This window comes from Exiguobacterium flavidum (assembly GCF_003344535.1).
Classification (GTDB): Bacteria; Bacillota; Bacilli; order Exiguobacteriales; family Exiguobacteriaceae; genus Exiguobacterium_A; species Exiguobacterium_A flavidum.
On record NZ_QPKS01000005.1, the window covers coordinates 1 to 114,632 of the forward strand.

The 114,632-nt window shown below is 55.0% G+C and carries 117 protein-coding genes and 1 tRNA gene (1 of these 118 running past the window's edge); 55 read left to right on the forward strand and 63 right to left on the reverse strand.

What is annotated here, in order from left to right; translation table 11 throughout:
• Positions 1-120: 120 nt before the first annotated feature.
• Complete coding sequence (locus tag DFG60_RS05750) at positions 121-1,686, reverse strand: IS1182 family transposase (protein ID WP_157964450.1); 1,566 nt, start codon at positions 1,684-1,686, stop codon at positions 121-123.
• Positions 1,687-2,121: 435 nt separating this feature from the next.
• Between DFG60_RS05750 and DFG60_RS05755 the strand changes: the two genes are divergently transcribed.
• On the forward strand, positions 2,122-2,388 hold the full coding sequence (locus DFG60_RS05755) for a PspC domain-containing protein (RefSeq protein WP_232818640.1): 267 nt from the start codon (positions 2,122-2,124) through the stop codon (positions 2,386-2,388).
• A gap of 73 nt (positions 2,389-2,461) precedes the next feature.
• Here DFG60_RS05755 and DFG60_RS05760 read toward each other — a convergent pair whose 3' ends face one another.
• On the reverse strand, positions 2,462-6,040 hold the full coding sequence (locus tag DFG60_RS05760) for a dynamin family protein (RefSeq protein ID WP_114570795.1): 3,579 nt from the start codon (positions 6,038-6,040) through the stop codon (positions 2,462-2,464).
• Positions 6,041-6,136: 96 nt separating this feature from the next.
• Entirely contained in the window at positions 6,137-7,570 is a 1,434-nt protein-coding gene (locus DFG60_RS05765; RefSeq protein ID WP_114570796.1) for an NAD(P)H-binding protein, read from the reverse strand.
• A 152-nt stretch (positions 7,571-7,722) separates the two neighbouring features.
• Here DFG60_RS05765 and DFG60_RS05770 point away from each other — a divergent pair, with 152 nt between their 5' ends.
• Positions 7,723-8,103: a hypothetical protein gene (locus DFG60_RS05770; RefSeq protein WP_232818641.1), complete on the forward strand. Its 381-nt coding sequence runs from the start codon at positions 7,723-7,725 to the stop codon at positions 8,101-8,103.
• A gap of 260 nt (positions 8,104-8,363) precedes the next feature.
• Positions 8,364-9,716 carry a phenylacetate--CoA ligase family protein gene (locus DFG60_RS05775; RefSeq protein ID WP_114570798.1) on the forward strand — a complete coding sequence of 451 codons (1,353 nt, stop codon included), beginning with the start codon at positions 8,364-8,366 and terminating at the stop codon, positions 9,714-9,716.
• Positions 9,717-9,828: 112 nt separating this feature from the next.
• Here the strand turns inward: DFG60_RS05775 and DFG60_RS05780 are convergent, their stop codons facing one another.
• Positions 9,829-10,449 carry a serine/threonine protein kinase gene (locus tag DFG60_RS05780; RefSeq protein WP_114570799.1) on the reverse strand — a complete coding sequence of 207 codons (621 nt, stop codon included), beginning with the start codon at positions 10,447-10,449 and terminating at the stop codon, positions 9,829-9,831.
• Between the two features lie 175 nt (positions 10,450-10,624).
• On the opposite strand from DFG60_RS05780, the gene DFG60_RS05785 reads away from it, so the two are divergent.
• Genes DFG60_RS05785 through DFG60_RS05800 form a run of 4 tightly spaced genes read left to right on the forward strand, consistent with a single transcriptional unit; the run spans position 10,625 to position 13,879 of the window.
• Positions 10,625-12,103, forward strand: a complete 1,479-nt coding sequence (locus DFG60_RS05785) for a carboxypeptidase M32 (protein WP_114570800.1) — start codon at positions 10,625-10,627, stop codon at positions 12,101-12,103.
• Between the two features lies 1 nt (position 12,104).
• On the forward strand, positions 12,105-12,821 hold the full coding sequence (locus DFG60_RS05790; protein WP_114570801.1) for a glycerophosphodiester phosphodiesterase: 717 nt from the start codon (positions 12,105-12,107) through the stop codon (positions 12,819-12,821).
• A 12-nt stretch (positions 12,822-12,833) separates the two neighbouring features.
• Entirely contained in the window at positions 12,834-13,304 is a 471-nt protein-coding gene (locus tag DFG60_RS05795) for a hypothetical protein (RefSeq protein ID WP_114570802.1), read from the forward strand.
• An 11-nt stretch (positions 13,305-13,315) separates the two neighbouring features.
• Positions 13,316-13,879 (forward strand): guanylate kinase, encoded by a 564-nt coding sequence (locus DFG60_RS05800; RefSeq protein WP_114570803.1) that lies wholly within the window; start codon positions 13,316-13,318, stop codon positions 13,877-13,879.
• Between the two features lie 65 nt (positions 13,880-13,944).
• Here the strand turns inward: DFG60_RS05800 and DFG60_RS05805 are convergent, their stop codons facing one another.
• Positions 13,945-14,394: a MarR family winged helix-turn-helix transcriptional regulator gene (locus DFG60_RS05805; RefSeq protein WP_114570804.1), complete on the reverse strand. Its 450-nt coding sequence runs from the start codon at positions 14,392-14,394 to the stop codon at positions 13,945-13,947.
• A gap of 68 nt (positions 14,395-14,462) precedes the next feature.
• Complete coding sequence (locus DFG60_RS05810) at positions 14,463-15,554, reverse strand: GTP pyrophosphokinase (RefSeq protein WP_232818642.1); 1,092 nt, start codon at positions 15,552-15,554, stop codon at positions 14,463-14,465.
• Between the two features lie 127 nt (positions 15,555-15,681).
• On the opposite strand from DFG60_RS05810, the gene DFG60_RS05815 reads away from it, so the two are divergent.
• Complete coding sequence (locus DFG60_RS05815) at positions 15,682-16,827, forward strand: Six-bladed beta-propeller, TolB-like protein (RefSeq protein WP_114570805.1); 1,146 nt, start codon at positions 15,682-15,684, stop codon at positions 16,825-16,827.
• Positions 16,828-17,019: 192 nt separating this feature from the next.
• Here the strand turns inward: DFG60_RS05815 and DFG60_RS05820 are convergent, their stop codons facing one another.
• Both DFG60_RS05820 and DFG60_RS05825 read right to left on the reverse strand, forming a co-directional pair.
• Positions 17,020-17,856: an alpha/beta fold hydrolase gene (locus DFG60_RS05820; RefSeq protein ID WP_114570806.1), complete on the reverse strand. Its 837-nt coding sequence runs from the start codon at positions 17,854-17,856 to the stop codon at positions 17,020-17,022.
• A 143-nt stretch (positions 17,857-17,999) separates the two neighbouring features.
• Positions 18,000-18,461, reverse strand: coding sequence for a hypothetical protein (locus DFG60_RS05825; RefSeq protein ID WP_114570807.1), 462 nt, complete (start codon positions 18,459-18,461; stop codon positions 18,000-18,002).
• A 167-nt stretch (positions 18,462-18,628) separates the two neighbouring features.
• Between DFG60_RS05825 and DFG60_RS05830 the strand changes: the two genes are divergently transcribed.
• On the forward strand, positions 18,629-19,528 hold the full coding sequence (locus DFG60_RS05830; RefSeq protein ID WP_114570808.1) for an alpha/beta hydrolase: 900 nt from the start codon (positions 18,629-18,631) through the stop codon (positions 19,526-19,528).
• Between the two features lie 26 nt (positions 19,529-19,554).
• Here the strand turns inward: DFG60_RS05830 and DFG60_RS13625 are convergent, their stop codons facing one another.
• The gene (locus DFG60_RS13625; RefSeq protein ID WP_157964484.1) at positions 19,555-19,716 is read right to left on the reverse strand and encodes a hypothetical protein; all 162 of its coding nucleotides are present in this window, start codon (positions 19,714-19,716) and stop codon (positions 19,555-19,557) included.
• 188 nt (positions 19,717-19,904) lie between these two features.
• Between DFG60_RS13625 and DFG60_RS05835 the strand changes: the two genes are divergently transcribed.
• The 13 genes from DFG60_RS05835 (at position 19,905) to DFG60_RS05895 (ending at position 32,462) form a co-directional block, all read left to right on the forward strand.
• Positions 19,905-20,501 (forward strand): DUF1129 family protein, encoded by a 597-nt coding sequence (locus DFG60_RS05835; RefSeq protein ID WP_114570809.1) that lies wholly within the window; start codon positions 19,905-19,907, stop codon positions 20,499-20,501.
• Between the two features lie 21 nt (positions 20,502-20,522).
• Entirely contained in the window at positions 20,523-21,719 is a 1,197-nt protein-coding gene (locus tag DFG60_RS05840) for a hypothetical protein (RefSeq protein WP_114570810.1), read from the forward strand.
• The gene (locus DFG60_RS05845) at positions 21,716-21,946 is read left to right on the forward strand and encodes a hypothetical protein (protein ID WP_114570811.1); all 231 of its coding nucleotides are present in this window, start codon (positions 21,716-21,718) and stop codon (positions 21,944-21,946) included. The genes DFG60_RS05840 and DFG60_RS05845 overlap by 4 nt, the downstream gene beginning before the upstream one ends.
• 107 nt (positions 21,947-22,053) lie before the next feature.
• Complete coding sequence (locus DFG60_RS05850; protein ID WP_232818643.1) at positions 22,054-22,950, forward strand: SDR family NAD(P)-dependent oxidoreductase; 897 nt, start codon at positions 22,054-22,056, stop codon at positions 22,948-22,950.
• Positions 22,951-23,041: 91 nt separating this feature from the next.
• Positions 23,042-24,043 carry an ABC transporter ATP-binding protein gene (locus DFG60_RS05855; RefSeq protein WP_232818644.1) on the forward strand — a complete coding sequence of 334 codons (1,002 nt, stop codon included), beginning with the start codon at positions 23,042-23,044 and terminating at the stop codon, positions 24,041-24,043.
• A gap of 3 nt (positions 24,044-24,046) precedes the next feature.
• Positions 24,047-24,835 (forward strand): ABC transporter permease, encoded by a 789-nt coding sequence (locus tag DFG60_RS05860; protein WP_114570812.1) that lies wholly within the window; start codon positions 24,047-24,049, stop codon positions 24,833-24,835.
• Positions 24,832-25,620 (forward strand): ABC transporter permease, encoded by a 789-nt coding sequence (locus DFG60_RS05865; protein WP_114570813.1) that lies wholly within the window; start codon positions 24,832-24,834, stop codon positions 25,618-25,620. Before DFG60_RS05860 ends, DFG60_RS05865 begins: the two co-directional genes overlap by 4 nt.
• A 174-nt stretch (positions 25,621-25,794) precedes the next feature.
• A complete protein-coding gene (locus tag DFG60_RS05870; protein WP_157964486.1) occupies positions 25,795-26,646 on the forward strand; it encodes an ABC transporter permease subunit in 852 nt (283 codons plus the stop codon).
• Positions 26,647-26,649: 3 nt separating this feature from the next.
• Entirely contained in the window at positions 26,650-27,642 is a 993-nt protein-coding gene (locus tag DFG60_RS05875) for an ABC transporter permease subunit (protein ID WP_114570815.1), read from the forward strand.
• Between the two features lie 181 nt (positions 27,643-27,823).
• On the forward strand, positions 27,824-28,333 hold the full coding sequence (locus DFG60_RS05880; RefSeq protein ID WP_114570816.1) for a GNAT family N-acetyltransferase: 510 nt from the start codon (positions 27,824-27,826) through the stop codon (positions 28,331-28,333).
• Positions 28,324-29,367 carry an oxidoreductase gene (locus DFG60_RS05885; RefSeq protein WP_114570817.1) on the forward strand — a complete coding sequence of 348 codons (1,044 nt, stop codon included), beginning with the start codon at positions 28,324-28,326 and terminating at the stop codon, positions 29,365-29,367. The genes DFG60_RS05880 and DFG60_RS05885 overlap by 10 nt, the downstream gene beginning before the upstream one ends.
• 216 nt (positions 29,368-29,583) lie before the next feature.
• A complete protein-coding gene (locus tag DFG60_RS05890; RefSeq protein WP_114570818.1) occupies positions 29,584-30,660 on the forward strand; it encodes an SH3 domain-containing protein in 1,077 nt (358 codons plus the stop codon).
• A gap of 104 nt (positions 30,661-30,764) precedes the next feature.
• Positions 30,765-32,462: a DUF2339 domain-containing protein gene (locus tag DFG60_RS05895; protein ID WP_157964487.1), complete on the forward strand. Its 1,698-nt coding sequence runs from the start codon at positions 30,765-30,767 to the stop codon at positions 32,460-32,462.
• 204 nt (positions 32,463-32,666) lie between these two features.
• Here DFG60_RS05895 and DFG60_RS05900 read toward each other — a convergent pair whose 3' ends face one another.
• Genes DFG60_RS05900 through DFG60_RS05910 form a run of 3 tightly spaced genes read right to left on the reverse strand, consistent with a single transcriptional unit; the run spans position 32,667 to position 35,250 of the window.
• The gene (locus tag DFG60_RS05900; RefSeq protein ID WP_114571015.1) at positions 32,667-33,047 is read right to left on the reverse strand and encodes a VOC family protein; all 381 of its coding nucleotides are present in this window, start codon (positions 33,045-33,047) and stop codon (positions 32,667-32,669) included.
• Positions 33,048-33,075: 28 nt separating this feature from the next.
• Positions 33,076-34,248, reverse strand: coding sequence for an MFS transporter (locus DFG60_RS05905; protein ID WP_114570820.1), 1,173 nt, complete (start codon positions 34,246-34,248; stop codon positions 33,076-33,078).
• Positions 34,249-34,263: 15 nt separating this feature from the next.
• Positions 34,264-35,250, reverse strand: a complete 987-nt coding sequence (locus DFG60_RS05910) for an ROK family transcriptional regulator (protein ID WP_232818645.1) — start codon at positions 35,248-35,250, stop codon at positions 34,264-34,266.
• Positions 35,251-35,478: 228 nt separating this feature from the next.
• Between DFG60_RS05910 and DFG60_RS05915 the strand changes: the two genes are divergently transcribed.
• Positions 35,479-35,937 (forward strand): general stress protein, encoded by a 459-nt coding sequence (locus DFG60_RS05915; RefSeq protein ID WP_114570821.1) that lies wholly within the window; start codon positions 35,479-35,481, stop codon positions 35,935-35,937.
• A 74-nt stretch (positions 35,938-36,011) separates the two neighbouring features.
• On the opposite strand, the gene DFG60_RS05920 is transcribed toward DFG60_RS05915, so the two are convergent.
• Entirely contained in the window at positions 36,012-36,347 is a 336-nt protein-coding gene (locus tag DFG60_RS05920; RefSeq protein ID WP_114570822.1) for a hypothetical protein, read from the reverse strand.
• Positions 36,348-36,529: 182 nt separating this feature from the next.
• Between DFG60_RS05920 and DFG60_RS05925 the strand changes: the two genes are divergently transcribed.
• Complete coding sequence (locus DFG60_RS05925) at positions 36,530-37,225, forward strand: hypothetical protein (RefSeq protein WP_232818659.1); 696 nt, start codon at positions 36,530-36,532, stop codon at positions 37,223-37,225.
• Here DFG60_RS05925 and DFG60_RS05930 read toward each other — a convergent pair.
• Positions 37,193-38,056 carry an alpha/beta fold hydrolase gene (locus DFG60_RS05930; RefSeq protein WP_114570823.1) on the reverse strand — a complete coding sequence of 288 codons (864 nt, stop codon included), beginning with the start codon at positions 38,054-38,056 and terminating at the stop codon, positions 37,193-37,195. The two genes, DFG60_RS05925 and DFG60_RS05930, sit on opposite strands and share 33 nt — an antisense overlap.
• A gap of 163 nt (positions 38,057-38,219) precedes the next feature.
• On the opposite strand from DFG60_RS05930, the gene DFG60_RS05935 reads away from it, so the two are divergent.
• Positions 38,220-39,224: a helix-turn-helix transcriptional regulator gene (locus tag DFG60_RS05935; RefSeq protein ID WP_114570824.1), complete on the forward strand. Its 1,005-nt coding sequence runs from the start codon at positions 38,220-38,222 to the stop codon at positions 39,222-39,224.
• Between the two features lie 41 nt (positions 39,225-39,265).
• On the opposite strand, the gene DFG60_RS05940 is transcribed toward DFG60_RS05935, so the two are convergent.
• Entirely contained in the window at positions 39,266-39,676 is a 411-nt protein-coding gene (locus tag DFG60_RS05940) for a cupin domain-containing protein (RefSeq protein ID WP_114570825.1), read from the reverse strand.
• 251 nt (positions 39,677-39,927) lie between these two features.
• Between DFG60_RS05940 and DFG60_RS05945 the strand changes: the two genes are divergently transcribed.
• The gene (locus DFG60_RS05945) at positions 39,928-40,245 is read left to right on the forward strand and encodes a hypothetical protein (protein WP_114570826.1); all 318 of its coding nucleotides are present in this window, start codon (positions 39,928-39,930) and stop codon (positions 40,243-40,245) included.
• 430 nt (positions 40,246-40,675) lie between these two features.
• Complete coding sequence (locus DFG60_RS05950; protein ID WP_114570827.1) at positions 40,676-41,377, forward strand: class I SAM-dependent methyltransferase; 702 nt, start codon at positions 40,676-40,678, stop codon at positions 41,375-41,377.
• An 82-nt stretch (positions 41,378-41,459) separates the two neighbouring features.
• On the opposite strand, the gene DFG60_RS05955 is transcribed toward DFG60_RS05950, so the two are convergent.
• The 14 genes from DFG60_RS05955 to DFG60_RS06015 all read right to left on the reverse strand — a co-directional run bounded on the left by DFG60_RS05955 (position 41,460) and on the right by DFG60_RS06015 (position 54,288).
• Positions 41,460-42,437: a G protein-coupled receptor family protein gene (locus DFG60_RS05955; RefSeq protein ID WP_114570828.1), complete on the reverse strand. Its 978-nt coding sequence runs from the start codon at positions 42,435-42,437 to the stop codon at positions 41,460-41,462.
• Entirely contained in the window at positions 42,434-43,480 is a 1,047-nt protein-coding gene (locus DFG60_RS05960; RefSeq protein ID WP_114570829.1) for a DUF58 domain-containing protein, read from the reverse strand. Before DFG60_RS05960 ends, DFG60_RS05955 begins: the two co-directional genes overlap by 4 nt.
• A 1-nt stretch (position 43,481) precedes the next feature.
• A complete protein-coding gene (locus DFG60_RS05965; protein WP_114570830.1) occupies positions 43,482-44,390 on the reverse strand; it encodes an AAA family ATPase in 909 nt (302 codons plus the stop codon).
• 154 nt (positions 44,391-44,544) lie between these two features.
• A complete protein-coding gene (locus tag DFG60_RS05970) occupies positions 44,545-44,763 on the reverse strand; it encodes a DUF3006 domain-containing protein (RefSeq protein WP_157964488.1) in 219 nt (72 codons plus the stop codon).
• Positions 44,764-44,777: 14 nt separating this feature from the next.
• A complete protein-coding gene (locus DFG60_RS05975) occupies positions 44,778-45,647 on the reverse strand; it encodes a ComEC/Rec2 family competence protein (RefSeq protein ID WP_114570832.1) in 870 nt (289 codons plus the stop codon).
• On the reverse strand, positions 45,644-46,192 hold the full coding sequence (locus DFG60_RS05980) for a histidine phosphatase family protein (RefSeq protein ID WP_114570833.1): 549 nt from the start codon (positions 46,190-46,192) through the stop codon (positions 45,644-45,646). The genes DFG60_RS05975 and DFG60_RS05980 overlap by 4 nt, the downstream gene beginning before the upstream one ends.
• 49 nt (positions 46,193-46,241) lie before the next feature.
• Positions 46,242-47,030 carry a DUF3307 domain-containing protein gene (locus DFG60_RS05985; protein WP_114570834.1) on the reverse strand — a complete coding sequence of 263 codons (789 nt, stop codon included), beginning with the start codon at positions 47,028-47,030 and terminating at the stop codon, positions 46,242-46,244.
• Positions 47,027-47,674 (reverse strand): hypothetical protein, encoded by a 648-nt coding sequence (locus tag DFG60_RS05990; protein WP_114570835.1) that lies wholly within the window; start codon positions 47,672-47,674, stop codon positions 47,027-47,029. Before DFG60_RS05990 ends, DFG60_RS05985 begins: the two co-directional genes overlap by 4 nt.
• A 276-nt stretch (positions 47,675-47,950) precedes the next feature.
• A complete protein-coding gene (locus DFG60_RS05995) occupies positions 47,951-48,463 on the reverse strand; it encodes a GNAT family N-acetyltransferase (protein ID WP_114570836.1) in 513 nt (170 codons plus the stop codon).
• Positions 48,464-48,511: 48 nt separating this feature from the next.
• A complete protein-coding gene (locus DFG60_RS06000; protein WP_232818646.1) occupies positions 48,512-48,979 on the reverse strand; it encodes an NUDIX domain-containing protein in 468 nt (155 codons plus the stop codon).
• A gap of 75 nt (positions 48,980-49,054) precedes the next feature.
• The gene (locus DFG60_RS13630; protein WP_157964489.1) at positions 49,055-49,225 is read right to left on the reverse strand and encodes a hypothetical protein; all 171 of its coding nucleotides are present in this window, start codon (positions 49,223-49,225) and stop codon (positions 49,055-49,057) included.
• A gap of 120 nt (positions 49,226-49,345) precedes the next feature.
• Positions 49,346-51,754 carry a DNA topoisomerase IV subunit A gene (parC, locus tag DFG60_RS06005; RefSeq protein WP_114570838.1) on the reverse strand — a complete coding sequence of 803 codons (2,409 nt, stop codon included), beginning with the start codon at positions 51,752-51,754 and terminating at the stop codon, positions 49,346-49,348.
• A 2-nt stretch (positions 51,755-51,756) separates the two neighbouring features.
• A complete protein-coding gene (gene parE, locus DFG60_RS06010) occupies positions 51,757-53,718 on the reverse strand; it encodes a DNA topoisomerase IV subunit B (RefSeq protein WP_114570839.1) in 1,962 nt (653 codons plus the stop codon).
• Between the two features lie 168 nt (positions 53,719-53,886).
• Positions 53,887-54,288 (reverse strand): CoA-binding protein, encoded by a 402-nt coding sequence (locus DFG60_RS06015; RefSeq protein ID WP_114570840.1) that lies wholly within the window; start codon positions 54,286-54,288, stop codon positions 53,887-53,889.
• A 403-nt stretch (positions 54,289-54,691) separates the two neighbouring features.
• Between DFG60_RS06015 and DFG60_RS06020 the strand changes: the two genes are divergently transcribed.
• The 5 genes from DFG60_RS06020 (at position 54,692) to DFG60_RS06040 (ending at position 61,635) form a co-directional block, all read left to right on the forward strand.
• A complete protein-coding gene (locus DFG60_RS06020; protein ID WP_114570841.1) occupies positions 54,692-55,732 on the forward strand; it encodes a tyrosine-type recombinase/integrase in 1,041 nt (346 codons plus the stop codon).
• A 61-nt stretch (positions 55,733-55,793) separates the two neighbouring features.
• A complete protein-coding gene (locus tag DFG60_RS06025) occupies positions 55,794-58,373 on the forward strand; it encodes a DEAD/DEAH box helicase (RefSeq protein ID WP_198661557.1) in 2,580 nt (859 codons plus the stop codon).
• 105 nt (positions 58,374-58,478) lie between these two features.
• Positions 58,479-59,003 carry a glycerol-3-phosphate acyltransferase gene (locus DFG60_RS06030; protein ID WP_114570843.1) on the forward strand — a complete coding sequence of 175 codons (525 nt, stop codon included), beginning with the start codon at positions 58,479-58,481 and terminating at the stop codon, positions 59,001-59,003.
• Complete coding sequence (locus tag DFG60_RS06035) at positions 59,000-60,538, forward strand: GNAT family N-acetyltransferase (RefSeq protein WP_114570844.1); 1,539 nt, start codon at positions 59,000-59,002, stop codon at positions 60,536-60,538. Before DFG60_RS06030 ends, DFG60_RS06035 begins: the two co-directional genes overlap by 4 nt.
• A gap of 38 nt (positions 60,539-60,576) precedes the next feature.
• Positions 60,577-61,635 (forward strand): FAD-dependent oxidoreductase, encoded by a 1,059-nt coding sequence (locus DFG60_RS06040; protein ID WP_114570845.1) that lies wholly within the window; start codon positions 60,577-60,579, stop codon positions 61,633-61,635.
• A gap of 89 nt (positions 61,636-61,724) precedes the next feature.
• Here the strand turns inward: DFG60_RS06040 and DFG60_RS06045 are convergent, their stop codons facing one another.
• The 3 genes from DFG60_RS06045 to DFG60_RS06055 all read right to left on the reverse strand — a co-directional run bounded on the left by DFG60_RS06045 (position 61,725) and on the right by DFG60_RS06055 (position 64,319).
• On the reverse strand, positions 61,725-62,222 hold the full coding sequence (locus DFG60_RS06045; protein ID WP_332871679.1) for a DUF2975 domain-containing protein: 498 nt from the start codon (positions 62,220-62,222) through the stop codon (positions 61,725-61,727).
• Positions 62,223-62,552: 330 nt separating this feature from the next.
• Positions 62,553-62,714 (reverse strand): HAD hydrolase-like protein, encoded by a 162-nt coding sequence (locus tag DFG60_RS13855; protein WP_114571019.1) that lies wholly within the window; start codon positions 62,712-62,714, stop codon positions 62,553-62,555.
• Between the two features lie 231 nt (positions 62,715-62,945).
• Entirely contained in the window at positions 62,946-64,319 is a 1,374-nt protein-coding gene (locus tag DFG60_RS06055; RefSeq protein ID WP_114570846.1) for a phenylacetate--CoA ligase family protein, read from the reverse strand.
• Positions 64,320-64,616: 297 nt separating this feature from the next.
• Here DFG60_RS06055 and cls point away from each other — a divergent pair, with 297 nt between their 5' ends.
• A complete protein-coding gene (gene cls / locus DFG60_RS06060; protein WP_232818647.1) occupies positions 64,617-66,110 on the forward strand; it encodes a cardiolipin synthase in 1,494 nt (497 codons plus the stop codon).
• 83 nt (positions 66,111-66,193) lie between these two features.
• Here cls and DFG60_RS06065 read toward each other — a convergent pair whose 3' ends face one another.
• The gene (locus DFG60_RS06065) at positions 66,194-66,694 is read right to left on the reverse strand and encodes an NUDIX domain-containing protein (RefSeq protein WP_114570848.1); all 501 of its coding nucleotides are present in this window, start codon (positions 66,692-66,694) and stop codon (positions 66,194-66,196) included.
• Between the two features lie 5 nt (positions 66,695-66,699).
• Positions 66,700-67,308, reverse strand: a complete 609-nt coding sequence (locus tag DFG60_RS06070) for a GNAT family N-acetyltransferase (RefSeq protein WP_232818648.1) — start codon at positions 67,306-67,308, stop codon at positions 66,700-66,702.
• A gap of 282 nt (positions 67,309-67,590) precedes the next feature.
• Here DFG60_RS06070 and DFG60_RS06075 point away from each other — a divergent pair, with 282 nt between their 5' ends.
• The gene (locus tag DFG60_RS06075; protein ID WP_114570849.1) at positions 67,591-67,791 is read left to right on the forward strand and encodes a cold-shock protein; all 201 of its coding nucleotides are present in this window, start codon (positions 67,591-67,593) and stop codon (positions 67,789-67,791) included.
• Positions 67,792-67,845: 54 nt separating this feature from the next.
• Here the strand turns inward: DFG60_RS06075 and DFG60_RS06080 are convergent, their stop codons facing one another.
• From DFG60_RS06080 to DFG60_RS06090, 3 genes are read right to left on the reverse strand one after another with little or no spacing between them, the layout of a single operon-like run.
• On the reverse strand, positions 67,846-68,940 hold the full coding sequence (locus tag DFG60_RS06080) for an ABC transporter permease (RefSeq protein ID WP_157964491.1): 1,095 nt from the start codon (positions 68,938-68,940) through the stop codon (positions 67,846-67,848).
• Positions 68,900-70,066, reverse strand: a complete 1,167-nt coding sequence (locus DFG60_RS06085; protein WP_114570851.1) for an ABC transporter permease — start codon at positions 70,064-70,066, stop codon at positions 68,900-68,902. The genes DFG60_RS06080 and DFG60_RS06085 overlap by 41 nt, the downstream gene beginning before the upstream one ends.
• A 9-nt stretch (positions 70,067-70,075) precedes the next feature.
• On the reverse strand, positions 70,076-71,023 hold the full coding sequence (locus DFG60_RS06090) for an ABC transporter ATP-binding protein (RefSeq protein ID WP_114570852.1): 948 nt from the start codon (positions 71,021-71,023) through the stop codon (positions 70,076-70,078).
• A 165-nt stretch (positions 71,024-71,188) separates the two neighbouring features.
• Between DFG60_RS06090 and DFG60_RS06095 the strand changes: the two genes are divergently transcribed.
• From DFG60_RS06095 to DFG60_RS06120, 6 genes are all read left to right on the forward strand, one after another.
• Complete coding sequence (locus tag DFG60_RS06095) at positions 71,189-72,718, forward strand: FAD-dependent oxidoreductase (protein WP_114570853.1); 1,530 nt, start codon at positions 71,189-71,191, stop codon at positions 72,716-72,718.
• 53 nt (positions 72,719-72,771) lie between these two features.
• Positions 72,772-73,149 carry a nuclear transport factor 2 family protein gene (locus tag DFG60_RS06100; RefSeq protein ID WP_114570854.1) on the forward strand — a complete coding sequence of 126 codons (378 nt, stop codon included), beginning with the start codon at positions 72,772-72,774 and terminating at the stop codon, positions 73,147-73,149.
• A gap of 180 nt (positions 73,150-73,329) precedes the next feature.
• The gene (gene serC, locus DFG60_RS06105) at positions 73,330-74,382 is read left to right on the forward strand and encodes a 3-phosphoserine/phosphohydroxythreonine transaminase (protein ID WP_269801291.1); all 1,053 of its coding nucleotides are present in this window, start codon (positions 73,330-73,332) and stop codon (positions 74,380-74,382) included.
• A complete protein-coding gene (locus tag DFG60_RS06110) occupies positions 74,382-75,539 on the forward strand; it encodes a phosphoglycerate dehydrogenase (RefSeq protein ID WP_114570855.1) in 1,158 nt (385 codons plus the stop codon). Before serC ends, DFG60_RS06110 begins: the two co-directional genes overlap by 1 nt.
• 15 nt (positions 75,540-75,554) lie before the next feature.
• Positions 75,555-76,733, forward strand: a complete 1,179-nt coding sequence (locus tag DFG60_RS06115; protein WP_114570856.1) for a DUF1015 domain-containing protein — start codon at positions 75,555-75,557, stop codon at positions 76,731-76,733.
• Positions 76,734-76,837: 104 nt separating this feature from the next.
• Positions 76,838-77,620, forward strand: a complete 783-nt coding sequence (locus DFG60_RS06120) for an SDR family oxidoreductase (RefSeq protein ID WP_114570857.1) — start codon at positions 76,838-76,840, stop codon at positions 77,618-77,620.
• A 65-nt stretch (positions 77,621-77,685) separates the two neighbouring features.
• Here DFG60_RS06120 and wrbA read toward each other — a convergent pair whose 3' ends face one another.
• Genes wrbA through DFG60_RS06130 form a run of 3 tightly spaced genes read right to left on the reverse strand, consistent with a single transcriptional unit; the run spans position 77,686 to position 80,335 of the window.
• Positions 77,686-78,300: an NAD(P)H:quinone oxidoreductase gene (wrbA, locus tag DFG60_RS06125; RefSeq protein ID WP_114570858.1), complete on the reverse strand. Its 615-nt coding sequence runs from the start codon at positions 78,298-78,300 to the stop codon at positions 77,686-77,688.
• A 30-nt stretch (positions 78,301-78,330) separates the two neighbouring features.
• Complete coding sequence (locus DFG60_RS13730) at positions 78,331-78,501, reverse strand: hypothetical protein (RefSeq protein ID WP_198661558.1); 171 nt, start codon at positions 78,499-78,501, stop codon at positions 78,331-78,333.
• Positions 78,502-78,550: 49 nt separating this feature from the next.
• Positions 78,551-80,335 (reverse strand): glycoside hydrolase family 13 protein, encoded by a 1,785-nt coding sequence (locus DFG60_RS06130; RefSeq protein WP_114570859.1) that lies wholly within the window; start codon positions 80,333-80,335, stop codon positions 78,551-78,553.
• A 172-nt stretch (positions 80,336-80,507) separates the two neighbouring features.
• On the opposite strand from DFG60_RS06130, the gene DFG60_RS06135 reads away from it, so the two are divergent.
• Positions 80,508-81,227 (forward strand): YebC/PmpR family DNA-binding transcriptional regulator, encoded by a 720-nt coding sequence (locus DFG60_RS06135; protein ID WP_114570860.1) that lies wholly within the window; start codon positions 80,508-80,510, stop codon positions 81,225-81,227.
• Positions 81,228-81,522: 295 nt separating this feature from the next.
• The gene (locus DFG60_RS06140) at positions 81,523-81,813 is read left to right on the forward strand and encodes a hypothetical protein (protein ID WP_114570861.1); all 291 of its coding nucleotides are present in this window, start codon (positions 81,523-81,525) and stop codon (positions 81,811-81,813) included.
• A gap of 149 nt (positions 81,814-81,962) precedes the next feature.
• Here the strand turns inward: DFG60_RS06140 and DFG60_RS06145 are convergent, their stop codons facing one another.
• Positions 81,963-82,244 (reverse strand): hypothetical protein, encoded by a 282-nt coding sequence (locus DFG60_RS06145; RefSeq protein ID WP_114570862.1) that lies wholly within the window; start codon positions 82,242-82,244, stop codon positions 81,963-81,965.
• A gap of 332 nt (positions 82,245-82,576) precedes the next feature.
• Between DFG60_RS06145 and DFG60_RS06150 the strand changes: the two genes are divergently transcribed.
• The 8 genes from DFG60_RS06150 to DFG60_RS06185 all read left to right on the forward strand — a co-directional run bounded on the left by DFG60_RS06150 (position 82,577) and on the right by DFG60_RS06185 (position 89,142).
• Positions 82,577-84,931 carry a Na+/H+ antiporter subunit A gene (locus DFG60_RS06150; protein WP_114570863.1) on the forward strand — a complete coding sequence of 785 codons (2,355 nt, stop codon included), beginning with the start codon at positions 82,577-82,579 and terminating at the stop codon, positions 84,929-84,931.
• Positions 84,928-85,353, forward strand: coding sequence for a Na(+)/H(+) antiporter subunit B (locus tag DFG60_RS06155; RefSeq protein WP_114570864.1), 426 nt, complete (start codon positions 84,928-84,930; stop codon positions 85,351-85,353). Before DFG60_RS06150 ends, DFG60_RS06155 begins: the two co-directional genes overlap by 4 nt.
• Positions 85,354-85,355: 2 nt before the next feature.
• A complete protein-coding gene (locus tag DFG60_RS06160) occupies positions 85,356-85,697 on the forward strand; it encodes a Na(+)/H(+) antiporter subunit C (RefSeq protein WP_114570865.1) in 342 nt (113 codons plus the stop codon).
• The gene (locus DFG60_RS06165; RefSeq protein ID WP_114570866.1) at positions 85,690-87,177 is read left to right on the forward strand and encodes a Na+/H+ antiporter subunit D; all 1,488 of its coding nucleotides are present in this window, start codon (positions 85,690-85,692) and stop codon (positions 87,175-87,177) included. Before DFG60_RS06160 ends, DFG60_RS06165 begins: the two co-directional genes overlap by 8 nt.
• A 1-nt stretch (position 87,178) precedes the next feature.
• A complete protein-coding gene (locus tag DFG60_RS06170; protein WP_114570867.1) occupies positions 87,179-87,655 on the forward strand; it encodes a Na+/H+ antiporter subunit E in 477 nt (158 codons plus the stop codon).
• Positions 87,655-87,939, forward strand: coding sequence for a Na(+)/H(+) antiporter subunit F1 (locus tag DFG60_RS06175; protein ID WP_114570868.1), 285 nt, complete (start codon positions 87,655-87,657; stop codon positions 87,937-87,939). The genes DFG60_RS06170 and DFG60_RS06175 overlap by 1 nt, the downstream gene beginning before the upstream one ends.
• Positions 87,923-88,294 carry a monovalent cation/H(+) antiporter subunit G gene (gene mnhG / locus DFG60_RS06180; protein ID WP_114570869.1) on the forward strand — a complete coding sequence of 124 codons (372 nt, stop codon included), beginning with the start codon at positions 87,923-87,925 and terminating at the stop codon, positions 88,292-88,294. Before DFG60_RS06175 ends, mnhG begins: the two co-directional genes overlap by 17 nt.
• Positions 88,295-88,497: 203 nt before the next feature.
• Entirely contained in the window at positions 88,498-89,142 is a 645-nt protein-coding gene (locus DFG60_RS06185) for a 50S ribosomal protein L25/general stress protein Ctc (protein ID WP_114570870.1), read from the forward strand.
• Positions 89,143-89,186: 44 nt separating this feature from the next.
• Here DFG60_RS06185 and DFG60_RS06190 read toward each other — a convergent pair whose 3' ends face one another.
• A complete protein-coding gene (locus DFG60_RS06190) occupies positions 89,187-89,612 on the reverse strand; it encodes an RrF2 family transcriptional regulator (protein WP_114570871.1) in 426 nt (141 codons plus the stop codon).
• A gap of 168 nt (positions 89,613-89,780) precedes the next feature.
• Here DFG60_RS06190 and DFG60_RS06195 point away from each other — a divergent pair, with 168 nt between their 5' ends.
• Positions 89,781-90,938: a globin domain-containing protein gene (locus DFG60_RS06195; protein WP_114570872.1), complete on the forward strand. Its 1,158-nt coding sequence runs from the start codon at positions 89,781-89,783 to the stop codon at positions 90,936-90,938.
• Positions 90,939-90,986: 48 nt separating this feature from the next.
• On the opposite strand, the gene DFG60_RS06200 is transcribed toward DFG60_RS06195, so the two are convergent.
• The 6 genes from DFG60_RS06200 to DFG60_RS06225 form a co-directional block, all read right to left on the reverse strand.
• Positions 90,987-91,616: a VOC family protein gene (locus DFG60_RS06200; protein ID WP_114570873.1), complete on the reverse strand. Its 630-nt coding sequence runs from the start codon at positions 91,614-91,616 to the stop codon at positions 90,987-90,989.
• Positions 91,603-92,022, reverse strand: coding sequence for a VOC family protein (locus tag DFG60_RS06205; protein ID WP_114570874.1), 420 nt, complete (start codon positions 92,020-92,022; stop codon positions 91,603-91,605). The genes DFG60_RS06200 and DFG60_RS06205 overlap by 14 nt, the downstream gene beginning before the upstream one ends.
• Positions 92,023-92,038: 16 nt before the next feature.
• A complete protein-coding gene (locus DFG60_RS06210) occupies positions 92,039-92,863 on the reverse strand; it encodes a DUF1572 family protein (RefSeq protein ID WP_114570875.1) in 825 nt (274 codons plus the stop codon).
• Positions 92,864-92,972: 109 nt separating this feature from the next.
• Positions 92,973-93,851 carry a glycerophosphodiester phosphodiesterase gene (locus tag DFG60_RS06215; protein ID WP_114570876.1) on the reverse strand — a complete coding sequence of 293 codons (879 nt, stop codon included), beginning with the start codon at positions 93,849-93,851 and terminating at the stop codon, positions 92,973-92,975.
• A 226-nt stretch (positions 93,852-94,077) separates the two neighbouring features.
• A complete protein-coding gene (odhB, locus tag DFG60_RS06220) occupies positions 94,078-95,337 on the reverse strand; it encodes a 2-oxoglutarate dehydrogenase complex dihydrolipoyllysine-residue succinyltransferase (RefSeq protein WP_114570877.1) in 1,260 nt (419 codons plus the stop codon).
• A gap of 39 nt (positions 95,338-95,376) precedes the next feature.
• The gene (locus tag DFG60_RS06225) at positions 95,377-98,211 is read right to left on the reverse strand and encodes a 2-oxoglutarate dehydrogenase E1 component (protein WP_114570878.1); all 2,835 of its coding nucleotides are present in this window, start codon (positions 98,209-98,211) and stop codon (positions 95,377-95,379) included.
• Between the two features lie 377 nt (positions 98,212-98,588).
• Here DFG60_RS06225 and DFG60_RS06230 point away from each other — a divergent pair, with 377 nt between their 5' ends.
• Positions 98,589-98,816: a PspC domain-containing protein gene (locus DFG60_RS06230; RefSeq protein ID WP_114570879.1), complete on the forward strand. Its 228-nt coding sequence runs from the start codon at positions 98,589-98,591 to the stop codon at positions 98,814-98,816.
• Positions 98,817-98,879: 63 nt separating this feature from the next.
• Here the strand turns inward: DFG60_RS06230 and DFG60_RS06235 are convergent, their stop codons facing one another.
• The 14 genes from DFG60_RS06235 to adh all read right to left on the reverse strand — a co-directional run bounded on the left by DFG60_RS06235 (position 98,880) and on the right by adh (position 112,484).
• Positions 98,880-101,198, reverse strand: a complete 2,319-nt coding sequence (locus DFG60_RS06235; RefSeq protein ID WP_232818649.1) for a HAMP domain-containing sensor histidine kinase — start codon at positions 101,196-101,198, stop codon at positions 98,880-98,882.
• A 176-nt stretch (positions 101,199-101,374) separates the two neighbouring features.
• Positions 101,375-102,103 (reverse strand): amino acid ABC transporter ATP-binding protein, encoded by a 729-nt coding sequence (locus DFG60_RS06240; protein ID WP_114570881.1) that lies wholly within the window; start codon positions 102,101-102,103, stop codon positions 101,375-101,377.
• Positions 102,100-102,744 carry an amino acid ABC transporter permease gene (locus DFG60_RS06245; RefSeq protein WP_114570882.1) on the reverse strand — a complete coding sequence of 215 codons (645 nt, stop codon included), beginning with the start codon at positions 102,742-102,744 and terminating at the stop codon, positions 102,100-102,102. Before DFG60_RS06245 ends, DFG60_RS06240 begins: the two co-directional genes overlap by 4 nt.
• 57 nt (positions 102,745-102,801) lie before the next feature.
• Positions 102,802-103,569, reverse strand: a complete 768-nt coding sequence (locus DFG60_RS06250; RefSeq protein WP_114570883.1) for a transporter substrate-binding domain-containing protein — start codon at positions 103,567-103,569, stop codon at positions 102,802-102,804.
• Between the two features lie 111 nt (positions 103,570-103,680).
• The gene (locus DFG60_RS06255) at positions 103,681-104,577 is read right to left on the reverse strand and encodes a phosphotransferase family protein (RefSeq protein WP_114570884.1); all 897 of its coding nucleotides are present in this window, start codon (positions 104,575-104,577) and stop codon (positions 103,681-103,683) included.
• A gap of 133 nt (positions 104,578-104,710) precedes the next feature.
• A tRNA-Leu gene (locus tag DFG60_RS06260) sits at positions 104,711-104,794 on the reverse strand.
• A 103-nt stretch (positions 104,795-104,897) separates the two neighbouring features.
• The gene (locus DFG60_RS06265; RefSeq protein WP_232818650.1) at positions 104,898-106,517 is read right to left on the reverse strand and encodes a SulP family inorganic anion transporter; all 1,620 of its coding nucleotides are present in this window, start codon (positions 106,515-106,517) and stop codon (positions 104,898-104,900) included.
• 277 nt (positions 106,518-106,794) lie between these two features.
• Positions 106,795-107,727 carry an alpha/beta hydrolase gene (locus DFG60_RS06270; protein ID WP_114570886.1) on the reverse strand — a complete coding sequence of 311 codons (933 nt, stop codon included), beginning with the start codon at positions 107,725-107,727 and terminating at the stop codon, positions 106,795-106,797.
• Positions 107,728-107,738: 11 nt separating this feature from the next.
• The gene (locus tag DFG60_RS06275; protein ID WP_114570887.1) at positions 107,739-108,077 is read right to left on the reverse strand and encodes a hypothetical protein; all 339 of its coding nucleotides are present in this window, start codon (positions 108,075-108,077) and stop codon (positions 107,739-107,741) included.
• Positions 108,078-108,100: 23 nt separating this feature from the next.
• Complete coding sequence (locus tag DFG60_RS06280; protein ID WP_114570888.1) at positions 108,101-109,117, reverse strand: S66 family peptidase; 1,017 nt, start codon at positions 109,115-109,117, stop codon at positions 108,101-108,103.
• 205 nt (positions 109,118-109,322) lie between these two features.
• Positions 109,323-110,135 carry a C39 family peptidase gene (locus DFG60_RS06285; protein ID WP_114570889.1) on the reverse strand — a complete coding sequence of 271 codons (813 nt, stop codon included), beginning with the start codon at positions 110,133-110,135 and terminating at the stop codon, positions 109,323-109,325.
• Entirely contained in the window at positions 110,132-110,482 is a 351-nt protein-coding gene (locus tag DFG60_RS06290; protein ID WP_114570890.1) for a thioredoxin family protein, read from the reverse strand. The genes DFG60_RS06285 and DFG60_RS06290 overlap by 4 nt, the downstream gene beginning before the upstream one ends.
• A 102-nt stretch (positions 110,483-110,584) precedes the next feature.
• Entirely contained in the window at positions 110,585-110,944 is a 360-nt protein-coding gene (locus DFG60_RS06295) for a DUF779 domain-containing protein (protein ID WP_114570891.1), read from the reverse strand.
• Positions 110,945-110,963: 19 nt separating this feature from the next.
• Entirely contained in the window at positions 110,964-112,484 is a 1,521-nt protein-coding gene (gene adh / locus DFG60_RS06300; RefSeq protein ID WP_114570892.1) for an aldehyde dehydrogenase, read from the reverse strand.
• 226 nt (positions 112,485-112,710) lie between these two features.
• On the opposite strand from adh, the gene DFG60_RS06305 reads away from it, so the two are divergent.
• The 3 genes from DFG60_RS06305 to DFG60_RS06315 are packed head-to-tail and all read left to right on the forward strand — an operon-like array spanning position 112,711 to position 114,508.
• A complete protein-coding gene (locus tag DFG60_RS06305; protein ID WP_114570893.1) occupies positions 112,711-112,908 on the forward strand; it encodes a PLDc N-terminal domain-containing protein in 198 nt (65 codons plus the stop codon).
• Positions 112,905-113,747, forward strand: a complete 843-nt coding sequence (locus tag DFG60_RS06310; protein WP_114570894.1) for an ABC transporter ATP-binding protein — start codon at positions 112,905-112,907, stop codon at positions 113,745-113,747. Before DFG60_RS06305 ends, DFG60_RS06310 begins: the two co-directional genes overlap by 4 nt.
• Before the next feature lie 2 nt (positions 113,748-113,749).
• Positions 113,750-114,508 (forward strand): ABC transporter permease subunit, encoded by a 759-nt coding sequence (locus DFG60_RS06315; protein WP_157964493.1) that lies wholly within the window; start codon positions 113,750-113,752, stop codon positions 114,506-114,508.
• 77 nt (positions 114,509-114,585) lie between these two features.
• Here the strand turns inward: DFG60_RS06315 and DFG60_RS06320 are convergent, their stop codons facing one another.
• Positions 114,586-114,632, reverse strand: the end of a protein-coding gene (locus DFG60_RS06320; RefSeq protein WP_114570895.1) for an MBL fold metallo-hydrolase. Its footprint extends 1,348 nt past the window's final position; the window shows 47 of its 1,395 coding nt (coding positions 1,349-1,395); its start codon lies beyond the right edge, outside the window; its stop codon occupies positions 114,586-114,588.

The window sequence follows — 114,632 nt, forward strand, 5'->3', positions numbered from 1 at the left end:
GAGGGTGACTCAAAAGTAGAACGATCACCTCTCTCTAATGAATGAAAGACAGCGCGTTTTCGAGGATTTTTCTCGAAAACGCGCTGTCTTTTTCCTTGCCTTGCCTCTTTTTCAATCGATTTACCTCATCGCTACGGTTGTATTAACTAGTTTCCGGAGGTTATGTGCGGTGGCTGCCAGTCCGAACTCCAGAGAGGCCCCTTCGAGGCCAAGGAGCCGAAATCGCCGGAAGCCCCAATTGGACTTGATCGAGCCGAACACGGGCTCGACCTCGATCTTGCGTCTTGCTGCGATGGCCCTCCCGGTCCCGGATTCCAACTTCTCCTTCATGGCGCGTTTGAGCCGAAGCCATCTCGAGGAACGGCGCACCGTCTTCCGGGGCTTCTCGAAGGAACGCTCGGAACGGCGATGGCGGATGCAGTCATCGAGGAACGGGCAGCCGACACACTCGTCGCACACGTACACCGCTTGCTCGATGACAAACCCGGAACCGGTCTGTTGGCGACGGGTTCCGGAGCGTCGGAGTAGTTTGCCGGCAGGGCAGGTCAGCGTGTCGGTCGTTTCGTCGTGTGGCCATTTCTCCGTCACGAACGCGTCCTTCGCGTAGCTCCGTTTCTGTTCCTTGGCATAGTTGTTGTACTTGACGAGGGCATCATATCTTAGCTCATTCAGCGCGAGAAAGTTCTCCTCGGACCCGTATCCGGCGTCCGCGATGATCCGTTTCGGCCGTCGGCCGAGCGGTGCGAAGAAACGTTCCATCCCCTCGAGGTGTGGGACGAGGCAACGGGCGTCCGTCGGACGCTGATGGACGCTGTAGAAGAGGACGACCTGGTTCTCGGTCGCCATCTGGACGTTGTACGCGGGCTTGAGCTGGCCGTTCCTCATATGATCATCCTTCATCCGCATGAACGTGGCGTCGGGGTCCGTCTTGCTGTAGCTGTTCCGGTCGTCTCCACAGGTCGCGAGCTGCGTGGCGTAGCGCGCTTGCCGCTCGATCCACCCGTCGACCTGCTTGGCGGCCTTCTTCAGTTCCCGGTCCTTCGGCGCCTCGGCGAGGCGCTCGCCGATCAGTGCGCGTCCGAGCCCGAGTTTCTCCTCGAGCGTCTCCGGCATCTCCACGCTCTCGTTGCCTTCCTCGAGGATCTGGCGCATCAAGCCGTCGAACTTCTCCTCCATCTTGCGCTGGTGAGATTGGACGCCTCGTTTCCAGGTGAACGTGTAGCGGTTCGCGCGGGACTCGATCTTCGTCCCGTCGACGAAGTAGTCCTCGAACTTCACCTCGCCACGATCGATCAGGAGGCCGAGGACGGCGCGGAACACCTCCCCGAGCAGCGCGGCCATCGGTCCCGTCCGGAACCGGTTGATCGTGTTCGCGTCCGGGCTCTCGAGCGCGGCGAGCCACATCATCGGGAGGTGCTCGTGGAGAAGGCGCTCCATCCGTCGCCCGGAATAGACGCCGACGGCGTAGCTGTAGACGACGACCTTCGTCATCATTTTCGGGTGATAGCGCGGTCGGCCCATCGTCTTGCAGTGGGCGAGGAAAAGGTCCGCGTCCATCCCCTCGATGACGGCGTCGACGAGCCGGGCCATATGCTCTTTTGGTACATACTCGTCGAGCGTGATTGCGCTCTGACGGCGGTTCGTATTATAGTGACGGTAGAGGGCGGCTCCGGTCTGCTCTCGCATGGTCCTCATTCCTTTCATGGTTGTTTCGCAGCTCCATTGTACAAGGGATGAGGGCTTTTTTCATGCGCGCCAAAGGTGCGCGGCAGAGTGTCTCGGAAGAGATGGCAGAGCATAGAAAAATCCGACCGTCCCGAGAAATAAATCGGGACGGTCGGATTTTTTTGTTCAGACAGGGCAGGCATAGTCGCCGCTCGACTCCGACGGGAAGATGAAGCGCGATCAGCGCTTCAGTCAGGGACAGGCGAGACCCGGCACGGCCGCAGGGAGTGCGGTCCGGCCGCGGCTTGCGTCCCGCCCGCGGAAAGCGAGTGCGACGGAACTGCCCGTCACAAGGATTGATTGTGGAGCGACTTATGAGTCACCCTCTTTCATTTGCCTCCTGACCGGGAAAAGGAAACTGTTGACCGAAGTCTCTACGGAGAGGAGATGATTTCCATGAAACGGGTGATGGCGGCATTGCTCGCATTCTCGATGATGCTCGCTCCAGTCTCTGTCTCTTCCGAAGGCTCGTCGCCACGGACGGAAGAAGTGAAACAGCTGAAGTTGTCGAAGGACGACAAGATGATTCTCGGCGTTTGCGGAGGTCTTGGAGAATACTTCGGGATTGATTCCGACTGGTTCCGGGTCGGGTTCGTCGCCGCCGTCCTGCTCGGCGGAGCGGGGGTTGGCGGATATTTGGTGCTCTGGTTCTTCATGCGCTAGTCGAGTCGACAGAAAAGCAGTGCATGTATCGCAAAAAGAGATGACGCCGCGCGCCATCTCTTTTTGTGATTATTCATGTTTGGCGATCGATCAGCTGCAGCGTCTCTTTCCATGCCTTGAGGGGAGCTGCGTCAACGAGTGAACGACGTTCCGTCTCAGACTGTTCGATCGACTGGTCGAGCAGATGTGACCGGAGCCGTTCAGCGTTCGTCTCCAAATATGTCGATGCGGCATCGAGTATGCGTACACCTTCTGCTTCCAGATATCGTGCCGCTTCTTCTTTAGTCAGAGCAGACAGTTCGTCGCGGAGCGTCTCCTTCTCGTTACGCTCGAAAAAGGACTTCGTGTTCTTGAAAATCTTGTTGACAGGTCTGTACGGATCGACTTTTTTGAACGGACCGGAGAACGGCAGTCCGTCGAGCTCCGGGAAGTCGATCGGCGTCAAGTGGATCCCGGCATCGAGATCCATGACATGACCACGTTCTTCCTCGAAGCGCTCCCGGAGCTTGGTTTTGACCCATTCACCGATGCGGAAATGAGTCACGCGCAGTTCCTGCTCGAAGTCGAAACCGAGGAGGCCGAGCAGCTCGACGAGGGAATCCTCGAGCGCTGCAGCGGGCTTCTGATGTGCGAAGCGGACCGGATTGTACGCTTCCTTGAAGAAGTCCGGGTAACGATAATAGACGCGCTGCATCACGTAGTAAAGCAACTCCTTCAATTCCTGGCTCAATTCATTTGCGATCGTCTCCGTCCGAGGCACTGCGTAGCGGCTCTCGACATGCTGAACGAACTGCCCGATTTCTGCCATCCGTTCATCCTTGCGAAGAATGTTCGCCTCTGTCTGATGGATCAGATGGCGCAGGCGGTTGACCGCCTTCTCCGTCTCCTCGGCGAGTGACGCGACAGCGAGTGCGCGCAAATCGTTCGCAAGGAAGTCGAAGAAATCTTGCTCGAATGCCTTGAGCCCGGCGTGGTCCGTCTCCTCGCTGCGTTCGGTTAACGCAAGGAGGCTCGAGACGCCGTAGAGGCGCGGGAAGCGGATGCCGAATCGCTGGAGCTCTGAAGCGACATACCCGAGAACATCGCCGACCTCCTCGGCAGTCGATGCGAGATCGATCGCGTTGACGAGGAAGAACATCTTGTCGAGTTCGAACGCGTCTTTGACGCGACCGAGCTGGATCAGGAATTCGCGGTCCGCTCTAGCGAAGGCGTGATTGTAGTACGTCAAAAATAGGATCGCGTCAGCGTTCCGGATGTACTCGAATGCGACACCGGTATGCCTCGCGTTGATCGAATCTGCGCCGGGAGTATCGACGAGCGTGACCCCGAGACGGGTCAACGGGCAATCGAAGAAGAAGTCGATCACATCGACGAAGCAGCTTTTGCTCTCCTTCGCGACGAATGATTCAAAGTGTTCCCGGTCCACGACCAACGTCCTGCCGAGATCGTCCTTGACTTCCTGGTACCCTTCGCGGAAAGCTGCGATGAAAGATCGTTCCGTCAGGGCAGAATCTGCTTCGCGAAGAACGGCAGGGGCGATCTCGTATGCATCTTCGAGCGTCTTGATGTCGTAGCCGAGTGCTGTGAATGCGCGGACGATGTCCTCGGTCATCTGATCGGCCGTTTTCAGCTGGACATCCGCCGTATTGTGGCGATCCGCACCGGCCGGGCGAATCCGGTTGATCGATGCGGTCGTCGGGTTTGGTGATACAGGAAGGACCTTCTCACCGAGCAGCGCGTTGCAGAAAGAGGACTTTCCTGCGCTGAATGCGCCGAACAGCGCGATCGTGAATTCATGACCTGCGACCCGCGCCGATTTTTCGACCAGGTAGGAGACGGTATCCTCGAAACCGGGTGCTTTAGCGAGCAACTGGGAAATCCGTTTCGTCCGTTCCGTGACGATATCTGAATGGACATGGGTGACCGAAGAGGTCGGGGAAGCTTCGGCTTCGACGATCTGCTTTGATGCGTGTACCATCGAACTTTCGAACGGCCGCACCTCCATGTCGCGTTTCATCTCGGCTCTCCACGAAGCAAGCAGCATTCCCGCCCGCTCCAGTGCCGGTACGGATGGCTTGTCCGCTTCCGCCTGAAAGATGTCGTACGCCATCTTCCGCTTTTCATACTCGTCGAGGGTGAGGATCTTCTCGTCCAGCAGCCGGATTTTCTGGTCGAGTGACTCACGAAGCGATGCGCCGTCATTTCTAAGAGTGTTTCGCACTTCCTCACGCCATCCATTCGTCTCCTGGATGAACCAGCTGCGCGTCTCCTCAGACACCCTGTTCGCATACTGCAGGACCGATTCCGAGGTCAGGGTCATCCCGCTCGGCAGGGCGTCGTCAAGGACGTTTCCGGAAGGCAGGAAGGACAGGCGATCGATGTGGATCGAGGCCTCATCGGTCAGCCGTCCGATTTCACGGAGAGACTGCTTCATCAGCGAGCGAAGATGACCGGAGACCTGGGATTCCGTGATGGAGCGGAGGGCGCTTAGCGCAGCTTCCTTCCTCCGTGTTCGCTCCTCCTCCGTCTTCTTGCCGCTGAACAAAAGACCGACCTTGAAGTCTTGTTGGCGTGATTCGAGATACGACTTCAGCATTTCCCGTAACTCGTAAGGGATGAGCGTCGCGTTTTTGAGGAGGCGGAGACGGTGCTCCGTGAACGAAGCGACCCATTTGTCAGGATCGAGCAGTTCGCGTTCAGCTTTGAGTTTCTCAGCGCCTGTTCGCAATTCGTCCGGACGATCGAGCTCCTCTTGCGACAGCATCAATGAGTCCTTCGCGTCTTCAAGTGAGGAGACGAGCAGATCGACGTGCTCGTCAGACAGCAACTGAAGCGTCTCGCCTGCCGATTCGAGCAACCGGGGCTGCCGGTCGCGGATGCTGTCCATCACGATACGCTTTACGTCTTCGAACTCGTTGTACGGCGAATCACCGCGAAGGGTCGTAAAGAATATCCCCTTCGGCTCGACTCCCCAAGTCGAGAAGGATCGGTGGACACTTTTTTTGAACGCTTCGAATGACAGCTCTTCTTCCTGATGCTTGTCGATCTGATTGACGATCAGATAGAGGTGCTGACGATGACGAAGAAGATCTTTCGTCACATGGAAGTTCAGTTCAGATTGGACATGATTATAGTCCATCACATAAAAAATCAAATCCGCCAGATGAAGCGCAGACTCCGTCGAAATTCGGTGGGCGTCGTCAGTCGAATCGACTCCCGGCGTATCCATGACCGTCACGCCTTCAGGCAGAGCGGAGTCCGCGTGCCCGATTTCGATGCGGGAGACGGTCGCACCCTGGCGGCAGAGCGCCTTGACGATTTCAAAGTCATAATCCCCCTCGAGGCGTACCGGCAATTCCTCATGGAAATGGATCGTCGCATGCTCCGTATCGGATTTCGCGACCGTGACGATGTTCGCGCTTGTCGGAATCGGACTCGTCGGCAATAGCTGTTCCCCGGTCAGAGCGTTGATCATGCTCGACTTTCCGGCTGAGAAATGTCCGGCGAACGCGATGGTGAACTCTTCGCGGAGCAGCTTCTTCGCGAAGGAAGTCGCCTTCTCGAATCGCTCGTTGTCCGTGTCCTGCATCAATCCGGCCAGGATGGCGGTCGTCTCGAGCTGTGTTTTTAATCGTTCATCAAAAGATCGCATACATGTAACCCCTTTCGTACGCTTCCTAGTGTAGCATGTTCCTTGCCGGATTTGCAGTTTGTACGAACAAGAAAACCGCCCTCGGAACAGGGCGGTTCAGGCTTCCGGGACGATCAAGTCCATTCTGCGCATATCGGCTTTCGCAAGCCGCTCGAGGTGGAGCTTATAGAGGAACATGACGAACAGGTGGACGTTCGCCTGCGTCATCCTGTATACGATCCATGGAAGGGCAGGGACGAACTCGTGAATGGCGATGATGCATTCCTGCGTTCCGGGAATCTGCCTGAATTCGATGCGACCGCGACTTTCGTCCGCGACTGTCGCGAAGAGGCCTCCGGTGATCCGGTACATCGCGAACGCATCGTCCCTCGCCTCGACATAGGTCAGCTCGAGGAGTGGATTTTTGATCAGCGGAGCGAAAATCCTGCAATCGTTCGCCGCATCGATCTCCGTCCGAAGCAGCGGTTTTGCGTGTCCGAGCCACTCGACATATTCACGAGCTGCCCACCTTGCGTTCTGGTCGCCGGGCAGGATGAGGCGCTGGACGGACCTGACGTCGAGAACCTCGGGCCCATCATTTTTTTTCTTGGAGGACTTCTTCTCTTCCTCCTTCTTTTCCTCGTCAAGCGCATTCTTCGCTGCGTCCCTGAAGGACGTTCGCCCCTCGCTTATCCCCTCTACTTTTCGTTCTTCCTTCGCGACCATCGGATGGACCATGCTCTCGATCAGCGGATAGGCCGTCTCCTTTGGCGTACCTGTGACGAGGGTGACCCAGAACCTTGACAGCTTGACGGTCGGGAAGGGGAAATTGATGAGCAGCGGGTGCCTCCCCATTACTTCCGCCGTCTGTTCGATCATTTCACGGTATGTCATCGTCTCAGGACCGCCGACGTCGATCGCTTTGCCGCCGAGGTCGTCTCTGCCGGTGCTCTTCTCAAGGGATGCGATGACGTCCGGCAAGGCGATCGGGTGGGTTCGCGTTCTCGTCCAGCTCGGCAGGACCATGACCGGCAGACGTTTGACCAGCTTCGACAGGATCGGGAAGGAAGATCCCTTCGGACCGACGATCAGGCCGGCGCGGATCGTGGTGACCGGTGTGCCGTAAGCTGACAGCGCACGCTCGACCTCGAGCCGGCTCTTGAGATGTCTTGACAAATCAGATGAGTCGTCCGGGATGATGCCGCTCAAATAGAGAATTTGCCGAACACCGTTTGATTTTGCGGCGCGCGCGAAATTGTCGGCTAGAAGAAGATCCATGTCCTCGAACTTCCCCTGTGTCAGTTTGGCTGAAGGCATCATCGAGTGGACGAGGTAAATCGCGATCTCTGCGCCTTCGAGACCGCGCTTCGTATCTTCGAGCGAGAACAAATCGCAGGAGCGCCACGTGACGTGGTCCTCGTTCTCCTTGTCATTTCCGTTCCTTGATAATGCGATGATGTCGAATCGCTTCTTCAGCGCGTCAAGCAGATTGTGTCCGATATATCCCGTGGCACCCGCGAGCGCCACCGTCTTTCGTACGGTTTGTTCCATGATATAGTCTCCCCTCATCAATCTCATTGACTATTACCCGCAGCAGGAAAGGCGATAACGTCATAACTGCACAAGGATTCGGAAGGCGGGGCAGGGGGAAAAGGGGAGGAATGGTGTCGCCAAGCGTCAATCTGAAGAGGGTGGGGAGGAAGGTGGACAAGAAGGTGAGGTACCGGGATGCTCAGCACGAACGCCGCTGCCGTGCGCTTCTTAATCGTCTGAGTGTCAAGGACAGGAGCTCGAAAGCATTTCAAAGCATGATCTTCCTCGCGACGGGAAATTCGGAATTACTGCGCGTGTTCAGTGATTATTTTTTCCCGGAATCAGGAGAATTCTTTTTTCGTGAACTGCTCGAGGAGCGCATCGAGGATGAACGCATTCGAACGCTTCAGAAATTGCTTGTTCAACTTTACAATGGCAGGACGACGGTGACGATCATCGAAGTGATCGATGCCCTTCGCGAGGAGGAGGACTGGCTGGAACTTACTATACGAGCGATAGAGGTCCGGGCGTTCGGAATCGATGAAGCGTGACAGGCTCATACAAAACGGTGTTGCACGGGCATCACCGTTTTAATTTGGTGTTTTTTATGATTTTTCTTTAGTGAATTAATAGTTTTTTAGTGAATGATGATGAAATGAAAAAATAATGATAACATCCAACATTTAATTGAAACACTGCACATCTGGAAATAAGATGACATTATAAGGCAGATTGAGGGTAATTCGATTGGTATTTCGTTCGACATGCAATGTGCAAGGCATCATTCATACGGCATCAAGGGGATGAGGACATGGCATTCAAGGAAAACTTCTATTACCGATCTCCATTGTTCATCCAAAACATCCTGACTTCTCTGTATGGCAAGTACTTGACGCTCGAGCGATATGGTCCTGCGTACCGCGAGCGTCTCAACGAACTGATCGAGAAGGAAGGCCAGGAAATCGACTACAGGTCGGAACAATTGAAGAGACTGAACAGTTTTTTAGAGTTCTCGAAGCGGCACAGTCCTTATTATCGGCGTCTGTTCGATGAGATCGGACTGGTCTTGCCGCTTGACTCGCTCGAACAACTTCAAAATATCCCTGTCCTCGAGAAGGAGACGCTCCGCTCGAGAATCGATGAAGTGAGGACTGACATTCATGCTCCGGTCCTGAGCAAGACTGGCGGGACGACGGGGACGTCGCTCCAGGTCTACTTCACGAAAGAAGACATGCAGTACAGGATGGCGCATCTCGACTACTTCAAGGGGACTCACGGATTCAAAAAAGGGATGCGACGGGCGAGCTTCACTGGTCAGCCGCTCGTCTCGGACGGGCAAAGGACGAAGGTCTTCTGGCGATTCAACAAGTCGGTCAACCAACTGCTCTTTTCGATCAACCAGGTGAAGCCGGATACGATTCCGCTCTATCTCGAGCAACTGAATGCATTCGCACCTCAATCGCTCGACGGGATTCCGTCCGGCATGATTGAAATCGCGCGATATGCACGGGATCACGGCATCAAGTGTACGTTCACCCCCCTCGCCATCTTCCCGACGGCAGAGATGATCAATGACGAGGAGAGAGCGTTGCTCGAAGAGGTATTCCGGGCACCGGTCTACGATCAATATGCCTCTTCAGAAGGGGCGCCGATCGTCGCGGAATGCAAGTACGGCAAAAAGCACCTTCATCACGAAATGGGGATCCTCGAACGGGACGAAGCCACTGGCGAAGTCCTCGTGACGAGTTTCGATACACGTGGCACTCCGCTCATCCGGTACCGCATCGGTGACAGGATGACGTTCAGTGAGGAGACGTGTCACTGCGGCCTAAGTGGTCCTATCATCTCGTCGATCGACGGTCGGGGCCGCAGCTACCTCTACACGGATGATCAGCGAAAACTGTTTGAAGGGGACCTGACCAGTCTCGTGCGGTCACTTCCGAACTGCATCAAACGCGTGCAGTACATTCAGGAACGCGCCAATGAAATCATCTTCCTTTACGTGCCTGATCCTGAAAGATTTTCCGACGTTCATGAGAAGCAGCTCCATCACATGCTGAGCCGCTTGTTCGGACCCCGGATGCTGATCATCCTCAGGTCCGTGCCGGAAATACCGAAGGAAATCAGCGGGAAGACTTTGCTGATCAAGCAATATCTCAATTAAGCTTCACTCCACTTCACCACGATACCTTCCAAGTACGCACTTTCCCCGGAACAACCCCCTCTAAAAAACCGGCTACCTGGACGTCTCGGCGTCCGGGTAGCCGGTCTCTTTGTCAGCCGGTCATTTTCATGGATTCGAACAGCCGCCCTTTGTAAAGGTCGGCAATCCAGTTCAAAAATGGCTCGGACAGACGCTTCGGGAAGAAAGCCTTCGAATAGAGCAGACGGTAAGCCTGCTTCAGGTCATCCCACTGCGTGCAAGGATCAACTTGCCGGAACCTTGCGACGTCGATGATGCGAGTTTTTTGATCCGGAGTCAGGATGATGTTGCGCAAATGGATGTCAGAAGGATTGAGTCCCCGGTCTCGTGCTTCGTCGAGGGCTTGATCGACGGACTCGATCGCGCGGCTTGGAATCAGGGTGCCGGTGACGAGACAGTCGAACAGAGTCGTTCCTTCGATATATTCGATGACGATGAAATCCGAACCGGTGTGGAAGTGTCGCGCATAGACGGGAATCCCGGACAGTTGCTCATAAATCCCGCCCTCTTCCGATGCCAGGTTGTGGGTCGGAAAGAAGCGCTTCAGCACTTTATCGGTTCCGATGATCCGAAAGACGAACGCGCTGCGGCCAGTTCCGACCAATTGGAGCTCACGGGCGTGCGACACGACTTCGAATCGGCCTTCCTGATACGTCATCTCGATAGATTTTGATAGCGTGGAATAGTTCACCACGTCCTTCACTTCCTCTCTACCTTGATTATACGCAGAAACGAAGGAAATGTTTCACGGAATACTGTGTGATTTTTCATACCCCTTTTTAGGATGTAACGTGAATTGTGAGAAAATTTTTGATATGCTTTGAAAGCAAGGCAAAAATTTTTCATATCTGTTCGAAGGGGGAACATCAGTGGATACATTGAAGCAGTGGAAGACGCATTTCGAATCATTGAATGCTTATCAGGAGGCGGTGGCCCTCTTGTACTGGGATATGCGTACGCACATGCCGGAGCAGTCGGCCGGCAACCGCTCGAAGTCAATCGGCTTCCTGTCGACGGAGAGCTTCCGCAGAAAGACCGATGCTACATATCGTGACCTCTTGAAGCGGATGGGGGAGCAGGAACTCGAAGGTCTCGAGAGAGCATCTTACATGGAGGCTCATGAGTCATACGTCCGCGATTCTAAAATTCCGGAGGAGGAGTACCAGGAGTTCGTCACGCTCATCTCTGAAGCCGAGAGCGTATGGGAGAAGGCGAAGGATCAGGACGACTGGAAGATGTTCGAGCCGTTTCTCGAAAAAATCGTCGAGACAGAGCGCCGCTTCGTCGAGTATTGGGGCTACGAGGATCATCCATACGATGCGCTTCTGTTCGATTATGAGCGCGGAATGACGGTCGAGAAGCTTGATCACCTGTTCGGAGAATTGCGTCAAGCGATCATCGGATTGCTGAAGCGTCTTGAAGGCAAACGATTCCCGACACTCGACTGGTCACTTGGAAAAGCCGAACAGATGCGCTTGAACCATGAGTGGTTGAACGATATCGGATACGACTTCACGGCAGGCCGTCTCGACGAGACTGTCCATCCCTTCCAGACGACGATCAACCGGAAAGACGCACGGATCACGACGAAGTACGATGAGTCGGACTACCGCAACTCGCTGTTTGGAACGATGCACGAAGCAGGTCATGCCACTTATGAGCAGGGGATCGACCCGGAACTCGACTCTCTCGGACTGGGGGACGGCGCATCGATGGGCATCCACGAATCGCAATCCCTCTTCTTCGAGAACTTCATCGGCCGCAATCGCGGTTTTCTCGAGGCGAGGTTCAGCGGGCTGAAATCGACCGTCCCGTCACTGAAGGACGTCGACTTCGATACGTTCTACGCAGCGGTCAACGAGGCGAAGCCTTCCTTGATCCGCATCGAGGCAGACGAGCTCACTTATGCGCTGCACATCATCATCCGCTATGAACTTGAGAAACGCTTGATTTCCGGAGAGCTCGAGGTGAAGGACCTTCCGCAGGAATGGAACCGTCTGTACGGCGAATATCTCGGGGTGACCCCGCCTAACGATGCGAAAGGCGTTCTTCAGGACGTCCATTGGTCAGGCGGCTCGTTCGGCTATTTCCCGAGTTACGCCCTCGGACTCGTCTACAGTGCCCAGCTCAATGAAGCGATGCGTAAAGACATTCCTGAAATCGACACACTTATCGCGGAAGGCTCGTTTGAACCGATTAAAAATTGGCTAAAAGAAAACATCCATCGTCACGGGCGGTCGAAAACGCCGGCCGAATTGATCGAAGGGGCGACGGGAGAGGAAATCACGGTCCGTCCGCTCATCGCCTACCTCGAACAGAAGTATTCACGTCTCGTAGAGGCGCTTTAAGATGGAATGGTTCGCTCATAGAGGAGCGAGTGACCTCTATCCGGAGAACAGCCTCGAGGCGATCGAGGCTGCCATTCCTTTCGTCGAAGGGATCGAGTTCGACGTCCACTTCTCAAAGGACGGCATCGGGATGATCATTCACGACGAGACACTAGAACGGACGACGGACGGCAGAGGACGGGTCGTCGATCATACGTACGAGGAACTGAGGATGCTTGACGCCGGATTCCGCTTCAAAGGGGAGAAAGTCAGAACGGTCATTCCGACGCTCGACGAAGTGTACGCCCTCCTTGCGGGAACGCCGGTCAAACTGAACGTCGAGTTGAAGACGGATACGATTCGCTACGATGGGATCGAAAAATACGTCATCGACAGGGCGAAGGCGCACGGAATCGATTTCGAACGTTTGATTCTCAGTTCATTCAATCATTATTCGATTGCGAAAGTAAGAGAAATCGCCCCGGAAATCGAAACGGGGGTCCTCTATCCGTATCCGCTCTATAAACCGCACGAGTATGCACAGAGACTCGGAGCGAAGGCGATCCATCCGGATTACAGGCGCGTCCTGAAATCGGACGTCGAGGCCGCGCACGCGGCAGGCATCGAAGTGCGCGTCTATACGCCTCGGACGGAGGCAGATGTCCTGTCGATGGCAGGGATGGGAATCGATGCAGTCATCGTCAACGATCCGCGCCGTCTGAAAAAAGTTTTCGACTGAGGAGGACCGCATATGCGCAAGGTCGATGGTTTCGTCATCCTGCTCGCCATTTTTGCCCTCATCGGAGGGATGAGACTCGGTTTTGAACGACTTCCTGAACCGAAGCCGAAGTCCGCCGGTACAGAGTTTCAGGCGAGCAGGAATGACTTTGAAGCGACCTTGCGCGATGCAAAAAAAGAACTGGATTCAATCCAGCGTTATTCATTCCAGTCGATCGCCGTCGAGGAGACTTCAGGAGACGGTCCGGTATCGAGTACGTGGATATACAGTTCGGATGCCCCCTCCCGGATTGCGGTCGATTGGTATTTTGTGAAGAGCTATCCGGAAGCAGCCGTCCAGATGCTAAGAAACGATGTCGGCCGGGTCGTTACTTGGGACCGGTATCTCGTCGTGATCCGTCCGATCTACGGACAGGTGAGCGATAACGAACTCGAACAGTTCGGACTGCAGTACGCGTCTTATTTCACGTCGCTTGATCAATAAGGAGGAGTATGATGAGGGGGAAGATCATTCTTTTGATCGGGGGATCAGGCAGCGGCAAATCGACGCTGATCAAACGCTTGCGCGAGGAATATACTCAAGTCGCGTTCATTCCGTCAATGACGACGAGAAGGAAGCGGCCGACGGAGATTGACGGGGAGAGCTACCATTTCATCGGAATCGACCGGTTCCAAAGGCTGATCCAGGAAGGCCAGTTCATCGAGTATGCGTACGTCCACCGCGCGTGGTACGGGACCCCCCGCAGCGGATATGAGCAAATCATCGAGAGCGGGGGAATCGTCATCAAAGACATCGATCCAAAAGGGGCAGAGGCGTTCAAGCGCATGTTCCCGGACGATGTCATCACGATTTTCATCGCCGTACCGCCGGAAGTCATGAAGGAACGGCTTCTGGTGAGGGGGGATACGCCCGAGCTCGAGGAGCGGATGGAAGATTATGCGCATGCGTGGGAGGAGAAGGACCACTACGATCACATGATCGAGAACATAGACTTCGAGAAAGCATATCGTGAATTGACTGAACTGCTTCATCAGGAACTGCGCTCGATTCACCCTTAAATCACGGCATGAGGAATGCCCTGTCTTCCGCGTAAGGAGGACAGGGCATTTTTTCATGGAGCCGCTTATTGTTTCGCTTTCTTATCGAGCTTCTGGAGAAGGTGGGTGAACGTCTCGAGCTCAGACTCACTGAATTCGTTGAACATCTCGTTCAAATAGTCCATCTTCATTGCTTCGAGTTTCTCGAACAACTCGATGCCGTCTTCAGTCGCACGCAATTCGACGACGCGCCGATCCATCTCGCTGCGTTCGCGGGAAATGAGTCCTTTCTTCGTCAATTCGTCAGCGAGAGCCGTGATCATGCTCGCCGAGAACTGAAACTCGTTCGAAAGGGCAGAAGCGATCTGCGGACTCGTCATGCAGAGTGATTTCAAGATGAAGAACTCGTTTCGTGTCAGGTACGTGTTGAACATGCCGCGGACATCCTTCTTGATGGCGCGATAGTTCATCCGCAACCCTTTCTCTGTCTCGACGACGAGTCTTTCCCGGTTCAATACTTCTAAAGTAGTTGCCATATGGATGTTCTCACTCTTTCTATTCCAATTATTTCTCAACAGGGATTAGTATAGTGAAAAATTTTAGTTTAATCAATATTTTTTTCTTGAAGCGTCGCAGGCTGGATCATCGTCTGCAACTGGCCGACGATTTCCTTGACATTCCGGAGTTCCGGATAGAACCGGCGGAAGAAATAATCGATACGATGTTCGTCGTTTCCAGCGATCGTCAATGCCATGCAGGTGTAGGCGATCCCGATTCCTTGTCGGGGAAGGAAGGGGTTAGGCATCACTTTCGCACACTGGATGGCGAGGGGGGAGTGAAGCTCGACGGCATCGATCAATTCGCCATACGTCCGTATATCCACATAATGGAACATCCGAATCAGTTCATTGATGAGCTGGGGATCGGAGTCGAGCATCAGATGTGACGTGACGAGCTGCTTGTCGAGCTGATTGATGACCGGTGAGTGATCGATGAAGTAGTTCAGGTTGTCGGATGTGATCCTGACCTGGTGCGGGTCCTCGAGAATCTGTCTGACCGTCTCCTCCTCGAACTGTTTGAGCTGGCGTTTGATGTTGACGAATTCCTGGTCGGCGATCTCGAGGAGGCCGGCGACGCGGCTGAAGCTTCGTCTGACCTCGGCAGGTACGCTGTTCGGATTTTTGTATCCGAGGTCGTGCTCGATCTCGGCCCAGGCGTGCTGGAGAATCGAACGGATCTGGATTTCAGCCGTATGGTCCTTGAATCGGCCATATTCGCTAAGTGCCAGTCGTTGCTCGTTCATCGAGGCGATGAAGTGGACCGACAGATATCCGAATTCCGTCGTGTCGAGCAACGTCGACTTATCGACCGACTGATCGCGGTCGATCGAGAACTCATTCTCGATGATACGGGCTGCCTCTTTGACATCATCATGGAAATACGTGACGATCCGTATCCCGGTCAAATCGTGGACGTCAGCCAGTGAACGGTATTTGTTCGGTTGCCGGGCGACTTTTTGATACAGACTTTCCGAATCCTTCGTCCTTGCGACGATCGAGTGGTATTTGATTCCTGCAGCATCGAGCAGCTCGGATAAGAGCACTTTCAGTTTTTGGGCGAATGCGTCGTAAGATTCCTTCTCGCTCACATACTCGAGCATCATGCCATTCAAGTCTTGCGTTTGCAAAGTGTTCACCTTCCTAGCTTCGGCGTTCTTTTTTCACATTGTATCATTCCCGCGATTTTGTAGCACGAATCAGAGGACGCAGTTTCGAGATGCTGATTTCAGGAAAAAGGATAATTAGAAAAGGGAGGGAGAGCGGATGAGTATTGTAGACGCGAGAGCATTGCCGGCTGACCATTCGGATTTGTTGCACGTGGATGAACATTCCATCTATTTCAGAAGGCGCGAGGTGGAGGGGAAATATGATCTCTGCCGCTATGATTTCGAGGACGAGTCGATCACGAGTCTGACACCGGACGGCTTGCGGGACCGGGGACCGACGAAACCTTTCGTCCGGGACAAGATGGTCTACTGTCTCAATGAGACGGATGCTTCCGGCGGGGTCTCAAAGACGGCGCTCATCCGGTTCGACTTGCGAAGCGGACGTCTCGAGGTGCTGAACGAATGGGAATACCCTGGCGACCTCACCTTATACTGGATGATGAACGACCGCTTTGCCGTGTTGATCCATCAGGACGAGGGAAAGACGGATGCTTTTTTGTACGACATCGAGACGAATCGTCAAGCCTCCATCAAGGACGAACGATTCTACGGTGTCACGGAAGCCTACCGGGAGCTGTACTTCTTCGGGGTCAAACTCGAGAAGGGGGAGTACATCGTCTGCAACGCCCGGCTTGACGAGTTCAGCTTCTATGAAGCGCTCGAGGATGGTATCATCTCGCCTGAAGACCCGATCGATCATTCGGAAAGTTTGCTGATCGCGCCGCTCGATTTGATCGTCGACAGCATATTCACTGATGTCGCGCTGCTTCCGTTCGAGGTGATGTTGCGGCTCGAAGGGGAAGGGGATACGGTACAATACCTCGGTGAGAAGGAGGGCCGGCTCTATTTCAGCGCCTATATCGACCGCAAGAACGAGGAGACGATCTATGCCGTGACGGATCCGGATGAGCTGCTCGCCGTGCAGACGCTGCGCTGGAGCGATTTCGAACCTTTCGATTTCACCTACGATGATGTCGAGTCGACCATCTTCATCACGAACGACCGCTCGGAAGAGCACTATGAGGTCATCGACGTCAGGTCGGGTGCGCGCTATCTCGACAAGGAGCCGTTCGAGAGGGTGCTCGAAGGCCGTTATTACATTCATGAGGCGATCGGAGAGGACGCGGAGCCGATGGTGTCGATCTATGACGCCGAACAGAATACGCGGCACGCCTTCGATGATGCGTATTACGTCACTGTCGATGGACACATCGTTCTGTTGTCTGTCAATGAGCTGAAATGAAGGGACTCACGGTTCATGATGGACGGCAGTCGAAGAATCCGGGCATATGAAATTCCGCCCTCTACCTCGAATTACTAAAAGCGTCAGATGGCGATGAATTGCCGCCTGACGCTTTTTGCAACGGTATGCAAGATTTTGAATCTCCGACAGTGCGAAGGAGAAAGAGGACATGCCACATCCGGACGGCGCAAGTCAGCTCCAGTTCATTCGTATTTCCTCGACGACAGCATGTGGATCGTCCCAGTGCAACATGTGGGAAGTCGAGGAGATCGCCTTGACAGTCCCATTCGTCTTGTCACGGAATATGCTTGATGCATGTTCTTTGAAGTCCTCATCAGTCGAAGGCAAAGTGGCCCTTAACAATAAGAGACTCGTTACAGGTATTTCATCATAGAAGTCCAGCAACTCGTATTCATACATGGATGAGATTATTGCGCCGGCCGTATGTCCCCGGGCATGCCAATAATATTTTCCTTCTTTCATCCGTGCCAAGTCTTTTGCGGCGAGGTCGAGGAGGGGAGTTCTCCGCTTGACCTCGCCGTATACAGCACTGGTTAAAAAGTCTTCCCAGCTTTCCCAGTCATCCTCGAAGTCCTTCTCATAGTAGAGGATTTCTTCCGCTCGCGATTCTCCTCTCAACACCTTGCTTTGATAGCCACCGTCGATAAGCATGCTCCCTCTGACCTTTTCAGAGGAATGGATGAGATAGTAGAGTGCAACGAAGCTGCCCCATGAATGAGACAAAAAGAAGAACTCATCGATTTCGAGAATTTTCAGGAGCTCATTCAACCAGTTGCATAACGATGGAAAGTGATACTGCTCCTTATCCTGGAATGCTTGCGTCTTCCCGTGCCCCGGTGCATCAATCGAGACGATTCTGAATTCCTCTTTCAATGCATCGGCAACTTCGATGAAACTGAGACCGGTGCTGCCGAGTCCATGGAGACAAAAAATAACCGGTCTGTTGCAGTCACCCCATTCATTGACACGTGTCTTCACTCCGTCACACTCAACGAAATATCGCTTCACTCTATCCAACTCCGATTCATATGAAATGACATTGACCCGACTTGATCCGTGCGCAATATCGAACAGACGGCTTCAAGCCCCCTCGATTACAGGGCTGAAGCCGTCAGGTTCTGTCTTAATTAATCAAGCAGTGAATTTGTGGGTCAGTACACTTTTTTCGTGAAACCTTCCTCTTCGAGATAGTTCGCCGCTTCCTTGTAGGAATTGAACGCTCCGTCAAGCAAATCACCTGCGTAGACGAGCCACGTGTCGATATCCTCGTTCAAGAGCGTCAGCTCGAAACCGTTGTCGTTTACCCATTTCTCCTCGATCGTCTCGATTTCAGGCTTCTCTGCGAGTCCTTTGATCGAATCCTCGATCAGGAGGATCAAGGCAGGTTCCGAGAAGTCGCGGATGTTGACGAATCCTTTCGCATCCGTATCATATCCGCGCAGATGCCCTGCGTAGACATAGCCGTTTCCGTTCGGGTGCAGATGATAGACGACGATCTTCTTCTCGAACTGGCTGCCGGGGAAATGGAAGTTGACGCGGCCGAGCGAGACGTCCTTGCGCTCAAGTTCCTTGAAAGTCTCGATGATGTTAAGTTTTTGTTCAAAAGTAAGCATGGGTCCTCCTTGTGAATACCGTTCTCTCTATCTATATGCTCTGAAAATGATAAAAAAGTCAATCGTTCACTGGGCGATCGCCTCCTCGAAATGGCAGGAAAATGTGCCATGCTACACGAAAAAGGTATACTATGTAGAGTATAGGAAAAAGACAGGAGAGGATTTCGATGCTCAAATGGGTCATTGGAGGAGGTCTCATTGTGCTTGCCCTGCTCGTTGGATTAGGGGCAGGGAGTGCGAATTTCTATCGGGCCCTGATGATGCCGAGCGATTCGGCCCGCATCGCGATCATGCCGAATGTTCGCGCTGTGGCCGACGAACGGATCAATGTGGACGAGCGTTGGTGGGAAGAACGCGCTGAACAGGTGCCAGGACTCGAAGAGGGATCCTATTTCGCGGCTGAAGATGCCGGGCAGTTCGTCATCCTGGTCGATGATGCACCTGCATTGAGCAAGAAGTCAGTATACAGTCTTGCGAGATATTATGCCGAATCAAGACGATACGACGTTCTCCTTTTGCGACAGACATCTGAACCAGAGGGGTACGGTTGGACGGAACGTGATCGGCTGGAAGAGGCGATTGAATGGGCGATCGCGATGAGAGGCGAAGATAGCCAGCTGATTCTTCACGGCATCGGGACCGGAGCAGCTGCGATGAACTTCGCGCTCGGGGAAAAGCAGCCTTCTCAAGTGAAGCTTGCGATTTCCGACTCCTCCTACGCGAGGCTCGATGAATTGTTCAGCGGCTGGGGGAAACAGATCAGCTATCCCGCAGGACCTTTTCTTGCCGGTGCAAGTGCGATCAACAAGGTGACGCAAGACTTTTTCTATGGGGACGCGTCCGTCACACGTGAAGTGACGAAGACGATGGTACCGATCCTCTTCATACACGGAACGAAGGATGAGATCATCCCGGTAAAGTCTGTCTATGAACTCTATCAGGCGAAGCTTGGCATGAAGCAACTCTATCTCGTGCGAGGCGGGGAACACGGCACGGCATTTCTCTCGGACGAGGATAATTATAAGAAGCGGCTTGATTTGTTCATCGAACCCTTCCTCAGACAATGAACGCTTTGACGGAATCGTCTAAGCGTTCATTGTCTTTCCTGTTCTGTTCGTTCATCTGTTTCCTCGACTGCAGACGCTTCGACAGGTTGATCGGCCTCGATCTTGTCATCCTCGATATGGAGGGAGGACGCGAACCCGAAACTCGTTACGATCGTCAAAAGAAGAGAAGATGTCAATGGTTTGATCATGATGTATCACCCTTTCACTGTCCCTCATTAAGGGATTCCCATCATTGTATACGAATGAAACGAAAAAAGGTTCCGATTAAACGGAATTTTCCGAAAATTTCAATATACGCGAATGCGGCAATCGTCTGAAAAGGGTGACCGACCGTGATGGTAACCGTTATACTTAGAACATACAAGGGGGTAGAAGATTGAAACTTACGAAAAACAATCAACGTGTCTTCGAGACATTGTTGCCACGGCTCAACTTGAACGTCAAGGAACCGGAACGGTCCGAGATCGAGAGTCAGCTTCAAGAGGAGATATACGAGGCGCAACGAAAACAACGGCCGTTCGACGAGCTTCACGGTGTGACGGCAGAGGAGCGTCTCGATCAATTGATTGCCGGAGTGCCGGAAAAACGGCAAGCCGCAGAAAAGAAAAGATGGGTGCGCAACTATGTCTCGGCGCAGCTGATGTTCCTCTTCGTCGAAGGAGTAGATGGTCTGTTTCAGTTCGCGTTGCTCGATTACCTGGCATTCTCACTGATCGCACTCTTTTTGATCGATGCGATGTCGACGCTGATCACGGCGCCAAGCATGCGTACCGTCAAAAAGTCGGTCTGGGTCCAGTTCGCCGTCACCTTCATTCTGTTCTCGACATACAAGGCGCTGCTCGTGACGCTCGCGCCAAACAGATTGACCGTGCTGATCGAGCTCGGAGGACCTGCGGCATACGTCGTCTCCGTCATCGGTATCGTATCGCTCTATATCTACTGGACGAAAAACCCGTTGCGTAAAACTCGTTAATCTGGAAATGGGGATGATCGCGTGTTCGGAGAGGACTGGAAGCTGAAGCTTGAGGAAAAATTGAGAAGAACTGGGTTCATCATGCAGATTGAACGTCTGTCGATGCAGAACACGCTCCGGATCGAGGCGACGAATCCAGCGTTCCTCTTCTTCCCGATCACGCTCAAGCTTTATGAGCGGTTGGGATGGAAGATGGTCGCGATCGAAAGCACGATCGAGCACGATGACGACGATCTTGACGAGGAACAGGTCAAGACATTGTTCGACTATCTGCTTGGTTCAGTCGAACAAGAGATGCGGGAAGATCTGCTCGGCTATTACTTCAACACGGGATGTTACTTGACTGAACAGGGTAGCCGTTCCGAGCGGCTGGTCGATGCGATCGAGTCGACGTGGCTCGATGGACTCGAGCTTCATGTCGATACGTTCGAGGAGTATCCCGTTCTCTCCGTCGCCCCGCCTTGGGCGGATCAAGCCTATGCTTTTGCGAGGGAGGAGGACGGATGGGCGGTCCTTGTCGGCCGGACCGGGCGTCCTGCCTCCGACTATCGCGCTGACGGTACAGAAATCAGACCGCATCGTCTGCCCGAGGGAGAATTGTTCACGAAGGTCGAAGTTCTCACTTTGCCACTGGACGAATGGACGACGGTGAAACAGATACTGAAGCGGGAACGGAGGGAAATCGAACGATTCCGGTTTGAGGCTCTCTCCGTCGCCCGTCGCTACGATCCCTCGTTCGGATTCGCCTGGCGCGAGACATGGACCTACTATCACGGTGTGCCGGTCGATCCATATGTCCAGCGTCTGTGGCTCGAAGATGGAAAGAAACGGTACCGGATCATGCAACGTGCGGATGCGCGGATACTCGCGCTCGGTGAGACGCATGAGGAGGCGATCGAGGAGCTCGATGCGGCCCTTGCCGCCTTGCCGCAACCACGGAACGCTGTCAGTCCGATCGGTCAGTTCATCCTCGGCACTTGGCAGCAAATCGAACGGGACGAGGCGACCTATATCGAAGGCGTCGAATGCGTTGGAATAACGATCCGTCAGGCGAACGAACGCATTCAGCATGCCCTGTCGCGCCGTGATGCAGTCTCGTGGGTCAAGCGGAGTGAGAATGGTGAGGATATCTGCGAATTCGCAGGACTTGAAATCCGGTTTCCGCACCGGCCACCAGGGAGAATCCATATCACACGATTGAAAGGAACTGGGCGATGAAATTGACTTATACGTTCGAAAGCGATGAACGCGAACTCGCAGAAGTCGTATTGAACATCTTGCGGCAATTCGATTACGAGACGTCGAGAATTCTTGAGCGGAATGGGAGTCACCGTTTCAAGGCGACGATCTATGGAACGACCCGTGAACGAAACGAACCGAGAATACGGAACTTGATCGAGCATTTCGGCATCACTTGCAATGAAGTGAAGGAAACGATTGAATGAAGACTGCCAAATCGGCAGTCTTTTTTGATGGGCGCAAAAGAGTGTAGGATTCAGCCGAAAGAGGAAAAGGATTGGAACAGCCGTTTTCTTGATCGAGGAGGTCATCAATGATGAAGACAAGCGTCGTCACCGGGGCGAACTCCGGTATGGGGATCGTCACCGTCCAAAAACTGCTCGAACGCGGAGACCGTGTCATCGCGACCGTGCGCTCAGAGAAGAAGGCGAACTTACTCGTTCAGCTCATGCGTGAACATGCCGTCAGCGACGCAAGGCTCGAAGTCGAAGTCGTCGAATTGAACCAATTGTCATCTGTCCGGCGCTTAGCGAAGAGGTTGACGGGCCGCCTGGACAGGATCGACTGTCTCATCTTGAACGCAGGCATCATGGTACCACCATATCACTTGACGCAGGACGGTTTCGAATCACAGTTCCAAGTCAACTACCTCAGTCACTTTTTGATCGTCGAGAGCTTGTTGCCTCTTCTTGAGAAGGGGGACGACCCGCGGGTCATCTCTATTTCATCGCTTGCAGGAGAGCGGGGGACGGTTCGGACCGATATCGAGCTTCAGGCGGTCGCGACCGTTCAAAAGGAACATTACAGCCCGATGCGCTCCTATCGTGAATCGAAGTTGCTCCAATCGGTCCACATGCGAGAACTTGCAGCCGTATACGGCGAAAAAATCACCTTCACTAGCGTTCATCCGGGAATCGTCAACACCGACTTGTTCTACAGGGGGAAAGGGAAAGTGCTGAAGCCTCTGCTCAAACCTGTCGCGAAGCTTGGATACTGGAGCAAGAAGCTGTCGACTCCAGAAGAGGGGGCAAGGACGGCGCTATACCTCGCGACGACGAGTGATCCTATCCAGAATGGCGGATATTATGCTGATGAGGCGCTTCGGACCCCGAATCCGATCGTCGAGGATGCCGCCTTCCGCAAAAGGGCCAGAGAATTGTCACTGATGTGGTGCGGCTTGCACCGTATTGAACGGGAACCTTCTTTGTGAGGGTTCTTTTTTTGCATAAAATGGAAATGAGAGGAAAATTTGATACACTTTCAAAATGTAGAAAACGCTATCATGAAAGCAAGGTGGAAGAATGGGAAGACCAATCCTCGAGGTACGGAACCTAGTCAAGAACTATCAAATCCTTGAGCGGGAGCCTGGTTTGAAAGGGGCAGTCAAGGCGTTGTTCAAGCGGACTTACCGTCAAAAGGAAGCGGTTAGAGGAATCAATCTCGACATACAGGCAGGAGAGCGCGTCGGTTATATCGGATTCAACGGCGCTGGGAAGTCGACGACGATCAAGATGCTCGCAGGCGTGCTCAAGCCGGACGGCGGATCCGTGACGGTCGACGGAAGAGACCCGCATCGCGAGCGGATAGAGAATGCGAAGCGGATCGGAGCCGTGTTCGGACAGCGGACACAGTTGTTCTGGGATATTCCGGTCCAAGAGTCCTTCTCGCTCCTGAAGGAGATCTATCAGATCGAGGACGCAGAATATGCGGAGACGCTGCAGCTCTTCACACGAGAACTCGAGCTGCAGCCGCTCCTCGACATCCCCGTACGCCAACTGTCGCTCGGACAGAAGATGCGCTGCGAGCTTGCAGCCAGCTTCCTGCACCGGCCACGGATCGTCTATCTCGACGAACCGACGATCGGGCTCGACATCGACATCAAGGAGACGATCCGCGCTTTCATCCGAGAGATCAGCGAGGAATGGGGGACGACGGTCATCTTGACGACCCATGATTTGCAGGACATCGAGAGTGTCTGCGATCGAGTCATCGTCCTCGATGACGGACGGATCATCTACGATGACCAGATTCGGACGCTCAAGGAGACGTTCAGCAACGAACGGACGCTCGAGGTGACGCTCGAGCCGCACCGATTGTTCGTCCTGCCCGAGACGCTCAAGAATCGTGTCCAGCTGCTCGAATCCGGTGCGGACGACATGACGATCCTTGCCTTCGACCAACGCCAGATCACGAGCGGACAGCTGATCCGGGAAATCGTATCGCACAACACGATCCAAGACGTCTCGGTCGTCGTCCCGAAGATGGAGAGTCTGATCAGGAAGATCTACCGGAAGGGGGCTTGACGGATGAGGAAATACATTGCGTTAGCCTCCTCCCAGATGAAGCTTGAGATGGCATATGCCGCGTGGTACTGGGCGAGCATGTTCTCAGTGACGATGCGTTTGTTTATCCTCTACTTTTTCTGGAGTGCCGTATACGAGAACAAGGCCGAGGTATCCGGGATCGGTCTCTCGACGATGTTGACCTACGTCGTCCTCGCGACGATGATCGATCAATTCCGCGGAGGGGCAGGAAGGGAACTCGCTCAGCTCATCAAGCAGGGAGGCGTCGCAATCGAATTGCTCCGCCCGTACCATCTGCTCGATAAACTCTTCGCCCAGGACATCGGCACGAAGACGTCGGTCTTTTTTCGGGCGACGATGCCGCTCGTCATCATGTCCTATTTCGTTTTCGAGCTCGACGGACCGGTCTCGCGGTCTGCCGGGGTGGCATTCATCATCAGTCTGATCTTCGCGGTCCTGCTCGCTACGGCGATCGACCTGCTGATCGGCACGCTCGCGTTCTGGACGGTCAATATCTGGGGACTTGCTGTCCTGCAGGAAGCGCTGATCACGATCCTGTCCGGTGCGATCGTTCCGATCGTCCTGTTCCCCGAATGGTTCCAGGAGGCAAGCCGATACATGCCGTTCGCCTCGCTCGTCTATGTTCCGGTCGGCATTTATACCGGCCAGATCGGCGGCAACGGCATCATGTCATCCATAATGATCCAGTCCGGATGGGTGGTCCTGTTCTTCCTCGCAACAAGATGGATCTACTCGATTGCCGTTAGGAAAGTGACGGTGTTCGGAGGATGAGGAGATATGCGAGATTATACCTGCTCTATATCAAAAGCCATTTCAAGGTGATGATGGAATATCGGCTCGACTTTTTGCTCGGTATCCTGTCCGTGTTCTTCCAGCAGTTCGCTGCACTGTTCTTCCTGACGGTCGTCTTCTCACATATCGAGACGCTCAAAGGATGGGACTACTATGAGATCCTGTTCATCTACGGTATCGCCTTTTTAGGAAGGGCGATCCACCACATCTTTTTCGATAACCTGTGGACGCTCGGCTGGCGATATATCCGGACGGGCAACCTTGACCGGGTACTGCTGCGTCCGGTGAACCCGCTCTTCCAGATCGTCGCCGAGCGACTCCAGCAGGACGGTTTCGGACAGCTCCTGATCGGTGGCGCCGTCCTCTATACGGCGTCGCTCAAGCTTGCGATCGACTGGGGAGTAACTGAGGTCATCTGGCTGGTCGTCTTCGTACTTTCAAGCGGGGCGCTGTACATCGCAATCAATCTGTTTTTCGCGACGCTCTCGTTCTGGATGACGGACAGTCTGCCGATCGTCTCTGCAGTGTTCAGTCTGAGCGACTTCGCGAGGTATCCGATGGCGATCTATTCGAAGGTCATCACGTTCATCCTGACGTTCATCATTCCATACGGCTTCACCGCGTTCTATCCCGCGACGTTCTTCTTCGAAGGCAAGCAATCCGCATTTGCCCTTGCGACGCCTTTGGTAGCAGGCGTCAGCCTCGTCATCGCTTACCGTTTTTGGACGTTCGGTCTGCAACGTTTCGCGAGCACCGGTACTTGAACATCTGGAATTTCATCCGAATCGCATGGCCGCAACCGCTCTGATTTCATCTGTCAGGGGCAGCGGGAGTGCGATTCTTTTGTGTGAACGAATCATTTCCCTGTGAATTGGAAAAATTGCTAATTTAGTAAACAATGGGTATAATAAATGGAAAATTCAGAAAGAGGTGGATTCATGATTCGATATATAAGCGGGAGGCTGCTGCTCATGCTGCTTTCCGTCACCGGAATCCTTGCGATTGCCGCACTGCCTTCCCTGCTTCGTGAACTGTCGTTCGATTGGCGTTCATACGGAGAGATGTTTTATCATCTGCTGAAGACGTTCATCGGACCGGAGGAGCTGACGTACTTCAGGGAGGAGGGACCGGTGCCGCTCATCCCGGTCCTCAAAGGATTCATAGCCCAGACGACGATCATCCTGGTCGCCTCGATCATCATCTCGGCCGTTCTCGCGGTCGTTATCGTCTACATAGAACTGCGTCTTACGAAGGTGCGCAAACTGATCAAGGGAATCCAAGTCGCTCTCGAGTCGATTCCTGACATCTTCCTTGTCGTCTTCCTGCAGTTCGTCGTCATCCTGCTCTATCAACGGACGGGATTCGACCAGATAGAGATCGCTGGTGCGGATGACCGCCCGATCTGGCTTTTGCCGATCGTCAGCCTTAGCGTGACGACGACGCTCCTGTTCATCAAGTGGTTGACGCTGAAGGTCGATCACGAGCTGAAGAAGCCGTACGTGGAGCTCGCACATGCGAAAGGTCTTCTCTTCCCTGAAATCTTCTGGCGTCATCTGCTGCGAAACGTATCGATGAGCTTTCTCTACTTCCTGAAGACGAATATCATCATCATCATCTCGAACCTGCTGATCGTCGAGTACTTGTTCAACGTCCAAGGCGTCTTCTTCTTCGCCGTGACGAACTTGTATCCAGAGGTCGTCGCAGCGATCATGCTGATGCTCTATGTGCCGGTCTATCTGTTCTATCTCCTGATGGACTTGATCGTACCGAACGAATGGAAGGGGGTTTGAGTGATGCGAAAAAGGAAGATCGACCCATGGATCCTGTTGTCAGTCGGTTTGATCGCACTTTGGCTCGTCGCGAGCATCGGGAACACGGTCTTTCGGGACGGAAAGGTCGACCAGGAGACGCTCAGGTATGATGCCGATGGAAAGTTGAGCGTCGCGCCGTTCGGGCCTAGCATGTCCGAACCGTTCGGGACGGACCGGCAAGGAAACGATCTCTTCCAGATGATGGTGGAAGGGGCGAAATGGACGATCGGGACCGGTCTCATCGTCGCATTTGCGCGTGTCTTGTTCGGACTGGTGGCCGGAGCCATGCTCGCGTTTACGAACCGGCGCCGCTATCAGGTCGTCGAATCGTTCTTCGACAGCTTCACCGTCGTCCCGATCACACTCCTTTCCTTCATAATCCTGTCAGGTGCGTTGATTTTCATGTCCGACGACACTCCGCCGCCCTTCGTGATGCGTGCCGGTTTTGAAGTGCTCGTCCTCGTGTTGCTCGGTCTGCCGACCGTCATGTTCTATTTTGCGAGTGAAGCGCGAAAGCTGATGGGGGAGGAGTTCATGCTCGCCTCTTCGACGATGGGAGGGGGACGCTGGCATCAATTCAGAAAGCATCTGTACCCTCATTTGAAGGATCTCATCGGTCTGACCACGATGCAGCAGTTCGTCCAGACGCTGATTGTCCTGTCACACCTCGGCATCCTCAACCTCTTCTATGCCGGATCGATCATCAAGTTCGAAAGCGATCCACAAGTCGTGACGTATGAATGGTCCGGTGCATTAGGCGCTTATTTCAGAGGGTTCACGGCTTTCCCGTGGATCTTCATCGTCCCGGTCGCCTGCTTCGCGATGACGATCATCTGTGGCAACATCATCGTCATCCGCCTTCAAAGGAACCGGATGGAAAAAGTGCGAATCGAAGTCGCGGAAAACGAGTCCGAGGCCGCGGCGACCTCGCTCGAGCCGTTCGAACTCATCTCGACGGACAGAGCGAAAAAATAAAATCTTCACGTCAAAACGCGCCGGCTTGTGGGGAGCCGGCGCGTTTTTGTATAGTTAATGAGAGACTGGGGGTCTATCACTGTCTCAAGTATACGAAATTGAGATTTGGCATATCCGAATATGAAAAAAATCACAAAATGTCCCATCCTTTTCATCATTATAGGGGACAGGGGAGGGTCTGATGATACGACAGGCTACTACAGGCGACGTCAAGGCGATCGCGCTTCTGATCAGAGAGAAGGCGGAGGCGTTGAGGGATCGCGGAAGCACGCAGTGGCGGAAGTACTTACAGCTTGATCTGGAACAGGTCGTAAGGGATGACATGACGACAGGTACGGTTCATGTCTTTGAGAAGGAGGGACGGATCGTCGGTGCCGGCTCACTGCTGCCCTCGCTCGACTGGGATGCCGCGCTCTGGGATGATTCGGACGGTCGCTACATCCACCGTCTCGTCGTCTCGGACGGAGCCAAGGGAGAGCAGGTGGGGTCGAAAATGATGCTCCATCTCATCGAAATGGCAGGACCGGAGAAGCTCCGGCTCGACTGCGTCGAATCGAACGAGTTCTTAAACGGCTACTATCCGGGATTCGGCTTCGACCGCGTCGGCGAAAAGGACGGGTTCTCCCTGTTTGAACTGAAGACGAAGGAGCACGCACTGACAATCGAAGGGGGACGAGAGACATGCAACTGAACATCGGGTTCATCGGATTCGGCAAAAGTACGACACGCTATCATCTTCCGTACGTCCTGATCCGGAAGAATTACCGCGTCAGCTGGATCTTCAACCGGCGCCGCAAAGAGGAGCTTGAGGCAAGCTACGCCGGAAGAGGAATCCGCTTCACCGACGGACTCGACGAGATGCTCTCCGACCCGGAGCTTGACCTCGTCGTGATCAATACACCGCCAAGCACGCACTACGAGTATGCGCTGGCCGCACTGTCGAGCGGGAAACATGTCCTTGTCGAGAAGCCGTTCACTGTGACGAGCAAGGAGGCGGAGGAATTGTTCGAGCTCGCCGAGACGAACGGGAAACAGCTGATGAGCTATCAAAACCGCCGGTACGACAGCGACTACCTGGCAGTCGAACAAATCATTCGCTCAGGAAAGCTCGGGAAGCTAGTTGAGATCGCCTCGCACTTCGACCTCTACCGGCCGGAAACCGATCAGCGGACAGGGGAGAAGGAGGACGGGGCACTCTATGGATTAGGCGTCCATACGATCGACCAGATCATCGCGCTCTTCGGTGAACCGGATACAGTCGCCTATGATATCCGGGCCGTGCGCGAGACGGATATCGACGATACGTTCGCCATCGACCTGTATTACGGCAAGTTGAAGACGAGCGTCCGTACGAGCCACGTGGCGCTCGCTCCGGCACCCCGCTGGATGATCCACGGCACGAACGGGACCTTCATAAAGCAACATATCGATCGCCAGGAACTCGACCTGAAGGCGAACTACTTCCCGGGCGAGGAAGGATTCGGCGCCGACTCAGAGGATGATTACGGCCGCCTGATCTACCATGATGAGCGGGGACACCTGCAGGAGGTCCGGATACCGAGCCCGCCCGGCGATTATGGAAAGCTGTATGATGCGCTTTACGATTCGATCGTCCATGGGAAGGAACTTCCAGTTAAAAAAGAGGAGACGCTGCTCGTCCAACGGATCCTCGAGACAGGATTCACACGGACGACACCGTTCATCCACAAGCATAAGACCAAGTGAGACTGCCTGTACAGGCAGTTTTTATCCGTAAAGTGTTTTATTTCAACTACCAAATTTATATTTAACAAAACTGAAATCAAAAAGTAATCATTATGGCATGTCTTTCATATTTGTTTCAAGGGATAATCATAAATGAGTATGTTTTCTCATCATTTTGGGTAAAAAATCATATGATTCTTTCCAAAAAATATGAGGGAAAATCAAAAGGAGGAAATCATGAAAACAGCAATCAAACGGATTCTCGCTGTCCTGCTCGTCTTCGCACTCGTCTTCCCGGCAATCGGCGCGGAAGCTGCGACGACATACCTGACAGTGACGACAGACGTGCTGCGCGTCCGGGAAAAGCCATCGACGACAAGCAAAATCATCGGCAAGGTCACGCGTGGGACGAAGCACAAGTCTCTCGGCAAGACAGGAAATTGGTACAAGATCAGCTATGCATCGAAGACGGGTTACATACATGCGGACTATGTCCGCGCGACGACAAGCAAGTATGCGCCGACTGGAACACGCTATGCGACGGTCGACACATTGAACGTCCGGACAGGTCCAAGCACGACCAGCAAATCGGTCGGGAAGCTGTCGAAAGGTACAGCGGTCGAATCTTATGGAACTTCCGGTTCATGGACACGTGTCCTCTACAACGGTTCTTACCGTTTCGTCGCGTCGAAGTACCTTTCGAAGACGAAACCGGCTGCTACTAAAAAGCTGAACGTCCCTTTCTACAACCAGTTCTCCCTCGGCTATCCATCGGGATGCGAGTTCATCTCGCTCAAGATGGCGCTCGAATACAAGAAGAAGGTAGTCTCGGCGAAATCGCTCTACACGCAGATGCCTAAGAGCATGAAGAACGCGACGCAAAAGAACGGAACCTACTATTGGGCGGACCCGGAAAAGATGTTCACGGGTGACCCGGCTGGAAAGCTCGACTATTATCGCAACTGGGGAATCTACCCGAAAGGCATCCTTCCGCTCGCGAAGAAATACCGCAGCGGATCCGTCGACATCTCGAAGCAGGGAGCCTCGAAGGTCGAAAGTGAGATCCGTAACGGGAACCCTGTCATCGTATGGGCATCCGTCGACTTCAAGACTCCTTACGGATACTTCTCGTGGATCAAACCTGATGGCAAGAAGTTCACGGGCTACCGCAACTATCACGTCATGCTCGTGACTGGCGTCTCAAGCACGCACTTCTACGTCAACGATCCATACCGCGGGAAATATACGGTCTCAAAAAGCGCATTCAACAGCGTCTTCAACAAGACCGGCCAATATGCACTTTCCGTCCGTTAAGCTTGCAACCGTCCGCTTCAGCGGGCGGTTTTTTCGTACTCGGAGGATTTCGGCGCTGCATGTCGAACTTTCTCCTGATAAGTAATTCATACGAGGAGGAGACCATGGAAGAGAGAATCGAAAGACTTGAGCGTGAGATCGCCGAATTGAAGTCGCGCGTCAACGCTCTCGAGGCGGAGAAGGCGGTCCGCCCGCAATCTGCTCCGCAAATTACCGGGGCACCGGCAGCTGTCCGTCCCCATTACCTCGAGAAGACGAAGCGCCCAGCCGTGAAACCGAAAAGGAGCCGCGAAGAGATTGAGGAGCAGTTCGCGAAGGTATGGCTGCCGAGAATTGCGACCCTTTTTCTCGCGATCGGCGCGATCTTCCTATTTTCCTATGCGGCAATCAACGGCTGGATCAATCCGGCTGTCCGCGTCGGCATTGGTGTGATCGCAGGGCTCTTGCTGATGGGGATAGGGGAGTTACAGCATCAGCGAGGCCGGAAGGAGCTCGCCGTCGGCCTCGTCGCAGGAGGGACGATCGTTTCCTTGCTCGCCTTGTTTGCCGGGATGGCTCTGTACTCGTTTTATTCCCCGCCGCTCGCGTTTCTGTTCGAGCTGGTCATTCTCGGCATCGCTTCCGGCCTCATGCTCTGGATGCGTTCCCAGGCGTTGCTCATCCTGATAGCAGGCACCGGTTTCCTGCTGCCGTTCATGCAACTGTCCGAAGTTCCGAATCTGTCGTTGTTTCTCGTATATGAACTGATCTTGAGCATCATCATCACGGCTGCTGCCCTGAAGCTGAACTACCGGATCGCCTATTTCATCACGTTCGTCTTCCTTGGCCTGTCGATTCTGCTCGTCTCGCTCAGCCTTCGATTCGGGGCGGATGACAACTTGGCGGAGATGACCGTCGTCGGGATCTCCCTGCTGACCTATAATGCGACGTCCTATATCGCAAGTAAGACTGTGTTCCGGACCGCATGGCCGATTTTCCCGTCGGTTGTACTCGCTCTGCTTGCGATTGCATCGACGGACTGGCTGTATGACTATTTGGTGGTCTTCGCCTTTGCTTTGATCGCGTACGGGGCAGGGCGACTGCTCCGTTTCGACTGGCATTACGGAATCGGTCATGCGCTCCTGCTGATCGCGGTGTTCTGGTCGCCGCTCGAAGGCAGTGGATATGGTGCTCAGATCAAGTTGCTAATGCTTGCGCTCTTGCTGACGCTCCTCTATTTTCTGCCGCGCTTCCGAATGCCGCATCAACTCCTGTTCACGACCGTCAGCTACGTCTTGATCTTTTTGTTCGGTCTGACCGTCTTTGCTGAAGCGCGATATGTCGCGCTTCCTTTCTGGATCGGTCTGTTCGCCCTGATCGTCATGACGGGAGCCCTGATCTACGCCCTTCAATCGGGGTTCAGGAAAGGGGAGTGGCGGATCGCCCAATTCAAGCGGGAGGGTGCTGAACCGATCTACCTGCTTGCCATCGCCGTCTGTGCGATCGGTACACTGACGACATACTCATTGTTCGTGGTCCTCATGCCGTTCTATGAACAAATGGAGTCGATTGCGAAGAGCGCCACGCTTTCTGGAGCATACATCCTGCTCGCGCTCGTCCTTGTCGGGATCGGTCTCGTCGGAGATCGCTCGTGGCGCCTCGCGGGGCTTGCTTTGATGAGTGTCAGCGCGGTCAAGCTGATCGTCTTCGACCTGTCGTTTTTGTCACTTCCACTCAAGGCTGCCGTCTTCATCGGATTCGGAGTCGCCGCGTTTTTGATCTCAAGGACTTATTTCAAACGTCAGCATAATAAACAGCAATGAGTAAAGGCCATCTCCTCAATCATGAGGGATGGCCTTTACTCATCTCACTGGTCAGATGACGGATACAGGTATGGACAGCCGCGCTTCCGAATGCCGCGTCAATTCAGTTACCCACCTGACATCGCTCGGCAGCGTCCCGTTTGAATTCAATAAGATCGATTGGAGTGTCATGTCGAACATTCTCCGTGAAGTCACTTGTTTCGGTCATACCGTCAGTTCGATCCGGTTGTTCTCGGGATCGCAAAACACACTTTCATAGTAGCCGTCACCAGTCCGGCGTGGTCCATCGAGCCGGGTATAGCCATCGAGCGCGAGTCTTTCGCTCAGCCTATCGACAGCTTCCCTGCTTCCTAGGGAGAAAGCGATATGTGCCCAACCGATTCGCAAGAAGTCCTGCCCGGTCGTGATATCGGTTCTCCGCATCAATTCGAGCCGACAACCGGAAGAGAAGGTCAAAAAATAGGATTCGAAGCCCTTCGCAGCGTTGTTGTACTTTTCATTCGGTCTGCCGTCGAAGTAATTGGAGTAGAAAGCCTTCATGGTCTCCAGGTCGTTCACCAAAACGGCTATATGTTCAATCTTCATCGGGATCATCCGCTCCTTCCAATTTTTTTCAATATACCCGTATGTTCTTCAATAGATGATTCAGCCTCTCCGAGCTGAGCAGCAGCACGGCTAATATGAGGAAGGTCGCATAAGGAAGCAAAGCGAGCGTCGACGCGGAGGCGGCCCAACCGAACAGTGGCGGAAGAAACGTGCTGCCGGTGTAGGCGAATGCCATCTGATACCCCATGATGTGTTTCGCGTAGCCGTGACCGAACCGCGCCGGTGTCTCGTGCAACATGCTCGGGTAGATTGGTGCGAGTCCGAGTCCGATGAGGATGAAGCCGATCAAGGCGGCAGGGGATGACGGGAGAAACAGCAAGACGCTTCCGAGCAGTGCAGTCAGCTGACCGTACCGGATCATCAGGCGGTTCGACACCTTGAAGGAGATGAAGCCGCTGACGAAGCGCCCGACCGTGATGCTCGCGTAATAGACCGAGACCCACGTCGCGGCCGTCTCGACTGAAAACTGCTTCGTCTGGACGAGATAGCTGCTCCCCCAGAGCCCAATCAGCGCCTCGGCCCCGCAATAGAGGAAGAATGCGGAAAGTGCGAACGAGAGACCTTTAGGTTTATGCCCATTTACTTGAGAGTCAGGTTGTGCGACTTGAGCTTCTGAGGCAGAGGCGACGTCCTGCTTCTTCCAGAGAGGAAGTGTTGCAAACAACAGTAGGGCGAGAGCGAGTTGAATGATCGCCACTGCGAGGTACCCGTTCCGCCAATCATTCGTAGCCGACAGGACTGCCGCCATGACGAGCGGTCCGAGCGTGGCCCCGATTCCCCAGAAGCAGTGGAGCCAGTTCATATGATGAGCCTTGAAGTGGGTGGAAACGTAGTGGTTGAGGGCCGCGTCGACCGCTCCCCCGCCAAGACCAAGCGGAATCGCAAGCAAAAAAAGCCAGGTGAGCGAAGGGGCGAAATAGTACCCGAGCAGCGCGCCGGCAGTCAGAAGGCTGCAGAAGAAGGTCACCCGTCCTGTTTCGAAGCGGGACAACACTCTTCCGCTCAATAGGCTCGAAACGATCGTCCCGCCGGCAATGGTCATGAAGACCCATCCCGCCGTACCGATTCCGGCGCCGAAGTCATGGCGCATGACCGGCCACGATACGCCGAGCAGCGAGTCCGGCAACCCAAGACTGATGAACGCGATGTAGATGATGGAAAGTAACAGCATGGAAAACATGTATATCCTCCGTCCTTATGAAATCGGCTGTTCTGCCGCGAGATTGAGGCAGAGATAGTCGAGTCCGTTCAAATAATCCTGCTCCCAGCTGCTCAGAATCAGCCGCGGCAGGTGTTCTTTCGGAATGTAATTAGCGCATGATTCCTCGATTTCCCTCAACTGCCCGTCAGAAATCTCGACGTCCGAGAAGATGAGCGCATGGGGATTCAATGTCGCAGCAAACATCGCGGTCAGCCGGGCAATCGCGTCGAGCCCGTCCGGTTTGTCGCGCAGGGCGTCCCGGAAGTTCTGTTCATCATACAGCGGGACGAACGACACCTCTCCAGAGAAACTCGTGCTTCCCCGTATCAGTCGTCCGCCCAGCAGAAGTCCCGCTCCAGGACCGTTCTTTCCAAGGTATAGGTAGACGAGCGATTGGTTGAGCCTTCTTATGTCGCTGCGCGCATAGCCGATGACCGCAGCATTCATGTCGTTCTCGATCACGGCAGGGACTGCGAAACGCTTCTCGAGCTGTTGCTTCAGCTGGATGTTTTGCAGGGAGGGGAAATCCGGAGCAAAGAAAATCCGGCCTTGATCGACCGATCCGGCGACGCCGACCGCAATCGCCATGATTGAATAATCGCGGTCGGTCAAGCTGGCGATCAAATCGATCAATTCCGTCAGGTGTGACGCTGTTTTCAAAGGAACGGCGTCCTCCTCGAGTGTGCGGCGGGCAAGATCGAGGACACGGTAGCGGATGACGTCCCTCTCGACGTAAAGGCTGAGCCCATGGCCATAATCAGCCGCTTGGATGTATCGCTTGGCTGGCCGTCCGCCACTCGACTCCTCGGTGTCGAGTTCGACGACCACACCCCGGTCGATGAGCTGCTCCAGGTTTTTTCTGATCGTCGGAAAGGTGACGCCGATTTCCCGGCTCAGTTCCGGAATCGTCCGGACTCCCCGGAACATCAGTTCCTTGCGTATTTTGACGCTCGTCTCGCCTACAGGCGTACGATTCTTCAACTGGCATTCCTCCTCCGATCGACTGTCCTCACTTATTAAATTGTTTTAATAAGTTGTCAGCCACATCATATCAATGAAGCGGCGAGATGGCAATCGTCTTTGTGACCGGAGAATTCAAAGGTACTGGATCGTGGAAGAGGATAGAATCGCATGTTTGAAGTATTATGTTTCGGGAATAGCAAATATATCGCTTTAGCCGCCTGGCTAACTGGAAGGGAAGAATACAATATGATCGAGACCCGTATCGTAAACAACATGACGGCAGTAGACGCTGAAATCTCAAGCCTTGAGCATGCCGGATTCGCGAAGAGGAACATCTACATCTTCGCCCGTGACGAGGAACTGTCCGAGCGCATCGCGAACGACACGGGCACGCAAGCCTACCGTGTTTCGAAAAAGTCATTCTTTGAGACGTTGATCGCCGCCGTCCGCAGCAACCGAAAGGACCGGATCGCTCAATTGTCCGAGCTCGGCATGACACGGGACGTCGCGGAGGACCTCGAGGAAGAGGTGAAGCATGGGAAGATCGTAGTCGTCGGATCGAAGTCCGATCTGCTTGATCCCGCCTATTCCGCTTCCTACGTGACGGATGAGCCGCACGACTATGGCTCCGGTGTCCCGAAGTTGCCGGAAGAAGAGACGACGACCACGCTACCGGCCGATCAGAACATCAAGTTCAAGGATTGAAGAGAGTACGAGCAAAAGGAAGCATCCTCCCGTGGGCGGAGGATGCTTCCTTCGTGCGTGACGGTATATACGGATTAGATCGTACTGATGCGACTGAACTGTGACGTCTTGACGAAAAGGCGGACGCCCTGGTCGGTGACGAGTTCCACTCGCTCCTCCTCATGGAAGACTGCTGCGACCGATACTGAGAGTTCTGAGCGAAGACCGTTTTTCAGCAAATCGGCGCGGACGCGCCGACCGCTTCGAACAGCTTCTTCTAGCATGACTAACAGGTGCAGGCGATCGTCAGGCTTTGGATCCGTTGCCGGTTTCGACTGATAGAGCCGCTCGAGCTGCTCGATGTGCGACTTCGTAGTCAGCCGATTCCACTTTCGACGACCTCTGCGGTGAACGAACATGTTGAACTTCATCACCTGCCACCTCGCTTTTCAGTGGTTTAAAAGCGTCATAGTGGAAGAATTCCCGAGCTTTTCACCGCGTAAACGACTCCTCCTGGGAAATGAGGTCAATGATTTTCGATTGACGAAGACAGGACAGGGGTTTTGAATCCGGCCAAGCGCGGAAAAGAAGAGAGGAACGTATTGTATTGGCAATGACACTGAAGGAGGAAGTTCTGATCATGGAGACGAACACGCTCAGCGCGTTAGAAAAACAGATATACGTCCTTGGAATCGAGGTCGACGGGATTGCCCGTTCCATCACGAAACAATTGAGCCGGGCCGCTCGCAAGGCGTCGACCATCGATGAATTTCGCCATTTGGCCTTCGAGAGCTACTTGACTCGCGAAGCGTTCGAGGAAGTTTCGATGAGCGTACTCTATACGACGGCCAGTGACTATGAGGACTGGCTCGAAAATGAGTTCGATGCCGTTCCTGGCGGATGGGAGCTCGACGAGAAGGAGGAGAAGGCGTACGATCAGCTGTGGTGGTTCGAGTTCTACAGGATTCAGGCCGATCTCGAGCAATGGCTGACCCTCTATCTCATCCGCAGAATCCGCGAAGATGTCCGTTTCATCCCTCCTGTCATCAAGGAGAATCCGTTTCTTCTGTCGGATGACGCAAAGCACGTGTTCCTGCGCCTGTTGCAGCGTTCCGTCGCGAAACCGTCCGCTAAGCTGAAAGTCAACGATCTGACGTGCGAGATGGGATTGTCCGAAGTGGCGCGCTATGCCCGGATCAGTCAGCAGCGTGTCGGCGAGGCACTCGAGGAATTGCTCCATCGCGGCGTCATCCGAATCGAGGAAGGCGCGGACAGCCTATTGTTCCGACTCAGCCTGCCGGTGGTTTAGGAAGAGAAATCGCTCGATCGTCCGCTCGTCCCGTTTCGCACTCGGACCGGTCCAAATCAGATGTCCCGGACTTTTCGAGGTGAGCAGCTGCGCCTGCGGGATGAGACGTTTCGCATGGAGGGCGTTCTCATAAGGCACCGCCTTGTCCGCTTTCGAATGGACGATGAGAACCGGACAATCGATTCGCCGGAGCTCCGTCTCCCCGACCTCCTGGGTCAGGTCGAACAACAAGCCTCTCCCGGGTCCCATGGCCCCAATCGTTGTTTTCATCAGCTCGATGTCCCCGTCACTTAGCCGAGGTTCGATGTCGCTCAGGCCGAGCAAGCTCGTAAGACCGGTCAGCCGGACGGCGGAAGCGTCCGGTCTTTTTTTGTTCGCTCTCTTCGCCAGTCCCCAAATCGCGTGCTGGAGGAGGAGCGATGGAGCTTGAAAGGCCGGGTGGATGAGGATGCGCTTGAACGCGACGTCGACGGAACCGGTCACGGCCGCGGCGAGCACGAGTGCGCGCACGGCATGATTGTCGGCTGCAAGGGCGATCGCCGTCGGTCCTCCGGCAGAGATGCCATAGACCGCATAATCGTCAATACCGAGTTCTTCCAGCCAACGACGGTAGAAATTCGCGAGCGTACGAGCATCCTCGTTCTGCAGCGGTGTCTTGCCATACCCTGGTCTAGAGGGGATAAGGAGCCGGTATCCCGCCTGTCTCAAGGCGTCGACGTGATAGACCTCATGGCAGCTCGATTGTGTTCCATGTAGTAAAAGGATGACAGGTCCTTGACCGACGTCCCGGTATTCGAATCGTGTCCCTTCATATTCCCCGATGCACCGCATTCTGCCTTCCACCTTTCAATTACTGTGTGAAAATGGAGTATTTTCTAAAAATTCTTACCAAATTACCTATACATTTTCCAATTTATTGTTAAGTAACGGAGTGAGATAGGTTATACTCTACAGTATAAACTTACATCAATCATGATGGGAAACGAGGAGACAGTTGGAAAAAGCAAAACTAAACAACAGGGACCGGCTCCTTGCCGTCCGGGAGATTTTCCACACGCATACCGATGAGGACAACTATCTGACACTTGAGGAGTTGACGAATCACCTGGCAAGCCGCGGCGAAATCGACAAGCTCTCGAAGAAGTCGCTCAAGGACGACATCGAGGCGCTCGCGAAATCAGGATTCGATATCGTCGCCGAAGCGACGAAGAACGGGCTTGCGATCCCGTATCACCTGGCAAGCCGGCCGTTCGAGGACTATGAGCTGCGATTGCTCGTGGACGCGATCGCGAGCGCGAAGTTCATCTCCGAGTCCGAGACGAATCACCTCGTCAGCGTCCTGCAGTCATTTACGAGTCGCCATAAGGCGAAAACCCTTCAACCGGTCATGCACACCGTCAAGAAGCCGAGAGGCAAAATTCCGTTCTCGATCCACTACATACAGGAAGCGATCGCAAAGCACATGATGATCACTTTCCAGTACCAAGGGAAGTTCAACGAGCGGACGCGTATGTTCGAATTGCGCAAGGACGGAGGACGTTATTTCGTCACTCCCGCTCATTTGATCGTCGACAACGGGAACTACTATCTGATCGGCCGCGAAGAGGAGTCGAAGGACCTGCGGACATACCGGGTCGACCGCATCGTCGACTGTCAGATTTTCGAGCCTGCCGACAGCCCTGTCACGGTGGACCCATCCTACTTGAGCAACATGTTCAGCATGTACGGCGGAGAAGCGGAGAAGTTGACGATTCGTTTCCGCGAATCGCTCATGCCGACCGTCGTCGACCGGTTCGGCACCGATATCCGTTGCCGCCGCATCGATGAGAACTGGTTCGAGGTCGAGGTGAGCGCGCTCTTCTCTGACGGATTCATGGGCTGGTTGTTACAGTTCGCGGATCAGACCGAAATTCTCGCTCCGGCCTCGCGGCGGGAGGAGTTTCGCGCGAAGGTCGAACAGCTCGCTAATCTATACCAGGTCGGTGCTCCGACTGCATGAGATGACATACAAAAGGACGACCGAACAGGTCGTCCTTTTTGTCATTCCTCATCTTTCATGGCGTCGTCCTTCGTCTCATGGACTGTACCATGTTCATGTTCCGGCGGAGAATAGATGGAATACAGTTTGAGCGGCACGTGGCCGGTATTCGTCACGTTATGCCATTTACCGGCAGGGACGATGATGGCGAAGTCCTCCTTCGCCTCCTCGCTGAAAGTCAGATGGTCCTTGCTGTCCCCCATCTCGACCAGCGCCGTCCCCTGTTCGATTCGCAGGAACTGGTCGACCCCCTGGTGCACCTCGAGCCCGATTTCATCCCCTTCAGCGATATGCATCAGGGTGACTTGGAGATGACTGCCTGTCCAGATCGTCGTCCGGAAATTCCTGTTCTGCTTCGTCAGTTCCTCGATACTCGATACGAACGGCTGCGGCCCATGATCTTGGCTATCCATCGTGCATTCCTCCTTCTCAAAGAGACGCTTGCGGCTACTCCATTAACACCATACCCGAAACTTTGTTTCCTCAGTCCTGAAGTTTTTCGCACATGCCTCCCGTCAGGAGCGTGTCGTTTTTTGTCGTATATTCATATTTGAATATTCTGGGCGGGGGCGAGCAGATATGATTGAAAGTATCAATACGCTGGTACTCGGTCCAAAATGGCAGACTGGCGTTACAACAGACATTCGGAGGACTTATGCGCATAATGAAAAAAAGTTTCGCGCCTTCATGGGTTGGGGACGCTACCAAACTGTCGTTACTCATTCTCTCTTATATCAACTGGTACTTGATCGCACTCGTCACCTTCTACAGGCTCTTCAGCAGTGAGGGCGCCAAATCGGCCGATCTGATCGTCTTCGGTTTCAGCCCGCTGATTGCGCTGATCATGACGATGCTGACGCTCGGTATCGTCCGCAAGATGTCGCTCCGCATCGCGATGACATTCGTACTGCCTCTCTACATCGTGATCGCGGTGCTCCTGCTCGACTATTCGGCCGTCAACTCCTATCTCCCGAGATTTTGAGACATCTTCCTTAACAAGGTGAAGTTTGATATGCTAGCCTTAGGAAAATGAAGTGGAGGAGGGGACGAAATGTCGACTCAGCTGATCCTTGATTGGATGCCGCTCGCAATACCGGTCGCTGCGATTTTCTTCATCGTCGTGATCGCGCGGAAGGCTTCAAAAATCGATACGCACCAATGAGGAGCCGGGGAATCACCCGGACCTCTTTTTTTATGGATTTTCGTGAAAAAAGGGGAGGCGGGCGCTATCGTTCTTCAAAAATCCGCTTGAAGACGCGCTCTTCCCCTTCTATTTCCCAGTAGGAATCATTTTCCTTTTCAAGTCTGAACCACTCTGATTATGGTAAAATTAAGGGATCATCATCCTTCGATAAATCAAGCCGTGGAAGGTATATTTCGGAAGATGAAAGTGATTTCTAGGAGGAAAATTCATGAATATACCGATATTGGATCAAGAAGACGTGTTTGCGATGCTCGACGATTTCCTGAGGGAGCCTAGAGCGTTCTGGGAGAAGTTCTACGAGGATCGGACGAAGAAAATCCCCTTCTTTCAGATCGGCGGTCCCGATGAGAATCTGGTCGGGTATTTCGATGACGGTCTTTCCCCGATCCGCGTACTTGAGCTCGGTTGCGGACCTGGCAGAAACGCGATCTACATGGCGAAGCAAGGCTGTCATGTCGATGCGCTCGACATCTCAGAGAAGGCGATCGATTGGGCAAAGGAGAGAGCGGACGCGGAAGGCGTATCGATCAACTTCCACTGCGACTCCCTCTTCGATTTCGACGTGACGCCGGATACGTACGATTTCGTCTATGACTGCGGCCTCTTCCATCACTTGGCTCCTCACCGGCGATTGACATACATCGAGTTGGTGAAGCGCGTATTGAAGAAGGACGGGCATTTCGGAATCGTCTGCTTCAACACGGATGGTGCGCCCGACACGTCCGACAGGGCAGTCTATCAGCAGGGCAGCATGAATGGCGGTATCGGTTATTCAGAGGATCGCTTCAAAGAGGTGTTCGACGGCCACTTCACTGTCACGGAGTTCCGTCGGATGCAGAAGGTCGAACAGCCGGCGGATCGTTTCGGTGAAGACTTCCTCTGGACGAGCCTGATGCGTGTGAACAAATAGTCAATAGTCATTTCGTATCGTAACAAAAAAGTCCTTTCACTCCCGTTTCGTTTGCAGCACCGGGAAGGAAAGGACTTTTTCACTATTTTTTGCTGATTTGCTGCATCACGAGCTGCCGGAAGGACTGGACGTCGTAAGCAGGCTCACTCGGACTGAATTCTATCGCGTCGATCAGCCGGGCGTGTTCTTTTCCATCAGGAAAACCGATCCGTCTGAGCCACTCATATGTCGTCTCGTTCTTCTCTCTCGGAAACGTCTCCTCGAGCTGCGAGGCGACCTTGAGCAGGGGGTGGTGGCTTCTCGTCTTTTTACGAAGGGGAACCTTGACGGCCCGCTCATAGCGGTCAAGTTTCTCTTCTCCGACAGTCTGACGCCTTCTGATCCACATGAGGGTCGCTATGACGAGCACGGCGACGATTATCGTCCCAGCCATCAACCAGAGGGAAGAATCCGCCGTTCGTGTTGACGCCTGTGCTGCGGCGTCGAGCGTAGCTACATTGTCGACATCGATGCTCTGTCCGCCTTGCCGGTCGACCCGTTCGCTGAGCGGAACCGTCCAGAGGAACAGGCTGCCGAACTCTACGAGTAACGGCCGGAACCACGCAGCGACGTCTCCGAACAGGGTCTCCTTGATCAGGCGGATGAGGAGTGCCGCCGCGAAGGAAGCCGTGCCGAGGGTCAGGAGAACGAGGCTGATCCGGCGCCATTCGACGAGATGCCTTCTGAAGAAGGGGAGGACGCCGAGCAAGGACGCCAGTACGAAACTGAGCACCGGAGGCATCAGCCCGGGCAGGATCAAACAGATGATGAGTACCGCGCACGCAGAGAGGAAATAGCGATAGGCTCCCTCGAATGTCTCGACCATCGCGGACCACGAGACGAACAACAACAGGATCAATGCCCCTGGGATGGAGTGGAACCCATAGGCGGATGCATAGGCAAGCGCAACGCCGACCCTGACGTTCCGATTCTTGATGAGTGTCACGAGTACGAGTGGGAGCACCCATATCGCATTCTCCCGGTACAGCGTCGCGGTGAACAGCCAGAAGAGGGCGCTCATGCGCTCACCTCCTTGCTGCGGTAGCCAAGATGGATTCGCGCCGTCGTCGACGGGACACTTCGCTGAAGCCGTTTCAGGAAATAGCGGCGTTCAAGCGGCAAGTCGTATTCGGACAATCGCGCGAGGCACTCCATGACACGCAGGAATTGGCTTCTGCCGCGTGCGGACGGCACATGATACCATTGCCCCTCCCGGTCGACCATCGAGATCCAGAGGCTGTATGACGCGTCTTGCCGCTCGAGCTCCCGAGTGATCGTCGCGGCCCGGGCGAGCAGCTTCTCGAAATCGCTTCGAAGTGCCATGCCGTCAGATGACAAGCCGTCGATGATGATGGCGTAGTCATGGTTGCGCATCCGGTCATGCTGGTAGGAGTAGAGTTGTCCTGTCTTCGCATAGGCGGACCAATAGATCGATTTCGCGTCGCCGACATACGGGATGACGGAGTGGAAGCTCGAACGGTCCGTGAACGGGCTCGTCCGGTCTTCTGTCTCTCCCGGGATGAGCCGCTCGTTGCGTCCGACCGACGCGGGTGCGAAATCAGGGAAGATATGACCGAGCGTCTGGATCGGGAGGGATATATATATGTTCATCAGGTGGAACGGGTCCGAGAGGATGACGTCGAATGACTGGATCCGAATGATGCCGCGGCGTCGTCCACATACACGGATTTGGAACGTCGCGCTCTCTCGTCCGCCGACAGACATGTGATGGCGCCAGAATTGCGAACTCCCGTCCTCCACCTTGACCTGTTCGCTGAGCAGACCAGACACCGTCAGCTTACCGAGCGGGAAGCGGGTCGGATTATCGAGACGGAACGGGATTTCGAGTTCATCGTCGCGAAATCCGCGGACGTGCTCAAGCAGGCTGACTGTCAATGCTTCCGCTACGTGTTCGAGATACTTCGGTAACAGAAGCCCGTACAATAGGAAAGCGAACAGAAGGGTTGCGATCGATACTGGTCCATACAGGGCGAGCGCGATTCCCGCGACCCCGATCAGAATCAGTCCCGTCGTCTGTAACGGCCGAGGGATGATCAGTTGCATATCACACCTCGGTCGGTACGACGAGCGTCTGGAGTGACTTTTCGATGATGCGATCGCTCGTCGTCTTGAGCGTCGCCTCGAGTGTCAGGACGAGCCGGTGCGACAGCAACGGGCCGGCAAGCGCCTTGACGTCCTCCGGAACGACGTACGTCCGTCCTGCCATGAATGCTCTCGCCTTCGATGCCTTGAGCAGAGCGAGCGTCGCCCGCGGGCTCGGGCCAATCTCGACTTCCGGATGATTCCGGAGTGCTTCGCATAGATCGAGCAGATACTCCTCCACCGGCTCCCGGACCGTGACTTTCGCGACCTCCTCCTTCCAAGCGACAAGCTGCTCGAGCGGCAGGTGGACGTCATGGCGCCGCAGATGCTCACCTCGGAGCAGGGCGCGTTCGAGTCGACGTTCGAGCGGGGCGAAGGACAGCTTGAACAGGAAGCGGTCTAGTTGGGCGTGGGGAAGAGGGAACGTGCCCTGACCATCGTACGGGTTTTGTGTCGCGATGACGAGGTAATGCTGCGGCAGGGAATAGGAAGTGTCTCCGATCGTGACCTGACCTTCTCCCATCGCCTCAAGGAGGGCGGATTGCGTCCTTGGTGTCGTCCGGTTGATTTCATCGACGAGCACGATGTTCGCGAACAGGGGACCGAACCGTTGTTCGAACGCACCGGTCAACGGATTGAACAGTTCCATTCCGAGCAGGTCGGTCGGCAAGGTGTCCGCCGTGCACTGTACGCGGGAAAACTTTGCGTCGAGTGAGGAGGCGAGTGCTTTTGCGAGCGTCGTCTTGCCCGTGCCCGGGCGGTCCTCGAGCAGGACGTGACCTTCCGTCAGCAGACCGATCAAGAGGTGATCGACGACCTTTTCTTGTCCGAGGACAGCCCCCGTTAATGCTTGTTGTAACGATTTGAACATCTCATTTCCCCCTTGAATCATCAGTAGTGTGTCAATTATACGAATTTTCCGTCTAATCCGCCAACACTTTTTGGAAGCGTCTTCCACTTCGAGAAGTCTCGATCTTTCTCGGGAAGGAGGAATGATACAAAAAAACCGCCCTGAGGCGGTCTCTTCACTCCTGTTCGAACACGTCATCCATCAGCCGTTCGATCTCGTTCCTCCGGACTCTCGTTTCCTCACGGAGGAGTCGGATCGTGCGGCCTTGCCATTCAAGCAAGTCTCCTTCTGTCGCGGCAAGGGGAAGCCTGCTTTTCGGAATCCGGATCGTCTCCCGGTCCTCTTTTTCGCAGACGGCCATGTCGCCCTCAATCGAATCGATCGTCAATCGCATCGGTCCTTCCCTCCTCATTCAGGTCTCATCTCAGGTATTGCGGTCCATTCAAGCGTCTCACCATTCGTCGCATAACGAATCGTCCCTGAGCGGTCGGTCCTGTCGATTTCGACGCCTGCTTGCTTCAGCAGACGGAGGACGCTCGCTCGCGGATGGTCATACGCATTCCCTTCGCCAGCAGAGATGAGAGCCCGCTCCGGCGCCACGCTCGCAAGGAACTCCAGGCTCGTCGAAGTGTCCGCTCCGTGGTGTCCGACCTTGAGTACATCCGCTTGCAGCTCGACGCCGCGGTCGATCAGCAGAGATTCCGTCCGAAAGGGGGCGTCCCCCATGAACAGGAAGGAGCGCTCTCCCGTCTCGAGGCGGAGCACCGCGCTCCAGGAGTTCAGATCGCTCGTTCCTTCGCCGATCGGTGCGAGGAAGCGCAGTTCTGCCGATTCACTCGGGATGACCGTCCCGTCCCGCACCGGTTTGATCGTCACACCTTCTTTTTTCACGGCCAGGAGGAAGTCACGGAACGTCTCGGTCGTATGTGAGACGCGCGGCGCATAGACACTCTTAACCTCGAAGGCGCTGAGGACATCATCGAGCCCTCCGATATGGTCCGCGTCCGGATGCGTCGCGACGAGGGCCGTCAGTTCTTCGATTTCGAGTTCCTTCAGGTAGCGCACGACGTCGTCGCCCTTGCCATTGTTGCCGGCATCGATCAGGATCGTCTCGTCGGGTGTCTTGATCAGCGTGCTGTCGCCCTGACCGACGTCGAACGCATAGACGTATGTCAGCTCCTCGTCGTCTGCCGGTTTCCTGTCGACCTGTTCTTCGCGCGTCGCGAGGAAGATCATCACGAGGGCAAGGGCGAGCACGATGAAGCCGGCCCACTTCATCGGTCAGCCCGTTTCTCGAACACGTAGAGGATGCCATTTCGCGGGTGGCCGAACCGTGGCCCGGAAAAACCGCGCCGTTTCAAGGCACTACGCATGAGAAGCATCATCCCGCCATGCCCGATCAGCAGTATATTGTCATGCGGCAGCATCTTGAGCTGGTTGAGCAGAATCTCGATCCGTGTGTTCGCTTCCTTGATCTGCTCCTTGATCCGCGGGTTGAACGGGGCCGCCAATCGGGCGAGCACGACCCAGCCGAAGAACGGCAGGCGAAGTTTCGTCTTCAGGACGGGGAACGGCAGCTCGCGCAGCAGCTCCGTGACGACGATCTCCTTCTCATAGACGCTCTCAGCCGTCTGCATGGCGCGCGACAGGTCGCTCGAGAAGCAGGCAGCCCATTCCGTCTCGTCGAGCTCGATCGGTTTGATATCGATGGCTGAGCGGTCGTAGCGTTCGAGCCATTCCTCGATGTCTTGCGCCGTGATGAAACCGCGCGTCGGATAACCTTCCATCACCCGGTGATGGCGGACGAGTCCTATTTTCTTCATGTTGACCGGTCCGGTCGAGAGCAGACCGGCTTCACCTCTCTTTCGAATGTTAGAATACGGCCTTCAGCGCAACACCGCACAGAAGAGCGGCGAGGATGCTGACGAGACTGCCGATGATGTAATACTCGGCGAAGCGCCGGTCGTCGAACTGCTTGAACCGGGCAAGCGCCTTGAGGGCGATGACGAACCCGATGGCTCCGACAGCATTGAGCGCGACGAGCGTCATGATGATCAGGCGTTCTGCGAGACCGATGTACCTTCCGACGCCATCGACCTCAGCCGAGTAGCTGCGCGCCTGGTCCTCGACCTCATGCGTGACGTGACGTCTCCCGCTGTCGAACTTCTCCGTCCGCGTCACCTTGCGCTCGAAATGAGCCTCGATCGCCCGGGGTGCAAGCGGGGCGAGCAGGGGACTGATCCCTCTGCCGAACAATTCAGCTGCGATCAGTATCCAGACGCACGTCCAGATCACCTTGAAATCCAGCGTGTAGCTGTCCGGCCAGACATATGGAGCGAACAGATAGACGCTTCCGAAGATCAAGCCGATGTGGAGCGTCTGATCGAGCCAAAAGCCTGCTGCAGCTCCGATTCGTTTCAGATTGGAGCGGTCGATCAGCGCATGGGTCGACAAAATCAGCCCAAACAGCCAGGCGGAAGTGTCAAGCGGCATTCCTCGGTATACGGCGAATCCGAGCACGGTCAGATTGAGGAGTGCGTGAATCGACAGGTGATGCAGAAACGGTAACAGGCGCCGGCGCTTGTGCTGCGCCATCCGGTTCGTCTGAAATGTGAAGTCTGCGAGCAGATGGGCGATCAACAACGACAGAGCCAGATTCATCCGATCGCCTCCCAGCGTTGCAGCTGTTCAAGCGATCCGACCAATGCCTCTTCAAGTCGCATGCGTTGTTTGCGATTCGAGCGGGAGACGAGCTTCGCGACGTTCGCGCGGGCGTCTTTTTCCGGAAATCCCATCCGAAGGCCGATCTGTTCATACGTCTCATCCGGGTATCTGTCCATCAAACGATGCAGTTCGATCTGGCGCTCCGTCTTGCCGAAATAATCAGGATAGAGCATGTCGAAGTAGCCGTTCAGCAGGGGAGCCGGAAAGTAGGGCGGCCCCGCGAAGGAAAGTCGTTTTCCTTGTTTCTTCGCTTCCCCCTCAGCCTCGAACGCATGGACGAGCGCGCTTCCGTTCGCCTCGTCGGCGCTTTGCGCGGAAGGGGTCTCATACTGACCGAAACCGATTCCGATATAGCCGTCGATCGGCTGATGGAGCAGCTCGAGTGCGATTGAATACGCTTCGGCATATTCCGGATAGACACCGAGCAGGCTGTCGCCGGACTTGATTTGGAATGGGACTAAGAAATCAGGATGTCGGGCGTTCAAGACTTCCGAGAGTTCGCGGAGTTGTTGAAGAAGGGCTTCCTTGTCCTTGAAGCCTCTAGAATCCTTCACATCGAACGCGATGGCGACTGCTTGCATGAATGAGATCCTCCTCTTGTTATCATTTGTTACCGTAAAAAGGGTAACATCTTGTTTGTTACTGTTTTATAGGTAACATTTAAAAGTGTTACTGTCATCAGAGTAACAGGAAGAGGGCATCAAATGATAGGGTCTGAATTCCCATTTTTCATTTAGTTAACATAACATATATTATCAATAGTTATAGAGCTTTGTCTCAAAACTTTAGTAAACTCAAAATAGTGAGACATAATCAGGCAATCGGAGGAATCGACCGTTGATTCCGATGACAAGTAATCAGCCGTCTTGTGGTTCATCCGGCCCGTCGAGGGTCAACTGGTAAAATGCAAGATCCAGCCAGCGACCGAACTTGAACCCGGCTTCACGAATCGTTCCGGAATGCGAGAAACCGAATTTTTCATGGATCGCGATGCTTCCGGCATTCGCGGCGTCGATTCCGGCGACGAGCGTCCGGTAGCCGCGTCTGGATGCACTTTCGATCACCGCCTCCAGTAATGAGTTCCCGATTCCTTTGCCCTGGTGCTCCGGGGCCACGTAGATTGAATGCTCGACCGTGTACTTATAGGCAGGAAAATTACGAAACGCTCCATACGTGGCATATCCTGCGACCGTTCCGGCTTCCTCGTACACGATGACCGGCTCGAGCCGGTCGAGCTTCCGCTCGTACCAGGAGAACCGCTCAGCGAGCGTCTGAGGCTCATAGGCATAGATCGCGGTCGAATGCATAACGGCGTGATTGAATATCTCGAGCATGGAAGGAACATCCTTCCGTTCGGCTAGTCGAATCAAATGAACGTCCCCTTTCGTTTAGCTGTACGTGTACAAAAAAACACGGTTTCACCCGTGTTTTTGATAACCAGCATGATTGCGTTCGAGACGGCGGATCAGCCGATCGAGGAAGATATGATGGCGGCGTTCGAGCTGTTCGATCCGATCGATCGGGAGCCATGCGAAGTGGAACAAGTCGCCGCAATCCTGGCCATCCCCTGCCACGCAATGCGTCCAGCGGTTCTCCTGACACTCGATATGCGCATGATAGAAATAGGTGTAGTGGACCGTCATCCGTTCCGGATAGCGCATCTCCTCCTCGCCTACGTACTGGACGGCAGGCAGTTGCAGACCACTTTCCTCGAGCGTCTCCCGCATCGCGGCCTCCTTGGCGATCTCCGCGTCCTCGATCGTCCCTGCCGGTATCTGCCAAGAACTCCCCGGTGCGGATTGAGGATGAAACACGAGCAGTTCAATTCCGTTCGATCGTTCCCTTGTGATATAGATCGCTACCTTCTCTCGCCGTCTGAATTTCATCATCATCACCCCTATACAGGTAAATGAGCACAAAAGCAGCCTAGGACACGTCCGCAGCTGCTTTTGAGAAATATATTAAGCTAAGCTACGAATCGCTCGCTCCACGTCTGATTTGTCGATCATGACCTGACCATTTTCCTTTATTGTATATGTTATTTGCGCTTGATTCAATTTGTAAACGATCGTTTCGCGAATTATTTCAGAGAAAATCCGTCCGCCGCCAAGCACTACCGTCTCCTTCATCATCCATTACGCTCCTTCTCCGTTCGAATCTCATTTCTCTTCCCAGTATACGGACTGGGGAGGGCACTGTCTGTTACATATCTCACAAAGAAAAGGGACACCCCGAAGGATGTCCCGAATGAATCAGTTGATATAGAGATCGACGAGCGTCCCGAACTTCTCTTCGTCATAGACGAACGACCCGTTCGAGAGCCGATCGAGGAACGAGAGCGAGGACACTTGCACGGTCTTCGTCTGGTTCTTGCCGACGAGTGTCATCTCAGACGCCTGCGTGACGTCGATCAAGGCTGCGACCTGGTGCGGCTTCGACTTGAGGTCACGCAGGAGCTGGAGGCCGCGCAGCGCACGGTTCGCAACCGTGAACTGGTCCGCGAGGCGCATCTTCTTGACGGCACCCCGCTGCGTGACGAGCGCGACGTTCGGTGATCCGGTGAACGAGACGGCGCCTGCGACAGCGTCCGCGTCCTTCAGGTTGATCGCCTTGACACCGGCTGCCCGGATGCCGACGACCGGGACGTCCTCTTCCGTGAACCAGAGTCCGAACCCATTCTTCGTCGCGAGGAACAGCTGCTGCTGCCCGTCCGTGACACGAGCTAGGAGGACATCGTCCCCGTCCTTCAGGCGTACGCCCTGGAGCGGCTTCGACTTACGCTGGGCATTGTAGTCCGCGAGCTTCGAGCGTTTGACCATCCCTTGACGCGTGACGAACAGGCAGTACGCATCTTCCGTGAAGTCGCGTACGACGTCGACGCTGAGGATACGTTCGTTCGGCTCGAGCGGGACGAGGTTCGCGACGTGCTGTCCCGTCTCCTTCCAGCGCGTATCAGGCAACTGGTGGATTGGGATCAGCAGGTAGTTCCCGCCTGTCGTCCAGACGATCAGATGGTCCGTCGTCATCGCTTGGCCGACATGCAGCGGGCGATCGCCTTCCTTCATCTCCGGCATCTCGTTTTGCGACGCGCCGAACGAGCGGAGGGAGGCACGTTTGACATAGCCGTTCTTCGAGACGAACAGCATCGTCTCCTCGACGGCGATCATCACCTCGGTCTTGAGCTTGATTTCTTCGACCTCCGCTTGGATCGTCGTCCGGCGTGCGTCCGCGACCTGCTCCTTGAGCGTCGTCAATTCTTTGATGATGAGACGGTTCCGCGTCTTCTCGTCTCCGAGGATCTTCTCGAGACGGGCGACCTCCTTCTCGAGGCGAGCCGCTTCTTCCTGGAGTTCGACGATATCCGTGTTCGTCAGGCGATAGAGCTGGAGCATGACGACGGCTTCGGCCTGGCGGTCCGAGAACTTGAAGCGTTCGATCAGCTTCTGTTTCGCGTCCGCCTTGTTGTTCGCCGAGCGGATCAGCTCGAGCGTCTCGTCGAGGACGGAGATCGCTGCAGTCAAGGCCGAGACGACTTCCTGGCGCTTCTTCGCGTAGTCGAGGTCGAAGTTCGTCCGCCGGATGACGACGTCCTTGACGTGGGCGAGATAAGCGTCAAGCAAGGCGAGGACGCCCATCTGGCGCGGCGTCCGCTCGTGGATCGCGACCATGTTGTAGTTATAGGCGACTTGGAGGTCGGTCTGCTTCAGATAGAAGTGGAGCACGCCTTCCGCGTCCGCCTCCTTCTTCAGCTCGATGACGACGCGCAGGCCGTCACGGTCCGTCTCGTCACGGACTTCGGCGACGCCTTCGACTTTCCGGTCGAGCCGGAGCTCTTCCATCCGCTTGACGAGGTTCGCCTTGTTGACCTCATACGGGAGTTCCGTGATGACGATCTGTTGCTTGCCCCCGCGAAGCGTCTCGATCGTCGAGCGTGAGCGGATGATGACCTTGCCGCGTCCTGTCGCGAACGCCTTGCGAATCCCTTCCTCTCCTTGGACGATGCCGCCGGTCGGGAAGTCTGGGCCCTTCATGTGGAGCAGCAGGTCGTCGATCGACTCGACATTACCTGAGATGCGGCCGATCGCCGCGTCGAGCACTTCCGCAGCGTTATGCGGCGGGATTTCCGTCGCATAGCCGGCAGAGATCCCGGTCGAACCGTTCATGAGCAGGTTCGGCAGGAGCGTAGGGAGGACGAGTGGTTCCTCCGTCGTATCGTCGAAGTTGAGCGTGTAGTCGACCGTCTGCTTATTGATCGCGTCGAGGATCAAGCCGGACACCTTCGACAGGCGTGCCTCCGTATACCGCATCGCAGCGGCCGAATCACCGTCGATCGATCCGTTGTTCCCCTGCATGTCGACGAGCGGGTAGCGGAGCTTCCACTCCTGGCTGAGACGTACCATCGCCTCGTAGACGGACGAGTCGCCGTGCGGATGATAATTGCCGATGACGACGCCGACCGTCTTGGCCGACTTCCGGTAAGCACGGTCGAACAGGTTGCCTTCCGTATGCATCGCATACAGGATACGGCGCTGGACGGGCTTCAGGCCGTCACGCGCGTCCGGGAGTGCCCGGTCCTGGATGATATATTTCGAATAGCGGCCGAACCGGTCGCCGACGACCTGTTCGAGCGACAAGTTCAAGATGTTCTGTAATTTTGACATGCTCAGTTCACTTCCTCTTTCGTCACGTGCTCATTCTCGATGATCGAGAGGTCTTCTGCGAGTCCGAAGGCGACGTTGTCCTCGATCCAGCTCCGGCGATGGGCGACGTTGTCCCCCATCAGGACGGCGACGCGCTTGTCCGCGATCGCCGCGTCCTCGATCGTGACGCGAATCAACGTCCGGGTATCCGGATCCATCGTCGTCTCCCAGAGCTGTGGTGCATTCATCTCACCGAGTCCTTTGTAGCGCTGGATCATATAGCCCTTGCCGAACTTCTTCGTCACTTTCGAGAGCGTCTCCTCGTCCCAGACGTATTCGAACTTCTCCGACTTGCCTTTGCCCTTTGAGACGCGGTAGAGCGGCGGCAGGGCGACGAACACCTTGCCTGCGTCGATCAGCGGGCGCATGTAGCGGAAGAAGAACGTCAGGAGCAACACTTGGATATGGGCGCCGTCGGTATCGGCATCGGTCATGATGATGACCTTGTCGAAATTACAGTCCTCGACTGTGAAGTCAGCCCCGACGCCTGCGCCGATCGCGTGGATGATCATATTGATCTCTTCGTTCTTCATGATGTCTGCGAGCTTCGCCTTCTCGGTGTTGAGCACCTTACCGCGGAGCGGCAGGATCGCCTGGAACGTCCGGTTGCGGCCCTGCTTCGCTGAACCGCCTGCGGAATCACCCTCGACGAGGAACAGTTCATTCTTGTCCGCGTTTTTCGAGGCGGCAGGCGTCAGCTTCCCGTTCAAGATGCTCGATCGTTTCTTCTTCTTGCCATTCCGGGCTTCTTCGCGCGCCTTGCGCGCCGCTTCCCGGGCCTGTGAGGCACGGATCGCCTTCTTGATGAGGAGTGTCGCCGTCTGCGGGTTCTCCTCGAGATACGTCGACAACTTGTTCGAGACGACGGAGTCCGCGCTCGTCCGGGCTTCCGGTGAACCGAGCTTCGACTTCGTCTGCCCTTCGAACTGGAGGAACTCCTCCGGTATGCGGACGGAGACGATCATCGTCAGTCCCTCTCGGATGTCATTCCCGTCGAGGTTCTTATCCTTCTCCTTGAGCAGGGCGTTCTTTCGCGCATACTCGTTCATGATCCGGGTCATCGCAGTCTTCGCGCCGACTTCATGTGTACCGCCGTCGCGCGTCCGGACGTTGTTGACGAACGAAAGGACGTTCTCCGAATAGGCATCCGTGAACTGGAAGGCGATGTCGACCTCGATCTCGTTCTCCGTCCCTTCGAAGGCTACCGTCGGGTGAAGCGTATCTTTGTCATCGTTCAGATAGGCGACGAACTCGCTGACACCTTCCTCGTACTCGAACGTCTCGCTCTTATCCGATCGTTCGTCCGTCAGTGTGATGCGGAGCCCTTTGAGGAGGAACGCCGATTCGCGCAGCCGTTCTGCAAGCGTGTCGTAGTTATACGTCAACGTGCTGAAAATCGAACCGTCCGGCTTGAAGCGGACGCTCGTCCCGCTCTGGCGCGTATTTCCCGTCTCGACGAGTGTCGTCTTCGGGACACCGCCGTTCTCGAACCGTTGCTCGTACTGCTTGCCGTTCCGGTAGATCGTCACGATGAGCTCCGTCGACAGGGCGTTGACGACCGAGGCCCCGACGCCGTGCAAACCGCCGGACGTCTTGTATCCGCCTTGGCCGAACTTACCGCCTGCGTGGAGCACGGTGAAGATGACCTCCGGCGTCGGTTTGCCGGAAGCGTGGAGCCCGGTCGGCATCCCGCGTCCGTGGTCGCGTACCGTGATGGCATTGTCCTTATGGATGATGACGTCGATCTGTTCGCCGAACCCGGCGAGCGCCTCGTCGATCGCATTGTCGACGATCTCATATACCAGGTGATGCAGGCCGCGGTGATCCGTCGAGCCGATGTACATCCCCGGGCGTTTCCGGACTGCTTCGAGTCCTTCGAGCACCTGGATGGCATCTTCATTGTAGTTGTATAAGTCTGTCGCCATGTCCTTCACCTCAAAAATCGCGATTAAAACAAACATCCGTTCGTTTTTTCGCGTAGTCTGTCTCCTATTGTAGGCATCCTGAGTGAAATTAGCAATAGTGTGCATGAAAGGCGCCAAAAAAAGGCATTCGACCAGAAGGGCCGAATGCCTTTTTGATTCCCCTCATTTTCAAGTGTAACGGTGCTCGACCATGATGCACCGGTCCTCGACGTAAGCGATGTTCGCGGCATCCGCGGTTTTAGAAGCCTCCCGGCTGATCAGTCCGAGTTGGTTCCAGATCATGCCGACGTCCCCGTGGCGTACGGCATCCTCTGCGACGCCCGGCAGATATTGCGGACGACGGAAGACATTGACGATGTCGATGTGACCCGGGATGCTCGCGACGTCCGGATAGACTTCTCGCCCCTTCCATTCGTCGAGCAACGGATTGACCGGTATGACCTCATATCCGCTCTCGACGAGGTAATCCGCAATCTGGTTCGCCGTCTTACCAGCATTGTGCGAAATCCCGACGAGCGCGATCCGCTTCGCCGCCTTCAAGGCTGTTCTTGCTTCCTGGTTCGATAACATGGAATGCCCCCTTGTTCCTGATTGGAATATAGTTGCTGACTGAATGTATTTACCCGTTTCAACGGAAGGGAATGCCGGAACACGGCAAAAGAAGCGATTTTCATGATTTTGCGTTCACGTGCATCCAGACGACCGGTCACCCACCTTGTACGCTGTCGATGCAACTGAGAGCGAATTCGAAAAAACAGACCAAGTTTACATAATTTTATTATTGTATTGTAGACCCGATTTATCGATTCCCGTTCTGTTGCAGTGAGATGGAATACTACCCGTCCTGTCGATTGTCGATGCAACTGAGAGGCCTCTGTCTGACAATTTATGTTTGCGTGAAATGATAATTTCACGCAAAAACAACTACGCCGTGTAGCCATTTGTTATACTAGTGTAGAGGAGGGATAACGACATGAGTTTGTTCAAAAACCTCGGGAAAACAACTGAAAAGGTGACCGAACGCCGCCAATTCACGGATATTCCCGGCTATCACAAAATGCCCCGTTTCATCCAAGGGTATATCGATCATCTCGCGGCAAAACATTTCTCGAAGGCGACGATGAAGCGTTACATATATGACTACCTTGCCTTTTTCGATTTCGTGAAGGAAGCATCCGGGGAAGTGATCGACCCGGCAGACATCACGCTCGAAGCCTTCCGTGATGTCGATGCGGAAGGGGTCTCGGCCTATGCGGAATACCTCGCGCTGACGCGGGAGAACGCGCCGAGCGTCATCAACCGGAAGCTGTCCGCGTTGCAGTCGCTGTTCCGGCACCTCGTCGACACGGGACAGGTGCAAGAGAATCCGGTCGCGAAGGTCGACCGGCCGAAGCAGGCGAAACGGGAACCGGTCTATCTGACGAAGCGCGAGTGGGAGGAATTGATCCAGCTGTTGCCGTCGAACGTCGAGATGAACGCGCGCGAGGCATCGCACTACGAACGGGACCGCGTCCGCGACGTGACGCTGTTCCAATTGCTCGGCTACAGCGGGATGCGCCTTCAGGAGATGACGAACCTCGTCTGGAACGACATCGACTTCCATGAAGGACGGATCCACGTCATCGGCAAAGGCAACAAGGAGCGACATATCCCGCTCGCGCTGCCGGCGAAGGTCGCACTCCGGAAATATGCCGTCCATTACGGTCTCGCGATGCGCGGGACGGACCCGGTCTTCGAGAAGAACGGCCGTCCGCTCAGCCCGCGCGCCGTCCAGCATATCTTGAAGCGGCATACGGACCGGTTGCGGCCGCTCCTCCCCTTCCTCGACCGGAAGAAGATCACGCCGCACAAGTTGCGCCATACGTTCGCGACGCGGCTTGCGACCGGCGGGATCGACGTGCTGACGATCCAACAATTACTCGGTCACGAATCCGTCGCGACGACGCAAGTGTACGCGCATATCGGTGACCAGGAGAAAAAACGGGCCATCGAACTGTTTGATGATGGACGATAACAACATTATGTAAACCCATTGGGTGGACATGAATCATTTCTTGAAATTAAGGAGGGAGCCGATGAACTACGCGCTCAACCATAAAAAAATCAAGGATATCTGCGGACTCGTCGCCTTCCGCCGAGGCAAGAGGACATTCGAGAAGCGGGGTGTCCACTTCAAGGAGCAGGAACCTGACGGCGCGCTTGCCGAAATCACAGGAGAGCACGACTTCCTCGTCCGAGTGAAAATCGATCGGAAGGGATTCGTTCAGGCATCCTGCACGTGCCCGCAGCTCGGGTCCTTCCAACTCTTCTGTTCGCACGTCGCTGCGACGCTGATCGCGATGCATGACGTGCAGGTGAACGGAAGGCGACGAGAGGTGTTCCCCTCCCCCGTCACGCGATCACCGCGTGACGACGACTTCGCGCGGGAATTCCTGCGGCTCCTGCCGATCCGGTCGGCCGGCTTGTCCTTTCATTTTGACGCGACGGAGAGCGGTTTTCTGCTTGAAGTGAAGGCGGTCCGGCTTCCGGAAGTGATCGAGCGTCTGACGGTCGCAGGCAAGCTCCATATTTCAGTCAAGACGATGGAACGGTTTCTTGCCGCCCGCCCCACGCTTGAACAATCGGGGGTCGTCGTGATATCCGAGGCGGTCGATCTGCGTCTCATCAAGGAGCCGTTCATCGGCCGAATCTATCTCGACCGCCAAGGGAGACTCGAAGTCCGGCTCGCCTTCGCCTACGGAAGAATCGTCGTACGGCCGGGAGAGACTTCCCGCTACATCGGCAGGGACAGGACGAGTGAGCAGGCCATGATTGGCTACCTGAAGGAGAGTGGTTTCCGGCAAGTCGCGGATCGCTTCATCCTCGAGGATGCGGAACGGGAGTTCGACTTCCTGACGAGCATGCTCGACGACAGGATCCGATTCGGTCGATACGCTGAACTGCACGTGACGGAAGCGATCCGGGGGACTCTCGTCACGGATCAGGCGATCGACATCAAGGTCGAAATTGACGATCGGCTCGACTGGCTCGTCTTCGATTTTGCGATGACCGGCATACCTGAAATCGAGATCAAAGGCGTGCTCGAAAGTTTGCGGCAGCGAAAGGTCTATCACCGCCTGCGTGACGGCCGCCTGCTTCCACTGGCGAAATTCAATGACGCTTCCGCCTTGTTGCGCCGCCTGCGCGGCGTCGATGAACAGAACGGAGGGAAGATCCGTACTGCAGCACTGCCGAACCTTCATCTGACGGACAGGTTGAAGGACAAGGACATATTCGATGCTCTCGTGCAAATGAAGGACCTGTCGCTTGAGCGCAACCCGCTCGTCCGGGAACTCTTGCCGTATCAGGAGCAAGGTGTCGCCTGGATGCTTAGACTGTCGGAAATCGGTGCAGGAGGGATTCTCGCTGACGAAATGGGGCTCGGCAAAACGGTTCAGGCAATCGCCTATCTCGCGTCAGAAGAGGCCGGTGAAACGTCCTGCGTCGTCGCCCCCGCTTCACTCATCTATAACTGGGAAAGTGAGCTGAAGGCGTTCGCCCCACGGTTGTCCGTCCTCATCGTGGTCGGAAACCGGGAACAGCGTCTCAAAGCCATCGCCCGCGCGAAGGACTACGACGTGATTCTGACATCCTATACGATGATGCGAAGTGATATCTCCTATTATCCGCCGCTCAAGAATGTCATCTTCGACGAGGCGCAGCAGTTCAAGAACCCGGACACGCAGACGGCCCGTGCGCTTAGAAAGCTGCGCGCGAAACATCGCTTCGCTCTGACCGGGACGCCGATCGAAAACAAATTGATGGACCTCTGGGCGATTTTCCAGGTCGTCTCACCCGGTTTTCTGCCGGACCGCCTGGCCTTCCAGGAACTGTCCCGTACGACTGTCGCAAGGCTCGTCGAACCGTTCGTGCTGAGGCGGGTGAAGCAGGATGTACTCGCGGAACTGCCGCGCAAGTCGAGCGTCGTCCTGCGCTCGGAACTGCTGCCGGAACAAAAGAAAGTCTATGCCGCCTACCTCGCGAAGCTACAGCTCGAGACATTGCGCCATCTCGACGAAACGAAACCACAGGACCGGATCAAGCTGCTTGCCGGCATGACACGTCTCAGGCAGATCTGCTGCCACCCCGCCCTGTTCGTCGAAGGTTACGAGGGAGGGTCCGCGAAACTCGATCAGCTGAAGGAGCTCGTCCGGGACCGTGTCGCATCAGGGAGACGGATCCTCATCTTCTCCCAGTTCACGCGAATGCTCGGCCTGATCAGCGAATCCCTCCTCCAGGTAGCGGATCACGTCTATTTGAGCGGAGAGACGCCGATCGAAGAGAGGATCGGGTTGTGCGAACGTTTCAACGCCGGGGAAGTGCCTGTCTTCCTGATTTCCTTGAAAGCAGGCGGGGTCGGGCTTAACTTGACCGGCGCGGACACGGTCATCCTCTATGATCTTTGGTGGAACCCTGCCGTCGAGGACCAGGCGAGCAGCCGGGCGCATCGGATGGGGCAGACGAGAGAGGTCGAGGTCGTCAGGATGATCGCGAGCGGGACGATCGAAGAGAAAATCGATGAACTGCAGCGAGACAAGGAACGATTGATCCGTGAGGTCATCGATTTCGATCGGGACGATTTCATATTTTCGGACTGGGTCGGACTGCTTCGGTGAAAGGAGAAGGTGCGTTATCCGACGCACCTTCTTTTGTTTGCAGGAAGACGGGCGTCTCATCTTGAAGTATGGAGCAAAGGAAATAAAGAGAGATGAGGTGATGCGGTGGAATGGCTGATGATTGCTTATCTAGGTGGAAGCATTCTCGGAGGAACGATCTATAAGAAATGGTCGCGCCGTGATCTCGCTACGAGCGGATCGGGCAACGTCGGTGCACGGAACGCCCTCAGGACGGGAGGGATCCCCGCCTTCTTGTTCGTCTATGGAATTGATCTCGCGAAGACGCTGCTCATCCTGTCGATCGTGCCGGCGGAATGGTTCTGGCAGGCCGCCCTTTGCCTGACGCTCGGTCATCTTTACCCCCTCTTCCATCTGAGGCATGGCGGGAAGGGCTACGCCGTCTTCTCCGGCATCGTGCTCGCCGTCTCCCCCCTCTATTACATAGCCGGTCTCGTGCTGCTCGGATTGTCCTATCTCGTCCTTCGCGACAGTGTGCGGGCCGGGATGGTGCCGGTTCTGTGCCTGCCGCTCCTTGCGACCGGGTCAGGAATGCTGAGTATCGCCTCGGCAACCGGAATTGCAGCGCTTGTCCTCTATGCCCACTTCAAGAAGAAAGGAGCAACGGAATGATCCATTATGCCATCGCGACGAAGGAAGACGATGAAGCGATCCATCAGCTTAACTACGAGGCGTTCGCAGAAGAGATCCCGCAACACCCGCCGAACGAGGAGCGACGGCTCGTCGATAAGTTCCACGATGAGAACACGTACCTGGTCGGTAAGGAGAACGGAAAAATCGTCGCCATGCTCGCGCTCCGCGACGCCCGCCCCTTCTCGCTCGAACAGAAAGGGATCACTCTGCCGAAGGATGCGGGCCGGCCTGTCGAGGTCCGCCTCTTGACGGTGCGACCCGAGCACCGGAACAGCCGGACGTTCCTCGGGCTGATGCGCTACATGATGAACCATTTGGAGGAAACAGGCCATGATGTCGCCTATATCAGCGGGACGACACGCGAGGAAAGATTATATGGCCGATTCGGATTTCGGGTGTTCGCGCCGGCGGTGGGAACGGCTGAAGCGATGTTCCTGCCGATGCGTCTGACGCGGGAGGATCACCTCGCCTCCCCGCTCGCTGCGACGCTTCGTCCCGTGACGTTCCTTGCCGGTCCGGTCTCGGTCCATCCGAATGTGCTGAAGGCGGCTGCGCTCGAACCTGTCCCGCACCGCTCGCAGGAAATGGTCAATCTGATGCGGCAACTCGCGGATAAGTTACGTGCGCTCGTCAATCTGCCGCATCTTGCGACACTCCTCGGAAGCGGAACGCTCGCGAACGACGCCGTAGCTGCCCAGCTGAGGAATCGCGGCGGACGAGGGCTTATCGTCGACAGTGGTCAGTTCGGCAGGCGACTCGCGGATCATGCGCTGCGGGCAGGACTTTCATTCGACCGGTTCGAGCAGGCGGAAGGACGGTCGCTCGACATCGAGCGGCTGACGGATGGATTCGAACGAATCAGACCGGATTGGATCTGGCTCGTCCACTGCGAGACATCGACCGGTGTCCTGCATGACATCGATACCGTCTCGCGTCTGTGCAACAAGTACTCCTGCATGCTGGCGCTCGACGCGATCAGCTCCGTCGGGACGGCACCTTACGACTTCAGCCGGTGTGATTACGTCAGCTTCGTCTCCGGCAAGGCGCTCGGTGGTCTGACGGGTCTTGCCTTCGTCGCAATGAGCGAAGCACCGCTCGCGACGCCCGACATGCCGCGTTATCTCGACTTGTCACTCTATCAGGACTACGTCGCGTTCTCGCATTCGTCGAATCTGGTTCGCGCTTGTCTTGCGGCGATCGATGTACTCGACTTGGAATCGGCCGGACGAAAGATGGACATTCTAATCGACGTGCTCGCCGGTCACGGCATCACGCCTCTTGCTGAACCGGATAGCCAGGCGCGCGGAATCCTGACGCTCGTATTCGAAGACGCCACCGAGATCGCGCGGCAGCTCAAGGCGAACGGCTTTTCCGTCCAGTTCGAAAGCGAATATTTGGCAGAACGGAACTGGCTCCAAGTCTCGACGATGGGCCATACGACCGAGCGGCAATGCCGCGAACTCGCCCATCGAATCGGCATGCTGGCAAATCGGTCTGCATCGATCGAATCGTGAGCGGGTAAAGGAGGAGGACTGGAAAGGAAGGGCATTGAATGAAAACCATCGTACTCGTCGGGGCAGGACACGCCCATCTACACTGCATCCGTCATGCGGAAAGCATTCCTTCCGTGAAGTGGCTCGTCGTGACGGCATCGCGCCATCAATATTATTCGGGAATGTTCTCCGGATTCGCGGAAGGCATTTACGATTCTGAAGACATCCGGATTGACGTCAGGAAGCTCTGTGCCGCGTCAGGTGTCGAATTCATCGAGGATACGGCAGTCAGCGTCGACCTCAAGAAGAAGGAACTTGTTTGTGCGTCGGACCGGATCGTCCCATATGATGCCATCTCGTTCAATCTCGGTTCGCTTGACACACCAGCGATCGACGGCGTGTTCGCGCATCAGTTATCGATCAAGCCGAACTACCAGGCAGAGGAACGGATCAAACGGTTCAGCACGGCTTCGAATCCGGTCATCGTCGGTTCAGGTGCCGCGGCGGTCGAGATGGCGGCATCGTTCGCTGCGCGCGGCATGCGGCTGACGCTCGTCCATGACGGACCGCTCCTGAAGGTGAACGGGATCGAGGCGACCCGGCTTGCCGAGGAGCGGCTGCGCGAGCTCGGTGTCATGACAATTCACGATCGCCTCGTCGCTGCACTGCCGGAGGAGCTGTTGCTTGAAAGTGGCAACGGGATCACCTGCGATGCGCTCCTGTTCCTGGGCGGGGCGACTGCTCCACCCCTGTTCAAGGATTCGTCCCTCTGGACCGATGATTCGGGATTCCTGCTCGTCATGGACACACTCCAGTCGCTCAGCTCTCCTTCCCTGTTCGGTGCAGGTGACAGCGCCACGCTCGCCTCTCATCCGAGTACGCCGAAAAATGGCGTCACGGCCGTCAGACAAGGACCGGTCTTGTTCCGGAACCTCGTCGCCTATCTCGAGGATGACCTGATGTTAGCGTATCGGCCGCAACGATATTATTTGACGATTCTGTCGATGGGAAGGCGGCGAGGTCTGCTGCTCTACGGAAAGTTCGTCCGTTTTTCACGGATTGCCTGGCTACTCAAACACCGGATCGACCATCGTTTCATGCAGAAGTATCGGACATAGAAACAGGGAACCCTTCAGCCGATTTGGCGGGGTTCCCTGTTTCTGCGTTCAAATACGGCCTACTTCTCACGGCGTGCCTTTCAAGCCCCTCATCCTCCATCTTCCGACTTGTTGTTCAAGGCGTGAACCAAAGGCTTTTGAAGGGTATCGACGACGGCTGAAATGAGGGTCGTCGCTATGATGGCGATCAGACTTAATGCGATTGGTCCTGCCGCATCATCTCCAGTCCTGCCGGCCATCACCCGCAAGGTCCCGATCCCTAGCAACAGGAAAAAGATTGCTGCAAACGTGCATCGTTTAATGACCTGCAACGAAGTGAAGGCAGATGTTGAGAAGGCGGCGTTTCGCTCGATGTGAGTCAGTAGCCTGAAGATGTGATACAAGGCGACTGAAACAGTGAGGCACAAGCCATATGCCCATATAAGGAATGGGAAGAGGAAGGCGGCCGTGTCTGGATGGTCTTTCGCATCCTGAATCACGGTCAGAGGCAACCAATATACACACGTCACAAGCAACGCCAGTGCGATCAGGGAGATAGCGCTCTTCAAGTATACGGTAGAGATTGATTTAGATTTCAGATCGACCACCTCTTTCGATTATTGATGATGTGGTCTTTAATTTATCATGTAATTTATCGTTTATCAATAAATAAATATCATTAAACAACATTTTAGTTCCCGAATCGCTTCGTCATGAAAACATTCCCTCTAAAGAATGCCTGCCCACATGTCGTGGGCAGGCTCGGTTTTGATGGTTCATGTGATCATTCAGTAAGAAGTTGCCATTGAGCGGTTCGATGGCCGATGGCATGCCATGTTATTGGTCTAAAGCGACTCGCTTGCGGCCCCGTTCTCTAATCTTGTTCGAACAACGCACTGATAAGTGACGGCAATTCCGCTAGATCCTCGATGATACCATCAGCCTCTGCGTCTCTCCAATGTCGCTTCTTTTTTCATACCTAGACGTTTGGCACCATCCACATCATCATGCGGAGGGTCACCGACGTATATACTTTCGGCAGCCGAACCGTCATGCCGTTCGAGGACTCGTCCGAATAGCTGAGGATCAGGTTTCTTGATCCCTTCCTACTCAGACACGAGAATACTGTCGAAATAGTGGTGAATTCCAAGTGCACATATTTAAGAAACAGTCTTCAGGTGGCGAGGCTTCAGTGCGACGCGGAATCATGACAAAGAAATCACGAAGAAAAAGCCCGGATTTCCGCGGAATATCGCTGGAATTCGGGCTTGCTTGATATAGGCGGACGCCGCTAACCGGTGAGCCGGACAGGCCGATTGAAGTCAGTCCGTTCAATTCGCTCGCGCTTTCTCATGGGGAATCTTCTGTTTGATCAAGAGCGTCTTGCCGCTCGCCTCCTGCGGGATGACCTCGACAGGATGGGCATTGATTTTCATTTCCGGTCCGAACAGGCGTCTCAACACGAAATGTAACTGTTTCTCGTGCTCGGGCTTGAAGCGTGATTGGTCAGGGACGTACAGGAACGTCACTTCCTTCTGGCGCTCCTGGATGTATTGGACCCGTTCGATGCAGTTCGGCAGGATGCGGACGATGCCGGCAAGCTCTCCTTCGAATACCTTGTGCCCGTCCTCCATCAAGAGGAAGCTGCGTCCCCTTCCGTCGATCGATTCGACGATAGGTCCCGGGTGACCACACGGGCAGAATGTTTCTTTGCTCATCGTCATCCGGTCACCGATCCGGTAACGGACGAGCGGGGTCCCGTGCGTATCGAAGCTCGTCACGAGGATTTCCCCCTCCTCGATCACCTCGATGATACCCATCTCGTAATGGAGATGTTTCCTGCGATATGGACATTCGGCGACGATCGGCGCACCTTCCGAGGAGGCATATTGATCGAAGACGGGAGCATGGTACACCTCTTCCAGTAAGGCCCGTTCCTCTGCCGTGATCATCTCGGCCGTCGGAAAGATCGCCCGCGGACGGATCGTCAACCTGATGCCATGGCGTTTCGCATAGCGCGCGACCTCGATCATCCCGGAAGGCATCCCGTCGATTGATTCCGGCTTGAACTCGTTGAGTCGGGCGATATAATACGGAATCGTCCGCGGACTGATTTGCTTGATCGTAAAGAGCAGCTGATTGAGGGAGGGATTCATTCGCCAGTAGACAGGCTTCTTCTGCCCTTTCGAGATCAGGACCTGCCCTGTGAAACTGGCGCGGCGCATCCCCTTGCGAACGCCATGCTTGTACTTGAAATAATCGAGATGGGCCATACCGCGCTGCATGTCCTCCTTCGTATAGTGGACATGCAGGGACGTCCCCGTCGTCCCGCCGGTTTTGGCGAGGAGCGGCGCATGGATGTCGGTGTGGACGCGCTCGTTCTCTGCCCGAAGCGTTTCCTTCTCGAGAATCGGTATGTTCTTAAGCGCGTCAAGGTCAGGCAGCGGGAGTGTGATCTGGTGTGTATCGAACAGTTCCTTATAGTAGTCACTATGTTCTTTGCAGAACGCGAGGAATTCATTCAGGCTTTCGAGCTGTTCCGCAGCGACGTCGACCGTACGCCCTTCTTTCTCGATCAGCTCGTTGAAGCGTTGCTCGTAGACGGGACCGTACCGTTGCTTGTAGAACAGATAACCTTGGAGGACTGTCAATAATTGCTGAACGACGAGGGGAGAACGGAAGTAGATGCGCTCTTTGAGCTTCATGGTGCCACGACCTTTCTGAGATGTCGAACGGACAGGATGACGGTGTGAGCTGCAAGCGGAGAAAAACCATACAATCCTATACCCTATGTGCACCCAATAATTCCTATTTGAACAATTAAATTCACAAAAAAATACCATCACAGGTACACCAGCGGAATGATGAGCATACGGATACCGGAGTTTCAAGTCCTTTTGTGACGGTCTCCTCTTTGCCGAGTGAACCCGTTCTTTCGAGGAAGTTTGAGAAGCCATCCTTCAGTCGCAAGGTGATTCCGGCATGGAAAACGGGTAAAAGAGATGAATCTGACAACTGGGGGTGTGAAACGGATGATTGCGCTCGAATCGATCGTCACGATCGCGGGATTCGTCCTGTTCGCCTTGAACCTGATCCTTGCCGCGACGATCATTTTCGTCGAAAAGCGGGATATCGGTACGACATGGGCATGGCTGTTCGTCTTGATGTTCCTGCCATTGATCGGCTTCTTGATATACCTGTTCTTCGGCCGCTCGATGCAGAGTGATAACTTCTATCGCGTTCTTGATGAGGAACGCGCCGCTCACTCTGCGCGGATCGCGATACAGCAGGACTTGGTCGCGCGAAAGGCAGGCGTCTTCGGGACGCATCCCCTGCTGAAGAAATACAGCCAGTTGCTTAAGATGAATCTGACTTCGACGAACGCTCTCGTCTCGTTCGAGAATGCAGCATCGGTCATCCATGACGGAGAACAGAAGTTCCAGCGGCTGATGCAGGATATAAGTGACGCCAAAAAAGAAATCAACGTCCAGTACTACATTCTCCAGAATGATGCGCTCGGTACGGCGCTCGTCGACAAGCTGACGGAGAAGGCGAATGAAGGGATTAAGGTTCGGCTGCTCTATGATGCAGTCGGCTCCCGAGGGCTCGCGCGGTATGATTTCTCACGATTCACTGCTTCAGGCGGCGAGGTCAAATCATTTTTCCCGTCTACGCTCGGCATCAATTTTCGCGTCAACAACCGCAATCACCGGAAGCTCTGTATCATCGATGGAGCGATAGGATATGTGGGCGGCTTCAACGTCGGGACGGAATACCTCGGGACCGACCCTAAGTTCGGTTACTGGCGGGACGTGCATCTGCGCTTTGAGGGGGAGGTCATCGATCAGCTGCTCGAACGCTTTCTCCTCGACTGGAACCGGTCCGTCCCGACAAAGGTTATAGAGTCCCGTTCCGCGTTCGAATGGCACTCACCGGGGACGCGTTCATTGACCCCGGTCCAGATCGTGACATCCGGTCCGAACTCATCGACGGAGCATTCGAAGAACATGCTGATCAAAATGATCAGCGCGGCGAAATCATCGATCTATATCCAGTCACCCTATTTCATCCCTGACGCGAGCTTTCTCGATGCGTGTCGCATCGCCCTCTTGTCCGGCGTCGAGATCAACCTGATGATCCCGAATAAGCCTGACCATATCTTCGTCTACTGGGCGACCTTCGCCAATGCGGCGGAACTCGTTCGCTACGGCGCGAACGTCTACACTTACGAGAGCGGCTTTTTGCATGCGAAGACGCTCGTAGTCGATGAGGAGGTCGCGTCGATCGGTACGGTGAACATCGACGCCCGCAGCTTTCGGCTGAACTTCGAGATATCTGCCCTCGTCTACGACGCTGAGGTCGCACGTTCTGTCACGGAGGCATTCCGCAAAGACCTTGCGGATTGCGAGTTGCTGACGCTTGAGCGATATGAGTCTCGGCCGCACTGGATTCGCTTCAAGGAGAGCATCGCGCGACTTCTCAGTCCGATTTTATGACGCTCTCGAGAGAAAACACCGGATTCCAGCGGGACGGCTGTAATCCGGTGTTTCTATATACGCACTATAACGCTGTGAAGTCGTCAGCGCTTGAACGCCGACAGCCATTCCTCATTCCAATCGAAATATCCGGTCTTGTCGGTCCAGCACATCTCGAACAGTTCGCTTGGATAAGGAAGCGCGAGTGGCGGTCGTTCACCGGACGGGAAGTAACGTAAGTCGAGCGACTCCCCGTCGATCGCCTCGAGCTCGCCCGAGACGACCTCGCAGCCGAACACGGTGGCGACGTATTCGACCTCGTTGCCGTCCGGATAGGTCAGCCGGTAGGCCTCCCCTCCGAAGACACCGAGCAGTGCGACAGGCCGGACGATCAATCCCGTTTCCTCATATACTTCCCGGACGACTGCCTGTGCAGGGGATTCCCCGAGCTCGACGGCTCCGGCAGGCAGGCTCCAATACGATCCGCCAGGGTACTGGAAGAGTATGTCGTCCCCGCGCTTGATGATCGCGGCGACCGACGGCGAGAAAATCCGCCGTGTTCCGATGTCTCTTCTCAGTTCTTCATAGTAAGTAGACATTCCCATTCAATTCACCTTCTCCATTCATATTCTTCTTTCAGCAAGGCGAACAGGACGAAATCTTCCCAATCACCATTGATATAGAGACTCTTGCGCGCTAGTCCCTCCCGGACGAACCCGATTTTTTCGAGGACGCGGGCGGACGGGAGGTTTTCTGGCATCACCTCGGCACGAATGCGATGGAAACCAAGCCCGTCGAACAGGATTTGCAGCACGAGCCGGATCGCCTGCGCCATCAGTCCCCGGCCTCCATGATCCGCGTCGATCTGATACCCGATCATGCACGTCTCTGCCGGTCCACGCATGACGAACGAGACGGATACCTCTCCAATCAGGCTGTCATCCTCTTTCAGAAAGATGCCAAAGGCGTGATGTTCGTCCTTGCTGCTGCGTTCCATGATTTCCAGTATCCGAGCTTGTTGCCCACCTAGCGTGTAACTCTCAGCGTCAGGTTTGATCGGCATCCATCTTTCCCAGCGGCTTTTATTTTTGACGGCACATGCGAGCAAGGCCTCTGCATCCTCGATGTGATACGGTCTGACATAGATTTCGATGATCGACACTCCTCTCTGGCGAAGAAGGGCATATTCATTACTCCGCTTGAAATGAATTGCACGCATCAGCACCATTCTCCTGCCTGACTCGATGAAATGCGTCCTCAGAAAAAAAGAGTTGTTTTTTTTCTGTTCAAAAAACCGCTTCATATCAACGTTTTTCGGAATCCTAAAATCTTTTTTCAAACTTTTTTAGCTTTACACCTTCCTTTATTCGAAACCTCATGCTATATTATTAAGTAATTATTATTGTTCGGTGGAGATGAAAGTGTTTCGCTTAAAACTCGATGAAATTGAGCATGGTAGTAATAAATTAGTGTGAACAATCACACGCAGGAGGCAACACACATGGAACACGGTAAAGTAAAATGGTTTAACGCAGAAAAAGGTTTTGGCTTCATCGAACGTGAAAACGGCGACGACGTTTTCGTTCACTTCTCAGCTATCCAATCAGAAGGTTTCAAATCACTTGACGAAGGTCAAGAGGTTTCTTTCGAAGTTGAAGAAGGCCAACGCGGACCACAAGCTACAAACGTTACAAAGATCTAATTTGTAACTTGTAAAAAGACCCAGCTCATGCTGGGTCTTTTTTTTTGAATTTTTTTAAGCGAGCGGATGCTGACGCAACCGCCAGGCGGTAAAGAGGAAGAGAATCAAACTGATCAGGAGGATCGTTCCTGCTTCCGTCCAGACCGCCTCCCCCTTTTGATAGATGGCATCGATTCCTCGATTGAACCAATAGGTCGGAAAAACCTTGCCGATCGTCAGCAGCGACTCCGGTAAGATCGAGAGCGAAACGAAGGCGCCACCGGTGATCGCGGCGATCATGCTGACTGACGTCTGCAGGACGTTCGCCCTCTCCCGATTCGTCGAGAACCCGGCGATGAAGGCGCTGATCGCGAGGCACGACACCATGTAGGCAAGAAAGAGCGGAAGCGTCTTGTCGAGATAGCGCAGTACCGTCGATCCATAGAAGATGAGACTGAGTGACAACAGCGCAGTCACGAAGAAGATGCCGAGGATGGTGAATGCTACGAGAACGGTCCCGATATAGCGGGACGAAGACAGCGGGGATGCAAAAAGTCTGCCATAGATCCGCTGCTCCCGGTCATCGAGCAGGAAGGTAGGGATCCACTGGGACAGCGTCATCAGGGTCACGAAGGATAATAACGCGAAATAAAGTTGGACGCTCGTCCTCTCGAGCACGCGGTTGTCGAATGACTCTTCCTCGAGGCGGACCATGCGTTGCGGATTTGCCGCCAGCAAGGCGCGGAACTCCTCCCGGTCGGAACTTGCGGAGGCGAGAGTGGACACATGGTCGAGATATCCGGTCAACGATTGTTCAAGGAAGACGGTCTCGCTCCCTTCGATCGCAGCAGTCGTGATTTTCTCTGGCGTTTCAGTCAACAGCGATTTCTCGAACCCTTCCGGAATGACGACGACGAACTCGCTTCCGGTCGTCAAGGCTGTTTCAGCCCCCTCGCTCCCCGTCCGTACATCCCCCCATTCATCCGCTTTTTCAGCGATGGCAAGCGAGACGGACGACTTGTCGTTGTCGACGACGAAGATGTCGAGCGTTTGATCAGACGACCGGAAAAACGTGACGATTCCTGCGAGGGCGACCGCGAAAGCGAGTGACCAGATCCACATCAGCCGCTTACGCGCCATGCGCATGAGGACGTGTCTTAACAGGTACATGGCGGAACCCTCCCTTCCATCTGAACAGGATGGCACTGAGCAGAGCGAACACTGCGACATGAAGCGTAAGCAGCAGCATACTATCGCGATAGATCGTCAGGTCACCGTCAAACAGAATTTGTAACACCCCTTCCCTCATGAACAGAGGCATCAGAAGGTCGTGCGCAAACGGAAATCGGCTGAGCACGAATCGGTCAAGCCCCGGTACATACCCTCCTGACAGCAGCAAGAGGACCGTCGTCATCCCGTTGACGATGAACCCTGCTATGTTCGGGTTACGGAACGGCAGGCTCGACATCAGGAAACCGAACGAGATCCCGTAGAGAGCTAGACCTGCGAGGGCTAGCAACAGTAGATCGAGACGGATCCGGCCAAGGTCGAACGAACGATAGATGAAATGGCTGACGGTGAAGATGACGACCAACTGGAGAAGGACGACCGAAAATCGGCTGATCGTCCCGGCCAGGCGATATCGAACAAGCGAGATCGGAGCAGCTTGGACCCGCAGATAGCTACCGCGCATCGCCTGATCAGCGGCGAACATCGCCGTGACGTACATGCCGCCGAACAAGGCGGTCATCGCAGAGATGGTGACCGTGAAATATTCGATCGAGCTCGGCGTCTTCGAGGTGAGGTCGAACGACTTGCGATCGATCAGGTCGACTGGACCAGCTTGCGGAAGATTGCGTTCGAGTAGCAACAGCTGTGTATTGGCAGCTTGGACATAACGGTCGAGCAGCACTTTGAGCACCTGAACCTCGATCGACGTCGATCGTTCGTGGAGCAGCCGGATCTCCTCCCCCCCGAACAGGATGACGTCCGCCTTCTGTGCATCGATCGCCGCTCTCGCCAGTCGCTCGCTTCCGTAAGGACGGACGGACAGAAAGGACGCGATCCTGTCATCGGCAAGAAATTGTTCGAGCGGCTGGTCGAACCGAATGTCGCCGGACGCGATGTACGCGACATCAACCTCTGGCAGGTCGACCTCCGACGAGAACACGGCACTGAGCATCGTGCCTAGACCGATGATCAGGACGAGCGGGAAGATCATCATCCAGAAGAGGGTCTGGCGCTGGCGGATCTGCTGGCGGAAATCGGATTTGACGCATACCCAGAATGTTCTCATCTCCTCCTCCTATTCCCTCAGCGCCTTGCCCGTCAGCGTCAGGAAGACGCTGTTGAGGGTCGGACGCTCGAGTGAGACGGTCGTGAACGCGACATGGTCTTCCTGCAGCAGTTCGAGGACGGGCATGACGCTCGCTCCCTTTTGGATGTCAGCACATATCTCTTCACCCTCGACACGGACATTTTGTACGAACGAAAGAGCGCCGATCTGCCCGATCGTCGCTTGCCCGATCCGTGGCGCATGGATCCTGAGAGACTCGACGGTCGTGACGAGCTCCTTCAGTTCGTCAGGCGTGCCTTCCGCGATGACGCGACCGGTGTCCATGATGGCGACGCGGTGACAAAGCAGTTCGACTTCTTCCATGTAATGGGATGTATAGATGATCGTCGCCCCATCCCGGTTCAGCTGACGGATGTTTTCAAGGATCGTGTTCCGCGACTGCGGATCGATCGCGACAGTCGGTTCATCCATGAAGATCAGTTTCGGTCGATGAACGATGCCGCAAGCGATGTTCAACCTTCGCATCATCCCCCCTGACAATTGGCGGGGGAACTTCTTCTCCTGCTCACTGAGCTGGACGAATGCGAGAGCAGCGTCCGCCTGATGCCTCGCCTCCTCCTTCGACAATCCATACAATTGACCGAAAAAGGCTATGTTTTCGCGTACCGTCAGATCCTCATAGACGGATATCTGTTGTGGGACGATTCCGACGCGCGCCTTGATATAGGCTGCATCCTCCGGCATCCTTCGTCCGAACAATCGCATCTCCCCCTCATCGATCGGATAGAGGCCGAGCATCGCGAAGATCGCGGTCGTCTTACCCGCTCCGTTCGGTCCGAGCAGACCGAACAGTTCCCCTTCCCGGACGCTCAGCGAGAAGTCGTCAAGTGCTTTCGTCTCACCGAACCGTTTCGTCAGATGAGAGAGTTCGATGATATTGCCGTTCTCTTGCTTCATCTCAACCACCCTTCCTTCCGGCACACTACTCTTCCTATACCCGCAGAATGGAGCTGTCTCATGAGGAATTGTGGATTGTTGCCGAATTTCGTTTTGAGGGTATAGAGCAATATTCCATCTCGCTCCAACAGATTGAATCCATCACTTTGAAACGGGGGATCAGACATGAACGGTACAGGAGAGTTTCCACATTCGTTCTGGCGTGAGTCACTTGCGCTGCCGCAATTTCCAGCATTGAATGAAGATATCGAGACGGAAGTCGCAGTCATCGGCGCGGGAATCGCCGGCCTGTCGACTGCTCTGCTGCTCGCAGAGGCCGGGAAACAGGTCGTCGTACTCGAGGCGGACCGGATCGGATCCGGAACGACCGGCTACACGACGGCGAAGATCTCTTCCCAGCACGGGATGGTCTACGACCGGCTCATCCGGACGATCGGGGAAGAACACGCCCGTCTGTATTATGAAGCGAACGAAGAAGCGCTCGATTTCATCCGAAGACGCGTCAAGGATGAGGAGATCGACTGCGACTTCGAAAGGCAGGACGCGTATCTCTATGTCGAATCCTCAAAAGCGACCATGAAGGAGCTTCAAAAGGAGAAGAACGCTTATGAGAGGCTCGGGATCAACGGCGGTGACGCGACGGCGGAGGTCCAAGGAAGGCTTCCCTATCCGATCGAGGGTGCACTCGTCATCCGGAATCAGGCGCAGTTCCACCCGGTCAAGTTTCTCGTTCATCTGGCGAAGCGGGTCGAGAGCCTGGGCGGACGAATCTATGAACAGGCGAGAGCCGACCGAATCGGTCCGGGACCACGTCCGCGGATCCATCTGACGAACGGCCGCTCGGTCCGCGCTGGCCAAGTCGTGGTCGCGACCCATTATCCGTTCAATGACTTGAAAGGAATGTACTTCTCGAAGCTTGAAGTCCATCGCTCCTATATCGTCGCGGGAGAGGTCGGCGGGAACTTCCCGAACGGCATGTTCATCAGTGCCGATCAGCCCAGCCGTTCGCTCCGGCACGCGACACTTCCAGGCGGAGAGCAGGTCGGATTGTTCGGGGGGGAGAATCACTTGACTGGTCACGAGACAAAGACGGCAAAGCGGTACGGAGCGTTATTCGACTTCGCTTCACGTCACTTCGGCGTCGGTGGTCTCACCCACTTCTGGTCATCCCAGGACATGATCACGCTCGACCACGTCCCTTATATCGGGCGGATGGGGAAGGACCCCGATGTGTTCGTCGCGACGGGATTCGCCAAATGGGGAATGACGAACGGGGTAGCGGCAGGACTTCTGCTACGGGACGTATTGCTCGGAAGGAAGAATCGTTTCGAAGCGCTCTTCGACCCCGCACGCTCGAAGATGAAAGTCGAGGACGCGAAACAGTTCATTAAGACGAATGCCGATACGGCTATCGAACTTGTCAAAGGCAAACTCCGTACTGCGGACAAGGAGAAGAGTGAACTCCGGCCGGACGAAGGTGGCCTGGTCCACCACGATGGAAAACGGGCCGGCGGATACCGTGATCAATCCGGCGTGCTTCACGTCGTCGACACGACCTGTACGCATATGGGTTGTTCCCTTAACTGGAACGACGGCGAGCGCTCTTGGGACTGTCCGTGCCATGGTTCACGATTCTCCTACGACGGCGAAGTGCTCGAAGGACCCGCGACGAAGCCTCTCGAACGGCTCGAATGAGAATCACTTCCCTGGACATGTTAGAATGGATATGAAAGCAGGGAGGTTATTTCATGGAGGACAGAATGGATATACTGCGCAAGACGCTTCAGAAACGGACGGATGCGCTCACATCCGGGAACACGGAGCAGATGGCAGATCTGCTGAAGGAAGGTTTCACCTTCGTCGATGCGCAAGGCAGACAGTTCGATGCCGAGACGTATCTCGATCTGTTCGTCGACAAAGAGGCGATCGAATGGATTTCGTCTACGGACGACCCGGTGGATGTGACGTTGCTCGGTTCCACTGCGCTCGTTCAGGCAGTGACGGAAGATCAGTTTCTTTACGGGACGACTGCCTATCTCGGACGCTTCCGACACGTCTACCTGTTCGAAGAGACGGAGCACGGTTGGAAATGGGTTTTCGGACAGGCGACGAGCCTGGAAACTTGAATGGATGCGACCTCTTGTCTTGACGACAGGAGGTTTTTTCATATACTCGTTCTCGTTTTAGTCTGTTTTTTATCAATAAATACGGTGATTGAAATATTTGAATTGGTCGTTGAATACTTGTTTTCATTACGTTACACTCAAGTTGTCCACATTTTCTGAAAATTCAGGAGGCGATCATTCGTGCTCTACAATTTCTCTGCCGGCCCTGCCATGCTTCCAAAACCCGTGCTGCTGGAGGCACAGCGGGACATGCTTTCCTACGACGGCACGTCACTGTCCGTCCTCGAGATGAGCCATCGCTCGGAACCGTTTCTCTCGATCCGTAACGAAGCGGAGCAGCTCGTCCGGGACCTGCTCTTCGTCCCCGATGATTATGAAGTGCTGTTCCTCCAAGGTGGTGCGACCCTTCAGTTCGCGATGGTTCCGATGAATCTCGCTCCGGGCGGTCGTGTCGATTTCATCGAGACCGGCCTCTGGTCCGAACGCGCCTTCGCGGATGCCGCATGCGTCTCTGACGCGCATGTCGTCGCTTCCTCGAAGGCCGATGCATACCAATCGATTCCGACGCTCCCTGCCGCGTCGGACGCTGCTTATGTGCACCTGACGCTCAATAACACGCTCGAAGGGACACGCTTCACTTCCCTGCCTGACGTCGCTCCCCCGCTCGTCGCGGACGCGTCGTCCTGTCTGTTCTCCGAGCCGATCGATGTCTCTCGCTTCGGATTGATCTACGCCGGAGCCCAGAAGAATATCGGACCCGCCGGATTGACGCTCGTCATCGTCCGTAAGGAGTTGCTGCGCGCCGGCTCATTGCCGTCCTATCTGCGGTATGACCTGCATGCGAAAAACGACTCTCTTTACAATACGCCGCCGACATACAGCCTCTATCTCTCGATGCTCGTCCTCCGCTGGATCAAGCAGACAGGCGTCGGACGGATCCATACGCAGAATAAGATGAAGGCGAAGCTCCTCTATGAGACGCTCGACGCGTCGAACCTGTTCCATAACCGTGTACTGAAGAAGGACCGCTCCTTGATGAACGTCCCGTTTTCGACGGGGGACGAGGAACGGGATGCGTCATTTTTGCGTTACGCTAAGGAACACGGCTTGATCAACCTCGAAGGCCACCGTTCCGTCGGCGGGATGCGCGCGAGCATCTACAACGCGATGCCGCTTGACGGGGTGGAAGCCCTTTGCGCAGTGATCAATCGATATGAAAAGGAGATGTCCTGATGCCCAACATCCGACTGCTGAATTCCATCTCGGAACGCGGCCTCGACCGCTTCCCGAACGATTACATCATAGGGACGGACGTCCAAGAGCCGGACGCGATCCTCGTCCGAAGCCATGACATGTATGACTACAAGCTCGAACAGAGCGTCCTCGCAGTCGCCCGCGCCGGTGTCGGTGTCAACAACATCCCGCACGACCGCCTCGCGCATTCCGGCACCGTTGTCTTTTCGACGCCGGGCGCGAACGCGAACGCCGTCAAGGAACTCGTCATCGCCAGCCTGTTCCTCGTCGCCCGTAAACTCGTCCCGAGCATCCTCTGGACGAACAACCTGCGCGGGCCGGACATCGAGGAGCGGATCGAAGCCAACAAGAAACAGTTCGTCGGCTCGGAGCTTGCCGGGAAGAAGATCGGGATCATCGGACTCGGCGCGATCGGTGCCGAGCTCGCGAACGCCTTGCACGCACTCGGGATGACCGTCGTCGGATACGACCCCTTCATGTCGGTCGAGTCCGCCTGGCGCGTCTCGAACCAGATCGAACGCTCGACTCAGATCGACGAACTGCTTGGAAGCTGTGATTATGTCACGCTCCATCTGCCTCTTCTTGACGGGACGCGCGGCATGATCGACTCGGCGTTGTTCGCGAAGATGCGACCTGGACTGACACTGCTCAACTTCTCTCGCGGGGAGTTGGTCGACGAGCCTGCGCTCGGCGACGCGCTCAGATCCGGCCGTCTCGGCATGTACGTCACCGACTTCCCGAACTCGTTCGTCCTGTCCCTTCCGCGCGTGATCCCGCTGCCCCATATCGGCGCGTCGACCGTCGAGGCGGAAGAAAATTGCGCCGTCATGGCGGTCGAACAGTTGAAAGAGTTCATCGAGACCGGCAATATCCGCCGTTCGGTCAATTTCCCTGACGTCGCGCTCGCCTTCACCGGGAAGCGGCGCATCACGGTCGCCCATCAGAACATCCCGAACATGGTCGGTCAGATCGCCGGTGCGCTCGCGAAGTCAGGCATCAACATCGCCAACATGATCAACGGAAGCAAAGGGAGCGTCGCCTATACGATCATCGATATCGACAACCATGCGGATGAGATGATCGACCTGTCTGCGATCGAGGAGATCGCAGGCGTGTTGCGTACGAGATTGATTTAGAGAGGAGTGTTTTTCATGACGAGTTTCGAACCATTCCGGGGGCTGCGCCCGAAGCCGGAAGCTGCCTCGGACATCGCGTCCCTGCCCTATGACGTCTTTACGGACGATGAGGCAAGAAGAGAGGTCGAGAATCGCCCGCTCTCCTTCCTCCGCGCCGACAAGGCCGAGAGCACGATGGACGTCGTCGTGCAGGAGAAGATTCCGGGGAGGGCACGCGATAACTTCGAGAAACTGCTCCCGTACTTCGTCGAGGATGATCCGAGCTGCTACCTGTACCGGCTGACGGAAGGCGACAGGAGCCAGACCGGCTTCGCAGGATGCGTATCCGTTGCCGACTATGAGAACGGCGTGATCCGCAAACACGAACATACACGGCCAGACAAGGAACTTGATCGCGTCCGCCATGTCGAGGCGCTGCAGGCACATACCGGTCCCATCCTGCTCGCCCACAAGCCGGATGACATCCTGTCAGGAATCGCAGAACAGGTCTCGCGCAGCACACCTCTCTATGATTTCGAGGCAGAGGATGGTGTGCGCCATACGATCTGGAAGACTTCCGCGGACGTGTCGCAGGAGATCAAACGCGCCTTTTCAGGACACGAAGCGCTATACATCGCTGACGGCCATCACAGAGCTGCAGCAGCTGCGGCTGTCGCAAGAACGAGTGCTTCGCCGGAAGCAAGCCGGTTCCTTGCCGTCAGCTTCCCCGCTGACGAATTGCGCATACTCGGCTATCACCGGATCGTCCAGAACCTCCCAGGGTCAGAAGAGGAGTTCATCGATCACGTGTCCCGTACGTTCGAGGTCGAACCGTCGGACGGCGCCGTCGAACCGACAGCTTCAGGCGAATTCGGCATGTGGCTGAACGGACAGTGGTATCGTCTCCGCCATCTCGGCGAGTCGACTTGGGCCAAGGAAGGGATCGATGCCTCGATCCTTGAGCGGCACGTGCTCGCCCCGCTGCTCGGCATCAAGGACTCCCGGACGGACGGCAGGATCAGGTTCGTCGGCGGGACAGACGCAAAGACGCTTGCTGCCGTCGCCGAGAGCGCCGGCTTTAAGCTCGCGTTCTGCCTTCATCCGACGCCGCTCGAGAGCCTGATGGCTGTCGCCGACGCTGGTGATGTCATGCCGCCGAAGTCGACCTGGTTCCATCCGAAGCTCCGGAGCGGCCTGCTCATCCATCGGTTTTGACGGTCTTCACTGAAGAGAATCTTCATTTTTGGTGAAGACGGCATGATTCTCATGAAATATGGGAATATCCTATACAGTTCATATCGTTATAGGAGGAACATTTCATGACACAGCTGCCTTTACAGGATAAAGTCGCCTTCATCACAGGAGGTGCATCGGGAATCGGCCGGGCGACGGCGATGAGATTCGTCGAAGCCGGTGCCCGCGTCGCGATCGTCGACCTGAAGCTCGAAGCTTCACAAAAACTCGCCTTCGAGCTCGGGGAGGACGTCGCGTTAGGACTTGCGGCCGACGTCTCGCGACCGAAGGAGATGGCGCAAGCCTACCAGGATGCGATCAATCATTACGGCAAGCTCGACATCGTGTTCGCGAACGCCGGGCAGAACGGAACGCTGACGCCGATCGAACATCTTGACCCGGAAGATTGGGACGCAGTCATGCGGACGAATCTGACCGGCACGTTCCTGACCGTCAAGTACGCCATCCCTTACCTGAAGGAACAAGGAGGCAGCATCATCATCACGGCCTCGATCAACGGCACACGATACTTCAAGAACTTCGGCTTCACAGGGTACGCGACCTCGAAGGCAGGTCAAGTCGGATTCGCCAAGATGGCTGCCGTGGAGCTGGCTCGCTATGGCATCCGGGTCAATACCGTCTGTCCGGGGGCGATCGACACGAACATCGATGATTCGACCGAGATGGAGTCGGATAAGATCGAAGAAATCCGCGTACCGGTCGAATATCCGGAGGGCAATCAGCCGCTCGCCGGAAAATCCGGATCGGCTGAGCAGGTCGCAGATGTCGTCTCGTTCCTCGCAAGTGACGCAAGCAGCCATATGACCGGGTCTACGCTGTACGTCGACGGTGTCGAATCATTGCTTTGAAAAACTTCATTCCACGCGAAAGGGCGCATGTTCACTTAAGAACATGCGCCCTTTCATCGTTATGTTCAAGACTTCCCTCGCTTGAATGCGGCCGCCGTCTTGACGGTCCGCTCAGCCTGATACTTGACTGCTTTCTCGATGGCTGACTCGTCTGCCATGACGCCATCCTCGGAGATCGTCGCGCTCGTGCCGTACGGATTGCCTCCCGCTCCGAACACGGCCATGTCCGAATAGCCAGGCGCTGCGATGATCGCACCCCAGTGGAACAGCGTCGTGTACATCGCAAGGATCGTCGCCTCCTGTCCGCCATGCGGGTTCTGGGCCGAAGACATGGCGCTGACGACCTTGTCGACGAGTTTTCCCTTCGCCCATAGTCCCCCCGTCTGATCGAGGAACTGCTGGACTTGAGCCGGTACATGTCCATACCGTGTCGGCGTGCTGAAGATGATCGCATCTGCCCACTCGAGGTCGCTCATCTCGGCTTCGGCCGTATCTGATTCCGCATGATGCTTCTTCCAGAGCGGGTTCGAGTCGATCGCTTCCTGAGGCGCCGTCTCCTTCACCTTCAAGACGCGCACTTCCGCGCCTGCCGCTTCTGCGGCTCGGCCCGCCCATTTCGCCATCTTATGGTTCGAACCGGTCGAGCTGTAGTAGATGACCGCCAGTTTCACGTTTTCCATCCAGAGTGCCTCCTCAATCGAATTTTATCGTCAAGCCGCCAATCGCGAGATTGTCGAAGCCGTGAAGTCGATGATCGCCTGCGTCTCTTCCTTCGGCGTGTTCGTCAAGTAGACGACAAGCGCAATCGCGACGACTGCGACGAGTATGACGATGATCATCAAAAAAATCGGCATCTTGCTTTTCCGTCGTTCATCCCCCATCTTCGGTCCCTCCCATCCTTGAATATGTTAGTCCTTACAATTATCCCCATTAATCGTTCCGTTCAATCACCTGGATGATCGTTCCGGAATATGCAGGCAGGTTCACTTCAGTCACATGTTCCCCAGTCAGAAGATCGAGACCGCGCGCGCCCTCGAGCACGGGGAACTCGACGTCGTCCCCGGAATTGTTGAAGCAGACGTAATAGGTCCCGTCCCCTTCCCGCTTCATCGCATAGACGTTCTTCTCATCGTCGACATACGGGAACGAGATGTCCCCGTCATTCGCAAGAGCTCGATGCTCTCTTCTCAAGGCGATCAGCTTGCGCGTGAAGTCGAACAGGTCGCGGTCCTGCGTCTCATCCCATGGCATGCATCGGCGGTTGTCCGGATCCTGTCCGCCGTCAAGGCCGACCTCATCGCCGTAATAGAGGACTGGCGTGCCGGAGAACGTCAGCAACGCGAGCAACAACAAACGAAGCCTGTCCTTGTCCCCGTCCGCGCGGTTCAAGGCGCGCGGGGTATCGTGAGATCCGACCAGATTGAACGTCACCTCGTTGACCCCCTGCATGTTCGTGAAGAGGTTCCGCGACAGATCGTGGACGAAATCCGACGGTTTCGTCTTCCTGACGGCAAAAAACTGCAGGAACGACTCCGTGATCAGATAGTTCATGATGGCATCGAATTGGTCGCCAAGCAGCCATTCCTGTGAGTCCGTCCAACATTCGCCGACGATGTAGGCGTCCGGCTTCGCCGTTTTGACCGCCGTACGGAAGGCACGCCAAAATGCATGGTCGATCTCGCTGGCGACGTCAAGGCGCCATCCGTCGATATCGAATTTCTCGATCCAGTGTCTCCCGACGGAGAGCAGGTAGTCGATCACCTCCGGATTTTCCGTGTTCAACTTCGGCATATTGGCCTCGAACGCGAACACTTCATAGTTCGGCACCGGTTCTTGCGTGACCGGGAGGGACTTTAGATGGAACCAGTCCTTGTAGGGTGACGCCTCCCCTCTTTCGACGACGTCCTTGAAGTATGGATGATCCTTGCTGACATGATTGAATACGGCATCGAGCAACACCTTGATCCCATTCTCATGCAGCACGTCGATCATCTCGCGAAACTTCTCTTCCGTACCGAATTGAGGATCGAGCTTGAAGTAGTCGAGCGTGTCATACTTGTGATTGGATGGAGCGAGGAATACGGGACAGAAATAGATTCCCGTCACACCGAGTTCCCTCAAGTATCCGACTTTATCGATCACTCCCTGGAAATCGCCTCCGAACATGTTCGTGTAGCGAGGTGTCCCGCCCCACACTTCAGTCCCCTCCGGATCATTCGACGGATCGCCGTTCGCGAAGCGGTCAGGGAATATTTGATACCAGACCGTGTCCTTCACCCATTCCGGTGCGTCGAAGACGTCGATCGCGTTCAAATACGGGACCGAGAAGTAGTATCCCGGATGGTCGACCGGCTTCTCGTCATAGAAACCCCGCTCCGTGTAATACTTCACCTCTTCTCCGGAAGTCAGTTCAAAACCGTAGCGGACACGCCTGTTCGGCGGCTTGATCGAGACGAACCAGTAATCGAGCACCCCGTCCGTACCGCTGTATTCCATCTCCGTCATAGTCGTCTTCCAGAACTTCGCCTTCGCCGGGTCGAAGTTCCAGTCAAGGTCCTCGGGGTTCTCGGCATCCCATTCATACGGATCCCCATGGACCAGTCTGACCCGCTCGATGTCCCCTCTTTCGGTCTGGAGACGGATATGGACCGTCTCCGCGTCGTACTTATAGACGAATGGCGCCATCGCCCTGTGATAGACTGCAGCTTTTCGCACGTGCATCTCTCCCTTTTCATGATTGGCATCTAATCGTTTTCCCCCTCTCTCCTCTAAAAAAACGTTCCAGTGAAAACGATGCGGCCGTTATGTGTTTTTTGGTATAATGAATGGGCAATCGAGGCGTAGCAAGCGACGCGCCAACTCACACGGTGAAAGAGAGAGGATCAAGATGGGTCGTAAATGGAACAACATCAAGGAGAAGAAGGCGTCGAAGGACAAGAACACGAGCCGGATCTATGCGAAGTTCGGGCGGGAGATCTATGTCGCCGCGAAACAGGGCGAACCGGATCCGGAATCGAACCAAGCACTGAAGGTCGTACTCGAACGGGCGAAGACTTACAGCGTGCCGAAGGCGATCATCGACCGGGCGATCGAGAAGGCGAAGGGCGGTGCCGAGGAGAACTTCGACACGCTGCGCTATGAAGGATTCGGCCCGAGCGGTTCGATGGTAATCGTCGAGACGCTGACGAACAACGTCAATCGGACGGCTTCAGACGTCCGTGCCGCCTTCGGAAAAAATGGCGGGAACATGGGTGTCAGCGGATCAGTCGCTTACATGTTCGACGCGACTGCCGTTTTTGGCATCGAAGGTAAGACGGCGGACGACGTGCTCGAGTTGCTGATGGAAGCGGACGTCGACGTCCGCGACATCATCGAGGAGGAAGAAGCCGTCATCGTCTACGCTGAGCCGGATCAGTTCCATGCCGTCCAGGAAGCGTTCAAGAACGCCGGCATCACGGAATTCTCGCTCGCAGAACTGACGATGCTCGCACAGAACGAGGTCGAGCTGTCACCGGACGACCTCGTCCAGTTCGAGAAGATGGTCGACGCGCTCGAGGACCTCGAGGACGTCCAGCAAGTCTATCACAACGTCGATTTCGGAGAATGATTCAAACAAAAGCAGCGCCCGCTCAAGCCGTGAGCGGGCGCTGCTTTTTCGAATCGGGATGTTCGTCAACCGGGTGATCGAGGCATGACGCCACCAGACGTGTCACGCTGCCCTTTCTTGGGACAAGCGTAAAATATGAAACCAGTTTCAGGTCAAGCGTTTTCGAAAACATTTCAGCTTTTTTTCGATTTCATTAAAAAAAGTTTCATTTCGATGTTTAATCTTCATCCATACTGGGAAATATAGTCTTCATGACAACTGCAATCCCCGTTTTTGTATAATAGGAGGAAAATAGATGAATACGAAATTGTTACTTGCGTTCAAACAACTGGTCCATGAAGCGACACACTTCGAAGTGAAGGAATATGGCGGATACGACGTCTACTCGATGGGAGTGGACGGAAAGTATGACTGGGCGATGATCCGGTATGATGGGGGCGGCAACGACCGCAATCAGGCCTTTCTCACTGTCGAACGCCATGGTGAGCTGCCGGAGACGGATACGCTTACACTCCATCAGTTCGAGCATCTCTCATCCTACACGGCTCATAGCTGCCAGACGAAGCAGCTCGTCGTCAGCGCATAAACGATACGAAGCAGTCTCTAACGAGGAGGCTGCTTTTTCTTATGAGCAGATATCGAAAACTTCAGGAAGACGATGGCACGGCGACAGGAACCAAAAAAATGAAAGTCGGATTCTGAAGTCCGACTTTCATGGATGACCTGCCATTTACTTTATTGAAGGCCCTTACCTTCTCGCTCCAGTCGCTCACGTTCGGCATGCGTTTGCGGGAATCCGTTCGCTTGCCAGTCCGCCCGGTGAATCGAATCGAGTTGCGTCAGACCGACTTCTGCTTCATCCTTCCTTGCATCGACGCTCTCACGTTTGTCGATTTTCTCGGAGTTTGCGATCGATTGATTCGTTTTATCCTGATATACTTTGAACCCTTTCATGCCGAGTACGGCAAGGAGTCCTGTACCAGCCGCTACGGCTGCGATTTTTGAGGCTTGGTTCATGTGCTTCCCCTCCAATAAATATGATAGTAGACTGCTATATCGTTGAATGTTCCCTGTTCCGTGAAATTCGAATCCTTCCCTTGGCGGCGATCATTCCAAAAAAATTTTTTTGGACTTTCCCCCGTGTTCTTACATATTTAACAATCTCGAAGAAAAACAAGGAGTGAAGCGGTATCCGCCCGTCTCAGACACTGCAAGACTGTGAAAACTGCGTTATACTTTTTCCATAGACCTATGCAGCACCTTGATCCGGGACGAGTCACAAGCAACCGCAGCTTGCGCACACCGTCCCTTCTTCATTTCGTCTGCGTCTGTACAAAGGAGGGAAAGTCGTGTCACTGCTTCATTTGGCAATCCTGTTGCCGCTTTTTGCAAGTCTGTTCATTCCAATCATCAGAAGATCGTTGCATCGAATCCACACCGGCTGGTTCGTCCTCGCCGTACCCGTGTCGCTCGTCCTGTTCTTCAGCCGCTTCGTTTCCGAGGTCGCTGCAGGGGGCGTCAGAATGGAGAAGATGCCATGGATTCCGTCGCTCGGTATCGACTTCACCGTCTATGTCGACGGGCTTTCGCTCCTGTTCGCATTGCTCATCACCGGCATCGGCGCACTTGTCGTTCTCTACTCCATCTACTACCTCGACAAGAAGGAATCGCTCCATACGTTCTATGTCTATCTTCTACTGTTCATGACGGCGATGCTCGGCGTCGTGCTGTCTGACAACATGATCGTACTCTACTTGTTCTGGGAGATGACGTCGATCTCTTCTTTCCTACTGATCGGTTACTGGTATCAGAAGGAGCGTTCACGCTACGGGGCACAAAAATCGATGCTCATCACCGTGTTTGGCGGCCTTGCGATGCTCGGCGGGATCAGCATCCTGTCGTTGCTCGCTGACACGTTCAGCATCCGCGAAGTCATCGCGGCATCCGGGGCTTTCAAGGATGAGCCTTTCTACATCGCGGCGCTCGTACTCATACTGCTTGGTGCCTTCACGAAGTCGGCACAGTTCCCGTTCCACATCTGGTTGCCGGACGCGATGGAGGCGCCGACGCCGGTCAGTGCCTACCTCCACTCCGCGACGATGGTCAAGGCCGGACTCTACCTCGTCGCACGAATGAGTCCGGTTTTCGCTGACACGCCACTCTGGTTCTATCTCGTCAGCGGCGTCGGTATGATCACCTTGCTCTACGGGTCGGTCAGCGCAGTTCGTCAGACGGACTTGAAGGCAATCCTCGCCTACTCGACCGTCAGCCAGCTCGGACTGATCATGTCATTACTCGGCGTCGGTTCTTTAAGCAGCGAGGGGCAGCAGGACCTCGCGCTTGCAGCCACCGTCGCAGCTATCTTCCATTTGATGAACCATGCGACCTTCAAGGGAAGCTTGTTCATGATGGCTGGAATCATCGACCATGAGACGGGGACGCGTGACATTCGCAAGCTTGGCGGACTCGCTCAGGTCATGCCGGTCTCCCTTACGATCGCCTTGATCGGCACACTGTCGATGGCTGGCGTCCCTCCTTTCAACGGTTTCCTGAGCAAGGAGATGTTCCTGACGGCGCTCACCGACCTGATGCACGGAGGTGTCAGGGATCTTCGGACGTACGGGACCATCCTTCTCGTCCTCGGTGTCGTCGCGAGCATCTTCACCTTCGTCTATAGCTTGATGCTCGTCAAAGAGACGTTCTTCGGGAAGCGCAACGAACTTCCGAAGAAGGCCCATGAAGCCCCGGTCGGCATGTTGGTCTCGCCGCTCGTGCTTGTCACCCTCGTCGTCCTCGTCGGTCTGTTCCCGAACGCACTCGCGAAGCCGTTCATCATCCCAGCGGTCGAAGCAGTCGCCCTCAAGACGCCGAAAGTCGATATCTATATGTGGCATGGGTTCAACCTTGAGCTCGCACTGACAATATTGATCTTCGGTCTCGGTGCGTTCCTCGTCCTGACGCTTCGAAAATGGAACAGACAGGCAGGGGCTGGACTGTTCAACCGGATCTACGATGCATCGCTCGTCTATGGCGAACGGAGTTCGACCGGGCTTCATGACGCCGTCATGACTGGTTATATGCGATCGTACCTCGTCTATATCTTCGGCTTCATCGTCACGATCGTCCTGTCGACGCTTTGGCTGATGGACGGCTTCTCCTTGCCGGATAGAGCATCCGATGTCACGGCTTACGAGATGATCCTGCTCGGCGTCATGTTGATATCAGCTGTCGCGATCACGTTCGCGCGGTCCCGCCTGACATCGATCGTCCTGCTCGGTGTAGTCGGATATTCGGTCGCCCTGTTCTTCGTCCTGTTCCGTGCGCCGGACCTCGCGTTGACCCAGCTCGTCATCGAGACGGTATCGGTCGCCTTGTTCCTGCTCGTCTTCTATCACATGCCGGACATCAGCCGGAAGGAGGAGCGGATCAAGTTCAAACTCGGCAACGCGGCCATCTCGATTCTCGTCGGTGCGACTGTGACGCTCGTCGCACTCTCTGCCCTCGCCGGCAGAGAGTTCGCTTCGATCTCGAGCTACTACATCAAGAATGTCTACGATCTCGCCGGCGGCGGTAACATGGTCAACGTCATCCTCGTCGACTTCCGCGGCTTCGATACACTGTTCGAAATCAGCGTCCTTGCGATTGCCGCGCTCGGCATCTATGCCATGATTAAATTCAGAAAGACTGGAGGGAACCCGCGATGAAACATACGAATGACGTCATCCTCGAGACGGTGACGAGCGTCATCACGTTCATCATCTTCCTGTTCGCCGTCCATCTCTTCTTCGCCGGCCACTACACGCCGGGCGGAGGGTTCGTCGGCGGATTGATGACATCTGCGGCACTCGTCCTCGTCCTTCTCGCCTTCGACCTGAAGACGCTCCGGACGATCTTGCCGTTCGACTATAAGTGGATCACTACGCTCGGGCTGCTCATCTCGGTCCTGACCGCTTCAGGGGCGCTCCTCTTCAACGTCCCGTTCTTCACGCACGCCTATGACTACTTCGACTTGCCGTTGTTCGGGAAGACCTCGCTCCATACGGCGATGCTGTTCGATCTCGGCGTCTACCTCGTCGTCGTCGGTGTGACGATGACGATCATCCAGACGATCGGGGAGAGTGATTGACGATGGAAATCATCATGGCCATTGCAGCCGGTGTCCTCGTGACCTGCGCTGTCTATCTCATCCTGTCGAAAAGTATTCTTCGCATCATCATCGGAACCGGCCTGCTCAGCCACGCTGCACACCTGCTCGTCATGGTGATGGGCGGACTGAAGACGGGTGACGCACCCGTCATCAAGGACGGCGTCACCGCGTATACGGACCCGCTTCCGCAGGCGCTCGTCCTGACGGCGATCGTCATCAGCTTCGGCGTGACCGCGTTCTTCCTCGTACTCGCCTACCGGGCCTACCAGGAACTTGGGACCGATAACATCGAAGAAATGAAAGGAAACGATTCGTATGATTAACTTGCCTCTACTGCCGATTCTCCTGCCGCTTCTGACGGGGGTCATCCTGATGTTCTTTCCGAAGCGGATCAAGGCTCAGCGGGCGGTCTCCCTCATCTCCACCATGCTGACGATCTTAGCTTCCGTCGTCCTCACGCAGGTCGTCAGGACGAGCGGGATCCAAAGCGTCACGCTCGGCAGCTGGCCGGCACCGTTTGGCATCACGCTCGTCTCTGACATGCTGTCTGCGTTGCTCGTCCTGTCGACGTCGATCTTGACGTTCGCCGTGCTCTGGTATTCTACGGTCTACCTGTCTGATGAGCACGAACGCTTTTTCTACTACATCGCCGTGCAGTTCCTGCTCGTCGGTGTCAACGGCGCCTTCACGACCGGGGATATCTTCAACATGTTCGTCTTCTTCGAAGTGTTCCTGATCTCTTCTTACGTCCTGATCGTCCTTGGAGGTAAACCTGAACAACTTCGGGAGTCGCTGAAATACGTGCTGATCAACGTCATCTCGTCCGCGCTGTTCGTCATCACGGTCGCCTATCTGTACGGCATCGTCGGCACGCTCAGCATGGCAGACATCTCACAGAAGATCGCACAGAGCGGGCAGACCGGTGTTCTGACAGTCATCGCCGTCCTCTTTCTGATCGTCTTCGGTCTGAAGGGGGCGATCTTCCCGCTCTACTTCTGGTTGCCGGGTTCCTACCACGTACCGCCGATCCCGGTGCTCGCCTTGTTCGGAGCACTGTTGACGAAGGTCGGTGTCTATGCCATCATCCGGACGTATACGCTGTTCTTCTATCACGAGACCGGGTTTACGCATGAGCTGCTCGCCATTCTCGCGCTCGCGACGGTCGTCATCGGCGTGATCGGCGCGCTCGCGACCCGAGACGTCAAGCAGATTCTGATCTACAACATCGTCGTCGCGGTCGGGGTCATCCTTTACGGCGTCGCCGTGATGACCCGTCAGTCGCTCGAGGGCGCGATCTTCTATCTCGTACACGATATGCTGATCAAAGCCGCACTCTTTTTATTGATCGGTGTGATGATCGGCATCACCGGAACGAGCCGCCTGAATGAGATGGGCGGTCTGATCAAGGACTATCCGCGCCTTGCCTGGACGTATTTCATCGCCGCCCTCTCACTCGCAGGCATCCCGCCGCTGAGCGGCTTCGTCGGGAAGCTGCTGATCGTCCGGGGCGGGTTCGAGGCCGGATATTGGATCGGTCCTGCGCTCGTCCTCGTTTCGAGCTTGCTCGTCCTCTACTCCGTCATGCAGATTTTCATCCGCGGCTTCTGGGGGACGCCGAGACGATATGCCGGGAAACGCAAAGCGGTCAGCGGACGCCTGCTGCTCCCTGCCGCCTGCCTCGTCATCCTGACGGTCTTCTATGGCATCGGGACCGAGTTCGTCCGTCCTTACGTCACGCAGGCGGTCGATCCGCTCGTCGACCCGTCCGTCTATATCGAAGCCGTCCTGAAGGAGGGAAGCTGACATGGCGTTTCAAATTCTGCTCAATTTCTTTCTCGCGTTCCTTTGGATGTTCCTGTCCGGTTCATTCACCACGAGTGCATTTCTGATCGGGTACTTGCTTGGTCTATTGATCATGTTCGCGATGAGACGGACGTTCAAGACGCGATTCTATCTCGGTCCGGTCGTCGCGCTGACCGCCCTGCTCCTCCGTTTCCTCTATGAACTGATCGTCGCGAACTTCCAGGTTCTATCGATCATCTTGAAGCCGAGGCTCGACATCAAGCCCGGCATCTTCGCTTATGAGACGGAACTGACGCACGGGTGGCAGGTGACGTTGCTCTCGCTGCTGATCACCCTGACTCCTGGAACGCTCGTCGTCGACATATCGGACGACAACAAGACCCTCTATATCCATGCGCTTCACATGCCGGAGGCAAGTGAGGCGATCGCTTCGATTCGCGACAGTTTCGAGAAATCCATTCTGGAGGTGAGCCGCTGATGCTCGATACGATTCTCTTCATCTCACTCGCAGGCGTCTTCCTGTCGATGCTCGGATTGTTCTATCGTGTCGTCAAGGGTCCGTCGACGGCGGACCGGATCGTCGCACTCGATTCGATCGGCATCAGCCTGATTTCCGTGATCGGGTTGATCTCGATCCTGCTTCGGACGAGCGTCTACCTCGAAGTCATCCTGCTGATCGGGATCCTAGCCTTCATCGGGACTGTGGCGTTCTCCAAATACCTCGAGAAAGGAGTGATCATCGAACGTGACCGCAATCAGTGATTACCTCATCGCAGCCTTCGCGCTGATCGGGACGATCTTCAGCCTCGTCACCGGCATCGGGCTCGTTCGGCTTCCTGACATCTATACGAGGACACATGCTGCCTCGAAGAGTGCGACGCTCGGCGTCATGAGCATTCTGATAGCCGTATTGATCCACTTCTACGTCGAGGACGGATTGTTTTCTTCCCGCGTCGTGCTCGGCATATTCTTCGTCCTGATCACGGCTCCGGTCGGCGGACACCTGATCGCACGTGCTGCCTATTACTCTGACGTGCCACTCTGGCACGGGACGGTCCAGGACGACCTGTCGAAGAATACGGAGCACGTCGGTCCGAAGAAGCGAAAACCCAACTGAAGCCATATGCAAGACCTCTGCAACCGCTAGGCGGTACAGGGGTCTTTTTCACGCCACCATCCGTTTTATTTTCAGAAAAACGGCTTCAAATGCCGCTTTTTTAAGACATGATGTTTCAAAGTACGCCAATCCGGGGTACATACTTTCTAGAGCATCAAGCAATACAAAAAGAGCTTCACACTATCAAAGGGGGCCTATTGATCATGTCAGTGTCATTGAAGGTAGAAAAACGAGAACTCCGTCCACGAGCACGGAGAGCAGAGCTTAGAAAAGAAGGCAAGACACTTGCCGTCGTATACGGTTATCAAGTTGAAAGTACGCCAATCACGTTCGATGAACGCGAACTTAAGAAAATCCTCCGTGAGCATGGTGAGAATGCCCTCATCATGATGGAACTCGATGGTAAAAAAGTGAACACGCTCATGCACAAAGCGCAATCTGAACCGTTGTCGAGCGAAATCACGCACGTTGAATTCGTTGCCGTACGGATGGATGCTGAGACCGAGGTTGAGACCGACCTCGTCCTCGTCGGCGATCCAGCAGGCGTCAAGGAAGGCGGATTCCTCGCGCAGACACTCTATAAACTCGCTGTCTCGGCGACACCGGACAAGTTGCCGGAACGTGTCGAGGTCGACGTTACGGAACTTAAGATCGGTGATTCCCTGACAGTCGGCGATCTTCCGGAATATGAAGGATTCAAGGTAGTTGCTGATCCTGAAGAGCAAATCTGTTCGGTCAACGAACCAGTCGCGCTCGAGGAGCCGGAGGAAGAAGGCGAAGGTGCTGCAGAAGGAGAAGAGGCTGAAGGCGCTGAAACTTCTGAGGAAGAAAAGAAAGAAAACGAATGACGCAATCGAACCCCGGACGATGTCCGGGGTTCTTTCGTATGCCTTCAACTGTGCAGCAGCAGTGACAGTTGCTTGCGGTTTTTGATCAGATCCTCGAGTGTATACTTACCGAGTTCATCGAGGAACAGACGGAGGCTTTTCGCGAGGATATGCTTCAGCATGCAGGAAGGCTCGATCGCACAAAACCCGTCCTCAGAGAAACATTCGACCAGATTGAAGTCCGGTTCCATCTGTTCGACCACCTTGCCGATGTTGATATCGCTCGGCGCACAGGCAAGTTCAAGACCTCCGTAGCGCCCTCTCGTCGATTTCACGTAGCCGAGCCGCGTCAGCTCTTGTGTGACCTTCATCAAGTGGTTCGCTGAGATCTGATAATGACTAGCGATGACAGGCATCGGGGTCAGCCCTTCGCTGAGACCGAGATAAATCAAGACGCGAAGTCCATAGTCCGTGTATTGTGTGATGCGCATGGATTACCCTCCTTTGTGGACAACATGTGAAAGAATCGTGTCATATTTTTTACAAATCCTTGAACTGTTTTTAATCTAGTATTTAATCTATTGATTTAAATACCCATTCCCTCAATAATGAGAAGGCACAGTGCTTTTCAAACACCATTATAAAGGGGATGCTTTAAAGTGTTAAGCCAAGAAACGATCACTATCGTCAAATCGACAGTTCCAGTCCTCCAGGAGCATGGCCACGCCATCACGAAACGATTCTACGCCCGTCTGTTCGAGAACAATCCGCAACTGAAGAACTTGTTCAATCAAACGAACCAGAAACAGGACCGCCAGTCGATGGCGCTTGCCAATGCCGTCTATGCGGCCGCAAACTATATCGACCAACTCGAGGCGATCATCCCGGCTATCCAGCCGATCCTCCATAAACACCGCAGTCTCCAGATCACGCCGGAGATGTATGATATCGTCGGGGAAAACCTGCTAGCGGCAATCAAAGAAGTACTCGGGGACGCCGCGACAGACGAAATCATCAACGCATGGGCAGAAGCATACGGAGAGATTGCAAGTGTCTTCATCGCACTCGAGGCGACACTCTATCAGGAAGTGAAGGAGAATGCGTTCGAAGGGTTCGTCCCGTTCGAGGTGACGGAGATCATCAAGGAATCAAACGACGTCAAGTCATTCGTCCTCACACCGCCAGACGGCATGCGCCTGGCACCTTATCAGCCGGGGCAATATATCTCGGTCCAGGCTGAAATCCCGACGGAAGAGATTCTCCACCACCGTCAGTACAGCCTCTCGAAGGCATATGACGGCGTGTCTTACCGATTCGCAGCGAAGAAGGACGGCATCGTCTCGACTCATCTTCATGATAACATCCGTGTCGGGGACGTGCTCCGAATCAGTGCGCCGGCCGGCCATTTCGTCCTTGACGGATCTGACTCACCGGTCGTACTCGTCGGCGGCGGAATCGGTCTGACACCGCTCCTCTCGCTCGCGGACCAGGCCCTTCGCCTGCGCCGCAAGGTCACCGTCCTCCATGCCGTCAAGGATCATGCGGACCGGCCTTTTGCAGAACAGCTCGAGGACTTCGCGTCACGCGGCGCTGAAATCCTCTACTATGCGGAACAGAACGCGGACGCTGATGTCGTGTCCGGCTACATCGATGCCGCTACACTCGAACGTAACGCAACTGACGCGGAAGTCTTCATCTGTGGTCCGGAAGCGATGCTCCAGTACGTAGTCAACGCCTGTCTCGCTGCGACGACTGCGGAGCACATCCACTACGAGGTGTTCGGCCCGTCTCTTGCCGTCAGCACGGCGAACGCATAATACGTAAGCAGCCCCGCTCATAAGAGCAGGGCTGCTTTTTTCATTTCTTTAAACAGAGAGGCGCCCGTCCACCGTGCGAATCGTTCCGATGCCTTCGATCCGGACGGTCGTCTTCGCGAAGGTTGACGTGGCGTCTGAGAAATACCATCTCCGGCCGGCAGGAACGATGATCAGTCGTCCTTCAGCGTCACCGACAGCGGCGAAAGTATCACTCGGTTTTTGCCATGGCGTTAGACCCATCCTCTTCAACCAAGCGACAGCTTCTGGAACGTTTTTGACGACGATCCCGATTTCACTGACACCTAGAGGCGAAGCGGCAGGACCAATCCTCTTTAGGCCCGGTTCATGATGCGCGATCCACTCGATGATGTTTCCGAGAGGATCCAGGAAATAGTATGAATCCGCATTCCAAGCAGGGAAGTGGACAGAGTCCTTTCCTTTTTCGATAAGAAGCGGTACCGGAATCGAAGACCTCGCCTCAACGAACGCATCTGATGCGAGATGGAGCGCAAGATGATAGTTCGACGGTTCTCCATCCCGAAAACAGACCGTCGTCCAGCCGACCCTGAAGCAGACGTGGTCTGCTGTCCGGTGTTTCAGTCTCCAACCGATCGATTCGTAAAACGGGATGAGTGGTTCGATTGAAGCAGCATACAGCTCTACATTAGTGATTCTCATCATCTTGCTCCGCAGGCGGCACGTTCAATTGCCACGACACGCCGAATCGGTCCTCGACCCATGCGAATTGACCGAGTTCCTTCAGCGGTCCGAGCGACATCATGACGTTGCCGTCCTGCGCCAGCAGCTCGACCGCCCGCTCGATCTCGTCGTCTGAATCACAACTGACGAACAGCGAGAGCGCCGGACTGAATCGATGGCCGGACTGCATCAAATCGTCGGCGCACATGACCAGTTCGCCTTTCAGGCGGAAGATCGCATGCATGACTTTTCCTTCTGCTCCACTGCCAGGACCATAATGGAGCACAGACAGGACTTCTGCACCGAGTGCTTCTTCATATAGCCGCATCGCCTCCGTCGCGGCGCCGTCAAATAACAGGAACGGATAGACCTTCTGTTCTTGCATGGTGAACGCCCCCTTCTTAGCCGGTTTTCGTCCCTTGATGGAAGTACAGCTTCCAGGCGCCGTTCTCCTGGCGCCAGATGGAGCTTCGGTTCGTCACCGTCCCGCGGGTCAGATTGACGACGCGATAGGTCGTATGGGCGACATCCGGTGCGAGAAGAACACATCTGAAGTCCTCCATCTCCATCTCATCCTCCGGAAGCGGACTGTCCGCATAGCCCGCTCGCCTGAACACCCTGCCCGAACTGCCGAATTCGACGTAATACTCGTCGAGCAGGTTCATGACCGCCTCGATCGAGCTTCGGACGTCAGGCTTAAGATGGCTCCGTTCAAGTCTCTCGATCGACCCTTCGTCAGGCAGAGGAATCGTCAGGGTGCGCCAGGCGTCTCCGGCAAAATGCTTTGACAGATAGACGATCTGACCGACGTGATAGGCGTAGTGAGCGAGCTGTCGGAGAATCGCCTCCATCACGGTGTGCGCCTCTTGACGGATGTAGACGATCTTCATCAAGTCCTCTTCATCGAGGCCTGCGATCACGTCATCGACGAGCTGCCACGCTTCGTCCCAGTCGCCCTTCAGCTCGTTCAGCGATCTTCGCTGGTCGACGAACTCGGCATCACGGTTCCGGTTCGGCTTCTCGCCGTCGCTCGTCAGGAAATCGGTCCAGCGTGAGCGCATATTGTTCGAGACGTGTTGCATGATCAAGGCGATGCTGTTCGTATCCTTCGCCAGTATCCGGTGCAGTGACTTCTCATCGATTTGGACGAGTGCCCGGTCCGCCGTCTTTTTCAAATCATGCAAGCGCGCACGGACGACCTGCAGAAAATGTTGTTTGCTGTTCATATGTCTTTCCCCCTTCGCTTCCTTCTTTCGACGACGGTACTGCACTCCCCTTCCTTCCAGGAGACCAGAAAAAGGATCCCGCGCGGGTGCCACGGGATCCTTGCAGTCTTCAATTATAGGATTTCAACACTTGTTCGAAGCGATCGACATAGTTCGTAAAGACGCCCGTCACTCCAAGGTCGAGCATTCGACGCATGTCCGGCTCCTCGTTCACCGTGTACGGATGAAGCAGGAGGCCCTTCTCTTTCACCATCCGCGCGTTTTCGGCCGTGACGCCTTTGAACGATGGACCGACACCGATGGCATAGGACTTGATCTCGTCAAGTCGTTCATTCGTCATCAGGAGCATGTCCTTCGCTTCGAGCAGCTGGACGAGTGGTACTTCCGGATCGATTTTTCGCATTTTTTGCAGACTCGCCTCGCTGAACGATTGGACGAGCACCTGACCTTCATGATTCCGTTTCCCGACCAATCCATGAGACTTCAGCGTCTCGTGCAGTTTCTCCTCCATTCCCGGATAGACCTCAGGCGATTTCGTCTCGATATAGTAGTTCGCCCCCTTGCCGAACCGGTCAAGCACCTCCTCGAGCGTCGGCACTTCGGCACCAGCGTATTCCGCCTTCGCGTACGTTGGATTCGCTGCATTGAAGTCGCTTCCGGCGTCGAGCTGCTTGATTTCAGCGAGCGTCATCGACTTGACCTCTCCGGTTCCGTTCGTCGTCCGGTCGACCGTCTCGTCGTGCATCGCGATCAGTTCTCCGTCCTTGGTCATCTGCAGATCGATTTCGATGTAATCAGCCTTCAGTTTCAGCTGCGCAAGCTCATAGGCGGCCATCGTGTGTTCCGGCGCGTATCCGGAAGCCCCACGGTGTGCGATCGTCAAGATTCTGTCTTGCGAAAGGAGATCATTCGCAGGAGCCGCAGAAGCGCTCCCGGCTCCCGTTACCGCCAGTCCAGTCAAAAGCATCGCCCCAATTTTACGTTTCATCTCTATCTTCCCCTTTCGAACTTCGTGTGCTCTTAGCCACACCCTTATGCTACGTTCTGTTCGTAAAGGGGCAATGAAGAACTTATGAGGGATTTACGAAGAATGGATGACATGCTTGTCATGAAGCTGACAGACCATTACAGCCTTGGCGGCCTCTGCTTCATCAAAAAAAACGACCCATTCCTTCTGCCTGTATCGCAGTAGAAGAAATGAGTCGCCTTCATGATCAGGCTTCGAACAAGAGTGATTCTGGGTCCTCTAGCAATTCTTTGACGTGCTTGAGGAATGTGACGGCTTCACGGCCGTCGACGATCCGATGATCATACGAGAGCGCAACGTACATCATCGGACGGTTCTCCATCCGCTCCGCGTCGATCGCGACAGGACGGAGGTTGATCGAGTGCATTCCGAGGATCGCCACTTGCGGTCCGTTGAGGATCGGTGTCGACATGAGCGAACCGAACGTTCCACCGTTCGTGATCGTGAACGTACCGCCCGTCAAATCAGACAGCCCGAGCTTGTTGCCGCGCGCCTTCTCAGCGAGATGGATGATGTCCTTCTCGATCTCACCGAAGTTCTTCTTGTCGGCATCACGGACGACCGGTACGACCAGACCGTCCGGAGCAGAGACGGCGATTCCGATGTCATAGTATTTCTTCAGGACGATTTCGTCCCCTTGAATCTCAGCGTTCAAGTATGGCATTTTCTTGAGTGCCGCGACCGATGCCTTCGTGAAGAACGACATGAATCCGAGTTTGACGTCGTTGTCCTTGACGAACTTCTCCTGGCGCCGCTTGCGAAGGTTCATGACGGCAGACATGTCGATTTCGTTGAACGTCGTCAGCATCGCTGCCGTCTGCTGGACTTCGACGAGGCGGTTCGCGATCGTCTTGCGGCGGCGCGTCATCTTGATCCGCTCTTCCGGTTTACCTGCTTGAGCTGCTGCCGGCGCAGGAGCTGGAGCCGTCTTCGGTGCAGCGGCAGACGCCTGTGAAGCCTGAGCCTGGCGCGGTGCGACCTCGAACGTCGCGACGTCCTGTACACGGATCCGGCCGAGCGGATCCGCAGTGGCGACGTCAGCGAGGTCGATGCCTTTTTCACGTGCGAGTTTGCGTGCTGCCGGAGAGGCGATCGGTTTAGACGCTGAAGATTGTGCCTTTTCAGCCGGGGCAGCCAGTTTCTCTGCCTCTTTCGGCGCTTCTGCCTTAGGTGCTTCAGGTTGCACTGTTTCAACCGGTGCTGCGACCGATGTCTCGCCCGCAGAGACGATCGCGATCGTCTGGCCGACGCGTACCGTGTCCCCTTCAGCTGCCATCACTTCCGTCAATGTCCCCGCTTCGTCTGACGGGACTTCGATGTTGACTTTATCTGTTTCGAGCTCGACGATCGCCTCGCCCTTCTCGACACGGTCGCCTGGTTGTTTCAGCCAAGAAGCGACTGTCCCTTCCGTAATTGATTCTGCAAGTTCTGGTACTTTGATTTCCATCCCGTTCGTCCCCCTAGAAAAAGTGATGAATCGATTATATTAGCCTTCTGTCGAAGAAGACCTGGATGCTGTCGCAAACGATGCTTCCCCGCGCGTCAGCGCTTCCTTCAAGATGCGGGCCTGTTCGACCTTGTGCCCTGTCGGATCCCCTTCAGCAGTACTTGAGCGCCGTCTGCGTCCGATATAGCGAATCGTGCGGATGTGGTCCGGCGCGACTGATTCGAGACGCGGTTCGATGTATGTCCATGGACCCATGTTCTTCGGTTCCTCCTGAATCCAGACGAACTCTTTGACGTTCGGATAACGGGCGATGATCTCCTTGAGCAGTTTGCCCGGGAACGGATAGAGTTCTTCAATCCTTACGACATGCACCCAGCCGAGATCCTCTTCCGCTTTCGAGATCTGCTCAGCAAGGTCGATCGCGACCTTCCCTGAAGCAAAGACGATTCGCTCGACGCGTGACGGTTCCTGTCCGAGTCCAGCCTGTTCGACGACCGGCTCGAAGCTGCCTGTCGTCAAATCCGAGACGCTCGAAGTGGCGAGCGGGTGACGAAGCAGACTCTTCGGAGTCATCATGACGAGAGGGCGAACCTCCTCCTTGCCGAGAATGGCTGCCTGACGGCGGAGGATATGGAAGTATTGCGCCGCACTTGAAACATTGGCGACCGACCAGTTCTTCTCTCCAGCGAGCTGAAGGAAGCGCTCAAGCCGTGCGCTCGAGTGCTCAGGACCCTGGCCTTCATAGCCGTGTGGCAATAAGATGACGAGGCCGGATGTTTGTCCCCATTTCGCTCTGCTCGCCGAGATGAATTGGTCGAACATGACTTGTGCCGAGTTCGCGAAATCTCCATACTGAGCCTCCCAAAGGACGAGCGTCTCAGGAGCGAAGACATTGTAACCGTATTCGAACCCGAGCACGCCAGCTTCGGAGAGCGGACTGTTGAAGACATCGAACGATGCTTTCGCCTGGCTTAGTCCGTGCATCGGAGAGAACTTCTTACCGCTCGTATGGTCGTTCAGGACGACGTTACGCTGCGCGAACGTTCCGCGCTCCGAATCCTGACCGCTCAAACGGATCGGTGTACCGTCAGCAAGAATCGAGGCGAATGCCAGCGCTTCCGCATGACCCCAATCGATGCCGTTCTTCGCATCGAAAGCCTCGGTCCGGCGTTTGAGCACCTTCTCGAGCTTATGGAACACTTGGAATCCTTCCGGCCATTTGAGCAACTCTTCATTAAAAGTCCGCAGCGAGTCGAGTGCGACGCCTGTCTCGATACGTGGAATTCCTTTGAACACGACATCCGGCACGACACCGCCATATTCCTTCTCGGTGTTCGGTACCTTGTCCCGTGCCGCCTTCATGACATCATTGATTTCCTGTTCGATCTGTCCGATTTCTTCCTTCGTCGCTACTTTCGCCTCGATGAGACGGTCCGCGTAGAGCGACCGGAGCGTCGGGTGCTTATGGATCAGGTTATAGAGCAACGGGTTCGTATTCATCGGCTCGTCCATCTCGTTGTGGCCGAAACGGCGGTAACCGATCAGGTCGATCAGGACGTCCTTTTGGAACTTGGCACGATATTCGCTCGCGAGCAAGGCGACAGCGAGACAGCTTTCCGGTTCGTCCGAGTTGACGTGGAATACCGGGACCTCGAAACCTTTCGCGAGGTCGCTCGAATAACGAGTCGAACGAGAATCCATCGGGTCGGTCGTAAAACCGATCGTGTTGTTCGCGATGATGTGGACGGTTCCGCCCGTGTTGTACCCCTTCAGGTTCGCAAGGTTGAGCGTCTCGGCGACGATTCCTTGACCCGGGAACGCCGCGTCACCGTGAATCAGGATTGCTGCTGCGGCTCCCTTCGACTGAACGGCTTTTCCGTTGTTCGTCCGGTCGTCCTGTGCCGCGCGTGTGAATCCTTCGACGACCGGGTCGACGAACTCGAGATGGGACGGGTTGTTCGCGAGAGTCATCCGGACCGTCTTCGAGTTCTCCCCGTTCATCTTCCGGTTCAGCCCGAGGTGATACTTCACGTCTCCGGTCCAGCCGTACGTGATACCGATCGAGCCTTCCGAAGGGACGAGGTCGTGGTTCGGCGCATGTTGAAACTCGGCGAAGATCATCTCATACGGTTTTCCGAGGACGTGCGCGAGGACGTTCAAGCGTCCACGGTGTGCCATCCCGATGTTGATCGTCTCTGATCCATGGAGTGTCAGATGGGCGACGATCGTATCAAGAAGCGGCACCATCGCGTCGAGTCCCTCGATCGAGAAACGTTTTTGTCCGACGTATGTCTTATGAAGATACTTTTCGAACAGTTCCGTCTCAGCGAGACGTTTGAACAACTGTTTTTTCTGCTCATCATCGAGTTTCGGCGTCAACGCGCCCATCTCGATTTTTTGGCGGAACCAGCGCTTTTCCTCGATGTCATCGACGTGCTGGAACTCGACAGCTGCTGAACCCGTGTACTGGGAAAGGAGATGTCCGATCGCCTCGTAGGCATCATTCAAATGTTTCGGAGCATCCGGACAGATGATCGATACCGGCATCGCACGGAGATCGCCTTCCGTCAACCCATAGGCTGACAGCTCGAATAGTTCCTTCTCACGTGGGTGGTCCTTGAGCGGATAGATATCGGCCGCAAGGTGACCTTTCGCCCGAATCTGCTCCGCAAGACGTGAGGCAGAGAGGTATTTCTCGATATCGACGCCTTCTGTCATGATTGGCTTGTCGGTAACTGGTGCGCCGTGCTCCTCGAAGTAGCGACGCGTCTCGTCATCGACGGATTGCGGGTCCTCCTGGTATCTCTCATAGAGCTCGATGATATACCCGAGGTTAGGACCGTAAAACGATTGACCCTGTTCCTGGTGTCCCATAATGTGTTCCCCCTAATTCAACATAATCGATTGTTCAGACGGCTCTGATTCCTCTATCCAAAGTCCATCTGTTAGCGCTTTCAAACCCTTCAAAAAAAATGACCCCATCCTTCACCCCAAAAAGGTACAGGCGGACTCATACGAGCAATTGTGAGACAAACGATTGCTCTGCCTTTCCTTAGTTATTATATTACTACTTCTTTTCCATCGGTGCGTTTCGAATTCCCAATTTATCACTGGAGAATCTATAAGTTTTACTTATGACCCTTCCCGAAGTAATTTATGAACAGAAGTTTTCTCATATGAAGGGGTTTGGCAGATTTCGTCGAAATGCTCTAAGGTAGACGCTTGATTCATCAAAAAAGGAGGAAAACATCATGGCACGTCAACCGCTTTACAAGGATCCGGATAACGCCGCAGTCGCCGGAGTATGTGCCGGCCTCGCACGCTACCTCGACATCGACACGGTCATCGTCCGCGTCATTTTCATCGCTTTGACATTACTTGGAGGACCCGGTCTATTGATCTACATCATCCTCGCACTCGTCATGAAAAATCCTCCGAAAGCGGTCGATCCGCTACGTGCAAACGAAGAGGCGTTCTAAGCAAAAAGGACGAAAAAAGAAGGCATCTATTCATCTCCGTGAATAGGTGCCTTCTTCATGATTTCATCCTTGCACGGGCACACCTGCCTCGATCGGCAAGTTCACTTGGAACGTGCTTCCCTCTCCCGTCTCGGAGACGACATCGATCGAACCGCCATGTCCTATCACGATTTCCTTGCAAATCGCGAGACCGAGGCCGGTTCCGCCGATTTTTCGTGTCGCCGAGTTGTCTACACGATAGAACTTCGTAAAGAGTTGCGGCATCGCCTGCTTCGGTATCCCGATTCCTTCGTCCGTGACGGACAGATGGAATTGATCCCTCTCCCGTGACAATTTGACCGTGATCGTCCCGCCCTCTGGCGAATACTTGACAGCGTTGCTGAGCAGATTGTTCAACAGTTGACGAATTTTCTCCTCGTCCGCACGAAGCGCGAAGTCTTCCTTCTTATTTCGCTTAAATAAGACTCTATGGCGTTCGGTGGAAGCATCATAGAGACGGCATAGCTGTCCCATCACCTCAGCGAGGTCGAACCACTCCTTTTGATATGTCATCTGGTTGGCAGACATCCGCTGGACATCGAGCAGGTTGTTGACGAGTTCGGACAAACGTTCCGTTTCTCCGTGGATCGTCTTCAAGTAATTTTTTTGGCGTTCCTGCGGGAGCTGGCGGTGAAGCATAAGTTCCGTGAATCCGAGGATCGAGGCGAGCGGCGTTCTCAGCTCGTGGGAGATCGTCGATACGAACTCGGACTGAAGACGTTCCGACTCCACTTCCTTCGAGATGTCGCGAAGGACGAGCATCGTCCCTTGCCAGCTGTCATCGATCAAGATCCGCTCAGCATACAGCTGGATGAAGATGCTTCCTTCCCGGACCGAGAACTGGAGACTCTCATCCGGGATGTCGCGTCGCAACACCCGGTTGACGTATTTTCTGAACGCGTCCGGCTCATCGACTGCTTTGATCATCCCCGCAAGCTCATCCTCGATATGATGGAGACCTGTCCGCGAGATCGACAGCTCATACTCCGGGAACATCGACTGGAGAGGTTTATTGACGTACACGAGGCGCGAGTCGTGCTCGATGTAGACGACGGCTTCCCGTATCGAATTGAGGAGCTGATCCGTCTTCGTCTTCTCGCGCTCCATCTCCTCGAACACGCGCAGCCGCAGCAGCGATAGGGCGAACTTGCGGGAGAAGGCATGGACGTCCTCAAGCTGCATGATGCTGTACCGTTGATCCTCATGCGAGAGATAGATCAAGGCGATCATTTTTTTAGTCGACGGATCCTCGACTGGAACGACCGTCTCGTAGAGAATCTCCCCTTGTTCTCCATTCGTCTGCTGGACCGTCTGCTGACTCGAGATCACTTGGCGAACGAGCGAATCCGCTCTGAGCAACTCTTCTTCCATGACACCGTTCGAAATCACCTTTTCGATTTCTTGACCGTCGAGCAGGACGAGTGCGCCTTTTACCGAGCCGGTGATCTGGATCAGTTTCTTCAGCACGAGTGGATAGGCGGAAAGACTTTCCCGCGTCGCGAGAGCCTCCGTCATCTCGTTTCGGCTCTTCAGGTGGAAATGACTTTCCCGCAACAGTTTATTTTTTTGTACGAGCTCTTGCTGCGACTTTGCGATGGATGAAGCCATCTGATTGAAGGACAGCGTCAGTATGCGCAATTCATCATTCCGGTTCGGTACCGGGATGTCCTCGAACTGCTCTCCAGTCGAGAGCAGTTTGCTGTTCTTGACAAGACGTTCGATGTGATTGACGATCCGGAACAGAAGCGGACGGACGAATAGGAACAGGAGCAGGAAGATGATCGCAAGATCCGCGAACCAGACGAGCTGGATCAGGTTGAACTGCTCGAGCAAAATATCCTTTTCGCTTTGCGCTTTCAGCTGAAGTTGCCCCAAGTGGCGCTCGGTCCGTTCAATCAACTGATCGAGTCGTTTCGCACCGGACAGTTGAAGGACACGCTCAACTGAAGGCGTATCATCTTGAACTGCTGCCAGACGTTCCTCATATGTGCCTAGCAGTCCTCGAGAGAGCTCTGTGAAACTTTTGGAGTCTGTTGATCCTTTTCGTTCGAACCAGGACGTCTCGTCCCGAACCGTTTCGAGTCGTTGTTCCAGTGCCGCTTCGGCATTGCCGCCGGCGAGCAACAGTCGCAGTTCTGCTTCCGCCCCCTGCCATGCCATGCCAAGATCCCTCGTATGGACGATTTCCGCCTCAGTGGCCTGTACGGCAGCCCGCGTCGTTTCAATCTGTTGATTCGCCCGCCCATAGACGAAAAGCGAAGACAACAGGACGAGGACGAGCACGGTGTTCGAGACGATCGAAAACTGTCGACCGATTTTCATGTTCATCCATTTTTTGACCACAGTTCGGTCCCTCCGTATATTCATGTTCGAATTTGTTTATTGATTTCCTTAAGAAGCGAGGTGGCGATAGCGATGATAAAATCTGCCATCTGTTTATTATTGTAGCAAAAAAAAGAATTGTAAACGTAAAAATCCGCACGAGTGATCCTCGCGCGGATTTTTACATATTTTCCATTTCACAAAACTTTGCTTAGGAACGACTTCGTCCGTTCGTGTTGAGGGGCGTCGAACAAGGCGCCCGGCACGTTCTCTTCGACGATGTAACCACCGTCCATGAACAGGACGCGGTCCCCTACTTCCCTTGCGAAACCCATCTCGTGCGTGACGACGACCATCGTCATCCCTTCGAGAGCGAGCTGTTTCATGACGGCGAGCACGTCTCCGACCATTTCCGGGTCGAGCGCAGAAGTCGGTTCGTCAAACAGCATGATCTTCGGGTTCATCGCGAGCGCCCTTGCGATCGCGACGCGCTGTTTCTGTCCGCCTGACAGTTCGCCAGGATAACTGCCCGCCTTATCGCGGAGTCCGACCTTGTCGAGAAGTTGCATCGCCTGTTCATCCGCCTTGGCCTTGTCGGACTTACGCACCTTGATCGGGGCGAGGGTGATGTTCTCGAGCACGGTCTTGTGGGGGAAGAGATTGAAATGCTGAAATACCATCCCGACCTCTTCCCGTACTTTGTTGATGTTGATTTTAGGATCCGTGATGTCGAAGGAGTCGACGATGACGTGGCCGCCCGTGATTTCCTCAAGCCGGTTCAAACAACGGAGAAACGTACTCTTACCCGATCCGGATGGGCCGATGACACAGACGACCTCCTGCTCCGCGATCTCGACATTGATGTCCTTTAGTACCTCCACGTCGCCAAAAGATTTTTTCAAGTTCGTCACTTTGATGATGCTCATCGTAGTGTGAACCTCCTTTCAAGGAACTTCGAGAGCAACGACAGGAGATAGATGACGACGAAGTAGAGAAGTCCGACCATCGTCCAGACGATGAATGGCTCGAACGTCGTCGCCTGCTGGACCTGTCCTTGCTGTGTCAAGTCGGCGATCCCGATGATCGACAGAAGTGACGTATCCTTCAGACTGATGATTGCCTGGTTCGTGATCGTCGGAAGCATCCGGCGGAACGCCTGCGGCAAAATGATCTGGACCATCGTCTGGCGTCCCGTCATCCCGAGGGAGCGGGCAGCCTCCGTCTGTCCCTTGTCGATCGACTGGATGCCGGCACGGATGATCTCAGCGAAATAGGCCCCCGCGTTGATCGCGACTGTCAGTATACCGGCGTACATCCGGTCCATCGAAAGCCATTCGAGCGAATTGAGTCCGAAGTAGATGAAGAAGAGTTGGACGATGAACGGCGTCCCTCGGATGACATCGACATACACGATGGCAAGCCACTGAAGCGGTTTGGCCGGCGAGAGGCGCATCAGCGCGACGATAAGCCCGATCAGGAAACCGACGATGACGGCGATGATGAAGATGTAGAGTGTGATTTGCAGACCTTCTATGAAATACGGTAAGGCCTTCTGTGCGACTTCCATGGATTCAACTCCCTTTCATCAGGAAAGCGCGCCAGAAATTCAGCGCGCCCCCGGTGATCATTTCAGATAAGTGTCGACGATTTTGTCGTATTCCCCACTCTCTCTCAAGTTCGCGAGGCCTTTATTGATTTTCTTGAGGAGTTCCTCGTTCTCACCTTTGAGCACGGCGATTCCGTAGTTATCTCCATTCAGACGATCTCCGACGAGTTTGAGGCCGAGGTTCTGTTGCTTGTTTGCATATGAGATGACCGGATAGTCTTCGATCAGGGCTGCCGCATTTCCATTCTTGACCTCTTGGAACATGGCAGGACTGTCGTTGAACTGAGTCACCTCGATGCCGAGCTTGTCTGCGTTGTCCGTCGCGTACTTCGCACCAGTCGTCCCTTTTTTGACGGCAACCTTCTTGCCCTTCAAGTCATTGACAGACTTGATCGTGTTCTCGTCCTCTTTGACGACGAGAATCAATCCTGCCTCGAAGTACGGATCGGAGAAGTCGACGATTTTCTTGCGTTCCGGCGTGATACTCATACCAGCGATTGCGATGTCGAGCTGCTTTGCCTGGAGTGCAGGAATGATTCCGCCGAAGTCCATCGCTTCGAATTCGATCTTGAAGTCCTGATCCTTCGCGATCGCGTTGATCAAGTCGATGTCGATCCCTTTATACGTGTCGCCATCCTTGTACTCGAATGGCGGATACGTCACGTCGATGCCGACCTTGTATACTTTGTCCTTGTCGACCGTACCTGAATCATCGTTACCGATGCTGCATGCACCAAGCAGAAGCGTTACGACCATGAATAATGACATCATGATTTTTTTCTTCATTACGCTTACACTCCTTTTTAGATAGATTACAGAATACATCCGTTATCCCTATTGTCGCCTATTTCGCGCAATATTGAAACTGAATTTTCGAAATCTTCTTTCATGATGCTTTCAATCTTCTTGCCACCAGCTCGGCTTATATGAGCGGAAGTGATCATGCTCATCGACGATCCGCTCGACCCGGGCGACCATCTCGTCAACGAGCGTCGGTGTCGCTTCGACTGCCCAAGGTACACACATATGGAGCATCATCGCTGTGTAGAGCGAGTAGAACCGGAAAAACTCGGGCTCGTCCCTCCATTCGAGATATGAACTGATTTGCCCCTGCGCGAACGGGATGCTCGTCTCTACCGTAAAAAGGGATACTTTCGTGAACTCGAACAGCGGATCACCGAAATCATATCGTTCGAAATCGATTGCCCCGACGAACGTTTCACCGGAGAAGATCATGTTCGACGGATGGAAATCATCGTGTTGAAGAACCGTCTGTCGACCCGCGAGGATATCCAGGTTCGCCTCGATGAAGGTGCGCACCTCCTCTTCTCCTGAAAACGTCACGCCACACGAATCATAACGCTCGAGATAGCGCCGCCATTTCGACTCGATCACGCTCGACCAGTCCGGATGATCGTCTGAAAGCGTTGCGCGATGGAGCTGAGCAAGCCAACGGCCGGCGTCTTGTCCGAGGGCGTATTGTCGATTTTTCGCTATTTTAGGGAGGAAACGAGTCCCATCCTCTCCTTCGAGATAAGACAGGACGAGGTAGACGTGCCGACCGTCGACATGCAGTTCATATGCTTTTGGCGCTTCGACACCGAGTGATTCGAGCCGGCGTAGCATCTTGAACTCCTGCTCCTTCCTCAAGAGGACGGACTTGTCGCTTCGCCGGACGAGGTACCGTTCATCGCCTATCGTGACGAGAAATTTCACATCGTCCGAAAATCCTCCTTCAATGACATCTGCCGATTGTTCGTTGATCGCTTTCATCAATTTTCCCTTTTCAAGCATCTTGCAGCTCCTTTCCTGTTTCCATCTAATATGGTGATTGAAATAAGTGTATTGCACAACTATTCTACGATCATCTCCATGAAAGTGGATGAGAAAAGGCACCTTCCGTATTGAAAGGTGCCTGATCTTTAGATGCCGACGAGAGGACTTGAACCTCCACGGTGTTGCCACCACTAGATTCTGAGTCTAGCGCGTCTACCGATTCCGCCACGACGGCATGTCGTATTTACAATATTAGCATACTTTATTATTCAATCCTTGTCAATCAACAAATTGGGGCACGCAGAACAATTTATCCTACCCGCCCCGCCTGTATCTCTTCATGCCCTCTTCAGAAGCAACCCTTCCGCAACCTCGATCGCATGCTGTGTCGTCTCATGGATCGCAGCCGGTCCGATCAGTCGCTCGACTTCCGTATTCCTGATCCTGTCAGCTACGGTCGTCGACAGTGAGGACAGCATCACCGTCTGTCCGTCCTTCTGCAAGTCTTTCACCAGTCGTTCGAGCTGCTCGAGTGCCGTCAAGTCGATGACGGGACAGCGATGAAGGTTCAGGATCGTCAGTTGCGGCTTCTGATGAAGGTCATGTTTGAGTACCTGTTCGAATGCCTCGACTGCTGCGAAGAAAAGTGGTCCTTCGATCGCGAAGACGGCGATTCGTCCGTCCCGGACATCATATCGCGAGGTCAACTGTCTGACGCGGGTCTCTTTCGCCATCTGTTTCGTGAACACGAAGACGGAAAGGACGATCCCGATTTCGACGGCAATCGTCAGGTCGTAGAAGACGGTCAAGGCAAGTGTCGATGCGAGCACGACCGCCTCAAGCGATCTCGTCTTGAAGATACGCCATACATGGTGCCGTTCCGACATGTTCCAGGCAACGCGCATCAACAATGGCGCCATCGCTGCCAATGGAATGTAACTGGCGAGCGGACTGAGAAAAAGCACTGCCGCAAGGACTGTCAGCGAGTGGATCACGCCGCTCAGCGGACTCAGCGCACCGGCCTGGATATTCGTCGCCGTTCGTGCAATCGCACCGGTCGACGGCATTCCTCCGAAAAATGGTGCGACGACGTTCGCCAGTCCTTGTCCGAACAGTTCGCGGTCCGGCTTCATGCGTGATCCGCTCATCCCATCAGCGACCGTACCGGACAAAAGTGACTCGATTGCCCCGAGAAAAGCGATCGCAAAGGCAGGTTTGATCAGTGAAGTGATCATCGCCCAGTCAGCCGTCGGCAACCGAAATTGTGGAAATCCAGTCGGCAGGTTTCCGTAGGAGGAACCGATCGTCGCGACCTGCCCTGGAAAAAGATAGGTGGAGCACAGTGTAGGCACAATCAAGGCAGTCAGAAGGAGCGGGAGACGGAGCGGCAGTCTCGGCAAGATGAACAGCGTCAGAAAACCGATCGCCGCCGTCGCCAGCGCATAACCGTTCACCGTCTCCAGTTGAGCAATCAAGGACACGACGTTCTGATGAAAGTGCGGCTGCTTTTCGTAAGCGATGCCAAACGCCTCATCGATCTGGTCGAAGAAGATGACGACGGCGATCCCTGCAGTGAAACCGATCGTCACGGACGTCGGCATGAAACGAATCAATTGTCCGAGTCGGAACACTGACATAAGCATCAGCATGATGCCTGCGAGGATCGTCGTAACGAGTAACGCCTCGTAACCATGCGCGAGGACGATGGCGGAGACGACCGGAATGAACGCCCCGGTCGGCCCGGCGATTTGAAAACGGGATCCACCGAACAGGCTGACGAGAATACCCGCGAAGACGGCCGTGTATAAACCGAATATCGGGGGCACGCCGCTCGCGATGGCGAAGGCGAGGGCCAGAGGGATTGCGACGACCCCCACCGTCACCCCTGCCACTGCGTCCTTCTTGATTGTCTCTCTGTTGATTCGGCCAAAACGGTCGTCCGCGGTCCAGCGCATCATCGTTCCTTCTTTCTCTTTGTTATGAATTTCACATTCTTCTTCCTCATCATAATTCCTGACGGGTCGAGTGTAAACATTCACAGGGAGAAGTAAGCGGTAACACTGCCATTCACGCGGTGATCTTCATGTTTTTGACACAATCAAAGCGGCGAGGCGTCTTTCACTCGGCATCCCGCCGTACCGCAACTCATTATATCCCACCTTCGTCATTTCCACTTACATGCCGTCCGGTCGGACAATCTTGAAGTCCTCCATCTCAATGCATAACGGCGGGGAGTCATTTCCCTTTCAAGACGTGTCTGACGAATCGCTCGACCGCTTCATCATAAGCTTTCGGGTCTTCGAAATACGCCATCGCGTGCGCAGCGTTCGGTACGAGCAACAGTTCCTTTTCGCTCGGACATGCCGCGTAAAGTTCATGGACCATCGACGTCGGGACGAACGTGTCGCGTTCTCCGTGGATGAAGAGGACCGGGACCCGTGCCTTCCTGACTTGCTTCAATGCGGAAGCCTCCCGGAAGAAATAACCTGCCTTCAGCTTCGTCAATGCGCTCGTCGTCGCAAGGAACGGGAAATGCGGCATATTGTACATCCGCTTCATTTGATAGGCGAGCACGGCGTTGACGGATGTGTACGCGCAATCGGAGATGATGCCCCTCACCTGCTTCGGCAACACTTCGCCGCTCGCCATCAGGACGGTCGCCCCGCCCATCGAGATCCCGTGGAGGAACAAGCGGACGTCCTGTCCTGTACGCCGAATCAACAGGTCGGCCCAAGCGAGCGTATCTTCCCTGTCATGCCAGCCGAACCCGATATAATGGCCTTCGCTCTTGCCGTGCCCGCGGTTGTCCGGCATCAGGACGTGGAATCCCGCCTGATGATAAAGATAGGCGAAGCCTGCCATATCGGTGCCGACCCCTCCGTAGCCATGGACGAGGATGACGGCCAGGTCCGACGGTTCCTTCGGCGCGAGATAGTTCGCGAAAAGTTTATATCCGTCCCGTGATTTAAGTTCAAACGTTTCGAGCGGTTGTTGCTTGATCCACTCCTGCCCCGGCTGCATCAGCCGGATCATCTCCTCGCTCAGGTCACGGTTGCTCGTCAAGAAGGATTTCTGTTTCGTCGATACGGCCATTTCGTAAAAATAATAACTCGCAGCCATCAAACCTGTACCGGCGAGCCCGATTCCGATCTTCATCAACCTTCGCATCTGATCACTCCTCACAGGTCGATCGAGAGTTGCGACGTCTCTTCCTGTTCCTGCCGCAATACCTCTTGTCTGAGCCGCTCCTCTTGGCGAGCCTTGCGATAGGCAAACTCGCGGACGATGTCCTGCCCCTCGAAGCCGTCGTCGATGACAGCTTCGAGTATTCCTGTCTCCGTCTCGACCATTTCTTCAGGGTTGCGCATGACGATGTAGTCGCCGACCTGAGCGAGCATGATCTCGTCGTCGAGACGAAGTGCATCATAGAATTGTTCCGGTAACGTCATGCGACGTGTCTCCGGATTGATATGGATCCTTTTATAGGAATGAAGCGAATTGTATGTTTTTCTTGCCATGATGTCTCCTTTCGTTCCGAGTATCAACGGAACGTCATATCGATTCTTGATTCCTCACCGGCGATCACCACTTTCGCGAATGCGCCGTTAACTAATGTCGACTGTGGCGGCTGATGCCCGATATCGAGGTCATAGAAGATCGAAAGACCCGTCTTCTGCTCGATTGCGGCATAAGCGCTTAGCAAATCGAAGTCCTTGACCGCCTTCCCGGCCGGCGTCCTTCCGAACAAGATGCCGGATGCCTCGTCGAACCAGCCCGCGTAATGCATATGAATGATCGTTCGGTAGATGTCAGCCGCGTTCGCCTCACAAGCCTCGAAGTACCAAAGAATCGGTTCCCCTCCGGTATGGTTCGCACGGAACGCCGCGACATCGCCGTAAGGGGTCCCGATGAGGTGACGGACCGTTTCGAGGCATCCGCCGAGGAGCCGTCCTTCAAGTTCCGTCACGTCCTGCCGGAGCGTCTTCCATTCGGTAGGACGGTCCAAGTGGAACAGAAAACGCTCCGGCCGTTCCTGGTGATTCCATTTCGATTGATACTGTTCTGACGGCCACTGGGTCACTGTTCCGCCCGACCGGGTCGCGAGGACGCGGCGCCACGCTTCCGTCGTCGGGTCCCACTCCTCACTGCGCAAATCAGCGAGGTTCGTCCCGTGGGCGGTAGCGATGCCTGTCTTCAAAGTGATTGCGAGCTGAATCGTGCTCGTATCGGAATACCCGAGGAGCCATTTCGGTTCGATCGAATCATAATCGATCAAGTCGAGCACATCTATCGCCCGTTCACCGCCCCATGGCGGGATGATGGCATCGATCGACTCGTCCTTGAACATCTGATTCAACTCCATCGCGCGGACGGCTCCGTCAGCGCTTTGCACATCTGCTTCAGTCCACGTCGTCTCACCGAATTTCACGTCGAGCTGCCGTGCCTTCAAACGTTCTGCCGCTTCGTGCATCAATGGATGCAATTGTTCAGGTACACCGGACGACGGGGCGGTCACCCCGATCGTCATTCCCGTCCAAGCCAGATGCGGATATCGCATCACCATCTCCTCCTATCTAAGTTCACTGAACGATGTTTCTGCTAAAAATATACGGGTATATTTTCTAAGGGATTTATCTAATGGATCGATATCAAAATTATGGAAAAGGAGAATACATTATGTCTGAACTCAAAGCCAACTTTGAAACGACTGTCTGGAGCGCCGTTCTGATCATCTTCCTGACTGCTTGGGGACTGTCCTGAGGTCATCGGATGACGAGCGCCATCCTGCCCGTGCTGTCGAAGCGCTTGATGAACGTCGTCTTATCAACCGCATACCGGCTGTGCGTATCGATTGGATCGGTGACGTAGAAATACTGCCGGTCGACGCCTGAGACGACGAGGACATGCATGTTCTCGACGAGGCGCATCGCTTTCCCGTTGAAGCGGTAAGTCTTCTTGACAGGTGCCTTGAACTGATATGTCACATATGCGATGACCGGATTCCCTTTACGAACTTCCCGCTCGATCATCACGGAACTTGCGCCGGTGAAGACGCTGCTGTCTTTGCGGTATTTTTTTGCGGTCTTTATGAGCGCCTGTGGGAAGATCGACTGGTAGATGTGGTCTGCCTGGATCCGGTAGGGTGAACCTGAGAAACCTTCCGTCGGGTCGAATCGGCTCGAATACTTCATCTGTTTCGCCATCGACATCTTGTCGAGACGATGTCCTTTGTAGTTCAGGCTCATCGTCAAGGAGGTGATTTCACAGCCCATCGGCATCTCGGGCAGCTGGCTGATATGTTTGACGCCAAGCAGCTTTCGCTCCGCTTCTCTGACGTATGCTTTGTACACCCAGCCTCTTCGTTTTCCTGCCTCTGCATAAAGCCACGACTTCGTTTCCTTCAGACCTTCAATTCTCGTCCCCTTCGGCAACACAGTCAGGATCTTTGCCGACGTGCTGTCGTCAGCCCGAAGATTCAAGCGGTCTTGTGTGACATAGGACTGAGCTGCGCCGACGGGGACAGATGTGCCTGAAACAAGAAGCAGAGCAGATAGAAAGGTCAGCCGATTCCTCATTGACCGTCCCCCCGGCTCGCCAAGTAGCCGCTGACGAAGCGGTCGATCTTTTCTTCGAACCGGTCCAGGTGGACGATGCGCGCCTCCCGGTATACCTCCTTCCCTTCGATGAACAGAATCAACACCGGAGCCGTGAATATCGAAAGTCTTCCCGCGATATCCGGTACCTCGCTCGCGTTGATCCGTCCCGCCGCGAGTTCTTCATATTCAGCGATGATCGGCTCGATTTGCGGAAACAGCGAGTGGCACACGCTGCAGTTGTCCGTCGAAATATAGATGAAGCTGAGCGGACTTGCGATGAAGCGGTCGAGCTCACCGACCGAGTGGATCGAGACGAATTCAGCCATCCTCTACCTCCTCCTTTGATTGGGTGTGAAATCAGTATACCGTACACTTAGAAGAAAAAGAAATCCGTCCCGGGACAGTCCGGGACGGATTTCTTTTTCTCTTCAATTCGCACGGAGCGCCTCGTTTTCCTCAGTCGTGAACGCACGTGAACGTGTCAGGAATCGTTTTCCTTCCACCCCTTCGAGCGAGAACATCCCGCCTCGGCCGTCGACGACGTCGATGATCAGCTGCGTATGCTTCCAGTAGTCGTATTGACGATGATGGATATAGAAGGGACATCCGCCGATTTCACCGATCTTGACATCGAGGTCGCCGATCAAAAGGTCTCCTTCAGGATAGCACATGGGCGAGCTGCCATCGCAGCACCCGCCCGATTGGTGAAAGATCAGTGGACCATGCTTCGCTTTCAGCTTTTCGATCAAGCCGAGCGCTTCCGCGGTCGCAAGAACACGTTCGACCATGCCTGTCACTCCTTTCGAATCAGAAGAAACCGAGCTTTTTCGGGCTGTAGCTGACGAGCAGGTTTTTCGTCCGCTGGTAATGGCTGAGCATCATCTTATGGTTCTCACGGCCGATACCGGACATTTTGTAGCCGCCGAACGCAGCATGCGCCGGATATTGATGATAGCAGTTCGTCCAGACACGACCCGCCTCGATCGCACGGCCGAAGCGATATGCCCGGTTCATGTCACGCGTCCAGACACCTGCACCGAGACCATACAGCGTATCGTTTGCGATCTCGAGTGCTTCCTCGTCCGTCTTGAACGTCGTCACCGACAGGACCGGACCGAAGATTTCCTCTTGGAAGATGCGCATCTTGTTATGGCCTTTGAAAATCGTCGGCTGGATATAGTAGCCTTCTGCGAGCTCGCCTTCTTGAACGTTGCGTTCCCCGCCAATCAAGCACTCCGCCCCTTCAGACTTCCCGATCTCGAGATAGGAAAGGATCTTCTCCATCTGCTCGTTCGAGGCTTGCGCTCCCATCATCACATCCGGGTCGAGCGGGTTGCCGAGCTTGATCGCCTTGACGCGTTCGAGGACACGTTCCATGAACTTGTCGTAGATCGATTCATGGATGAGGGCACGTGACGGGCATGTGCAGACCTCGCCTTGGTTGAGAGCGAACATGACGAGTCCTTCGATCGCCTTGTCGAGGAAATCATCGTCCTCGTCCATGACGTCAGCGAAGAAGATGTTCGGTGACTTCCCGCCGAGCTCGAGCGTGACCGGGATGATGTTCTGCGAAGCATACTGCATGATCAAGCGGCCTGTCGTCGTCTCACCCGTGAAGGCGATCTTCGCGATGCGGTCGCTCGAAGCGAGCGGCTTCCCGGCTTCGAGTCCGAATCCGTTGACGACGTTGAGGACGCCAGGCGGGAGCAGGTCTTCAATCAGCTCGAGCAGGACCATGATGCTGACAGGCGTCTGTTCTGCCGGTTTGAGGACGACGCAGTTCCCGGCGGCAAGTGCCGGTGCAAGCTTCCAGACCGCCATCAAAATCGGGAAGTTCCACGGGATGATCTGCCCTACGACGCCGAGCGGCTCTTGGAAATGGTAGGCGACCGTATCGTTATCGAGCTCACCGATGCTGCCTTCCTGTGCCCGGATGACGCCGGCGAAGTAGCGGAAGTGATCGATCGCAAGCGGTAGGTCTGCGTTAAGCGTCTCACGGACGGCCTTCCCGTTCTCCCATGTTTCGGCATACGCGAGCATCTCGAGGTTCTCTTCCATCCGATTCGCGATTTTGTTCAGGATAATTGAACGCTCGGTCACGGAAGTTTTTCCCCATGCATCTTTAGCCGCATGGGCCGCGTCGAGGGCCAGTTCGATATCCTCTTTCGTCGAGCGGGCGACTTCACAAAATACCTTGCCCGTCACCGGCGTGATGTTCTCGAAATACTGCCCGTTCGATGGAGCAGTCCATTTACCGTTGATGTAGTTTTCGTAGCGATCCTTGAATTGTACTTTCGAGCCTTCAGTGTTCGGAATTTCATAGATCATTCTTGATTCCTCCCTTGATTTTGTACAACCTCTTCGGTATGACGCCACTTTATGTATGCGCTTACATTTTGAAGTAAAAAATAAAAATAAAATGGCGCTCCCAGTTCCTATCGTAACAAAGTTCACAGAAATGTCAAAATATTTCGTGTATTATTTGAACTTTTTTCTTTTTTCCCGAACGGTTTCCTTCTACCGTTCGTCTACTGTAGTGAAAGGGGAAATTGAAATGGATCAAACTACCGTAGTAATGTTGGCTGCACCACTCTTCCTCATCCAAGTCGCCTTAATCGTCATCGCGTTGAAGGATCTCTTTTCGAGAGGTCAAGAGAACATCAAAGGACCGTTCTGGGTCTGGTTCGCCGTCATCGTCTTCCTTAACCTGCTCGGACCGCTCCTCTACTTCGTGATCGGGAGAAAGGCATGATCCGGGTCGAACGGCTTTCGAAGAAGTTCGATGATAATGTCGCCTTGAAAGAAGTGACGTTCGAACTTCAGCCGGGCTGCACCTCCCTGCTCGGTCCGAATGGTGCCGGGAAGACGACACTGCTTCACCTTCTCGCCGGCATCACGAGACCGACGACCGGCAGGATCGACGGACTCGAACAGGCGCGCATCGGATTTTTGCCGCAAACTCCAGCCCTGTACCCTTGGATGACCGCACGGGAAACACTTGAGCAGGCAGGTCTGCTCAGCGGCAGGACAGTTGACGTCCATCGTCTGCTTGGAACGGTCGGACTGACCGACTCGAAGAAGCCGGTCCGCTCCTACTCCGGCGGAATGAAACAACGGCTCGGCCTCGCCCAGGCACTCTGTACCGATCCTGACCTGCTGCTGCTCGACGAACCGGTCTCTGCGCTCGACCCGGCAGGACGGCGAGAGGTGCTCGATTTGCTGATGGAACTCAAACGCGACAGGATGATTCTCTATTCGACACACGTCCTGCCTGATGCTGAAGAAGCAAGCGATCATGTCCTCATCCTCAAGGAAGGCAGACTGATCAAAGACGGCACGATTCGCGAGCTGCTGCACAAGCAGCAGTTGACTGTTCGCTTCACGGAGGAAGTCGATGCGAGCGAACTGCTCGCCATTTCATGCATCAACCACTTGGAGCAGCGCGGGCTTGACTGGCATCTCTCGACCGACGACATTAAGTCGGCCGAGCGCGCTCTGCTGCAAAAAGCAATCGACCGGGAATGGTCGATCGAATCCTTCCATATCGGGCATCATTCCCTCGAATCCTATCTGCTCGAGGTGACCAAATGAAAATGTTCATGTTACGACTCCGTCATGAGTTCAAGGAAATCGTGCGCAGCAAGCGTCTTTACTTCGTGCCGCTCATTCTGATCCTGCTCGCCGTGACCCAACCCGTACTGCTCTATTTCCTGCCGGATCTGATCGAGAGCGGCGGCAACCTTCCGGAAGGCGCGACGATCACGATCCCGGAACCGTCACCTGAAGAGGTGATGCAGTCTGTCAGCGAACAATTGAACCAGATCGGGATGATCGTCATCCTGCTCGCCGCCTCGACGCAGTTCTCGCACGAACGGGAATGGGGAACGCTCGCCTGGCTCCGCTCGCTGCGAATCGGTGCCGGGACGCTCGTCTTCAGCAAATGGCTTGCTCAGTTGGCGCTCGCATCCGTTGGTCTCTCATTCGCCTACTTGTCCTCCTACTACTATACGATGCTTTTGTTCGACGCTCCTGACGTCAAGAAGACGATCTATTCCTTGCTTCTCCTGCTTGCCTTCACCGCGTTGCAACTGGCATTCCTGACGATGATGACAAGTATCCTCCGTTCTTCGCTCGTCTCTTTCTTGTGCGTCTTTTCACTCGGGGTCGTCTTCTCGATGATCGGCGGGATCGACACGGCATGGACCGCTTGGATCCCCTGGCAGACCGGTAAAGAGAGCAGCGCCATCTTCTCGCGATCGCTTGATGATTTTTGGCCGCTCGCTTTGCTTGTCGTGGCGAGCATCGTATTTCTCTTCATCGCGAGACGTCTGTTGAAGTGGACGAACGCTTGAAAGTCTCTCTCGACAAAAAAAGGGGAATGCCGCGTCTCCTTCGCGGTCATTCCCCTTTCTTCAGTTCAAGACGTAGATCAGGACGTGACAGGCAGCTGTTTCTTCTCCCAGCCGCTGAAGCCGC

Coding starts and splice junctions, on each gene's coding strand:
- DFG60_RS06175 (WP_114570868.1), top strand. CDS start 87,655: ATGCTCGATACGATTCTCTTCATCTCACTCGCAGGCGTCTTCCTGTCG.
- DFG60_RS06290 (WP_114570890.1), bottom strand. CDS start 110,482: ATGGCTGAATTCGTCTCGATCCACTCGGTCGGTGAGCTCGACCGCTTC.
- DFG60_RS05925 (WP_232818659.1), top strand. CDS start 36,530: ATGACACTGAAGGAGGAAGTTCTGATCATGGAGACGAACACGCTCAGC.
- DFG60_RS05860 (WP_114570812.1), top strand. CDS start 24,047: ATGAGGAAATACATTGCGTTAGCCTCCTCCCAGATGAAGCTTGAGATG.
- DFG60_RS06190 (WP_114570871.1), bottom strand. CDS start 89,612: ATGCGCATCACACAATACACGGACTATGGACTTCGCGTCTTGATTTAT.
- DFG60_RS13630 (WP_157964489.1), bottom strand. CDS start 49,225: ATGATGAAGGAGACGGTAGTGCTTGGCGGCGGACGGATTTTCTCTGAA.
- DFG60_RS05930 (WP_114570823.1), bottom strand. CDS start 38,056: ATGCGGTGCATCGGGGAATATGAAGGGACACGATTCGAATACCGGGAC.
- DFG60_RS06085 (WP_114570851.1), bottom strand. CDS start 70,066: ATGAGAACATTCTGGGTATGCGTCAAATCCGATTTCCGCCAGCAGATC.
- DFG60_RS06275 (WP_114570887.1), bottom strand. CDS start 108,077: ATGGCAAGAAAAACATACAATTCGCTTCATTCCTATAAAAGGATCCAT.
- DFG60_RS05855 (WP_232818644.1), top strand. CDS start 23,042: ATGGGAAGACCAATCCTCGAGGTACGGAACCTAGTCAAGAACTATCAA.
- DFG60_RS06245 (WP_114570882.1), bottom strand. CDS start 102,744: ATGGAAGTCGCACAGAAGGCCTTACCGTATTTCATAGAAGGTCTGCAA.
- DFG60_RS05800 (WP_114570803.1), top strand. CDS start 13,316: ATGAGGGGGAAGATCATTCTTTTGATCGGGGGATCAGGCAGCGGCAAA.
- DFG60_RS06265 (WP_232818650.1), bottom strand. CDS start 106,517: ATGATGCGCTGGACCGCGGACGACCGTTTTGGCCGAATCAACAGAGAG.
- DFG60_RS06250 (WP_114570883.1), bottom strand. CDS start 103,569: ATGAAGAAAAAAATCATGATGTCATTATTCATGGTCGTAACGCTTCTG.
- DFG60_RS05920 (WP_114570822.1), bottom strand. CDS start 36,347: ATGAAGTTCAACATGTTCGTTCACCGCAGAGGTCGTCGAAAGTGGAAT.
- DFG60_RS13625 (WP_157964484.1), bottom strand. CDS start 19,716: ATGATCAAACCATTGACATCTTCTCTTCTTTTGACGATCGTAACGAGT.
- DFG60_RS06160 (WP_114570865.1), top strand. CDS start 85,356: ATGGAAATCATCATGGCCATTGCAGCCGGTGTCCTCGTGACCTGCGCT.
- DFG60_RS06240 (WP_114570881.1), bottom strand. CDS start 102,103: ATGAGCATCATCAAAGTGACGAACTTGAAAAAATCTTTTGGCGACGTG.
- DFG60_RS05950 (WP_114570827.1), top strand. CDS start 40,676: ATGAATATACCGATATTGGATCAAGAAGACGTGTTTGCGATGCTCGAC.
- DFG60_RS05965 (WP_114570830.1), bottom strand. CDS start 44,390: ATGTTCAAATCGTTACAACAAGCATTAACGGGGGCTGTCCTCGGACAA.
- parC (WP_114570838.1), bottom strand. CDS start 51,754: ATGTCAAAATTACAGAACATCTTGAACTTGTCGCTCGAACAGGTCGTC.
- DFG60_RS05885 (WP_114570817.1), top strand. CDS start 28,324: ATGCAACTGAACATCGGGTTCATCGGATTCGGCAAAAGTACGACACGC.
- DFG60_RS06035 (WP_114570844.1), top strand. CDS start 59,000: ATGATCCATTATGCCATCGCGACGAAGGAAGACGATGAAGCGATCCAT.
- DFG60_RS06295 (WP_114570891.1), bottom strand. CDS start 110,944: ATGGTCGAACGTGTTCTTGCGACCGCGGAAGCGCTCGGCTTGATCGAA.
- DFG60_RS06075 (WP_114570849.1), top strand. CDS start 67,591: ATGGAACACGGTAAAGTAAAATGGTTTAACGCAGAAAAAGGTTTTGGC.
- DFG60_RS06065 (WP_114570848.1), bottom strand. CDS start 66,694: ATGGGAATGTCTACTTACTATGAAGAACTGAGAAGAGACATCGGAACA.
- odhB (WP_114570877.1), bottom strand. CDS start 95,337: ATGGAAATCAAAGTACCAGAACTTGCAGAATCAATTACGGAAGGGACA.
- DFG60_RS05980 (WP_114570833.1), bottom strand. CDS start 46,192: ATGAAGAAAATAGGACTCGTCCGCCATCACCGGGTGATGGAAGGTTAT.
- DFG60_RS05875 (WP_114570815.1), top strand. CDS start 26,650: ATGCGAAAAAGGAAGATCGACCCATGGATCCTGTTGTCAGTCGGTTTG.
- DFG60_RS06165 (WP_114570866.1), top strand. CDS start 85,690: ATGATTAACTTGCCTCTACTGCCGATTCTCCTGCCGCTTCTGACGGGG.
- DFG60_RS06135 (WP_114570860.1), top strand. CDS start 80,508: ATGGGTCGTAAATGGAACAACATCAAGGAGAAGAAGGCGTCGAAGGAC.
- DFG60_RS06230 (WP_114570879.1), top strand. CDS start 98,589: ATGGCACGTCAACCGCTTTACAAGGATCCGGATAACGCCGCAGTCGCC.
- DFG60_RS06305 (WP_114570893.1), top strand. CDS start 112,711: ATGGATCAAACTACCGTAGTAATGTTGGCTGCACCACTCTTCCTCATC.
- DFG60_RS05755 (WP_232818640.1), top strand. CDS start 2,122: ATGAAACGGGTGATGGCGGCATTGCTCGCATTCTCGATGATGCTCGCT.
- DFG60_RS05970 (WP_157964488.1), bottom strand. CDS start 44,763: ATGCGATTGACGATCGATTCGATTGAGGGCGACATGGCCGTCTGCGAA.
- DFG60_RS05900 (WP_114571015.1), bottom strand. CDS start 33,047: ATGAAGATTGAACATATAGCCGTTTTGGTGAACGACCTGGAGACCATG.
- DFG60_RS06055 (WP_114570846.1), bottom strand. CDS start 64,319: ATGAAGCTCAAAGAGCGCATCTACTTCCGTTCTCCCCTCGTCGTTCAG.
- DFG60_RS06080 (WP_157964491.1), bottom strand. CDS start 68,940: ATGTACCTGTTAAGACACGTCCTCATGCGCATGGCGCGTAAGCGGCTG.
- DFG60_RS06210 (WP_114570875.1), bottom strand. CDS start 92,863: ATGAACAGCAAACAACATTTTCTGCAGGTCGTCCGTGCGCGCTTGCAT.
- DFG60_RS05850 (WP_232818643.1), top strand. CDS start 22,054: ATGATGAAGACAAGCGTCGTCACCGGGGCGAACTCCGGTATGGGGATC.
- DFG60_RS05960 (WP_114570829.1), bottom strand. CDS start 43,480: ATGCAACTGATCATCCCTCGGCCGTTACAGACGACGGGACTGATTCTG.
- DFG60_RS06310 (WP_114570894.1), top strand. CDS start 112,905: ATGATCCGGGTCGAACGGCTTTCGAAGAAGTTCGATGATAATGTCGCC.
- DFG60_RS05815 (WP_114570805.1), top strand. CDS start 15,682: ATGAGTATTGTAGACGCGAGAGCATTGCCGGCTGACCATTCGGATTTG.
- DFG60_RS05775 (WP_114570798.1), top strand. CDS start 8,364: ATGGCATTCAAGGAAAACTTCTATTACCGATCTCCATTGTTCATCCAA.
- DFG60_RS06285 (WP_114570889.1), bottom strand. CDS start 110,135: ATGAGGAATCGGCTGACCTTTCTATCTGCTCTGCTTCTTGTTTCAGGC.
- DFG60_RS06015 (WP_114570840.1), bottom strand. CDS start 54,288: ATGTTATCGAACCAGGAAGCAAGAACAGCCTTGAAGGCGGCGAAGCGG.
- DFG60_RS06185 (WP_114570870.1), top strand. CDS start 88,498: ATGTCAGTGTCATTGAAGGTAGAAAAACGAGAACTCCGTCCACGAGCA.
- DFG60_RS06020 (WP_114570841.1), top strand. CDS start 54,692: ATGAGTTTGTTCAAAAACCTCGGGAAAACAACTGAAAAGGTGACCGAA.
- DFG60_RS05895 (WP_157964487.1), top strand. CDS start 30,765: ATGGAAGAGAGAATCGAAAGACTTGAGCGTGAGATCGCCGAATTGAAG.
- DFG60_RS06115 (WP_114570856.1), top strand. CDS start 75,555: ATGACGAGTTTCGAACCATTCCGGGGGCTGCGCCCGAAGCCGGAAGCT.
- DFG60_RS05945 (WP_114570826.1), top strand. CDS start 39,928: ATGAAAAAAAGTTTCGCGCCTTCATGGGTTGGGGACGCTACCAAACTG.
- DFG60_RS06155 (WP_114570864.1), top strand. CDS start 84,928: ATGAAACATACGAATGACGTCATCCTCGAGACGGTGACGAGCGTCATC.
- DFG60_RS06040 (WP_114570845.1), top strand. CDS start 60,577: ATGAAAACCATCGTACTCGTCGGGGCAGGACACGCCCATCTACACTGC.
- DFG60_RS06170 (WP_114570867.1), top strand. CDS start 87,179: ATGGCGTTTCAAATTCTGCTCAATTTCTTTCTCGCGTTCCTTTGGATG.
- DFG60_RS06120 (WP_114570857.1), top strand. CDS start 76,838: ATGACACAGCTGCCTTTACAGGATAAAGTCGCCTTCATCACAGGAGGT.
- DFG60_RS05765 (WP_114570796.1), bottom strand. CDS start 7,570: ATGGAACAAACCGTACGAAAGACGGTGGCGCTCGCGGGTGCCACGGGA.
- DFG60_RS05795 (WP_114570802.1), top strand. CDS start 12,834: ATGCGCAAGGTCGATGGTTTCGTCATCCTGCTCGCCATTTTTGCCCTC.
- DFG60_RS05985 (WP_114570834.1), bottom strand. CDS start 47,030: ATGAATCTGGCTCTGTCGTTGTTGATCGCCCATCTGCTCGCAGACTTC.
- DFG60_RS06140 (WP_114570861.1), top strand. CDS start 81,523: ATGAATACGAAATTGTTACTTGCGTTCAAACAACTGGTCCATGAAGCG.
- DFG60_RS06100 (WP_114570854.1), top strand. CDS start 72,772: ATGGAGGACAGAATGGATATACTGCGCAAGACGCTTCAGAAACGGACG.
- DFG60_RS05845 (WP_114570811.1), top strand. CDS start 21,716: ATGAAATTGACTTATACGTTCGAAAGCGATGAACGCGAACTCGCAGAA.
- DFG60_RS05805 (WP_114570804.1), bottom strand. CDS start 14,394: ATGGCAACTACTTTAGAAGTATTGAACCGGGAAAGACTCGTCGTCGAG.
- DFG60_RS05870 (WP_157964486.1), top strand. CDS start 25,795: ATGATTCGATATATAAGCGGGAGGCTGCTGCTCATGCTGCTTTCCGTC.
- DFG60_RS06000 (WP_232818646.1), bottom strand. CDS start 48,979: ATGAAATTCAGACGGCGAGAGAAGGTAGCGATCTATATCACAAGGGAA.
- DFG60_RS06270 (WP_114570886.1), bottom strand. CDS start 107,727: ATGCGAAGGTTGATGAAGATCGGAATCGGGCTCGCCGGTACAGGTTTG.
- DFG60_RS06095 (WP_114570853.1), top strand. CDS start 71,189: ATGAACGGTACAGGAGAGTTTCCACATTCGTTCTGGCGTGAGTCACTT.
- cls (WP_232818647.1), top strand. CDS start 64,617: ATGAATCTGACAACTGGGGGTGTGAAACGGATGATTGCGCTCGAATCG.
- DFG60_RS06255 (WP_114570884.1), bottom strand. CDS start 104,577: ATGCTTGAAAAGGGAAAATTGATGAAAGCGATCAACGAACAATCGGCA.
- DFG60_RS06205 (WP_114570874.1), bottom strand. CDS start 92,022: ATGCAAGAACAGAAGGTCTATCCGTTCCTGTTATTTGACGGCGCCGCG.
- DFG60_RS05990 (WP_114570835.1), bottom strand. CDS start 47,674: ATGCAAGCAGTCGCCATCGCGTTCGATGTGAAGGATTCTAGAGGCTTC.
- DFG60_RS05975 (WP_114570832.1), bottom strand. CDS start 45,647: ATGAAGTGGGCCGGCTTCATCGTGCTCGCCCTTGCCCTCGTGATGATC.
- DFG60_RS06315 (WP_157964493.1), top strand. CDS start 113,750: ATGTTCATGTTACGACTCCGTCATGAGTTCAAGGAAATCGTGCGCAGC.
- DFG60_RS06225 (WP_114570878.1), bottom strand. CDS start 98,211: ATGGGACACCAGGAACAGGGTCAATCGTTTTACGGTCCTAACCTCGGG.
- parE (WP_114570839.1), bottom strand. CDS start 53,718: ATGGCGACAGACTTATACAACTACAATGAAGATGCCATCCAGGTGCTC.
- DFG60_RS05790 (WP_114570801.1), top strand. CDS start 12,105: ATGGAATGGTTCGCTCATAGAGGAGCGAGTGACCTCTATCCGGAGAAC.
- DFG60_RS05830 (WP_114570808.1), top strand. CDS start 18,629: ATGCTCAAATGGGTCATTGGAGGAGGTCTCATTGTGCTTGCCCTGCTC.
- DFG60_RS05760 (WP_114570795.1), bottom strand. CDS start 6,040: ATGCGATCTTTTGATGAACGATTAAAAACACAGCTCGAGACGACCGCC.
- DFG60_RS06090 (WP_114570852.1), bottom strand. CDS start 71,023: ATGAAGCAAGAGAACGGCAATATCATCGAACTCTCTCATCTGACGAAA.
- DFG60_RS05905 (WP_114570820.1), bottom strand. CDS start 34,248: ATGTTTTCCATGCTGTTACTTTCCATCATCTACATCGCGTTCATCAGT.
- DFG60_RS06070 (WP_232818648.1), bottom strand. CDS start 67,308: ATGCGTGCAATTCATTTCAAGCGGAGTAATGAATATGCCCTTCTTCGC.
- DFG60_RS05915 (WP_114570821.1), top strand. CDS start 35,479: ATGATCGAGACCCGTATCGTAAACAACATGACGGCAGTAGACGCTGAA.
- adh (WP_114570892.1), bottom strand. CDS start 112,484: ATGATCTATGAAATTCCGAACACTGAAGGCTCGAAAGTACAATTCAAG.
- DFG60_RS05880 (WP_114570816.1), top strand. CDS start 27,824: ATGATACGACAGGCTACTACAGGCGACGTCAAGGCGATCGCGCTTCTG.
- DFG60_RS06145 (WP_114570862.1), bottom strand. CDS start 82,244: ATGAACCAAGCCTCAAAAATCGCAGCCGTAGCGGCTGGTACAGGACTC.
- DFG60_RS06025 (WP_198661557.1), top strand. CDS start 55,794: ATGAACTACGCGCTCAACCATAAAAAAATCAAGGATATCTGCGGACTC.
- DFG60_RS05940 (WP_114570825.1), bottom strand. CDS start 39,676: ATGGATAGCCAAGATCATGGGCCGCAGCCGTTCGTATCGAGTATCGAG.
- DFG60_RS06200 (WP_114570873.1), bottom strand. CDS start 91,616: ATGAGAATCACTAATGTAGAGCTGTATGCTGCTTCAATCGAACCACTC.
- DFG60_RS05865 (WP_114570813.1), top strand. CDS start 24,832: ATGAGGAGATATGCGAGATTATACCTGCTCTATATCAAAAGCCATTTC.
- DFG60_RS05825 (WP_114570807.1), bottom strand. CDS start 18,461: ATGCTTACTTTTGAACAAAAACTTAACATCATCGAGACTTTCAAGGAA.
- DFG60_RS13730 (WP_198661558.1), bottom strand. CDS start 78,501: ATGGGGGATGAACGACGGAAAAGCAAGATGCCGATTTTTTTGATGATC.
- DFG60_RS05750 (WP_157964450.1), bottom strand. CDS start 1,686: ATGCGAGAGCAGACCGGAGCCGCCCTCTACCGTCACTATAATACGAAC.
- DFG60_RS06110 (WP_114570855.1), top strand. CDS start 74,382: ATGCCCAACATCCGACTGCTGAATTCCATCTCGGAACGCGGCCTCGAC.
- DFG60_RS06215 (WP_114570876.1), bottom strand. CDS start 93,851: ATGAAACGTAAAATTGGGGCGATGCTTTTGACTGGACTGGCGGTAACG.
- DFG60_RS06280 (WP_114570888.1), bottom strand. CDS start 109,117: ATGCGATATCCGCATCTGGCTTGGACGGGAATGACGATCGGGGTGACC.
- DFG60_RS05890 (WP_114570818.1), top strand. CDS start 29,584: ATGAAAACAGCAATCAAACGGATTCTCGCTGTCCTGCTCGTCTTCGCA.
- wrbA (WP_114570858.1), bottom strand. CDS start 78,300: ATGGAAAACGTGAAACTGGCGGTCATCTACTACAGCTCGACCGGTTCG.
- DFG60_RS05955 (WP_114570828.1), bottom strand. CDS start 42,437: ATGAGCGCCCTCTTCTGGCTGTTCACCGCGACGCTGTACCGGGAGAAT.